The sequence below is a fragment of the Rhizobium sp. Root1203 genome, from assembly GCF_001424945.1.
Taxonomy (GTDB): domain Bacteria; phylum Pseudomonadota; class Alphaproteobacteria; order Rhizobiales; family Rhizobiaceae; genus Rhizobium.
The window spans coordinates 1-110,837 of the sequence record NZ_LMCW01000004.1 but is presented as its reverse complement, the minus strand read 5'-3'; the positions used below and the strand labels follow the sequence as shown (position 1 = coordinate 110,837).

At 61.4% G+C, this 110,837-nt stretch carries 116 protein-coding genes, 1 other RNA gene and 1 pseudogene; 62 read left to right on the top strand and 56 right to left on the bottom strand.

The features are described 5' to 3' along the window. Window positions 1-46 precede the first annotated feature (46 nt). From serA to ybgC, 14 genes and pseudogenes are all read right to left on the bottom strand, one after another. Window positions 47-1,642: a phosphoglycerate dehydrogenase gene (gene serA / locus ASC97_RS05820; protein ID WP_057467402.1), complete on the bottom strand. Its 1,596-nt coding sequence runs from the start codon at window positions 1,640-1,642 to the stop codon at window positions 47-49. 85 nt (window positions 1,643-1,727) lie between these two features. After that, window positions 1,728-2,906, bottom strand: a complete 1,179-nt coding sequence (locus tag ASC97_RS05815; RefSeq protein ID WP_057467401.1) for a phosphoserine transaminase — start codon at window positions 2,904-2,906, stop codon at window positions 1,728-1,730. Between the two features lie 227 nt (window positions 2,907-3,133). Continuing rightward, the gene (locus tag ASC97_RS05810) at window positions 3,134-3,970 is read right to left on the bottom strand and encodes an outer membrane protein (protein WP_057467400.1); all 837 of its coding nucleotides are present in this window, start codon (window positions 3,968-3,970) and stop codon (window positions 3,134-3,136) included. A 218-nt stretch (window positions 3,971-4,188) separates the two neighbouring features. Beyond that, a pseudogene (locus tag ASC97_RS36175) lies at window positions 4,189-4,587 on the bottom strand (LysR substrate-binding domain-containing protein); the annotation flags it as partial. A gap of 223 nt (window positions 4,588-4,810) precedes the next feature. Beyond that, window positions 4,811-6,163, bottom strand: a complete 1,353-nt coding sequence (gene glmM, locus ASC97_RS05800; RefSeq protein WP_057467398.1) for a phosphoglucosamine mutase — start codon at window positions 6,161-6,163, stop codon at window positions 4,811-4,813. Window positions 6,164-6,413: 250 nt separating this feature from the next. Further along, window positions 6,414-8,345 carry an ATP-dependent zinc metalloprotease FtsH gene (ftsH, locus tag ASC97_RS05795; protein WP_057467397.1) on the bottom strand — a complete coding sequence of 644 codons (1,932 nt, stop codon included), beginning with the start codon at window positions 8,343-8,345 and terminating at the stop codon, window positions 6,414-6,416. Between the two features lie 98 nt (window positions 8,346-8,443). After that, entirely contained in the window at window positions 8,444-9,913 is a 1,470-nt protein-coding gene (tilS, locus tag ASC97_RS05790) for a tRNA lysidine(34) synthetase TilS (RefSeq protein ID WP_057467396.1), read from the bottom strand. Between the two features lie 11 nt (window positions 9,914-9,924). Beyond that, window positions 9,925-10,926, bottom strand: a complete 1,002-nt coding sequence (ybgF, locus tag ASC97_RS05785) for a tol-pal system protein YbgF (protein WP_057467395.1) — start codon at window positions 10,924-10,926, stop codon at window positions 9,925-9,927. A gap of 162 nt (window positions 10,927-11,088) precedes the next feature. After that, complete coding sequence (gene pal / locus ASC97_RS05780; protein WP_057467394.1) at window positions 11,089-11,619, bottom strand: peptidoglycan-associated lipoprotein Pal; 531 nt, start codon at window positions 11,617-11,619, stop codon at window positions 11,089-11,091. 156 nt (window positions 11,620-11,775) lie between these two features. Then, entirely contained in the window at window positions 11,776-13,086 is a 1,311-nt protein-coding gene (tolB, locus tag ASC97_RS05775) for a Tol-Pal system beta propeller repeat protein TolB (RefSeq protein ID WP_057467393.1), read from the bottom strand. 22 nt (window positions 13,087-13,108) lie between these two features. Next, entirely contained in the window at window positions 13,109-14,245 is a 1,137-nt protein-coding gene (locus ASC97_RS05770; protein WP_057467392.1) for a hypothetical protein, read from the bottom strand. A gap of 8 nt (window positions 14,246-14,253) precedes the next feature. Continuing rightward, entirely contained in the window at window positions 14,254-14,712 is a 459-nt protein-coding gene (tolR, locus tag ASC97_RS05765; RefSeq protein WP_057467391.1) for a protein TolR, read from the bottom strand. A gap of 24 nt (window positions 14,713-14,736) precedes the next feature. After that, window positions 14,737-15,456, bottom strand: a complete 720-nt coding sequence (gene tolQ, locus ASC97_RS05760) for a protein TolQ (RefSeq protein ID WP_057467390.1) — start codon at window positions 15,454-15,456, stop codon at window positions 14,737-14,739. Between the two features lie 417 nt (window positions 15,457-15,873). Continuing rightward, on the bottom strand, window positions 15,874-16,329 hold the full coding sequence (gene ybgC / locus ASC97_RS05755) for a tol-pal system-associated acyl-CoA thioesterase (protein WP_057467389.1): 456 nt from the start codon (window positions 16,327-16,329) through the stop codon (window positions 15,874-15,876). Between the two features lie 117 nt (window positions 16,330-16,446). Here ybgC and ASC97_RS05750 point away from each other — a divergent pair, with 117 nt between their 5' ends. The 7 genes from ASC97_RS05750 (at window position 16,447) to ASC97_RS05720 (ending at window position 22,724) form a co-directional block, all read left to right on the top strand. Then, complete coding sequence (locus ASC97_RS05750; RefSeq protein ID WP_057467388.1) at window positions 16,447-17,667, top strand: NAD-dependent epimerase/dehydratase family protein; 1,221 nt, start codon at window positions 16,447-16,449, stop codon at window positions 17,665-17,667. A 106-nt stretch (window positions 17,668-17,773) separates the two neighbouring features. Then, window positions 17,774-18,592, top strand: coding sequence for a glycosyltransferase (locus ASC97_RS05745; protein ID WP_057467387.1), 819 nt, complete (start codon window positions 17,774-17,776; stop codon window positions 18,590-18,592). Further along, window positions 18,589-19,497, top strand: coding sequence for an NAD-dependent epimerase/dehydratase family protein (locus tag ASC97_RS05740; RefSeq protein ID WP_057467386.1), 909 nt, complete (start codon window positions 18,589-18,591; stop codon window positions 19,495-19,497). The genes ASC97_RS05745 and ASC97_RS05740 overlap by 4 nt, the downstream gene beginning before the upstream one ends. Window positions 19,498-19,538: 41 nt before the next feature. After that, window positions 19,539-20,264 (top strand): hypothetical protein, encoded by a 726-nt coding sequence (locus ASC97_RS05735; protein ID WP_057467385.1) that lies wholly within the window; start codon window positions 19,539-19,541, stop codon window positions 20,262-20,264. A gap of 91 nt (window positions 20,265-20,355) precedes the next feature. Beyond that, the gene (locus ASC97_RS05730; RefSeq protein WP_057467384.1) at window positions 20,356-20,943 is read left to right on the top strand and encodes a 5-formyltetrahydrofolate cyclo-ligase; all 588 of its coding nucleotides are present in this window, start codon (window positions 20,356-20,358) and stop codon (window positions 20,941-20,943) included. Between the two features lie 2 nt (window positions 20,944-20,945). Next, window positions 20,946-21,770: a TIGR00282 family metallophosphoesterase gene (locus tag ASC97_RS05725; protein WP_057467383.1), complete on the top strand. Its 825-nt coding sequence runs from the start codon at window positions 20,946-20,948 to the stop codon at window positions 21,768-21,770. A gap of 117 nt (window positions 21,771-21,887) precedes the next feature. Next, a complete protein-coding gene (locus ASC97_RS05720) occupies window positions 21,888-22,724 on the top strand; it encodes an MBL fold metallo-hydrolase (RefSeq protein WP_057467382.1) in 837 nt (278 codons plus the stop codon). Window positions 22,725-22,995: 271 nt separating this feature from the next. On the opposite strand, the gene ASC97_RS05715 is transcribed toward ASC97_RS05720, so the two are convergent. Continuing rightward, window positions 22,996-23,499 (bottom strand): pyridoxamine 5'-phosphate oxidase family protein, encoded by a 504-nt coding sequence (locus ASC97_RS05715; RefSeq protein ID WP_057467381.1) that lies wholly within the window; start codon window positions 23,497-23,499, stop codon window positions 22,996-22,998. A 113-nt stretch (window positions 23,500-23,612) separates the two neighbouring features. Between ASC97_RS05715 and ASC97_RS05710 the strand changes: the two genes are divergently transcribed. The 5 genes from ASC97_RS05710 to ASC97_RS05690 all read left to right on the top strand — a co-directional run bounded on the left by ASC97_RS05710 (window position 23,613) and on the right by ASC97_RS05690 (window position 26,903). Beyond that, a complete protein-coding gene (locus ASC97_RS05710) occupies window positions 23,613-24,044 on the top strand; it encodes a DUF6636 domain-containing protein (RefSeq protein ID WP_057467380.1) in 432 nt (143 codons plus the stop codon). A 111-nt stretch (window positions 24,045-24,155) separates the two neighbouring features. Continuing rightward, complete coding sequence (locus ASC97_RS05705) at window positions 24,156-24,902, top strand: YebC/PmpR family DNA-binding transcriptional regulator (protein WP_057467379.1); 747 nt, start codon at window positions 24,156-24,158, stop codon at window positions 24,900-24,902. Between the two features lie 71 nt (window positions 24,903-24,973). Beyond that, the gene (locus tag ASC97_RS05700; protein WP_057467378.1) at window positions 24,974-25,600 is read left to right on the top strand and encodes an HAD-IA family hydrolase; all 627 of its coding nucleotides are present in this window, start codon (window positions 24,974-24,976) and stop codon (window positions 25,598-25,600) included. 209 nt (window positions 25,601-25,809) lie between these two features. Continuing rightward, complete coding sequence (locus ASC97_RS05695; protein ID WP_057467377.1) at window positions 25,810-26,298, top strand: invasion associated locus B family protein; 489 nt, start codon at window positions 25,810-25,812, stop codon at window positions 26,296-26,298. Window positions 26,299-26,330: 32 nt separating this feature from the next. Beyond that, window positions 26,331-26,903, top strand: a complete 573-nt coding sequence (locus ASC97_RS05690; protein ID WP_057467376.1) for an SH3 domain-containing protein — start codon at window positions 26,331-26,333, stop codon at window positions 26,901-26,903. A 12-nt stretch (window positions 26,904-26,915) separates the two neighbouring features. Here ASC97_RS05690 and ASC97_RS05685 read toward each other — a convergent pair whose 3' ends face one another. The 9 genes from ASC97_RS05685 to ASC97_RS05645 all read right to left on the bottom strand — a co-directional run bounded on the left by ASC97_RS05685 (window position 26,916) and on the right by ASC97_RS05645 (window position 36,554). Further along, complete coding sequence (locus ASC97_RS05685) at window positions 26,916-27,266, bottom strand: cytochrome C oxidase subunit IV family protein (protein ID WP_057467375.1); 351 nt, start codon at window positions 27,264-27,266, stop codon at window positions 26,916-26,918. A 9-nt stretch (window positions 27,267-27,275) separates the two neighbouring features. Next, window positions 27,276-28,001 (bottom strand): heme-copper oxidase subunit III family protein, encoded by a 726-nt coding sequence (locus ASC97_RS05680; protein WP_057467374.1) that lies wholly within the window; start codon window positions 27,999-28,001, stop codon window positions 27,276-27,278. A 112-nt stretch (window positions 28,002-28,113) separates the two neighbouring features. Next, window positions 28,114-28,824, bottom strand: a complete 711-nt coding sequence (locus ASC97_RS05675; protein WP_057467373.1) for a cytochrome c oxidase subunit 3 — start codon at window positions 28,822-28,824, stop codon at window positions 28,114-28,116. Further along, on the bottom strand, window positions 28,821-30,590 hold the full coding sequence (ctaD, locus tag ASC97_RS05670; RefSeq protein ID WP_057467372.1) for a cytochrome c oxidase subunit I: 1,770 nt from the start codon (window positions 30,588-30,590) through the stop codon (window positions 28,821-28,823). Before ctaD ends, ASC97_RS05675 begins: the two co-directional genes overlap by 4 nt. A 53-nt stretch (window positions 30,591-30,643) precedes the next feature. Next, window positions 30,644-31,453 carry a cytochrome c oxidase subunit II gene (locus tag ASC97_RS05665; protein WP_057467371.1) on the bottom strand — a complete coding sequence of 270 codons (810 nt, stop codon included), beginning with the start codon at window positions 31,451-31,453 and terminating at the stop codon, window positions 30,644-30,646. A gap of 146 nt (window positions 31,454-31,599) precedes the next feature. After that, window positions 31,600-31,986: a c-type cytochrome gene (locus tag ASC97_RS05660; protein ID WP_057467370.1), complete on the bottom strand. Its 387-nt coding sequence runs from the start codon at window positions 31,984-31,986 to the stop codon at window positions 31,600-31,602. Between the two features lie 191 nt (window positions 31,987-32,177). After that, on the bottom strand, window positions 32,178-33,179 hold the full coding sequence (locus tag ASC97_RS05655; RefSeq protein WP_057467369.1) for an LLM class flavin-dependent oxidoreductase: 1,002 nt from the start codon (window positions 33,177-33,179) through the stop codon (window positions 32,178-32,180). A 124-nt stretch (window positions 33,180-33,303) separates the two neighbouring features. Continuing rightward, the gene (locus tag ASC97_RS05650; protein ID WP_057467368.1) at window positions 33,304-34,101 is read right to left on the bottom strand and encodes a GNAT family N-acetyltransferase; all 798 of its coding nucleotides are present in this window, start codon (window positions 34,099-34,101) and stop codon (window positions 33,304-33,306) included. Between the two features lie 137 nt (window positions 34,102-34,238). Next, a complete protein-coding gene (locus tag ASC97_RS05645) occupies window positions 34,239-36,554 on the bottom strand; it encodes a methyl-accepting chemotaxis protein (RefSeq protein ID WP_057467367.1) in 2,316 nt (771 codons plus the stop codon). Window positions 36,555-36,782: 228 nt separating this feature from the next. On the opposite strand from ASC97_RS05645, the gene ruvC reads away from it, so the two are divergent. From ruvC to ASC97_RS05610, 7 genes are read left to right on the top strand one after another with little or no spacing between them, the layout of a single operon-like run. Continuing rightward, window positions 36,783-37,295 (top strand): crossover junction endodeoxyribonuclease RuvC, encoded by a 513-nt coding sequence (gene ruvC, locus ASC97_RS05640; RefSeq protein ID WP_057467366.1) that lies wholly within the window; start codon window positions 36,783-36,785, stop codon window positions 37,293-37,295. A gap of 60 nt (window positions 37,296-37,355) precedes the next feature. Beyond that, entirely contained in the window at window positions 37,356-37,607 is a 252-nt protein-coding gene (locus tag ASC97_RS05635) for an AbrB/MazE/SpoVT family DNA-binding domain-containing protein (RefSeq protein WP_057467365.1), read from the top strand. After that, window positions 37,607-38,020: a type II toxin-antitoxin system VapC family toxin gene (locus tag ASC97_RS05630; protein ID WP_057467364.1), complete on the top strand. Its 414-nt coding sequence runs from the start codon at window positions 37,607-37,609 to the stop codon at window positions 38,018-38,020. Before ASC97_RS05635 ends, ASC97_RS05630 begins: the two co-directional genes overlap by 1 nt. Before the next feature lie 13 nt (window positions 38,021-38,033). Beyond that, window positions 38,034-38,651: a Holliday junction branch migration protein RuvA gene (ruvA, locus tag ASC97_RS05625; RefSeq protein WP_057467363.1), complete on the top strand. Its 618-nt coding sequence runs from the start codon at window positions 38,034-38,036 to the stop codon at window positions 38,649-38,651. 40 nt (window positions 38,652-38,691) lie between these two features. Then, a complete protein-coding gene (locus tag ASC97_RS05620) occupies window positions 38,692-38,886 on the top strand; it encodes a hypothetical protein (protein ID WP_057467362.1) in 195 nt (64 codons plus the stop codon). After that, window positions 38,883-39,923, top strand: a complete 1,041-nt coding sequence (gene ruvB / locus ASC97_RS05615) for a Holliday junction branch migration DNA helicase RuvB (protein ID WP_057467361.1) — start codon at window positions 38,883-38,885, stop codon at window positions 39,921-39,923. Before ASC97_RS05620 ends, ruvB begins: the two co-directional genes overlap by 4 nt. Window positions 39,924-39,960: 37 nt before the next feature. Then, entirely contained in the window at window positions 39,961-40,524 is a 564-nt protein-coding gene (locus tag ASC97_RS05610; protein ID WP_057467360.1) for a DinB family protein, read from the top strand. 97 nt (window positions 40,525-40,621) lie between these two features. Here ASC97_RS05610 and ASC97_RS05605 read toward each other — a convergent pair whose 3' ends face one another. The 6 genes from ASC97_RS05605 to ASC97_RS32560 form a co-directional block, all read right to left on the bottom strand. Next, window positions 40,622-42,004: a virulence factor family protein gene (locus ASC97_RS05605; RefSeq protein ID WP_057467359.1), complete on the bottom strand. Its 1,383-nt coding sequence runs from the start codon at window positions 42,002-42,004 to the stop codon at window positions 40,622-40,624. After that, window positions 42,001-44,604 (bottom strand): bifunctional lysylphosphatidylglycerol flippase/synthetase MprF, encoded by a 2,604-nt coding sequence (gene mprF, locus ASC97_RS05600; RefSeq protein ID WP_057467358.1) that lies wholly within the window; start codon window positions 44,602-44,604, stop codon window positions 42,001-42,003. Before mprF ends, ASC97_RS05605 begins: the two co-directional genes overlap by 4 nt. Before the next feature lie 266 nt (window positions 44,605-44,870). Next, a complete protein-coding gene (locus ASC97_RS05595; RefSeq protein WP_057467357.1) occupies window positions 44,871-46,988 on the bottom strand; it encodes a mechanosensitive ion channel family protein in 2,118 nt (705 codons plus the stop codon). A 107-nt stretch (window positions 46,989-47,095) separates the two neighbouring features. Next, window positions 47,096-48,115: a phosphogluconate dehydrogenase (NAD(+)-dependent, decarboxylating) gene (gnd, locus tag ASC97_RS05590; protein WP_057467356.1), complete on the bottom strand. Its 1,020-nt coding sequence runs from the start codon at window positions 48,113-48,115 to the stop codon at window positions 47,096-47,098. A gap of 119 nt (window positions 48,116-48,234) precedes the next feature. Continuing rightward, window positions 48,235-48,822, bottom strand: a complete 588-nt coding sequence (locus tag ASC97_RS05585; protein ID WP_057467355.1) for an IMPACT family protein — start codon at window positions 48,820-48,822, stop codon at window positions 48,235-48,237. Between the two features lie 160 nt (window positions 48,823-48,982). Next, window positions 48,983-49,129 carry a DUF1127 domain-containing protein gene (locus ASC97_RS32560; protein WP_080725715.1) on the bottom strand — a complete coding sequence of 49 codons (147 nt, stop codon included), beginning with the start codon at window positions 49,127-49,129 and terminating at the stop codon, window positions 48,983-48,985. A 333-nt stretch (window positions 49,130-49,462) separates the two neighbouring features. Here ASC97_RS32560 and ASC97_RS05580 point away from each other — a divergent pair, with 333 nt between their 5' ends. After that, entirely contained in the window at window positions 49,463-49,921 is a 459-nt protein-coding gene (locus tag ASC97_RS05580; RefSeq protein ID WP_057467354.1) for a hypothetical protein, read from the top strand. A gap of 63 nt (window positions 49,922-49,984) precedes the next feature. Here ASC97_RS05580 and ssrS read toward each other — a convergent pair. The 3 genes from ssrS to ASC97_RS05570 all read right to left on the bottom strand — a co-directional run bounded on the left by ssrS (window position 49,985) and on the right by ASC97_RS05570 (window position 50,878). Next, window positions 49,985-50,143: non-coding RNA, 6S RNA (gene ssrS, locus ASC97_RS32555), on the bottom strand. Between the two features lie 66 nt (window positions 50,144-50,209). After that, window positions 50,210-50,587: a cell division protein ZapA gene (locus ASC97_RS05575; protein ID WP_057467353.1), complete on the bottom strand. Its 378-nt coding sequence runs from the start codon at window positions 50,585-50,587 to the stop codon at window positions 50,210-50,212. A gap of 15 nt (window positions 50,588-50,602) precedes the next feature. Beyond that, a complete protein-coding gene (locus ASC97_RS05570) occupies window positions 50,603-50,878 on the bottom strand; it encodes a DUF4164 domain-containing protein (RefSeq protein ID WP_057467352.1) in 276 nt (91 codons plus the stop codon). A 335-nt stretch (window positions 50,879-51,213) separates the two neighbouring features. Here ASC97_RS05570 and tkt point away from each other — a divergent pair, with 335 nt between their 5' ends. The 3 genes from tkt to ASC97_RS05555 all read left to right on the top strand — a co-directional run bounded on the left by tkt (window position 51,214) and on the right by ASC97_RS05555 (window position 55,182). After that, window positions 51,214-53,187, top strand: a complete 1,974-nt coding sequence (gene tkt / locus ASC97_RS05565) for a transketolase (RefSeq protein ID WP_057467351.1) — start codon at window positions 51,214-51,216, stop codon at window positions 53,185-53,187. Between the two features lie 65 nt (window positions 53,188-53,252). Beyond that, entirely contained in the window at window positions 53,253-54,263 is a 1,011-nt protein-coding gene (gap, locus tag ASC97_RS05560; RefSeq protein WP_057467350.1) for a type I glyceraldehyde-3-phosphate dehydrogenase, read from the top strand. A gap of 187 nt (window positions 54,264-54,450) precedes the next feature. Continuing rightward, the gene (locus ASC97_RS05555; protein ID WP_244481398.1) at window positions 54,451-55,182 is read left to right on the top strand and encodes an SDR family oxidoreductase; all 732 of its coding nucleotides are present in this window, start codon (window positions 54,451-54,453) and stop codon (window positions 55,180-55,182) included. Here ASC97_RS05555 and ASC97_RS05550 read toward each other — a convergent pair. Then, on the bottom strand, window positions 55,133-56,071 hold the full coding sequence (locus tag ASC97_RS05550) for a LysR family transcriptional regulator (protein WP_057467433.1): 939 nt from the start codon (window positions 56,069-56,071) through the stop codon (window positions 55,133-55,135). The genes ASC97_RS05555 and ASC97_RS05550 overlap by 50 nt on opposite strands. A 249-nt stretch (window positions 56,072-56,320) precedes the next feature. On the opposite strand from ASC97_RS05550, the gene ASC97_RS33780 reads away from it, so the two are divergent. The 6 genes from ASC97_RS33780 to ASC97_RS05525 all read left to right on the top strand — a co-directional run bounded on the left by ASC97_RS33780 (window position 56,321) and on the right by ASC97_RS05525 (window position 62,646). Beyond that, complete coding sequence (locus ASC97_RS33780) at window positions 56,321-56,461, top strand: hypothetical protein (RefSeq protein WP_156390314.1); 141 nt, start codon at window positions 56,321-56,323, stop codon at window positions 56,459-56,461. Between the two features lie 91 nt (window positions 56,462-56,552). Next, window positions 56,553-56,867, top strand: coding sequence for a hypothetical protein (locus tag ASC97_RS05545; protein ID WP_057467349.1), 315 nt, complete (start codon window positions 56,553-56,555; stop codon window positions 56,865-56,867). Window positions 56,868-57,218: 351 nt separating this feature from the next. Continuing rightward, window positions 57,219-59,069, top strand: a complete 1,851-nt coding sequence (locus tag ASC97_RS05540) for a potassium/proton antiporter (RefSeq protein WP_057467348.1) — start codon at window positions 57,219-57,221, stop codon at window positions 59,067-59,069. A 71-nt stretch (window positions 59,070-59,140) separates the two neighbouring features. Further along, window positions 59,141-60,343 carry a phosphoglycerate kinase gene (locus ASC97_RS05535; RefSeq protein ID WP_057467347.1) on the top strand — a complete coding sequence of 401 codons (1,203 nt, stop codon included), beginning with the start codon at window positions 59,141-59,143 and terminating at the stop codon, window positions 60,341-60,343. Window positions 60,344-60,567: 224 nt separating this feature from the next. Beyond that, complete coding sequence (locus ASC97_RS05530) at window positions 60,568-61,593, top strand: class I fructose-bisphosphate aldolase (RefSeq protein ID WP_057467346.1); 1,026 nt, start codon at window positions 60,568-60,570, stop codon at window positions 61,591-61,593. Between the two features lie 135 nt (window positions 61,594-61,728). Then, window positions 61,729-62,646 carry a PhzF family phenazine biosynthesis protein gene (locus ASC97_RS05525; RefSeq protein WP_057467345.1) on the top strand — a complete coding sequence of 306 codons (918 nt, stop codon included), beginning with the start codon at window positions 61,729-61,731 and terminating at the stop codon, window positions 62,644-62,646. A 4-nt stretch (window positions 62,647-62,650) separates the two neighbouring features. Here the strand turns inward: ASC97_RS05525 and ASC97_RS34585 are convergent, their stop codons facing one another. Further along, complete coding sequence (locus tag ASC97_RS34585; RefSeq protein ID WP_200959439.1) at window positions 62,651-62,815, bottom strand: hypothetical protein; 165 nt, start codon at window positions 62,813-62,815, stop codon at window positions 62,651-62,653. Window positions 62,816-62,989: 174 nt separating this feature from the next. On the opposite strand from ASC97_RS34585, the gene ASC97_RS05520 reads away from it, so the two are divergent. The 3 genes from ASC97_RS05520 (at window position 62,990) to rcdA (ending at window position 65,380) form a co-directional block, all read left to right on the top strand. Next, window positions 62,990-64,273 carry an MFS transporter gene (locus tag ASC97_RS05520; RefSeq protein ID WP_057467344.1) on the top strand — a complete coding sequence of 428 codons (1,284 nt, stop codon included), beginning with the start codon at window positions 62,990-62,992 and terminating at the stop codon, window positions 64,271-64,273. Between the two features lie 21 nt (window positions 64,274-64,294). After that, on the top strand, window positions 64,295-64,486 hold the full coding sequence (locus tag ASC97_RS05515; RefSeq protein ID WP_057467343.1) for a DUF1192 domain-containing protein: 192 nt from the start codon (window positions 64,295-64,297) through the stop codon (window positions 64,484-64,486). 378 nt (window positions 64,487-64,864) lie between these two features. Beyond that, entirely contained in the window at window positions 64,865-65,380 is a 516-nt protein-coding gene (rcdA, locus tag ASC97_RS05510) for a protease adaptor protein RcdA (RefSeq protein WP_057467342.1), read from the top strand. Window positions 65,381-65,541: 161 nt separating this feature from the next. Here rcdA and rpmE read toward each other — a convergent pair whose 3' ends face one another. Then, window positions 65,542-65,763, bottom strand: a complete 222-nt coding sequence (rpmE, locus tag ASC97_RS05505) for a 50S ribosomal protein L31 (RefSeq protein ID WP_057467341.1) — start codon at window positions 65,761-65,763, stop codon at window positions 65,542-65,544. Between the two features lie 190 nt (window positions 65,764-65,953). Here rpmE and ASC97_RS05500 point away from each other — a divergent pair, with 190 nt between their 5' ends. Together ASC97_RS05500 and ASC97_RS05495 are read left to right on the top strand one after the other, a co-directional pair. Beyond that, window positions 65,954-67,756 carry an ABC transporter transmembrane domain-containing protein gene (locus ASC97_RS05500; protein WP_057467432.1) on the top strand — a complete coding sequence of 601 codons (1,803 nt, stop codon included), beginning with the start codon at window positions 65,954-65,956 and terminating at the stop codon, window positions 67,754-67,756. 165 nt (window positions 67,757-67,921) lie between these two features. Further along, the gene (locus tag ASC97_RS05495; protein WP_057467340.1) at window positions 67,922-68,110 is read left to right on the top strand and encodes a YegP family protein; all 189 of its coding nucleotides are present in this window, start codon (window positions 67,922-67,924) and stop codon (window positions 68,108-68,110) included. A 148-nt stretch (window positions 68,111-68,258) separates the two neighbouring features. On the opposite strand, the gene ASC97_RS05490 is transcribed toward ASC97_RS05495, so the two are convergent. From ASC97_RS05490 to ASC97_RS05480, 3 genes are all read right to left on the bottom strand, one after another. Further along, complete coding sequence (locus ASC97_RS05490) at window positions 68,259-69,290, bottom strand: peptidoglycan -binding protein (protein ID WP_057467339.1); 1,032 nt, start codon at window positions 69,288-69,290, stop codon at window positions 68,259-68,261. Between the two features lie 3 nt (window positions 69,291-69,293). Continuing rightward, window positions 69,294-70,394 (bottom strand): hypothetical protein, encoded by a 1,101-nt coding sequence (locus ASC97_RS05485; protein ID WP_057467431.1) that lies wholly within the window; start codon window positions 70,392-70,394, stop codon window positions 69,294-69,296. Window positions 70,395-70,494: 100 nt separating this feature from the next. Beyond that, window positions 70,495-71,295 carry an inositol monophosphatase family protein gene (locus ASC97_RS05480; protein WP_057467338.1) on the bottom strand — a complete coding sequence of 267 codons (801 nt, stop codon included), beginning with the start codon at window positions 71,293-71,295 and terminating at the stop codon, window positions 70,495-70,497. A 436-nt stretch (window positions 71,296-71,731) separates the two neighbouring features. Between ASC97_RS05480 and ASC97_RS05470 the strand changes: the two genes are divergently transcribed. Beyond that, window positions 71,732-73,429, top strand: a complete 1,698-nt coding sequence (locus tag ASC97_RS05470) for a hypothetical protein (protein ID WP_057467336.1) — start codon at window positions 71,732-71,734, stop codon at window positions 73,427-73,429. 9 nt (window positions 73,430-73,438) lie between these two features. Here ASC97_RS05470 and ASC97_RS05465 read toward each other — a convergent pair whose 3' ends face one another. Both ASC97_RS05465 and ASC97_RS05460 read right to left on the bottom strand, forming a co-directional pair. Continuing rightward, the gene (locus ASC97_RS05465; RefSeq protein ID WP_057467335.1) at window positions 73,439-74,521 is read right to left on the bottom strand and encodes a tetratricopeptide repeat protein; all 1,083 of its coding nucleotides are present in this window, start codon (window positions 74,519-74,521) and stop codon (window positions 73,439-73,441) included. A 10-nt stretch (window positions 74,522-74,531) separates the two neighbouring features. Continuing rightward, window positions 74,532-75,185 carry a thiamine phosphate synthase gene (locus ASC97_RS05460; protein WP_057467334.1) on the bottom strand — a complete coding sequence of 218 codons (654 nt, stop codon included), beginning with the start codon at window positions 75,183-75,185 and terminating at the stop codon, window positions 74,532-74,534. A gap of 107 nt (window positions 75,186-75,292) precedes the next feature. Here ASC97_RS05460 and ASC97_RS05455 point away from each other — a divergent pair, with 107 nt between their 5' ends. Continuing rightward, complete coding sequence (locus tag ASC97_RS05455) at window positions 75,293-76,057, top strand: sulfite exporter TauE/SafE family protein (protein ID WP_057467333.1); 765 nt, start codon at window positions 75,293-75,295, stop codon at window positions 76,055-76,057. A 69-nt stretch (window positions 76,058-76,126) separates the two neighbouring features. Beyond that, window positions 76,127-76,387: an ArsR/SmtB family transcription factor gene (locus ASC97_RS05450; RefSeq protein WP_037069369.1), complete on the top strand. Its 261-nt coding sequence runs from the start codon at window positions 76,127-76,129 to the stop codon at window positions 76,385-76,387. Between the two features lie 153 nt (window positions 76,388-76,540). Here the strand turns inward: ASC97_RS05450 and ASC97_RS32550 are convergent, their stop codons facing one another. Next, entirely contained in the window at window positions 76,541-76,714 is a 174-nt protein-coding gene (locus ASC97_RS32550; RefSeq protein WP_082529883.1) for a YdcH family protein, read from the bottom strand. Window positions 76,715-76,943: 229 nt separating this feature from the next. Here ASC97_RS32550 and ASC97_RS05445 point away from each other — a divergent pair, with 229 nt between their 5' ends. The 7 genes from ASC97_RS05445 to ggt all read left to right on the top strand — a co-directional run bounded on the left by ASC97_RS05445 (window position 76,944) and on the right by ggt (window position 82,640). Continuing rightward, the gene (locus tag ASC97_RS05445) at window positions 76,944-77,147 is read left to right on the top strand and encodes a YdcH family protein (protein ID WP_037069374.1); all 204 of its coding nucleotides are present in this window, start codon (window positions 76,944-76,946) and stop codon (window positions 77,145-77,147) included. A gap of 16 nt (window positions 77,148-77,163) precedes the next feature. After that, window positions 77,164-77,658, top strand: coding sequence for a 5-(carboxyamino)imidazole ribonucleotide mutase (purE, locus tag ASC97_RS05440; protein WP_057467332.1), 495 nt, complete (start codon window positions 77,164-77,166; stop codon window positions 77,656-77,658). After that, window positions 77,655-78,731, top strand: coding sequence for a 5-(carboxyamino)imidazole ribonucleotide synthase (locus tag ASC97_RS05435; protein ID WP_057467331.1), 1,077 nt, complete (start codon window positions 77,655-77,657; stop codon window positions 78,729-78,731). Before purE ends, ASC97_RS05435 begins: the two co-directional genes overlap by 4 nt. A gap of 162 nt (window positions 78,732-78,893) precedes the next feature. Beyond that, window positions 78,894-79,019, top strand: a complete 126-nt coding sequence (gene ykgO / locus ASC97_RS05430) for a type B 50S ribosomal protein L36 (protein WP_037069952.1) — start codon at window positions 78,894-78,896, stop codon at window positions 79,017-79,019. A gap of 104 nt (window positions 79,020-79,123) precedes the next feature. Further along, a complete protein-coding gene (locus ASC97_RS05425) occupies window positions 79,124-79,738 on the top strand; it encodes a hypothetical protein (protein WP_057467330.1) in 615 nt (204 codons plus the stop codon). A 65-nt stretch (window positions 79,739-79,803) separates the two neighbouring features. Continuing rightward, window positions 79,804-80,814 carry an alpha/beta fold hydrolase gene (locus ASC97_RS05420; protein ID WP_057467329.1) on the top strand — a complete coding sequence of 337 codons (1,011 nt, stop codon included), beginning with the start codon at window positions 79,804-79,806 and terminating at the stop codon, window positions 80,812-80,814. A gap of 95 nt (window positions 80,815-80,909) precedes the next feature. Next, window positions 80,910-82,640, top strand: coding sequence for a gamma-glutamyltransferase (gene ggt / locus ASC97_RS05415; RefSeq protein WP_443216727.1), 1,731 nt, complete (start codon window positions 80,910-80,912; stop codon window positions 82,638-82,640). Here the strand turns inward: ggt and ASC97_RS05410 are convergent, their stop codons facing one another. Then, window positions 82,641-83,348, bottom strand: coding sequence for a hypothetical protein (locus tag ASC97_RS05410; RefSeq protein WP_057467327.1), 708 nt, complete (start codon window positions 83,346-83,348; stop codon window positions 82,641-82,643). A gap of 161 nt (window positions 83,349-83,509) precedes the next feature. Between ASC97_RS05410 and ASC97_RS05405 the strand changes: the two genes are divergently transcribed. Both ASC97_RS05405 and ASC97_RS05400 read left to right on the top strand, forming a co-directional pair. Further along, on the top strand, window positions 83,510-84,583 hold the full coding sequence (locus ASC97_RS05405; RefSeq protein WP_057467326.1) for a helix-turn-helix domain-containing protein: 1,074 nt from the start codon (window positions 83,510-83,512) through the stop codon (window positions 84,581-84,583). A 69-nt stretch (window positions 84,584-84,652) separates the two neighbouring features. Beyond that, window positions 84,653-85,627 (top strand): threonine ammonia-lyase, encoded by a 975-nt coding sequence (locus tag ASC97_RS05400; protein ID WP_057467325.1) that lies wholly within the window; start codon window positions 84,653-84,655, stop codon window positions 85,625-85,627. A 35-nt stretch (window positions 85,628-85,662) separates the two neighbouring features. Here the strand turns inward: ASC97_RS05400 and ASC97_RS05395 are convergent, their stop codons facing one another. Beyond that, window positions 85,663-86,490 (bottom strand): SDR family NAD(P)-dependent oxidoreductase, encoded by an 828-nt coding sequence (locus ASC97_RS05395; protein ID WP_057467324.1) that lies wholly within the window; start codon window positions 86,488-86,490, stop codon window positions 85,663-85,665. Between the two features lie 119 nt (window positions 86,491-86,609). On the opposite strand from ASC97_RS05395, the gene ASC97_RS05390 reads away from it, so the two are divergent. After that, complete coding sequence (locus ASC97_RS05390) at window positions 86,610-87,554, top strand: GlxA family transcriptional regulator (protein WP_057467323.1); 945 nt, start codon at window positions 86,610-86,612, stop codon at window positions 87,552-87,554. 78 nt (window positions 87,555-87,632) lie between these two features. On the opposite strand, the gene ASC97_RS05385 is transcribed toward ASC97_RS05390, so the two are convergent. Continuing rightward, a complete protein-coding gene (locus tag ASC97_RS05385; RefSeq protein ID WP_057467430.1) occupies window positions 87,633-88,565 on the bottom strand; it encodes a LysR substrate-binding domain-containing protein in 933 nt (310 codons plus the stop codon). Between the two features lie 107 nt (window positions 88,566-88,672). Between ASC97_RS05385 and ASC97_RS05380 the strand changes: the two genes are divergently transcribed. The 3 genes from ASC97_RS05380 to ASC97_RS05370 are packed head-to-tail and all read left to right on the top strand — an operon-like array spanning window position 88,673 to window position 90,038. Continuing rightward, window positions 88,673-89,092, top strand: a complete 420-nt coding sequence (locus ASC97_RS05380) for a tautomerase family protein (RefSeq protein ID WP_057467322.1) — start codon at window positions 88,673-88,675, stop codon at window positions 89,090-89,092. Beyond that, on the top strand, window positions 89,089-89,490 hold the full coding sequence (locus ASC97_RS05375; RefSeq protein ID WP_057467321.1) for a cupin domain-containing protein: 402 nt from the start codon (window positions 89,089-89,091) through the stop codon (window positions 89,488-89,490). Before ASC97_RS05380 ends, ASC97_RS05375 begins: the two co-directional genes overlap by 4 nt. Next, window positions 89,487-90,038, top strand: coding sequence for a DUF4865 family protein (locus tag ASC97_RS05370; RefSeq protein WP_057467320.1), 552 nt, complete (start codon window positions 89,487-89,489; stop codon window positions 90,036-90,038). Before ASC97_RS05375 ends, ASC97_RS05370 begins: the two co-directional genes overlap by 4 nt. A 370-nt stretch (window positions 90,039-90,408) precedes the next feature. On the opposite strand, the gene ASC97_RS05365 is transcribed toward ASC97_RS05370, so the two are convergent. The 3 genes from ASC97_RS05365 to ASC97_RS05355 form a co-directional block, all read right to left on the bottom strand. Continuing rightward, a complete protein-coding gene (locus tag ASC97_RS05365) occupies window positions 90,409-91,044 on the bottom strand; it encodes a LysE family translocator (RefSeq protein WP_057467319.1) in 636 nt (211 codons plus the stop codon). A 131-nt stretch (window positions 91,045-91,175) separates the two neighbouring features. Continuing rightward, window positions 91,176-92,615 carry a pyruvate kinase gene (gene pyk, locus ASC97_RS05360; protein ID WP_057467318.1) on the bottom strand — a complete coding sequence of 480 codons (1,440 nt, stop codon included), beginning with the start codon at window positions 92,613-92,615 and terminating at the stop codon, window positions 91,176-91,178. Continuing rightward, window positions 92,615-93,100 (bottom strand): DUF1036 domain-containing protein, encoded by a 486-nt coding sequence (locus tag ASC97_RS05355; protein WP_113000462.1) that lies wholly within the window; start codon window positions 93,098-93,100, stop codon window positions 92,615-92,617. The genes pyk and ASC97_RS05355 overlap by 1 nt, the downstream gene beginning before the upstream one ends. Before the next feature lie 199 nt (window positions 93,101-93,299). Between ASC97_RS05355 and ASC97_RS05350 the strand changes: the two genes are divergently transcribed. The 8 genes from ASC97_RS05350 to ASC97_RS05315 all read left to right on the top strand — a co-directional run bounded on the left by ASC97_RS05350 (window position 93,300) and on the right by ASC97_RS05315 (window position 99,262). Beyond that, complete coding sequence (locus ASC97_RS05350; RefSeq protein ID WP_057467317.1) at window positions 93,300-94,091, top strand: N-formylglutamate amidohydrolase; 792 nt, start codon at window positions 93,300-93,302, stop codon at window positions 94,089-94,091. Between the two features lie 25 nt (window positions 94,092-94,116). After that, window positions 94,117-94,422, top strand: coding sequence for a DUF1244 domain-containing protein (locus ASC97_RS05345; RefSeq protein WP_057467429.1), 306 nt, complete (start codon window positions 94,117-94,119; stop codon window positions 94,420-94,422). 153 nt (window positions 94,423-94,575) lie between these two features. Beyond that, entirely contained in the window at window positions 94,576-94,833 is a 258-nt protein-coding gene (locus ASC97_RS05340) for a DUF2312 domain-containing protein (protein ID WP_057467316.1), read from the top strand. A gap of 602 nt (window positions 94,834-95,435) precedes the next feature. Continuing rightward, window positions 95,436-96,230, top strand: a complete 795-nt coding sequence (locus ASC97_RS05335) for an amino acid ABC transporter ATP-binding protein (RefSeq protein WP_057467315.1) — start codon at window positions 95,436-95,438, stop codon at window positions 96,228-96,230. Continuing rightward, window positions 96,227-96,871, top strand: coding sequence for an amino acid ABC transporter permease (locus ASC97_RS05330; protein ID WP_057467314.1), 645 nt, complete (start codon window positions 96,227-96,229; stop codon window positions 96,869-96,871). Before ASC97_RS05335 ends, ASC97_RS05330 begins: the two co-directional genes overlap by 4 nt. After that, on the top strand, window positions 96,868-97,527 hold the full coding sequence (locus ASC97_RS05325) for an amino acid ABC transporter permease (protein WP_057467313.1): 660 nt from the start codon (window positions 96,868-96,870) through the stop codon (window positions 97,525-97,527). Before ASC97_RS05330 ends, ASC97_RS05325 begins: the two co-directional genes overlap by 4 nt. 31 nt (window positions 97,528-97,558) lie before the next feature. Continuing rightward, window positions 97,559-98,371 carry a substrate-binding periplasmic protein gene (locus ASC97_RS05320; RefSeq protein ID WP_057467312.1) on the top strand — a complete coding sequence of 271 codons (813 nt, stop codon included), beginning with the start codon at window positions 97,559-97,561 and terminating at the stop codon, window positions 98,369-98,371. A 285-nt stretch (window positions 98,372-98,656) separates the two neighbouring features. Next, the gene (locus ASC97_RS05315) at window positions 98,657-99,262 is read left to right on the top strand and encodes a TetR/AcrR family transcriptional regulator (RefSeq protein WP_057467311.1); all 606 of its coding nucleotides are present in this window, start codon (window positions 98,657-98,659) and stop codon (window positions 99,260-99,262) included. 143 nt (window positions 99,263-99,405) lie between these two features. Here ASC97_RS05315 and ASC97_RS05310 read toward each other — a convergent pair whose 3' ends face one another. The 8 genes from ASC97_RS05310 to ASC97_RS05275 form a co-directional block, all read right to left on the bottom strand. After that, window positions 99,406-99,876 carry a MaoC/PaaZ C-terminal domain-containing protein gene (locus ASC97_RS05310; RefSeq protein ID WP_057467310.1) on the bottom strand — a complete coding sequence of 157 codons (471 nt, stop codon included), beginning with the start codon at window positions 99,874-99,876 and terminating at the stop codon, window positions 99,406-99,408. Between the two features lie 70 nt (window positions 99,877-99,946). Continuing rightward, complete coding sequence (locus tag ASC97_RS05305; RefSeq protein WP_057467309.1) at window positions 99,947-101,386, bottom strand: amidase; 1,440 nt, start codon at window positions 101,384-101,386, stop codon at window positions 99,947-99,949. A gap of 21 nt (window positions 101,387-101,407) precedes the next feature. Then, window positions 101,408-102,931 (bottom strand): class I adenylate-forming enzyme family protein, encoded by a 1,524-nt coding sequence (locus ASC97_RS05300; protein ID WP_057467308.1) that lies wholly within the window; start codon window positions 102,929-102,931, stop codon window positions 101,408-101,410. Window positions 102,932-102,989: 58 nt separating this feature from the next. Beyond that, entirely contained in the window at window positions 102,990-103,817 is an 828-nt protein-coding gene (locus ASC97_RS05295) for a polysaccharide deacetylase family protein (protein WP_057467307.1), read from the bottom strand. Then, a complete protein-coding gene (locus ASC97_RS05290; protein ID WP_057467306.1) occupies window positions 103,814-104,995 on the bottom strand; it encodes an acyl-CoA dehydrogenase family protein in 1,182 nt (393 codons plus the stop codon). The genes ASC97_RS05295 and ASC97_RS05290 overlap by 4 nt, the downstream gene beginning before the upstream one ends. Then, window positions 104,992-105,783, bottom strand: a complete 792-nt coding sequence (locus ASC97_RS05285) for an SDR family NAD(P)-dependent oxidoreductase (protein WP_057467305.1) — start codon at window positions 105,781-105,783, stop codon at window positions 104,992-104,994. The genes ASC97_RS05290 and ASC97_RS05285 overlap by 4 nt, the downstream gene beginning before the upstream one ends. Window positions 105,784-105,974: 191 nt before the next feature. Continuing rightward, complete coding sequence (locus ASC97_RS05280) at window positions 105,975-107,588, bottom strand: phytoene desaturase family protein (RefSeq protein WP_057467304.1); 1,614 nt, start codon at window positions 107,586-107,588, stop codon at window positions 105,975-105,977. A gap of 15 nt (window positions 107,589-107,603) precedes the next feature. Continuing rightward, window positions 107,604-107,990 (bottom strand): RidA family protein, encoded by a 387-nt coding sequence (locus ASC97_RS05275; RefSeq protein ID WP_057467303.1) that lies wholly within the window; start codon window positions 107,988-107,990, stop codon window positions 107,604-107,606. A gap of 281 nt (window positions 107,991-108,271) precedes the next feature. Here ASC97_RS05275 and ASC97_RS05270 point away from each other — a divergent pair, with 281 nt between their 5' ends. The 4 genes from ASC97_RS05270 to ASC97_RS33775 form a co-directional block, all read left to right on the top strand. Further along, on the top strand, window positions 108,272-109,021 hold the full coding sequence (locus ASC97_RS05270) for an electron transfer flavoprotein subunit beta/FixA family protein (protein ID WP_057467302.1): 750 nt from the start codon (window positions 108,272-108,274) through the stop codon (window positions 109,019-109,021). 32 nt (window positions 109,022-109,053) lie between these two features. Beyond that, window positions 109,054-109,986 (top strand): electron transfer flavoprotein subunit alpha/FixB family protein, encoded by a 933-nt coding sequence (locus ASC97_RS05265; protein WP_057467301.1) that lies wholly within the window; start codon window positions 109,054-109,056, stop codon window positions 109,984-109,986. 15 nt (window positions 109,987-110,001) lie between these two features. After that, complete coding sequence (locus ASC97_RS05260; protein WP_057467300.1) at window positions 110,002-110,694, top strand: dimethylsulfonioproprionate lyase family protein; 693 nt, start codon at window positions 110,002-110,004, stop codon at window positions 110,692-110,694. A 21-nt stretch (window positions 110,695-110,715) separates the two neighbouring features. Further along, a partial coding sequence (locus ASC97_RS33775) for an FAD-dependent oxidoreductase (RefSeq protein WP_156390313.1) occupies window positions 110,716-110,837 on the top strand: 122 nt, incomplete at its 3' end.

Genomic DNA, 110,837 nt, shown 5'->3' with positions numbered 1-110,837 from the left:
GCAGTTTCCCGCGCCGGGTTTTCTCATGCTTCCTTGGGAGGAAGGCTCAGTCGATAGCAAATACGAGCGGCTTGGCCTGCCGGATTGCCGGGTTCGCGGTTAATTTTCCGAGAACGTCGTCGCCAATCGGGCCGTCGACGTATAGCAGCGCGATCGCATCGCCGCCCTGCTGGTCTCGGCCGAGCTGGAAGTTGGCGATGTTGACGCCGGCGGCGCCGAGCGTCGTGCCGATGAAGCCGATCATGCCGGGAACGTCGGTGTTGGTGATGTAGATCATGTGGCTGCCGACGTCGGCGTCAAGATTGATGCCCTTGATCTGGATGAAGCGCGGCTTGCCGTCGGAGAAGACCGTGCCGGCGACCGAGCGGGTCATCGATTCGGTCTTGACCGTCAGCTTGATGTAGCCGTCGAAAACGCCGGTCTTGTCGCGCTTGACCTCGGAGAGGACGATGCCCTTTTCCTTGATCATGATCGGCGCCGAAACCATGTTGACGTCGGACACCTGAGTGCGGATCAGACCGGCGAGCAGCGCGCTCGTCAGCGCCTTGGTATTCATTCCGGCGGTGACGCCGTCATAGAGGATTTCGATCTCCTTGATCGGCTCTTCCGTAACCTGGCCGACAAAGGCGCCGAGAACGTCGGCAAGCCGGATGAACGGCTTCAGGATCGGCGCTTCCTCGGCCGTGATCGACGGCATGTTGATGGCGTTGGAAACGGCACCCTTGACGAGATAGTCGGACATCTGCTCGGCAACCTGCAGCGCAACGTTTTCCTGCGCTTCGGAAGTCGACGCGCCGAGATGCGGCGTGCAGACGACGTTCGGAAGGCCGAAGAGCGGGCTTTCCTTGGCGGGCTCGACTTCGAACACGTCGAAGGCGGCACCGGCCACGTGGCCGGACTTGATCGCTGCGGCAAGCGCCGCTTCGTCAACGAGACCGCCGCGGGCGCAGTTGATGATGCGAACGCCGGGCTTGGTCTTCGCAAGGTTCTCGGCACCCAGGATGCCGCGGGTCTTGTCCGTCATCGGCACGTGCAGCGTGATAAAGTCGGCCTTGGCGAGCAGTTCGTCGAGCTCGACCTTGGTGACGCCCATCTCTTCGGCGCGCTCCTTGGAGAGGAACGGGTCGTAGGCGACCACGTGCATCTTCAGGCCGATGGCGCGCGAGCAGACGATCGAGCCGATATTGCCGGCACCGATGACGCCGAGCGTCTTGCCGGTGATCTCGACACCCATGAACTTGGACTTCTCCCACTTGCCGGCCTGCGTCGAGGCGTCGGCCTGAGGCAGCTGGCGGGCGACGGCGAACATCAGCGCGATGGCGTGCTCCGCCGTCGTGATCGAATTGCCGAACGGCGTGTTCATGACGATGATACCGCGGCGCGAGGCAGCCGGGATATCGACATTGTCGACGCCGATACCGGCACGGCCGATGACCTTGAGGTTGGTCGCTGCGGCAATCAGCTTTTCCGTCGCCTTGGTGGCCGAGCGGATGGCGAGACCATCATAATTGCCGATGATTTCGGCAAGCTTGTCCTTGTCCTTGCCGAGCTGCGGCTGGAAATCGACTTCGACGCCGCGATCACGGAAGATCTGGACGGCGGTTTCCGACAGTTCGTCGGATACGAGAACGCGAGGTGCCATTGGGGGCTTCCTTCAAAAGTGTTCAGCGATGAATCTATAAGGGATGTGAGGCTCCGCCCTTTCGGCGGAGCCGGATGCGATCAACTCAGGCGGCAGCCTGGGAAAGCGTCGCCTTCTGGGTCTCGAAGGCCCAGGAAAGCCAGGGCATCAGCTTCTGCATGTCAGCGGTTTCGATCGTCGCACCCGCCCAGATGCGCAGGCCGGACGGCGCGTCGCGATAGTGGCCGATGTCGTAGGCGACGCCCTCCTTGTCGAGCAGGCTGACGATGCCCTTGGCGAAATTCGCCTGGCCGTCAGCGTCGAGCGCAGCAACGTCCCTGTCGACGATCTTCAGGCAGACCGAGGTGTTCGATGCCGTTTCCGGCTTCACCGCGAGGTTGGCGATCCAGTCGTTGGCGGCAACGAAATCGGCGATCACCTTGGCGTTGGCGTCGGCGCGGCCCATCAGCCCCTTGAGGCCTCCGACCTGTTTCGACCACTGCAGAGCATCGAGGTAGTCCTCGACGCAGAGCATCGACGGCGTATTGATCGTCTCGCCCGTGAAGATGCCTTCGATCAGCTTGCCGCCAGAGGTCATGCGGAAGATCTTCGGCAGCGGCCAGGCCGGCGCGTAAGTGAGCAGGCGCTCGACGGCTCGCGGCGAGAGGATGATGACGCCGTGTGCGCCCTCGCCGCCCAGAACCTTCTGCCAGGAGAAGGTCACGACATCGAGCTTGGCGAAATCGAGGTTCTGCGCGAAAGCGGCCGACGTGGCGTCGCAGATGGTCAGACCCTTGCGGTCGGCAGGGATGAAATCGGCGTTCGGAACGCGGACGCCGGAGGTCGTGCCGTTCCAGGTGAAGACGACGTCGCGGTCGAAATCGATGCTCGAAAGATCGGGCAGCTCGCCGTAGCCGGCCTCGATCTTTCTGACGTCCTTGAGCTTCAGCTGCTTGACGACGTCGGTGACCCAGCCGGCGCCGAAGCTTTCCCAGGCGACCATGTCGACGCCGCGCTCGCCGAGCAGCGACCAGAGCGCCATTTCGACGGCGCCGGTATCGGAGGCAGGAACGATGCCGATGCGGTAATCCGCCGGCACTTCCAGAATGTCACGGGTAAGATCGATTGCCTGCTTGAGCTTGGACTTTCCGACTTTCGCACGGTGCGAACGGCCGAGAGGCGCGTCGGAAAGAGCTTCGAGCGACCAACCGGGGCGCTTCGAGCAAGGGCCAGAAGAAAAATGGGTATTTTGCGGACGTACGTCCGGCTTTGCGGTCTTTGCCATCTGCTATCCTTCCAGATAGATAGCTCCTCGTTGGGGAGGAGTGTCCCGCCGCCGTGGATACAGATGGCGCCAGACATAGTCAACGGTGAAGTGTCGCTGGCAGAGGACTTTTTGACGCAGGCGCGACGGAACAAATGTCGTGAACCAGACGCGCGTTGGATGTCGGAATGCAAGAAGCCGCCCGGGAGGGGCGGCTTCGCAAGAGATGGTGCTGCGTCTGAGCAGGCTTACTTGTAGACGACAGGTGCCGGTGGGGGCTCGTAGGGGATCGGTGCGCAGCCTCCGAAGAGATAGCGGGCTCCGATGCGGGCTTCGTGAACGTTGAAGCCCTTGTCGCGGCCGGGGCCGCCGCCTGCGTTGTAGCCGAACATGTCGCCGCCATTGACGTGGAGGAAGCGATAGCCGACATCGGCCTTCACGTTGCACGTCACATCGATCGACGCGCCGGCCATGAGCCCATAGCTGAAGCGCCAGCCGCCCTTGCCGTCATGGACGAATTCGTTATCGCATCCATTGCCGCTGCCGCTGCTGTCGCACGATGTATTGTTGAGGTCCTTCCACTTCACGTAGGTGCCGCCGATACCGCCGCCGACATAGGGAGTGAAGTATCCGTAGGTGCCGAGGTCGACATAGGCGTTTGCCATCAGCGTCCAGGCAGTCAGCGAGGACAGGTCCGTCGAGGTGCAGGTAACGACGCAAGCGCCAAAGGCAGAACCGCCGCCATCGGTCGAACCGTGGAAGTCCGACTTCGCAAGGTAGTCCAGCGTAAGGTCCGTGCGGAAGTAGCTGTTCACCTGGTAACCGATACCGCCCCCGACCGTGAAGGCATCGCGCAGATCCGCGGTGGAGAAATCCGCTTCGGTGGCGTTGCTGCCCTGGAAGTAGCTCGCGCCACGCAGATCGGTGAAGCCATAGCCGACGTCGCCGCGAAGATACCAGCCGGTCGCTTCGGTGACGGTGACTTCAGGCATCTCGGGAATAGGTTCCGGAGGAGCAAGGTCCGCGGCATAGGCATTCGTCGTGATCAGCAAGGCGGCGAAAACGCCGTACAGGCTTCTTTTCATGGATCCCACTCCAAAGTTCGTGGCATGGCAGGACCAATCGCTGCCAGTCGGACACGTTTCGGAATGGATAATGAAGTACAAACGTTAAAAGCTGCTTAACTACAAATATTTACCGTGTTCGTCGCGGCCCTTTGAAGGGCCCGGCGCCGGCCGACGGGACTATGTCCCGCTGTGCGGCGGTAGTTATACTCGCCCGCCCCTCCTCTTTGGCCGGAGCTTTACTCCTCGGTAGAAAAGGCCATTGAAGGAAAACGCTCCCTGACTTCATGCATGAGCGTCTCAGCCTCAATGCGCACCCAATCGCAGAACATTCGGATCGCTGGATCATTCTCCCGCCCCAACTTGCAGATCGCATAGTAGGCCGTCGGTGATGGCATAATGCGCCGCGAGGCAAGAACGAGCGTGCCTTGCACCAGATGGTCGTAGACGAGTGCCGTTCTTCCTAGCGCTATTCCGCCGCCGCGCGCTGCCGATCCGATGGTTAGGCCCGAGTCCGGAAAGCACGGCCCCTCTTGATACCGGTTCGCCGCCATGTTGTTGAACTCACACCACTCCAGCCAGCCAGGGCAGAGCGCATCTTCAGCGCGCCTAATAATGGGATGTTGATGCAGTTCGCCAACCTCGAAGGGCGTTTTGAGTCAGAGGGGTTGCGCATTGGCAGGCTGGCTGAGATGAAGGCGCATGACGTGGCAAGCGCACGCTGAATGCGGACGAATTGAGAGATCAGCTCCGCTGTCTGCAGACGGCGGGCGTGTGGATTGATGCATGCAGGGGATTGGAGGCTAATGCGCGTGGGCAGGAAGAACCCGGAGAAAAACGCCGGGTCCGTCGTTTCCAGCCTCAGGCGGCCGTGCGAACGGCCGAGATCGTGCCGATCAGGTCGTTGACGATACGCTCGATCTGGCTGCGATCGTCGCCTTCCGCCATTACGCGGATCAGCGGTTCGGTTCCTGAGGGGCGAATGACGAGGCGCCCGCTCTTGGCGAGTTCCGCCTCGGCATCTGCAATCGCCTTCTGGACCTGGATGTCTTCGAGCGGCTTGCCGCCCGAAATGCGGACGTTGCGCAGGAGCTGCGGCACCGGCTCGAAACGGCGGCAGATCTCGCTGACCGTCTTGCCTGTCCGCTTGACGGCGGCAAGGATCTGCAGGGCGGCAACCAGGCCATCGCCTGTTGTGCCGTAGTCCGAGAGGACGATATGCCCCGACTGCTCGCCGCCGACATTGTAGTTGTGCTGGCGCATGTGCTCGACCACGTAGCGGTCGCCGACCATCGTGCGCACGAGACCGAGGCCCTTGTCCTGAAGAAACCGCTCGAGGCCGAGATTGGACATGACGGTGGCGACAATCCCGCCGCCGCGCAGCTGCTGGCTCTCGGCGTAGCTTTCGGCGATGACGGCCATCAGCTGGTCGCCGTCGACAACGGCACCGTTCTCATCGACGATGATGACGCGGTCGGCGTCGCCGTCGAGCGCAATGCCGATATCGGCGCGCACTTCGTCGACCTTCTTCTGAAGCGCGACCGGACTGGTCGAGCCGCAATTGAGATTGATGTTGGTGCCGTTCGGCTCGTCGCCGATCGTGACCACGTCTGCGCCAAGTTCCCAGAGAGCGGCCGGCGCTACCTTGTAGGCTGCACCGTTGGCGCAATCGATGGCGATCCTCAGGCCCTGAAGCGTGACATCGCGCGGAAGCGTGCGCTTGGCGTGCTCGATGTAACGGTCGTGAACGCCATCGACGCGCTTGGCGCGACCGATATCGTCAGACTTTGCCAGCTGCGACGACAAGTCCCGCTCGAGAAGGTCCTCGATCTGCGCCTCGAGATCGTCGGAGAGCTTGTAGCCATCCGGTCCGAACAGCTTGATGCCGTTGTCTTCGTAGGGATTGTGCGACGCCGAGATCATGACGCCGATATCGCATCGCAACGACCGCGTCAGCATGGCGACGGCAGGCGTCGGTATGGGACCGAGAACGAAGGCATCGAGGCCGGCTGCGGTGAAACCCGCAACCAGCGCGTTTTCCAGCATGTAGCCCGAGAGGCGCGTGTCCTTGCCGATGACAACCCGGTGGCGGTGGTTCCCGCGGCGAAAAATGGTTCCTGCTGCAATACCGACCCGCATCGCGAGATCCGGTGTCATCGGGAACACGTTGGATTGACCGCGAATGCCATCCGTCCCGAAATAACGTCTTTTCATATGCACCCCTGTGCCTTGGGCGCGCCCCATGGGCTGCGCATCACAACTTCAAGCAAGCCTACGCCATCCGGCGCGTTACTAGCTACAAATGACCTGATTGAGGCCTCCTCATGTCAGCGGCATGCCATAAAACGTCGATATCATCACGTAAATTACCAAGAAAACTGAATATATCTCGTTACCGACCTGCTGACGAAAACGGCCGGGCACCATAGCTGGAGCCCGGCCGATCCTTCATTTCCAAAGGAAATCAGTGTGGTTGTGGTTCCAGACCGCCTTCGGTCTCGTCACCCTTGGCAGACGGACGGGTGCCGGCCTTTGGCACGGCTGAGCCGCGGCTCGTCGGCGTATCGTCGCCGAGATCGCGCGACGGCTTCTCGCCGCGAATCAGCGCCTTTATCTCTTCGCCGGTCAGCGTCTCGTATTCGAGCAGGCCCTCGGCGATCGCCACGAACTCGTCGTGGTAGTCGGTGAGGATCTTGCGGGCCTCGGTATAGGCCTCGTCGATCAGGCGGCGTACTTCGCTATCGATGGTCTGCGCCGTCGTTTCGGAGACATTTTTCGACTGCGAGACCGAATGACCAAGGAAGACCTCCTGCTGGTTCTCGCCATAGGACACCTGGCCCAGCTGGTCGGAGAAACCCCACTGGGTGACCATTGCCCGGGCGAGCTTGGTTGCCTGCTCGATATCGGAGGACGCACCCGAGGTGATGTTCTCCTTGCCGAAGGTCAGCTCTTCCGCGATACGGCCGCCCATCATGATGACGAGGCGCGACACCATCCACTTGTAGCTCATCGAATAGCGGTCGCCTTCGGGGAGCTGCATGACCATGCCGAGCGCACGGCCACGCGGGATGATCGTTGCCTTGTGCAGCGGATCGGCAACCGGCACCTTGAGCGCGGTGATGGCGTGGCCGGCCTCGTGATAGGCCGTCAGCTTCTTTTCGGCCTCGGTCATGGCGGACGAGCGACGCTCGGCACCCATCATGATCTTGTCCTTGGCGTCCTCGAATTCCGCCATGGTGACGACGCGCTTGTTGCGGCGTGCGGCCATCAGGGCAGCTTCGTTGACGAGGTTCATGAGGTCCGCACCGGAGAAACCGGGCGTACCGCGCGCCAGAACCTTCAGATCGACATTCGGCGCCAGCGGAACGTTGCGGGCGTGAACCTTGAGGATGCGCTCGCGGCCGACGATGTCCGGGTTCGGGACGACGACCTGACGGTCGAAGCGGCCCGGACGCAGCAGCGCCGGATCGAGAACGTCGGGACGGTTGGTCGCAGCGATCAGGATAATCCCTTCGTTCGCTTCGAAGCCGTCCATTTCCACCAGCAGCTGGTTCAGCGTCTGCTCGCGTTCGTCGTTGCCGCCGCCGAGACCGGCGCCGCGATGGCGACCGACAGCGTCGATTTCGTCGATGAAGATGATGCAGGGTGCATTCTTCTTGGCCTGTTCGAACATGTCGCGGACACGGCTCGCGCCGACGCCGACGAACATTTCAACGAAATCGGAACCCGAGATCGTGAAGAACGGAACGTTGGCTTCGCCGGCAACCGAGCGGGCGAGCAGTGTCTTGCCGGTACCCGGAGGGCCAACCAGAAGAACGCCGCGCGGAATCTTGCCGCCGAGACGCTGGAACTTCTGCGGATCACGCAGGAATTCGACGATTTCCTCGAGATCCTGCTTGGCTTCGTCGACACCGGCAACGTCGTCGAACGTCACGCGACCGTGCGCTTCCGTCAAAAGCTTGGCCTTGGACTTGCCGAAGCCCATTGCGCCGCGTGAACCGCCCTGCATCTGGCGCATGAAGAACAGCCAGACGCCAAGGATCAGCAGCATCGGCAGCAATGTGCCGAGATAGCTCAGGAAGCCGGAGGAACCGTCTGTTTCGGGACGCGCGGAAACCAGGACGTTCTTGGCCTGCAGGCGGTCGAGCAGATTGGAGTCGATCACAGGTGAATAGGTTTGGAAGGTGGTGCCGTTTTCAACATAGCTGCCGGAGACGCGGTTACCCGTGACGACGACTTCCTTGACGCGGCCCGCATCCACTTCGCGCAGGAACTGCGAGTAAGGGATATCGCGGGAGCTGGTCTGCGCCGGCGACGTCTGGAACATACTGAAGAGGGCAATCAGCAGAAGCGCTATGATTGCCCACAAGGCGAAATTACGTAAATTAGGGTTCATCGAACTCCCCAGCACTGGAACGACCGCCTCATGGCGACCGTCTTATTTGGCTTCTAACATAGGAGTGCGTAGGGCTATTGCCAAGGCAAACCGGTCCGTTAGATGGTTTTTCCGTCAATAAGACCTAAAGGCGGTTTTGGATAGGGGCGGGTTCCAAATGCAGCCGCAAGGCTGTTCGCGAAGATGAAGTCGAATCGTGTCAAAAAACGGTCGAACAACGCGAAATACGGCTCGATGCGGATTTGATCCGGCAGATCGGTGGATATTGCCGATGCCCAGATGTGCGGCTGGGCTGCAAGCGCGCGCCGGAGGGCGCTTTTCGGGAGGTTGGAACTTCTTTCGCCTCCGTCGCCTCTCGCTCCTCCCTCATTCCTGTGCTCGTCACAAGAATCCAGCGCGCCCAAGCCTTTGGGCGCAAAAGGGTCTCTGACGGCGCTGACGCGCCGTTGCCGAATTCCTGTGACGAGCACAGGAACGAGGGAGTTTGCGGAAACCGCCTCTCCTGGAGCAGACACCGTCACATCCACATCCGAGCGATTCTCCACCGTATATCGGCCATCCCAGACAGCGCGCCCGCCCGCAGCAACGGCGAGCGGCAGGATGCCTCGTGTCTCCCGCGCCAGGTACAGCCCGTCCCGCCGCAGATCGAACACCACCCGCCCTGCCGTCACCCGTCCCGGTCTTCCCGCAGCGACGAAATCGAGAATACCTCTCATCGGCTCCCGCCCGAGCGCAAAAGGCTGCCCGCCGAACACCGCCGCAAGCCGCGATAGCCCATGCCCGAAAAGCGCCTGCTCGACAGCAAGCCCGGCAGGCGAGATGTGCCCGAGCATCGCGCCATGCACACTGACATGCGCATCGAGCCATCGCGCTGCACCGGCGGCAAGCTCTTGCCGGGCTGACGCCATCGTACCGAGTTCCTCCACGGAGATCCCCTGCCCGTCAAGCTCCTGGCGCGTGCGTACCCGTTCGTATTTCGGATCCTCGTTGCTCGGATCGTCCTGCCAGGCGATGCCGCGGTGTTCGAGCCCGGCACGGATATCGGCTCGCAACGAAAGAAGCAGAGGCCGAGCCACCCAGATGCGCCGGTCGAACAGCACCGCGTCTGCGATGCCCGTCATATTCCTGCTCGATCGGGCACCGCGCATGACAAGTGTCTCGCGTTGATCGTCGAGCGTATGGGCGGTCACGACGATGTCGGCGGCAAGCTCGTCCGCGGCCTCGGCGAGCAGTTGGTAGCGGGCATCGCGCGCCGCTGCCATGATGCCGGCCTTGGGCTTCGACCCGTGCCAGACCTTGGTGGCATGCGGAATGCCGAGGCTCAGGCAGAGAGCGGCGACCTGGCGCGCTTCATCCGCCGATTCGGCCCGCAACGCGTGATCGACGGTCGCGGCGCAGAGGGCGATTTTTGAATGGGGAGTGGCCTTCAGCGCATCCGACAGCGCCAGAAGCAGGCCGGTTGAATCGCTGCCGCCGGAAATCGCGACGAGAATGCGCGAGGGCTGGACCAGCGAATCGAGAAAGCGGCGCGCGGCCGTTTCGGGAGAAATGGTGCCGTCGGGACGCAACCCGGCAGGCCTTAGCAGGCGAGACGCTTCTGTTCGCTCGCAACCTTGGTTATGACGGCGCGGGATGCCTTGGGATAGCGCTTCGACACTTCCCTCAGCGTGGCGCAGGCCGTTTCGGTGTTGTCGAGCGCAGCAAGCGACATGCCGAGCTTCAACAGCATTTCAGGCGCCTTTTCCGAGCTGCCGTACCTCTTGTGCGCGTCGAGGAACGTCTTGGCGGCATCGTTGTACTTGCCCTGCGAATAGAGCGCTTCGCCAAGCCAGAAGTTTGCATCGGCCGCCCGTGCACTGCCGGGGTACTGGGCAATGTACTGCGTAAATTCCTGTTCGGCCGTCGAATAGTCGCCCGAGAGCACGTGGCCGTATGCGGCCTTGTACTGGTCCGCTTCGCTGCCAAGCGATGCTGTCTGCGAGGATCGGCTCCCGTCGACATCGGGCAACGGGCCGGAACCGACCTCCGCGCCCTGATTGACCGACCCGCCGACCGGGTTGCCGCTCTGGTCGAAGTCGATCGAACCAAGCTGCTTGGGCGGCTGCCCCAGGCCTTCGTTTGCAGGAACGTCGGTGGAGGGAGCCGTTTCGGCTCCCCGTGTCGCCTCTATCGTGCGGGCGACATCGTCGCCGCCTCTGGCCATCTGTCCGGAAGCGGGCACATCGGCCTCACTCTTTTTCATCGGCTTGCTGCTGGCACCGGCGCTGCTGCCTCCGCCCTTCTCCAGCTCCTGGAAGCGGAATTCGTTGTCTTCCTGCGCCTTGCGGATCGTTTCCTGCATCTGCAGGAGCTGGAAGCTCATCTCCTCGATCCGGCCGTTCAGCTGGCGCAGTTGCTCTTCGAGCTGCTGGACGCGCACTTCCGCACTCCCGGCCGCCTGCACGTTGACGACGGGCGCGTTCCGCTGCTCGCCGGCCTTATCGCCGATGTGCCAGCCGAATAGCGACGTCGCATTCGCCGACTGCTCTGTCCCGGCCAATGCCGCGAGGCACAGCATGCCCGCAACGACAAGTTTCTTCATATGGTTCGTCCTGTCCCAGTGATTCTTCGCACCTCGATGGCACGAACAGGAGATTTTTCCAATTGCTTTCAAAAAGCAACGGAGTCTGGCCAAAGTGTGGTCAAAAAGAAAAGGCGGCCCGCGAAGGAGCCGCCTTTCCAAAAGGTAATGTCTTTCCGGCAATTACATGCCGGCGCCGCCGAGAACGGTGACGGCACGGCGGTTCTGCGACCAGCAGGAAATATCGTCGCAGACGGCGACCGGACGTTCCTTGCCGTAGGAGATCGTCTTCATGCGCTGGGCCGGAACGCCGCGCGACGCGAGGTAGTCCTTCGTGGCAGCGGCACGGCGCGCGCCGAGGGCGAGGTTGTATTCGCGGGTGCCGCGTTCGTCGGCATGGCCTTCGACCGTGATCGCGTACTTCGGATAACGAGCGAGCCACTGTGCCTGACGGTCGAGCGTCTGGGAAGCGTCTGCGCGGATCGACGTCGAGTCGGTGTCGAAGAAGATGCGGTCGCCGACGTTGACCGTGAAGTCCTGCGCCGAGCCAGGCGTTGCGGCGCCGGCGCCGAGGCCGAGATCGCCGGCGCTGTTGGCCATGTTCTTCTTGTTGGCGCAACCGGCCAGGGCAAGACCGGCAACGAGCGCGATCATGACGGGGTTGCGGGCGAAATTCTGCATGCGGCTCATTGCCGGGGTGTGAATTCGGCTCATGGCCGGTCTCCTTGCGACTTGATTAAGGTTGCCGGACTGTAACCGTACTCGGTTAATCGGCGTTCAAGAATTATGGTTAACGGATGGTTGATTTGTCCCTCTGCTGCCCCAATCGAGGATTTTTGAGGCGACAAAAAGGCGTGTCCACAGTCTTTCCTACTCCAGGAGCGGCGACCAGGCCGGGTCCGATGCGAAGTTCGGGGTCTTGATCAGCTGCTCGTTGTAGCCGGTGAGGTCGATCGAGTAGAGCTGCGGACCACCTGCTCCCGCCGCCTGGCGGAAGAACATGATGACACGGCCGTTCGGTGCCCAGGTCGGACCCTCGTTGTGGAAGCCCGTTGTCAGGATACGCTCGCCCGAGCCGTCCGGCTTCATCACGCCGATCGAGAACTTGCCGCCCGACTGCTTGGTGAAGGCGATGAGATCGCCCCGCGGCGACCAGACCGGCGTCGAATAGTTGCCGTCGCCGAAGGAGATGCGCGTCTGGCCGGACCCGTCGGCATTCATCACGTAGATCTGCTGGTGACCGCCGCGGTCGCTTTCGAAGACGATCCGTCCGCCGTCGGGCGAATAGGACGGCGAGGTGTCGATCGCCGCCGTCGAGGTCAGGCGGGTCGTCGTGCGCGAACGCAGGTCCATCGTGTAGATGTTGGCATTGCCTTCCTGCTGAAGGCTCATGACGACCTTCTGACCGTCAGGCGAGAAGCGCGGCGAGAAGGTCATGCCGGGGAAGTTGCCGACCACTTCGCGCTGTCCGGTTTCCAGCTGCAGCAGGTAGACCCGCGGCTGCTGGTTGGCAAACGACATGTAGGTGACTTCCTGCCGGTTCGGCGAGAAGCGCGGCGTGAGCACGAGGTCGCTGCCGTTGGTCAGCATGCGGACGTTGAAGCCGTCCTGGTCCATGATGGCGAGCTGGCGCTTGCGATCCTGCTTGGTGCCGGATTCCGAGACGAAGACGACGCGGGTGTCGAAGTAGCCTTCTTCACCGGTAATCTGCTTGTAGATCGCATCGGCGATGATGTGGGCGACGCGGCGCCAGTTTTCAGGCTGCGTGTAGAACTGCTGGCCGGTCATTTGCGTGCCGGCAAAGGTATCCCAGAGGCGGAATTCGGCCCGAAGGCGGCCATCGCTTTCCTGCGTCACGCGGCCGGTGACCAGCGCCTGCGCATTGATGACCTTCCAGTCCTCGAAGCGCGGAGCGGCGTCGGGATTGGAAATCTTCTCGATGAAGGCGTTCTTGGCGATTGGCTTGAAAAGGCCGGAGCGCTGAAGATCGGCGGCAATCACCTGCGACACCTGCGCGCCCATGTCGCCCTGCAGGAAGTCGGTGATCGCGATCGGCAGAGGCTCGACGTTGCCCTTGTTGATGTTGATTTCGACGAGCGCGTTCGCGGGCGTGGCGATAACAGCTGTGGTTATCATGCCGACGGCGACCATCAAGGCGCGGATGAGAGAACACTTGGTCATAGAGGACAAGCCTTTCAGCATTTTAAAGGGCTAGATCGCTGGGATCGAAATTGACGATGACTTCGCCCCAGGCGTCATATTTGTCTTTGGGAAGATTGGTGAACGGCGACGATTTCATGACGGCGCGCTTGGCACCGCTCGCCAGGGCCATGCGCGTTGCCTCGTTGGTCCCACCGATCGCTTCGACCTCGGGCGAGCCGATGATGTTGCCATCCGGATCGAGCTTCATGTGGACCTTGATGCGAACGTCGGCAGCACCTTCCATTCCCGGAATAACGGACCAGTTGCCGGCGATCGCGCTGCGCAGGGCATCCATCTCGCTCATCGAGAGCTTGGAACCGCCGGTGGCCTTTTTGGCGCCGAACGAAGCAACTTCGGTCGAGCTCTTGGCGCCGCCGTTCGACGGGTCCTGCTTGTTGAGCAGGGCCGCGATATCGTCCGAGTTGAAGTCGCTCTGCTTCGAGGAGGAGGCCTTCGCCTTTTCCTGCTTCTTGTCGGCCTTTTTCTTGTCGGTCGGCTTTTCGTCCGTCTGGGCCTTGTCTTCGGTCTTCTTCTCAGGCGGTTTTTCGGCCGGCTTCTGCTCCGGCGGCTTCACCTGCGGCTTGACGACGGGCGTCGGCACCTTGTCCGGCAGCGCTTCGGCATCCGGCTTCGGCGGCTCTGCCTGTTCCTGCGGCTTTTCCTCGGCCTTCGGAGGCGTGGGTGTCGGCGGTGTGATCTCGGGCTTCGGCGGGGTGATCGACGCAACCTGCTGCGGCTCGACGTCCGTCTCCTCCTTCATGATCTCCTTCACCTCGTTGGGCACGGGATCATTCTGGGGAAGCGGCTTCTCCGAGGCCTTCGGGGCAGCGGCCGTGACGTTGTTGTTCGGCTTGGCGTTGGGGACCGGCGGCGTCTTCAGGTCGACCTTGTTCTCGCCCATGTTCTCGGCGTTTTCGACATTGGTCGGCTTGGCAGTCGGCTTCGGCGCCGGCTTTTCGCTCGGCTTGGCCGTCTTGTCGCCCTGCTGCATCTGCGTCATCTCTTCGACGGGCACGAGGTCGACGGGCATCGCCTCGAAATCCTCGACCTTGAACTGCTCCGGGGAGCCGATCGAAATCAGCGCCCAGGCAAGCAGTGCACAGTGCAGAGCAGCAGATGTGACGATACTGGCCTTCATAGCGTTCGCTATTGGTCCTTCTTCTGCTGCGTCACGAGGCCGATGTTCTTGAAGCCTGCACCCTGGATGCGGGCCATGACATCGGCGATCACGCCATAGGGCGCCGTCGCGTCGCCGCGAACGAAGATGCGTTCATTGTAGCCGGTGGTCGCGATCGCCTCGAGCTTGGCGGCGATTTCCTCGACCGGGATCGGGGTTTCCTGAAGGAATGCCGTACCGTCGTTCTTGACGGAGATCGTGATCGGCTGCGTTTCGGAATTCAGCGCCTTGGCCTGCGTTTCCGGCAGGTCGATCGGCACGCCGACGGTCATCATCGGTGCGGCGACCATGAAGATGATGAGAAGAACAAGCATGACGTCGACGAGCGGCGTCACGTTGATTTCGGAAATGACGCCGCCTCTGCGTCCGCCGCCACGACGACGGCGTCCACCGCCGCCTCCGCCACCGCCTGGAGCACCCATACCCATATCGTTTACTCCGTTTCCGTGCGTTTACTGCGCAGCCTGGCGCGGCTGCAGCTTCTCATCGATCTGGCGCGAAAGGATGGCGGAGAATTCATCCGCGAAACCTTCCATGCGACCCGAGAGCTTGCCGGCGTCGGCGGAGAATTTGTTGTAGGCGATAACCGCCGGAATAGCGGCGACAAGGCCGATCGCGGTGGCAAGCAGCGCTTCGGCGATACCGGGCGCGACGACCGCAAGGTTAGTGGACTTCGAACCGGCGATCGCCTGGAACGAGGTCATGATACCGACGACCGTACCGAAGAGGCCGATGAACGGACCGGCAGAACCGATCGTCGCCAGCGAGCCCAGGCGGGCGGAGAGGAATTCCGATTCACGGGCGAGCGTCACGTCCATGGCGCGGTCGATACGCATCTGCAGGCCGATCGGCGACCGTGCGCCGCGCTCGAAGGACTTCTTCCATTCGCGCATGGCGGCGACGAAGATCGAGGCGAGGCCCGTATTGTTGCGCTCGGAGAGCGAGCGGTAGAGTTCCTCCAGCGACTGGCCCGACCAGAACACCTGCTCGAACTTGTCGAACTGGCGCCGTGCGCGGCCAAAGGCCAGATATTTGTCGATGACGATCGCCCAGGTCCAGACGGAGGCTGCGATGAGCCCGAGCATGACCAGTTTGACGACGAGACCTGCCTGCATGAACAGCGACCACAGGCTCACGTCCGTCGCTGCTGCTGCCAATCCTACTTGTTCCATTGATCCAAAATCCCCGAATCCAAACGCCCGGCACTTGACCGGGCGGCACAAAGTGATCTCGCAAGAAGTGTCTGGCGGCCGCCGCCCAAAGCCCTGGTCAAGCTTCCAAGCTCTTATCCGCTTTCCTTGCCGTCAAATTTGGTCAAAGGAAGGCGTGCACCGCACAAACTCTGACAATCCGAGTAAGACACCATTATGGTTAACAGTTCGTTAGCATCGGACAATGTCAGCGAATCTATCTGCGGAAAGAATAATCCTTGGATTACTTGGTCAGCTCTACAGGTTTATGACCAAAACAGCGCTCATCTTGCAGCGCGGCAATTCCTTCACATGAAAGTCATGTTTTTGCAAGGATGAAATCAGCCACCCTTTGCGACGTTCTGGCGTCGGTTCAGTCAATCCGCACCGGCGCAGCCTTCAGAGCGGCTTGCCGCCTTCGAGAAACTTCTCTGCCAACGTTTCCGGCAGGCGCCTCGGCCGTCCACTGGCATTGATGACGGCGATGATCACCTTGGCGGCGATCAGGAGCGTGTCGTCACGACGTATTTCCTGGGTGAGGACCATCTTTGCACCGCCGGCTTTTTCCGTGTGCGTCAGCACGGTCAGGAGGTCGTCCATCCGTGCCGGCGCCTTGAAGTCGATCTCCATGCGGTGGACGACGAAGACCAGGCCCTCCTCGTCGGCCGTGATCAGTTCGCGCTGCTCGACGCCGAGGCAGCGGAGATAATCGGTGCGGCCGCGCTCCAGAAAATGCAGGTAGCGGGCATGATAGACGAGACCGGAGAAATCGGTGTCTTCGTAGTAGACCCGCTGCAGAAGCCGATGGCCCGCTTCCGTGAGCTCACCCGAAATCGAAAAACCTTTGTCCGCCATGATGCTCTCCAAAGTCATAGCCCTCTTTGGCGCAAGAGTTTCCGCCATGCAAGCATTGAACAATCGTCACAGTTCCTAAGTATTTTCCCATCGACCTACGGAGCAGGAGATGATCCCATGAAGATTGCGGTGATGGGCGGGGATGGTTTTATCGGCTGGCCGACATCATTGCACCTCTCCGACGCAGGCCACGACATTCACATCCTCGACAACCTGTCGCGACGCTGGATCGACACCGAACTCGGCGTGCAATCGCTGACCCCGATGGACTCGATCCAGGAGCGAACCCGCATCTGGCACGCCGAAACCGGCCGGCGCATCCATTTCAACCTCATCGATCTCGCCAAGGACTACGAGCTGCTCAAAAAATGGCTCGCCGACAACAGGCCCGACGCGATCGTCCATTTCGCCGAACAGCGCGCGGCCCCCTATTCGATGAAGAGCGACCGGCACAAGAACTACACCGTCAACAACAACGTCAATGCCACGCACAATCTCTTGAACGCCCTGGTCGAGCTGCAGCTCGACGCCCACCTCGTCCATCTCGGCACAATGGGCGTCTACGGATATTCGACGGTCGGCGCGGCGATCCCGGAAGGGTACCTGAGAGTGGGCATCGAAACGGCGGACGGCCAAACCGCCAGTCAGGAGATTCTCTACCCCTCCAACCCCGGTTCGATCTACCACTTGACCAAGTGCCTGGATCAGTTGCTCTTCCATTTCTACGCCAAGAACGATGCACTGCGCATCACCGATCTTCACCAGGGCATCGTCTGGGGAACGCACACCGAGCAGACGCGCCGGCACGCGCAGCTGATCAATCGCTTCGACTATGACGGCGACTACGGCACGGTGCTGAACCGCTTCCTCATCCAGGCTGCGATCGGCTACCCCCTGACCGTCCACGGCACAGGCGGCCAGACCCGCGCCTTCATCCACATCCAGGATTCGGTCCGCTGCATCGAGCTTGCCTTGAAGAATCCGCCTGCCCGCGGCGCGCGCGTCGAGATCTTCAACCAGATGACAGAAACCCACCGCGTCCGCGATCTCGCCGAGATCGTCGCGAAGATCACAGGCTCTGCGATCGCGTGGATGCCCAACCCGCGCAAGGAGGCGCCCGAAAACGAGCTGATCGTCCGGAACGACAAATTCCGCGACCTAGGCCTCGACCCGACCACCCTCAAGGCCGGCTTGATGAGCGAGATCGTCGATATCGCGAGGAAGTTCGCCTATCGTGTCGATCGCGCTCGCGTTCCCGCCGTCTCTGCCTGGACCAAGGATATCGCCGCGACGATCAACCCCGATCTGGAAGGCAAGCGGCTGAAATCGGTGTCGTGACGATGGCAGCGACGAGTGTCAGATTGGAGGATGTAGCCCCCCTCGTCCGGCGGCCTATACCATCGCCCTGTTCGGGAAAAGAGACCCGTGGAGACGCCCGATTCCCATGACCTCCCCGTCCGCCTACGTCACGCTCGTCACAAACGCAGACTACGCCATGGGCGCAACCGCGCTGGCGCGCTCGCTGCGTGTCACCCGGACCGCGGCCGATATCGTCGTGCTCCACACCGGCGGCGTCGGCCGGTCCGTGCTCGACCCGATGCAGCAGCTGAACTGTCGCCTGATCGAGGTCGAGCACCTGCCGCTGTCCGACGCCTTCAACGAGCGCCATGCCCGCGGCAAGCTGCATTCGGCAGCCCCTTTCGTCAAAGGACGAAAGCCGGATTTCCATTCGCCGCTCGATAATTTCTGCAAGCTGAGGCTCTGGGAACTGACGGAATACCAGCGATGCGTCTTCATCGACGCCGACGCAATCGTCCTGAGGAACATCGACAAGCTGTTCCAGTACCCCGAATTTTCCGCAGCTCCCAATGTCTACGAGACGCTCGGCGACTTTCGCCGCATGAACTCCGGCGTTTTCGTCGCCCGTCCATCCGCTGACACGTTCCGGCACATGCTGGCGCGCCTCGATCAGCCCGAAAGCTTCTGGAAACGGACCGACCAGACGTTTCTGCAGACGTATTTCCCCGATTGGCACGGGTTGCCTGTCTATTTCAACATGCTTCAGTACGTATGGTTCACCATGCCGGTTCTTTGGGACTGGAAGAGCATTTCGGTCTTGCACTACCAATATGAAAAGCCATGGGAATCGGATCATCCCAAGGCCGCGATGTTGCAGCCGTTGATCGACCTTTGGCACGCGTTCCACGCCGGCGATGATCTGCCGGACATTTCGGCGATGGCCAATCCGGAAGAGGCAGCATGAAGGTACTGGTATCGGGCGGAACGGGCCTTGTCGGACGATACATCGTCGAGGAGCTGCTGGCGGCCGGATATTCCGTCATCGTCGGCGGCCGCCACGCACCGCTTCCCCGTGCCTTTTCGCGCCCCGTCGAGTTCGCGCCCCTGTCGCTCGACCCGGCCCGCGATCACATCGAGGCGTTCGATGACGCCTATTTCTTTGTGCACGCGGCCTTTCACCACCTGCCCGGAAAGTATCGCGGCGGCGAGGGTGACGATCCGGAAACATTCAAGCGCCTCAACCTCGACGGCACCGTCAGGCTCTTCGACGCAGCCAAGCGCGCCGGCACCCGCCGTTGCGTGTTCATCTCCAGCCGCGCGGTCTATGGCGATCCTCCGCTCGGAACCATGCTGACGGAGAGCATGCAGGCCAAACCGACTACCCTATACGGACAGGTCAAGCTCGATGCCGAGCGCAGCCTGGCGCACCTCGCCGCCCCCGGCTTTGCGACCGCAAGCCTGCGGCTGACCGGCGTCTACGGCGGCCTGCACCCCAACAAATGGGACGGGCTCATCGACGACTACCTGGCGGGCCGCCCCTTGCCGTCGCGCGCCGGAACCGAGGTTCACGGAAGCGACGTCGGCCAGGCGGTGCGGCTGATGCTGGAAGCCGAAAGCGCACGCATCTCGGGCGAGAATTTCAACGTTTCCGATGTGACGGTGGATACATGGGACATTCTGGAACCCGTCCGCTGGGAGCGCGATTGCCTCAACAGGTTGCCGCTCGCGGCCGACAAATCCGCGCTGGCGCAGATGGACACGACGAAAATCCGGATGCTCGGCTGGACGCCCGGCGGCATGCCGCTATTCGACGAGACGATCCATGCTCTCGCCACCGGCGGGTTACCGCACAGGCCCGCGCAAGCCTAGGGTTGTAGCCCATCCCCGATGGTGTAATCCTGGGGGATAGTATGCAAGTCGGATCCACTTCGACGCTCGATATTCTGCGCAACGCGTATTCTGCCGGCAACCTCAACGCATTCGCGGACGGCGCAAACAGCACGCGCCTGAAGATGTTGCAGGATTCCGCAAAGGCCCTCGAGACCTTGCGCCAGAACATGACCACGTCAGCCGATGCAGCCAAGGAACGGGCAGCGCGGAAGCTGGAAGAAGCCAAGGCGCAGCTGGAGATGCTGAAAAGCGGCGGCTTCCCGCCTGAGGTGGTCGCCCGCCTTGCCGCCGAACTCGCCCACAAGATCAGCGCCGCGGCCACCGAGTTCGCCGCAGCTGTCGCTGCCAGCGCGACCAGCGCCTCATCGGCCACGGCAGCCGCCGCGAATACGGCAACAGGCGCTGCGCCCGAAGCAACTGCCGCCGCAAACGCTGAACCGGAATCCGAAGATGGCGAGGCTGGCGTCGAGGCGTCCGAGGCGGATGAACCGGACGGTGCGACGGCAGCACGAAATGCCTACCGGAGCGTCGTCGAGGATGGAAAGCAGGCATCTGCCGGAATCTCCGCCGAGGACAGAAAGACCATGGAGGAGTTCAAGTCGATCCTGCAGGAGGTGCGCCAGCTCATGGACAAAGCCATGCGCGAACTGCGTGCCAGGATCGGCAACCCAGGCTCGGATGCCGATGGCGCGGCGCTCGAAGCACAGGTCGGCGCTTCGCGGACACCGACCAGCATCGTCATCTGACCTCCAAGACAGACGGTCAAAGGGCGCATTCTCGCGTTGCAATGACAGGCGACAGCTTTATGGTTCTGCGGAAACCAGCGCGGTGGATTGCATGACCCCAAAAGAACTGAAGGCCGAAATGCGCGCCGAGCGGCTGGCGCTTCGCGCTGGCATCCCGGCGGACACGCGTATCGAGATGAGCCTGGCGATGGCCGAGCACGCCGGCGAAGCGGTCGCCTTCGACCCGGGCACGATCGTCTCCGGCTTTTTGCCGATCCGCTCCGAGGCGGACACCCGCCCGCTGATGGCACGGTTCCAGGCCCGCGGCGCGCGCCTTTGCGTACCCGCCATCCTCGATCGCCAGACGATCGTCTTCCGCGAGCTCGTGCGCGGCGCACCGCTGGTCGGCACCGGGTTCGGCACGTCGGGTCCGGGCCCGGACGCACCCGTGCTCGATCCCGAGATCCTGCTCGTCCCCCTCTCCGCATTTGATCGGCGCGGCCACCGTATCGGCTACGGAGCGGGTCATTACGACCGTGCAATCGACCGATTGAAGCAAAAAGGCATGCATCCGAAACTGATCGGCATTGCATTCGACTGCCAGGAAGTGGCACATGTGCCCGCTGAGCCGCACGACGTAAGCCTGGATGCCATCCTGACAGAAAGCGGCCTTCGCTTTTTTGCCTCTTGGATTGGATAGCAATGAGACTGCTTTTTCTGGGTGACATGGTCGGCAAGACCGGACGTACGGCGGTCTGGGATCGCCTCCCCGGTCTGGTATCGGACCTGAAACTCGACTTCGTGATCGTCAACGGCGAAAACGCCGCCGGCGGCTTCGGCATAACCGAGGATATCTTCCTCGAAACGATCAATGCCGGTGCCGACGTGGTGACGACGGGCAATCACGTCTGGGACCAGAAGGAAGCCGTCGGCTTTGCCGGCCGTCATGACCAGTTCCTGCGTCCGGCCAACTATCCGCAGGGGACGCCCGGCCGCGGTTCCGGCCTATTCTATGCCCGCAACGGTGCGCGTGTCCTCGTCGCAAACATTATGGGCCGCGTCTTCATGCACCCGGAACTCGATGACCCCTTCAAGTCGGCTGAAACCATCCTCGCAGCCTGCCCGCTCAAGGAACAGGCCGACGCGATCATCTTCGACTTCCATGCGGAAGCCACCAGCGAGAAGCAGTGCTTCGGCCACTTCGTCGACGGACGCGCGAGTTTCGTCGTCGGAACGCATACGCATGTGCCAACCGCCGATCACCAGATACTCAACGGCGGCACCGCCTATCTCTCCGATGCCGGCATGTGCGGCGATTACGATTCGTCCCTTGGCATGGACAAGGAAGAGCCGCTGAACCGCTTCATCTCCAAGATGCCGAAAGGCCGGATGGAGGCCGCGACCGGCCCGGCCACCATCTGCGGCGTCGGCGTCGAGATCTCCGATACGACGGGGCTCGCCGAAAAGATCGCGCCGTTGCGCCTCGGCCCGCGGCTTGCGGAGACCGTTCCCGAGTTCTGGCGCTAGCTTGGGCATCCGCCTGCCATGACGCAAAAGTGAGCAGCGGCGCCGGCTTTTGATCTGGACCGATGCGACCCCTTGCCGCATCCTCCCCGCATCGTGAAAGCGCTGGAGGAAGTGGCAATGAAGCCGCGTTTTCTTGTCTTCGCAGTTGCCTGCCTGCTGGTCCTTGTCGCGGCGGAAGCCGCGGCTGCGCAAGAGGAACGCCGCAATGTCAGCCAATGCCAGGCGGTCGCCCAATCGATTCCAAAAGCAACCTTCGCCAGTTTCCCGGGTCCGCCGCCATCGATCGCGGCGGGCGCCACGGAGGAAACCGTCACGCTGACCTATGTCGGCCATTCGACCTTTTTCATCGAAACACCCGGTGGTGTCTCGATCGCCACGGATTTCTCCGGCTGGTATACGCCGCCGCGTCCCCCGACGGTTGTGACGATGAACCGGGCGCATTCCTCGCACTACACGCCTGCACCGGATCCGGCGATCCGATACGTGCTGCACGGCTGGAGCGATGTGCCCGACGAAAAGGCCAGGATCGACATGATGGTCGGCGACACCTACATCCGCAACGTCACGACGGATATCCGCGGCGGCGACGGCGCACCGCAAAAAGACGGTAACTCGATCTTCATCTTCGAGGTCGCGGGCCTGTGCATCGGGCATCTCGGCCACCTGCACTACGAGCTGACCGAGGCGCACTACACCGAAATCGGCAGGCTGGACGTGGTGATGGTCCCGGTCGACGGCGGCCTGACCACGGGAGCCGACAGCATGAGCCGCATCATCAAACGCCTGAGATCGTCGCTGATCCTGCCGATGCACCAGCCGAGGCCGTTGCAAAACTTCCTGTCGATGTTCGGTCCCGATTTCGATATCGCCTACGCCCCGACCAACACGATCACCGTATCGATGCGCACCCTCCCGAAGAAGCCGCTGATCTACGTCGCCAAGGGCATGCAGTAAACGAGCGGCATCAGCGTGCGCCTCGGCCGCCCAAACTTCCGACACCTCGTTCGGCGCCTTCATCTCCACCCTCCCTCATTCCTGTGCTCGTCACAGGGATACAGCCACGGCGCGTCCGCGCCGTGAGAAGAGTCTTTTGCATTCAATGACTTGGATGCGCTCCATCCCTGTGACGAGCACAGGGATGGGGTGAGGATGGAATGTTTCGCCCCCAGACATCATAGCCGCTTGCCCCAAACACCCGGGCCTTGTCCTTCACACTGCCATCAGCTCAGGCAAAATGCAGATGCTGCCTGACGCCGACGTCGGGCATCTTGTCGTCGTCGAGATTGGCCTTGGCGATCTCCCAGCCGAATTTCAGCTTGCTGCCGGTGGAAACCCATATTTCCGCGTCGTCGACATGCATGGCAAGCATCGTCAGCTTGGGGTCCTTCTTGCCGTCCTCGTACCAGGCGGCAACGACCGAGTTCCAGTATTCCTCGATCTTCGACGGATCGGCGCGGGCCTCTATCTGGCCCGCGAGGCACGCATGATAGTCGTGATCCTTGCCGACGACGCAGAAGTGGGCGCGCGTGCCGGGCCTGATCGCCCGGACGATGTCTGCATCGGACTTCGTGTAGAACCAGATCGTGTTGGTCTTCGGGTCGGCATGCGGCGCCATCGGCTGCATATGCATATCCACGCCGTCCACCCCAAGCATTCCGGCATTGATATCGTTGACCTGGTCCCAGAGCTGGCGTGCCGGGTGTTCCCGCGCCTCGTTGAAACTAGCCATAGCACTTCCTTCCGTTTCGAGGGTCCGTGCTTTCAAACGTTGGCTTCCCGGCTTTGTTCCCCGACGCCCGCCGAGATGCTACGGTCGGCCCATATTGCGGAACGGAGGATTCGATGGGGAACGCAACGTTGTTGGCTTTGGTCCTTTCTCTGGCATTCGTATCCTCGGGCGGTGCAGCCGACCGGAGCTTCGCGCCCGACGAAAACGGTCAGATCGTCTTCGTCACTCCCTCGAGGAACATCGGCTGCACCTACATCCCGAAAGGCGGCACTGCGATGTACACGCCCGATGATGGCGGTCCGGAACTCGGCTGCGATCGCATCGAACCCCTTTACGTCCGCCTCATCCTGTCGGCCTCGGGAAAGCCCTTCATCTTCAAGATGGAAGGTGACAGCGCCTGCTGCAGCGACGCCAACGTTCTGCAGTACGGCGACCGCTGGCGGGCCGGCCCGTTCAGCTGCACCTCCGAGCGAAGCGGCCTTGCATGCACGCGTGACGATGGCCATGGCTTCTTCGCAAGCAGAAAGAAATACACCGTCAACTGACAGCGGCACGTCGTCGGCCGGCTGCCGTGCGAACCGCTTTTCCCTTGAATGCGCCCCGTTTCGCTCTTATAAGGCGGCCCATTCCGACAATAAGACGTGAACAGGGGTGCCATGGCTGGCCATTCACAGTTTAAAAACATCATGCACCGCAAGGGTCGTCAGGATTCCGTGCGGTCGAAAATGTTCTCCAAGCTCGCGCGCGAAATCACCGTTGCCGCCAAGGCCGGTTTGCCCGATCCTTCGATGAACGCGCGCCTGCGCCTGGCGATCCAGAACGCCAAGGCCCAGTCCATGCCGAAGGACAACATCGACCGCGCCATCAAGAAGGCCGCAGGAAACGATGGCGAGAACTACGATGAAGTCCGCTACGAAGGCTACGGCCCGGGCGGCACCGCGATCATCGTCGAAGCGCTCACCGACAATCGCAACCGCACCGCTTCCAACGTCCGCTCAATCTTCACCAAAGCCGGGGGCGCTCTTGGCGAAACCGGCTCAGTATCCTTCTCGTTCGACCACGTCGGCGAGATCACCTACAAGCTCTCGGCAGGCGACGGCGAGAAGATGATGGAAGCCGCGATCGAAGCCGGCGCCGACGACGTCGAGACCGATGACGAAGGTCACTACATCACCTGTGCCTTCGAATCCCTCGGCGAAGTTGCCAAGGCGCTCGAAACGACACTCGGCGAAGCGGAAACCGTCAAGTCGGTCTGGCGCGCCCAGAACAACGTGCCGGTCGATGAGGAAAGGGCGCAGTCGCTGCTCAAGCTCATCGACAGCCTCGAAGACGATGACGACGTTCAGAACGTCTACTCGAATTTCGAGGTCTCGGAAGAAGTGCTGGCCAAGCTTTCGGCCTGATCTTTCCGCCCGTTATTGTGAACTCCCGGCCTGCGTTCGAAAGACGCAGGCTTTTTTGATGGATGAACCGGATGCGCTACAAGCTTGCCCTCTTCGATTTCGACGGAACGCTTGCCGACACCGCCGGCTGGTTCACCTCCGCACTGAATGAATCGGCCGCCCGTTTTGGTTTCCGCCAGCTTTCCCTCGAGGAAATGGCAATGCTGCGGGGCAAGGGAAACCGAGAGATCATCCGCTATCTCCGCGTTCCCTGGTGGAAAATGCCGGCCATCGCGCGCGATATGCGGCAGCGGGCAGCGGCAAGCGCCCACGAGCTGAAGCTGTTTCCCGGTGTCCGCGAACTGCTTGCCGATTTGCGCGCCGCCGGCGTGCGCATCGCGATCGTCAGCTCGAATGCGGAAACCACGATCCGCAGCGTCCTCGGCAACGACATCCAAATCGACTACTTTGAGTGCGGCACATCCATCTTCGGAAAATCGGCCCGCTTCCGGCGCGTGCTCCGGCGCGCCGGCCTCAGCATCGCCGATGCCATCGCCATCGGCGATGAGGGCCGCGACATCGAAGCGTCACGCGCCACGGGAATCGTGGCGGGCGCGGTCGCCTGGGGCTACGCCACGCCCGATTATCTTGAGAGCCAATCGCCGGACATCATGTTCGACAGCGTCGGTGACATCAGGCGCACGCTCCTCCAGAGCTGAACACCGCTGGGGAATAACCCAGCGGGCGACCGACGTCTGTGGATAGGCCGCCTCCGTTTTCACATCCCGCCGCTAACGGGTAACACGTTCGTTACCCGCCACCCTTCGTTAAGGTCTCGGTAACCCTCCCCGACTTGAATGCGCCGCATTCGCTCCAGCCGGTCTGTCTCAAGGCCTGCCTCTCTCACTCTCGGCGGGGAAACCACCTCATGAAAAGAATAGCTCTCGCACTCTCGTTCACGCTGCTCGGCGCGCTGTCGGCAAAGGCACAGCCTGTCATGGTCAAGCAATTCGAGGACTGGGGCGTCTATTCCTACAGCAAGGGCGGGCAGACGGTGTGCTATGTGCTGACAGTGCCGAAATCGATGGAACCGAAAAGCGTCGACCACGGCCGCAACTTCTTCGTCATCGGCAGCGCCCCGGGCTCCGGACACGAGCCGCAGGCGATCATGGGCTACGAGCTGAAGCCGGGGTCCCGGGTCAAGGTGGATATCGGCGACAAGACCTTCTCCATGTTCACCAGAGGCAAATCCGCCTGGGTGGTCGAGGAAGCCCGCGAGCCCGAAGTCATCAGCGCCTTGCGCTCGGGAAGCGACATGACCGTTCATGCAGAGTCGCTGCGCGGAACGGCAACGACCTATACCTATTCGCTGAACGGCGTGACCGCCGCCCTCAAGCGCATGAGCACGTGCAATTGAGGGCGCGCGCCATCCGTCATACGCCACACCGGATGCTTTCCGCCGCACGCCTGCCCGGCTGGATGCGGACGATCGCTCTCTTCTGTCTTGCACTGGCGCTCGCCAGCCCGCCGGCGGCCGCCAATCCGCTGCAGCCGCATGCGCCGTTGGAGACAAGCCGCGCCGCGGGCCGCGAAACCGGGCTCCCGGTGCCGCGCTTCGTCTCGCTGAAATCGCGGGAGGCCCGCATGCGCGTCGGCCCCTCCCTCGACTACGGAACGCAATGGGTCTACCAGGTCGCCGGCCTGCCGGTGGAGATTACGGCCGAGTACGGCAACTGGCGCCAGATCAGGGATTGCGACGGCGTCACCGGCTGGATGCACCGCGCCCTGCTTTCCAGCAGTCGCACGGCACTTGTCGGACCATGGATCGCGTCCACGGTCCCGATCCGCGCAGCGCCGGCGGCAACCGCGGCAATCCTTGCCAACCTCACCGCGCGCGTGCGGCTCGGGGTCCACTCTTGCGACGGCACGTGGTGCAGCGTCGAGGTCCCAGGCCATCGCCTCGAGGGTTTCGTCAGGCAGGCGGCGCTCTGGGGCGTCTATCCCAACGAGAAGATCATGTAGCGGGCAAGGTGCTCACTGCGCCCCGCCCAGGAAGGCCATCCGGGTGAAGATCGTATAGTGCGCCTCCGACGCCATCATCGCCACGAAGACCAGCACGAGGACCGGAGGCAGGAGGATCGCATACACCAGCGCCAGCCGCTCCCAGGCCATGTGCATGAAGATGGCGACGATCAGCCCCGCCTTCATGAGCATGAAGAGGATGATCAGCGTCCATCGCGGATAGCCCTGGATGCCGAGGTAATCGACGAGGTAGGAGAAGGTGCTGAGCACGAACAGCAGTCCCCAGACGACGAGATAGAGCCTGATCGGATGCTGCTGGCCCGAGTGAGCGTGAGCCTGAGAATGGGTTTGCGCTTGTGCCATGATGCGACCTCACCAGAGATAGAAGAACGCGAAGATGAAGACCCAGACGAGGTCGACGAAGTGCCAGTAGAGGCCCATGATCTCGACGATCTCGTAGTTGCCTTTTCGGCTCGTGAAGAACCCTCGCCTGCCGGTCTCGAAATCTCCGCGCAGCACCTTGCGCGCCGTGATCAGCAGGAAGATCACGCCGAAGGTCACATGGGTTCCGTGAAATCCGGTGATCATGAAGAAGGATGAGCCGAATTGCGCCGCACCCCAGGGATTCTCCCAGGGCCGGACACCTTCGGTGATCAGCTTCGTCCATTCGAAAGCCTGCATGCCGACGAAGGAGGCGCCGAGCGCGGCGGTCAGCAGCATCAGCGCCGCCGTCTTGCCACGCTCCTGCCGATAGCCGAAGTTGACGGCCATCGCCATGGTGCCGCTGCTGCTGATCAGGATGAAGGTCATGATCGCGATCAGGATCAGCGGAACCTCCTTGCCGCCGATATTCAGCGCGAAGACTTCGCTCGGATTGGGCCAGGGCACCGGCGTCGACATGCGGGCGGTCATATAGGCAAGCAGGAAGCAGCCGAAGATGAAGGTATCGCTGAGGAGAAAGATCCACATCATGGCCTTTCCCCAGGAGACGTTCTTGAACGCCCGCTGATCCGAGGCGAAATCCGCCGCCACGCCGCGGAGGCCGGCCTGAGGCAAAGGGCGGGTATGATCAGCTTCGGTTCGTGTGAATTCGGCCATCGTCCAGCTCCTAGGGAAATTCCAGCAAAAGTGCGTGGCGGTTTTGCGTCCGGAATTGCGTAAATACAAAAAGATAGAGCGTTTTCGCGATTCGAAGAAAAGCGGAAATGCTCTAACTAACCAGTTGCCGGCAGAGATCGACGAGATCGTTTGCCCAGCCGGTGAAAAGCGCGAGAAGCACCAGCCAGACGACCAGCATGAAGTGCCAGTAGGTGGCGCAGAGCTCGGTACTCAGACACAGCGCCGCCTGGGATGAGCGACGGGTCGCAAATGCCCTGACGCGGGTCCGCCCAAGCACGGCGAGACCACCCAGTATGTGCAGGCCATGCAGGCCGGTCAGGAGGTAGAAGAAGCTGTTTGCCGGGTTGTCGGCGAGCACATAGCCGGCTGCAGCGAGCTGGCGCCATGCAACCAGCTGCCCGACGAGGAACAGGACCGCCGTCGCAAACGCCGCATCGAGCGCGACCCGCATCGGCTCGACGCCGTCTCGCCGTGCTTCGACGGTTGCCCATTGCATCGCCGCGCAGCTGGCAATCAGCATCGCCGTATTGACCCAGAGGAGCGGCGGTACCGGTGGTGACCACCAGTCGGTGCCGGCCATGCGCACGAGGTAGGCGCTGACCAGCAGCGAGAACAGGGCGCCGACCACTGCCAGGAAGATGCCGAGGCCGATCTTCGCGGCAGGCAGCGGCGAACCCTGCCGCCCCATCGCGTCGCCGGCTCGGCCAATCTCGAGCCACGGCTTCGACATCAGTCGCTGTCCTGACATCCACCAGCCGACGACGGCGGCAATCCCGGCCATGAAGATCAGGATCGCGCTCATGTCGCGGCCCTCGACAATCCATCCGGCTGGTTCTGCGGCAGGAAATCTTCTGCAGCACCGGGGACGCTGTAGTCGTAGGCCCAGCGATAGACCACTGGCAGTTCCTTGCCCCAGTTGCCGTGGGCAGGCGGCGTCTGCGGCGTCTGCCACTCCAGCGTCGTCGCCCGCCAGGGGTTGCCGCCGGCCTCGCGGCCCCGGAAAAGGCTCCAGACGAGATTGAACACGAATACCAGCTGCGCAGCCCCGACGACCAGCGCGGCAACAGTGATGAACTCGTTGAGCGTGTGCACCGAGGGTGGGATGAAGACCGTTTCGCCGAGCTCGTAATAGCGGCGCGGCACGCCGATCAGGCCGATATAGTGCATCGGGAAAAAGATCGCGTAGGCGCCGAGGAACGTCACCCAGAAGTGGATCCGCCCGAGCAGCTCGTCGAGCATGCGTCCCGTGATCTTGGGATACCAGTGATAGATCGCGCCGAAGACGACCATGATCGGCGCAACACCCATCACCATGTGGAAATGCGCGACGACGAACATCGTATCGGAGAGCGGGACGTCCACCACCACATTGCCGAGGAATAGGCCGGTCAGCCCGCCGTTGACGAAGGTGACGATGAAGCCGAGCGCAAACAGCATCGGCAGCGTCAGGTGGATGTCGCCCCGCCACAACGTCAGCACCCAATTGTAGACCTTGAGTGCAGTCGGGATGGCGATGATCAGCGTCGTGGTGGCGAAGAAGAAGCCGAAGTTCGGGTTCATGCCGCTGACATACATGTGGTGCGCCCAGACGACGAAGCTGAGCGCGCCGATGATGACGATCGCCCAGACCATCATCCGGTAACCGAAGATATTCTTGCGCGCATGCGTGCTGATGAGATCGGAGACGATACCGAAGGCCGGCAGGGCCACGATATAGACCTCAGGGTGCCCGAAGAACCAGAAGAGGTGCTGGAAGAGGATCGGGCTGCCGCCCTGCGACTTCAGCTGCTCGCCCATCTCGACGATGGAAGGCATGAAGAAGCTGGTGCCGAGCAACCGGTCGAACAGCATCATCACGGCAGCGACGAACAGCGCCGGGAAGGCCAGCAGCGCCATGACGGTCGCGGTGAAGATGCCCCAGACGGTCAGCGGCATCCGCATCAGCGTCATGCCGCGCGCCCGCCCCTGCAGAACGGTCACGACATAGTTCAGCCCGCCCATTGTGAAGCCGATGATGAAGATGATGAGGGACGACAGCATCAGGATGATGCCCCAGTCGCGCCCGCCAGGCGTGCCCGAAAGCAGCGCCTGCGGCGGATAAAGCGTCCAGCCGGCACCCGTCGGGCCGCCCGGCGCAAAGAAGCCGGCGACGAGGACCAGGACGGCCAACAGGTAGAGCCAGTAGCTCAGCATGTTGGCGTAGGGGAACACCATGTCGCGGGCGCCGAGCATCAGGGGAATGAGATAGTTGCCGAATCCGCCGAGGAAGAGTGCCGTCAGCAGATAGATTACCATGATCATCCCGTGCATGGTGATGAACTGATAGTAGTGATCGGCATCGATGAAGGAGAAATAGCCGGGAAAGCCGAGCTGCAGGCGCATCAGCCAGGAGAGCACCAGTGCCACGAAGCCGATCGCGAACGCGGTCAGCGAATACTGTATGGCGATGACCTTTGCATCCTGGCTGAAGACATACCGCGTCCACCAGCTCTTTGGATGGTAGAGTTCCACATCCGCGACTTCGGCGGGCGGGATGACGTCGCCGGCGGTGCTGGGAATGTCAACCATCGCATGCCTTCCTTCCTCGTCCCGTCGCGGACCACCCTCGCCCGCGACGCCGGTCAGCTGGCCGGTACCACTGATGCCATCAACTGCTGGAACGTCTGCTGCTGTTGCAGCCAGCCCTTGTATGCCTCCGCATCGTCGACGACGACCGCGCCGCGCATCTGCGGATGTCCCACACCGCAAAGCTCGGCGCAGAGAACCTCGAATGTCCCGGTCCGTGTCGGCGTGAACCAGAAATAGGTGACCGAGCCGGGGATCATGTCCATCTTCGCCCGAAACTCCGGCACGTAGAAATCATGCAGCACGTCGAGCGAGCGCAGGTGCACGCGCACCGACTTGCCGAGCAGCAGGTGCAGGTCGCCGCCCGAGATGATGATGTCGTCGAGCCCGGCCGGATCGCCGGCGATGATGCCGAGCGGATTGTCTGGCGTGACCGCCCTGTTGTCCGCGCGCCCAAGCGCCCCGTCCGCGCCTGGGAGTCGGTAGTTCCACTGCCACTGCTGGCCGACCACCTCGATTTCGCCGGCATCCGGAGGAACGGTGACGAATTGCTTCCAGACCACCAGCCCGGGCGTCAGCATCGCCGCGACACCGAGCGCCGTACCGCCGGCGAGCCACCATTCCAGCTTCTTGTTTTCGGGCTGGTAGGCCGCCTTGTTGCCGGGTTTGTGACGGAATCGGAACACGCAATAGGCCACGAAGCAGACCACCGCGACGAAGACGAAGCCGGTGATCCAGAAGGTGATGATGATGGTGCTGTCGATATAGCTCCAGTTCGACGCGATCGGCGTCCACCACCAAGGGCTCAAGAGGTGGAAGGCCACCGAACCGAGAGCGATCAGAACCAGGACCAGCACGACGACCATGGGCTCCTCCTGAGCCGCACTGCCGGTCGCGGTCATAATTCGCAACCGTCGCGCGTTTCTTTAGCAATATCTCATAAATACACGATGGCGGCAATCGGCGCTTCGAACATCGTCGCCCGCGCAGAATGCCCGATATGCTGCTGCTTCTAGTTGGAGAACTGCTTCAGATAGGCGATGAGATTGGTGATGTCGGTATCGTCCTTGACGCCGACGAAGGTCATTTTCGTCCCCTTCACCTTCAACTTTGGGTCGTGAAGATAATCGCGGAGCGTGGCGTCGTCCCAGACGAGGCCGGCCTTGCCGGCCGCCTGCATTGCCGGCGAGTAGGCAAAATTCGGATGAGTCCCGGCCGTCCGGCCGAACAGATGGTTGAGCGAGGGCCCTACCTTGTTCTTGTCGGTATCGGCGATGTGACAGACCGCGCATTTCTTGAAAACGGTTTCGCCCGCCGCGGGGTCCCCCTCCTGCGCGACTGCGCCGGATGCGAAAAGACAGATGACTGGCATTACAACGGCAAGATCACGCCAACGCATAGCAATCCTCCTCCCAAAGGTTGCCAACCAGACGGCGCCGACGCCCGGCCCCGACGTGTTGTTCCGTCCACCCGCCTGCATTGGCGGGCGAGTGACATGCACTGTCAGATAAAGCTATGCCGCGGCGACGCGAAGTCAATTCGTCCAAACAGCTGTGCGCCACACGGCCGCATCCGCGCCCGGCCTGACAACTAGGCGGCGGCGCGCATGAAGTTGCCGAGACCCGCAAACAGTTCGACCGACTTCAGCCGCGCCTCGATATCGTGGATCGGCATGGAGATGATGACCTCGTCCGCCCGTGTGTCGCGCAGGAAGTCGGAGAGCTTTGCTTCCGCCGTCCTCTGCGAACCGACGACCGCATAGCGCAGCGTATGCTCGACCGTCATCTTTTCCATCGGCGACCAGAAGCTCTCCATATCGCGGACGGGTCGCGGGAACTGGCCGCGGACATTGCGGCGCAGGTTGACGAACTGCTGCTGGGCGGACGTGAAATGATATTGCGCTTCCTCGTCGGTCTCGGCCACCGAGCCCATCACGCCAACCATGGCATAGGGCTTGTCGAGGACGGCCGATGGCTGGAAGCGGTCGCGATAGATATCGAGCGCGTCCAGCAGCGAATCCGGTGCGAAATGCGAGGCAAACGCATAGGGAAGGCCAAGCATCGCGGCCAACTGTGCGCTATAGAGACTGGAACCGAGCAGCCAGATCGGCACATTGGAATTCATGCCCGGCACAGCAAGGATCGCCTGGTTTTCGACGGGCGCGCCAAGCAGCTGCTGCAGCTCGACCACGTCGTTGGGAAAGCTCTGGGCACCGGCATCGAGATTGCGCCGGAGCGCTTGCGCCGTCCGCATGTCGGTCCCCGGCGCACGCCCGAGCCCCAGATCGACACGTCCCGGAAACAGCGCTTCCAGCGTGCCGAACTGCTCGGCGATGACGAGAGGCGAATGGTTGGGCAGCATGATCCCGCCCGAGCCGATCCGGATCCGCTTCGTCGCCGCCCCGACATGGCCGATGACGACAGCCGTCGCGGCGCTGGCGATAGCCGGCATGCCGTGATGTTCGGCCAGCCAGAAACGCGTGTAGCCATACTCTTCGGCCTTTTGCGCCATGCGCGCCGAACCATCGAGCGACTGACGGATCGTACCGCCTTCGGGAACGGGGGAAAGATCGAGAATCGAGAAGGGAACCATGGCGAAGGCCTGTCGGTGATTGCGAGGACAGGTGTATGTAGGTGCCCGAATTGGCTAATCCAAACGATGCGGCGAAGAAAAAACCGTCACCCTATGGCGAGATCGATCGCGAGACTTGCTCGTCTTATCTGTTGCCCCCGCCGACGGTCATGTAGTGGGTCAGCGTGAGATAGTTCGTCATACCGACAGCCTCTGCCAGACGGATGGAAGCCAGGTTCGTCTCGGCGACCTGATAGCGAGGAACACGCCCCGCACGCTCCAGCTCCGCGAGAGCGGCATGGACAACGCGAGAGGCCAAGCCCCGGCCGCGCTCCTCGGGCAGCGTATAGACTCCACCGATCTCCCAAACGGCGCCATCGACCTGAAATGCAAAGCAGGCTGCTAGCGCCTTGCCGGCCTCCTCTACGACTGAAGTGAAGGCGCGGCCGGCATTAATCAGCGAACCAAGCCATTCAGCACAGTAGCCCTGCTCTTCGAACAGCCGAAAGGGCGCTGCCGCGCAGGTCGTGCCGATCTTCGCACGTGCATCTAGGGGAATAGCGCCGGCTGAGGTGTAGGATAGAAACGCGAACCGTCGCTCCAGCACGAATTTCTCCGCGACGACCCCCCGATCTGCATCGCTGCTGAGCTTAAAAACCAGGGATTCGCCCTGCGGCACGAACCCAAGTAGTTCTCTCGTAAGGTCGGGATGATCGCTGGAGATGATGGCCGATGCGCTGGCTTGCGGATACGTTTCCCGATCGAAGTCGCTGAACCGGTGATCGAAAATCAGCAAAGTTGCGGCGCAGCTACCCCGAACGATTTGGTACACCCTCGAACCGCCCGGGCAGGCCTGAAGGAACTTCAGTAGGACGACGTTCCTGAGAGGAGCCCGCCGGAGAACCTCCAGTGCAGTGTTCGGATCGGTCTGTACGGCCAGCATAGTATACCCGGGCGTCTTCCTCGTTTCGTGCGACAATGACACTGGTCTGCCCCCAGTCGAGACGCCGGTTGAGCGCACCCTCGACTGGGGGCAGAATGGGATTTCAGGTGTTTCCCGATCCGCTTGCAGAGATCCGCCTAGACCCGACGCCGCAGGACGTGCACCTCGGCGCTGTGCTGGTGCCTCTCCTGGGTCAGCGTGAAGTGGGAGAGCTGGCGGTCCATTTCGACCGCCTCGGTGGCGAGCCGGTGGATGGCTGCCGTCGTCTCCTCGACCATGGCCGCGTTCTGCTGCGTCATCGTGTCGAGTTCGGAAACGGCGGCGTTGATCTGGCGGAGCGTATCGGCCTCTTCGCGGGTCGAATCCATGATCTCGCCGATCTGGCCGTTGATCGCCTCGACATGGCCGCCGATGCCGGTCAGCGCTTCGCCGGCCCGCTCCACCAGCGACACGCCGGCTTCGACCTCGTGTGTGGATTTCTGCAGCAGATTGCCAATTTCCTTCGCGGCACTCGACGAGCGTTGTGCCAGTTCGCGCACTTCCATGGCAACGACGGCAAAACCCTTGCCCGCCTCGCCGGCGCGGGCGGCCTCGACCCCGGCGTTCAGGGCCAGCAAGTTCGTCTGGAACGCAATGGAATCGATGACGCTGATGATCGAGTTGATCTGGCGCGAGGATGCCTGGATCGCTTCCATGGCCGCGATCGTATCGCGCATGATCTGGCCGGACCCGCTCGTCTCGCGCTTTGCATCGCGAGCGATGCGTTCCGCCCGCTCGGCCCGTTCGATCTGCAGGCGAACGGACTGGGTGATTGCGTCGATTGCGTTCGCCGTCTCGGTGATCGATGCCGCCTGCCGCTCGGTCCGCCCGGCCAGCTCGTCGGCGCCCGTGCGCATTTCTTCCGAGCCGGCCCGAACGGCCATCGAGTTTCCGCCGATCGCGGTCATCGTTTCGCTGAGCGTCGCCAAAGCCTGGTTGAAGTTGATGCGCAGGCTTTCGAGCTCGGCCGGGAAGCCGCGGTCGATCTGGTAGGCGAGGTTGCCGTTTGCCAGGTGGCGCAGGCCGTCGTCGATCGCCTCGACGACCTCCTGCAGGCTCTTGGCTTCCGCCTCGCGCTCGGCCATGTGCTGCTGCCTGTCGCGCTCGGCCAGCGCCCGCGTTTCGGTGCTCGCTGCCTCGAGTTCGCGTGTTTCGATCAGCGACTGCTTGAAGCGCGCGAGAGCCTTTGCCATCGTGCCTATCTCGTCGCCGCGGTTCAGGCTGCCGATCTCGACGTTGAGCTTGCCGTCCGCCACGTCGCGCGTGACGCCGGCAAGGCGAGCGAGCGGCGAGAAAAGCATCTTCGTTATGATGCCGGTGGCGATCGCCATTACCACAAGGACGCCGATCGCGATCATGGTCAGCAAAGTTGCGATCTCGATCGAGCCGGCATTGATTTCGCTGAGGCGCACGCTTTCCACAACAAGGAACCGCGAGCCCTGATAGTCGATGCCCTTGACGTAAGCGCGGGCTGCGCCGTCGGCGCGGCTGAAATCCTCGACCGTCATGCCGCCGCCGGCAAATGCGTCCTTCAGGAAGGTGAACGGCGCGGTGTCCAGGGTGACGAGCTGCCCGCCGGGACTGACGGAGACGGCAGAACCGTCGTCCGAGACGATCGCGGCCTGGGCCGTGCTGCCGGAGACAATCCCCTTCTCCAGGATGCTGGTAAAGACATCGTCACGCACCTTGAAGAGAATGACGCCCTTCGGCGCGCCGAGCTTGACGATCGGAACGGCGTAGAAGATGGCGGCCTTGCCGCTCGATGCGTCGACGCGCAGGCCGGAGAAACCGGCTGGTGCGGAATCATCGGTCGCCTTTGCGGTGTTGGCAATTGCCTTGGCGAAGGCGAGCCCCGCGCCCGTCGACTTCCATGCATCGGTTTTCAGATTTTCGGCGAAATCCTCGTTCTTTTTGTAGGAGTAGAGAACGTGGCCGTCGAGATCGGCAATGAGCAGGTCGCTGAACGCCGTCTTCTCGAGATCGCGTGCGACCTCGCTCTGCGTAGCCTCGTGGTTCGAATAGTAGAAACCGCTCGGCGCTTCCGGCTTCACCAGCTTCTCGCGTTGATCGGCGGGGTTCGGATTGTTGGTGATGAACACCTTTTTCAGTTCGGCGCGGGCATCGCCCGACGTTTTCTCGATCGTCTTCCAGCCGCTTTTCAGGCTGGTGATCGACATCTGCAGCGCCTCGATGCGCGCGATGGAATTGGCCTGGTTCTCGAGTTGCTCGAGCTGGTCCTGCAGCATGTCGCCGCGAAAGATCAGAACGCCCTCCTTCGCCTTCAATGCCTGCTCGCCGGAAATGCGGCTGCTGGCGAAATAGGCAAGGCCGTTAATGACGGCGATGGAAAGTGCGGTCAATAATATGAAAGTCGCAATAACTTTAAAGGACAGGGACTGAAATCTCTGAGCCATGAACAACGAACCCTTCCGGAACGGCTATGCCGGGCGACGCGCAAACGTCCTGCCTGCAGACCTGAAAACAGAAAACGGGAGCCTTACCTGTGGGGGCTCCTCTTTTATGGATCATAAGCTCCTGCACGGAGTTTAAATTGACGTAAACGGAACCTCTTAAATTAAGCAGTGTTTTTGTTTTGTTCACATATCGATGGCAGTTATTTCGCAACTGCAATAGGGTGAAGCATGCAAAATACGATTCGCATCATCGGTATCGACCCCGGTCTGCGCCGCACCGGCTGGGGTATCATCGAAACCTTCGGCAACTCGCTGCGCTTCATCGCCTCCGGTACCGTCACGTCGGACGGCGACATGGATCTTGCCTCGCGTCTCTGCCAATTGCATGACGGGCTCGCGGAAGTCGTGCATGCCCATCAGCCGGACGAAGCTGCCGTCGAACAGACCTTCGTCAACAAGGATGCCGTCGCCACCCTGAAGCTGGGCCAGGCGCGCGGCATTGCCATGCTGGTGCCCGCACGCGCCGGCCTGCAAGTTGCCGAATATGCGCCGAATGCCGTCAAGAAAGCCGTGATCGGCGTCGGCCACGGCGAGAAGCAGCAGATCCACATGATGCTGAAGATCCTGATGCCGAAGGCGGAATTCAAGGGCAACGACGCGGCCGACGCGCTCGCCATCGCGATCTGCCACGCCCATAACCGCGGCAGCAACCGCATGCGCCAGGCAGTCCTCGCCGGCTAGTGTGTTCTTGACTTGTTCTTGCGGTAATGATAATTCTTACTCCATTGTCGGAGATGCAGCATGCGTGTCACATCAAAAGGTCAGGTTACCATTCCTCGCGACCTGCGTGAACTCGCGGGCATCGAACTCAACGGCGAGGTGATCTTCTCGGTCGAGGGCGGCAAGCTGGTTCTGGCTCCTAAGAACGGAAAACAGGAGCTGGAAGATCGCGGCCGCCTGGCTCGCTTTATGAATGCTCTCGATCGTCTCGAAGGAACCGGCGACCAGACGGTCGATGCCGAAGCGCTGATGTCGATGACACGGGACCGCTGATGCCGACTTTGATCGACACCAACGTTCTGGTCGACTTGTCGATCCCGGCATCGGATTGGCATGGATGGTCGCGCCAGCGAGCGCTCGATGCGTTCAAGGCTGGTCCGGTGTTGATAAACCCTATTATCTACGCGGAGTTTTCCGTGCGGTATCGCGATATGGACGAGGTTGACCGCCTGCTGCCGCAGGACGAATTCCGTCGCGAGAACCTGCCGTGGCCCGCGGCCTTCGCCGCCGCGGCGGCTTTTCGGGTCTACCGCAAATCCGGCGGCGGTCGCGAAAGCATACTGCCCGATTTCCTGATCGGTGCCCATGCCGCAATACGCGGCTATGCCGTCTTGACGCGCGACCCCAAAGGATACCGCTCGTACTTCCCCTCGCTCGACCTCATCACGCCCGAAACCCACCCCTGACGGACACCCATTCATGATCGGCAAGCTCAAAGGCACCATAGACGAAATCGGCGACGACTACGTGCTCGTCGATGTGCACGGCGTCTGTTACGTCGCCTTCTGCTCGTCGCGCACCCTTTCGCGTATCGGTTCGGTCGGCGAAGCCTGCATTCTCTTCATCGAGACCTATGTTCGCGAGGATCAGCTGAAGCTTTTCGGCTTCATGACCGCGCTCGAAAGGGAATGGTTCAACCTTCTGCAAAGCGTTCAGGGCGTCGGCGCCAAGGTGGCGCTCGCCGTCCTTTCGACGCTGACCCCGAGCGAACTTGCCAACGCCATCGCCCTGCAGGACCGCACGGCCGTGTCGCGCGCCCAGGGCGTCGGCCCCAAGGTCGCCGTCCGCATCGTCACCGAGCTCAAGAACAAGGCGCCCGCATTCGCCGGCGAGGCAGCGGCCAACATCGGCCTGAAGCAGGAACTCGGCGAAGGCGTCGCAGCCGCCCCGGTCGCCGACGCGGTGTCGGCCCTGACCAACCTCGGCTACTCCAGAGATCAGGCAGCCAACGCCGTGGCGGCGGCAATGAAAAACGCGGGCGAGGGCGCAGACAGCGCCAAGCTGATCCGGCTCGGGCTCAAGGAACTGGCGCGGTGAATTCCTTGCAAAGCGATCCGTTCCGCAGGGAATTTCCAATTTGCTGGACTCAGCCGATCTCATTCTTGAAGATGACAGAGTGGTCGAGGAGACGCTCGAAGGCATGGCAGGTACAACCATGGAATTTGTCGACGTATTCGCTGCGCTGCGAAATCGGAATGCTGGTTGCACGATGACGAAGACCTTCGATGCCAAGGCCGCAAAGGCGACACCCGGAATGGAACTTCTCACATGACTGAACCTGCCCGCCTGATTTCCTCGGAAAAACGAGGCGAAGACCTGGACGTCACGCTGCGTCCGCAATCGTTGGACGAGTTCACCGGCCAGGCGGAGGCGCGCGCCAATCTCAAGATCTTCATCGAGGCTGCGAAGAACCGCGGCGAGGCGCTGGATCATGTCCTTTTCGTCGGCCCGCCGGGTCTCGGCAAGACGACGCTGGCCCAGATCATGGCCAAGGAGCTTGGCGTCAATTTCCGGTCGACGTCCGGCCCGGTCATCGCCAAGGCGGGTGACCTCGCGGCGCTCTTGACCAACCTCGAAGAACGCGACGTGCTCTTCATCGATGAAATTCACCGCCTCAGCCCTGCGGTCGAGGAGATCCTTTATCCCGCCATGGAGGATTTCCAGCTCGATCTCATCATCGGCGAGGGCCCGGCGGCACGCTCGGTGAAGATCGACCTCTCGAAATTCACCCTCGTTGCCGCAACCACCCGTCTTGGCTTGCTGACGACGCCGTTGCGCGACCGCTTCGGCATTCCGGTGCGCCTGAGCTTCTACACCGTCGAGGAACTCGAACTGATCGTGCGCCGCGGCGCACGCTTGATGAACCTGCCGATAACCGACGAGGGAGCCCGCGAAATCGCCAGGCGCGCCCGCGGCACCCCGCGTATCGCCGGTCGCCTCCTGCGCCGTGTGCGCGACTTTGCCGAAGTCGCCAGGGCCGAGGCCGTGACCCGCGAGATCGCCGACGAGGCGCTGACACGACTGCTTGTCGACAACATGGGCCTCGACCAGCTCGACAAGCGCTACCTCAACATGATCGCCGTCAACTTCGGCGGCGGCCCCGTCGGCATCGAGACCATCGCCGCGGGCCTTTCCGAACCGCGCGACGCGATCGAGGACATCATCGAGCCCTATATGATCCAGCAGGGCTTTATCCAGCGCACGCCGCGCGGCCGCGTGCTCACGGCAACCGCCTGGAAGCATCTCGGGATGCAGCCGCCAAAGGATCTGGAAGCGGCGCAGTTCCGGTTGTTCCAGGAAGACGATTGAGCATTCTGCACCGACGGCAAGACAGAGGAGTTGACCCGTGCCCGCCTTCGACCCATGCCGGTCTTTCCGCAAGCTCGCCTATAACAACGCCCTCGCCAACCGCCGCCTGCTCAGCGCCTGCGCGATGTTGCAGCCCGGCGAATTCGAAGCGCCGCGCACGAGCTTCTTCCCGTCGATCAAGGAGACCCTGAACCATATCGTCACCGTCGACTGGTTCTATGTCGACAGTCTGGAAGGCGGTACGCTCGGGCTCAGGACCTTCGAAGTGGACGAGCCGTTCGACGATGTCGGATCGCTCACCGAGGCGCAGGCGAAGGTCGACCGGCGCCTCATCGACCTATGCGAAGCGCTGACGCCGGAAAAGCTCGTCTCGACCGTGAACGTTCATCGCGGCCAGCGGATACAACACGAGCGAATGGAGGACATTCTGGGCCATCTCTTCCAGCACCAGACGCATCATCGCGGCCAGGTCCACGCCATGCTGGCCGGCACCACAGTGAAGCCGCCACAGCTCGACGAATTCATCGTGGCGGATGACGCACGCTTCCGGGGCGACGAGCTCGCCGCCCTCGGATGGAGGGAGGAAGACCTGATGCGCTAGCGCAATTCCAGCAAAAGTGCGTAGCGGTTTTGCGTCTGGAATTGCGTAAAGACAAAAAGATAGAGCCTTTCGCGATTCGAAGAAAAGCGGAAGTGAGCTAGTCCTGCAGCCGCGACTTGAGGCCGTCGATGATCGTCTTGGTCAAAAGCTCGTAGTTCTCGTCGAAATGGTGGTCGCCGGCGAGCGTGATGACGTCGGCTCCCGTGCCTTTCAGATCCGGGCAGGCCACTTCGTCATCGTCTTCCTTGCCGTAGATGCACTGGACGATCTTGGGATCGACCTTCTTCAGGTCGTCGACCGGATCGCCGCCTGCCCCTTCGGTTTTCTGGCCGAGCCAGCCCATGACGGAGATCTGGTAGTCAACCGCGTGGGAGAGAGACAGGAGCGACATCTGCGCAACCGCGCTTTTTGGCGCAGGCTTCAGGCGTGAAAAAGCAGCAGGCACCACGTCCGCACCGAAGGAATAGCCGACCAGCAGCACGTGCTTGACCTGCCATTGCTTGCGGTAGAGTTCGATGATCCTGCCGAGATCGTCCGCGGTTTCCTGCGGTTTGCGCTCGGACCAGAAGTAGTGGAGTGAATCGACCCCGACGACCGGGATGCCTAGCTTCTGCAGCGACGCCCCGACTTCCTTGTCGATATCGCGCCAGCCTCCATCTCCGGAAAAGATCACCGCCATCGTGTCGAACACCGGCTTGGCGTCGAGAATGGTGAGCGGCAAACCGAGCGGATTGTCTGCGCTGGCGGAAGCGGCGATCAGCTCGTCGAGTATATCGCTGAGCGTGGTCTGCGCATCGTCGTCGGAATCGCGGATATCGATGCCGGCATGCGCTTTTTTCAGCTCCTCCACGTGCGCCCGTCCCTCCTTGCCCGCGGCCGGGGTGAAGGCCGCAATCACTGGGTCGGGCAGCGAAATATCGCTGAGACCGTAAACCGTCCGGTCGCCGACCGTCTGCTTCTTCGCCGGCGTGCAGAGTTCCTTCGTCAGCGGAATGCCTGCCAGCGGATCGACCGCAAGCGTCTGGCCGATGGTCGCGTCAGGCGTCTGCGCGGCTATGGCAAGCGCAAGCGCTCCACCCTCCCCGATGCCGGCAATGATCGGCAGGTGATAAGGGCTGTTGCCGGCGGCACGCTGAACCTGCTGGCTGAGCGACTCGATGTCTGACACGAGATAGATGCAACCGTCGTTCTGGCTGACGTCGTACTGCCGCAGCGCCTCCATGTAGGACGGGAAATCGACGCCGATGACGACAGATCCCTCGTCAACCAGCCTGTCGGCCTCGGCCTTTTCCTGGTCGCCCCAGCCGGCGGCGTCGGAGATCAGCATGACCGCCCCCTTGACGTCGCCCTGCGGCCGGAAGATGTGCGGGGAAGGAATGAGGCCGGTTTCGAAGCTCTGCGTGGTTTCGCTTGCGGCCCGCGCCTGGGGTGCCGCGAGCGACAATGCGCACACGGCTGCAAGAAGGTATCTTTTCATCATTTCCTTACGACCCCTTTCAATCCGCCGCCGATCAGGAGCGTTGCGTCCATCAATGCGATCATCGGATTGCCTCCTCCGGAAACCGCAAGGTAGCGCGGATGCCATTGAGGGTGAAACTTGGATTTGAAGGCCCTCAGGCCCTTGAAGTTGTAGAAGCGCTCTCCGTGTTCGAAGACCGTGCTGCCGATGCGGTCCCATACGGGTGCCGCCTCCCGCTTCGACATGCCCGAGAGCGGTGCCATGCCGAGATTGAAATGGGCAAAGCCTTCGTTGCGCAGATACTCCATGATCTGCACGAACAGGAAGTCCATCGAGCCTTTGGGCGCATCCGGCGAGAAGCGCATCAGATCGATCGTCCCCTCGTCCTTGGTTTCGGTGATGAGGATGTTCGCGAACGCGACGATCTTTCCTTCGCGCTTCAGGATCCCGACCGGCTGGCCGACGATGTAGTCCGGTTCGAAGGCGCCAAGCGAAAAGCCCTTTTCCTTGGCGTTGTGATCCTGCAGCCAGGCCGTGGACACGGCTGAGAGCTCATCCATGACGGCGGGGACGCCCTCCGGTTCGATCACCTCGAACTCGAGGCCGTCGCGCTGGGCGCGGCTGGCGGTCTGGCGCAGGTTCGCCCACTTGCCGCCCTTCATCTCGAAGGTCCGGAGGTCGGCAACGGCAAGCTCGCCCAGCTTGAAGGCCCGCAGGCCTGCATCGGCGCAATGCGAAAGAAGCGCCGGCGAAATCTGATAGAAGACGGCGCGGCAGCCGGCCGCCCGGGCGGATTCGACAAAGCGCCAGACTAGCTCCGGAATCGCGCTTCGGTCGCCGATCGGGTCGAACAGCGCGATCCATGAGCGGCCCTGCCGGCCATACATGATGAAGGCATCGCCCTTCTCGGAAAACATGACGCTCTTGTCGCCCATGCGCACCAGATTGGCATCGGCGTAGCGTTGCTTGCCAACGATCCCGACCGCGCGTTCCAGCGCTTCGTCCGAGGCCGGCTCGGGCTTCGACGTTGCCGGTCGCAACAGGCTGAAAATGGCGATCGCCGAGGAAATGATCGTGATGCCGAGCACGGCGCGCAGCCCGCGCGGCGCCTCGTCGGCGAACTCGAACTGCCACCAGAGCTCGTTGCTGTATTCGACATCGCGATAGACGAACAGCAGGATGACGATCGCGCCGACGCAGACAACCGCGATCGCCGTCAGCCAGGACGCCGTCAGCGTTTGATTCAGAAGCGATGCGTGCCGGCGGAACAGCCGGCGACTGACGAAAAGGCCGAAAATCAGGAACCCGAGGAAGCAGGCCTCCACCAGCGCAATCGCCTTCAGAAGCGAAAGCGTCAGCGCCGCGGCCGCAGAGATGATGGAAACCCACCAGGCCCCGTCAAGCCTCTGCCCAAGGCCCCGGGCCGCAACCACCAGCGCCAGCCCGAGCAGGCTTGAAAGGAAGTGCGCGCCCTCCACGATCGGCAGCGGCAGGTAGTTGGCGAGGAATTCGAGATTGGAGTCCGGGGTGGGCGTCACGCTCGAAAAGATCAGCATGACACCGAGCAGCAACGCAAGCGTCGACAAAAGCTGCGGCATCAGCCGGATCCCGATCCGACGGACCCCGGATGCGACCGGATGATCGGCGAAGCGGCGAAGTTCGGTTGCCGAGACGGCAAGCACGGCAATCACCAGCGGCAGCACGTGATAGATCAACCGATAGAGAACGAGCGAGCCGAGCACCGCGTCGATGTTCACCGCACTGCCGAGCGAGGCGATGATGACGGTCTCGAAGACGCCGAGGCCGGCAGGCACATGGCTGAGCACCCCGAGACCGACCGCAATCGCATAGATCGCCAGAAACACCGGCCAGCTGATCGCGGTCTGCGGCAGCAGCACATAGAGAACGGTGGCCGATGCCGCGATATCGAAGGCCGCCACCAGGAACTGCCGCGACCAGGTGGCGGAATCCGGCAGTCGTATCGAAACCGATCCGACGCGGAGCACCCTGCCACCTCGGCCGAACACCATGACCGCTGCCAGAAGCGCGACGATCGATCCGCCGATCAGCCGCAGCAGCAGGCTGCTGACGTTGATCAGCGGCGCGATCTCGTCGGCAATGGCCAGCAGCGCGATCGATCCGACGCCGGCAAGCCCAAGGCCGAAGGCAACCGTGACGAACGCGATGACGCGACCGATTTCTTCGGGCGTCAGGCCCTGCCTGGAATAGGCGCGGTAGCGTATAGCTCCGCCGCTGAGGGCACCGAACCCGGCGGTGTTCCCAACAGCGTAGGCGCTGAAGGCGGTCAGTGCGACCTGGGGAAAGGGCAGCTTCCTGCCGACATATTCGATGGCGTTGACGTCGTAGAAGACCAGCGCGAGAAAGCTGAGGGCAGTGAAGAACAGCGCCAGGAGAATCGAGCTGGTCTTGGTATCTGCAAGGGCCTGCACGACATCGTCGTAGCGCACCTCGTTGGTCAGCTGTACGATGGCGAAGCCGACAATGCAGAAGACGGCAAGCGTCGCGACTGCCGTCAGGTGTGTGCGGTATCGCCTGAAAAATCCGCGCAAGGCGGACTCATCGGTATCTTCGATCTCTTCCAAATTGCCGTGCCCCGACATCTCTTACCGTCGCGATTTCCATCTTTGCGGGAATCATGTTTCGAATGCGTAACATAAACTGCATGCCAAGCGTACGCATGCTCACGCCACCCCAGCGCCGCTCATCGACGCTTGCTTCATCTTTAATTGGGGCAATTTTGGCGCACGCGGCGGCTCAACACATTGCATTTTCGTAAGGTCGGCCGGTGCGCCGCACATATCCGCGCCGCAGCCGGCGCCGTTGTCTGCCGATGCAACAGCTGCCGATACGCGTTGCCATCATGGCATCATGGGGGAGGTTCGCCGTTTGCTTCGGATTTCTGCACGGTAAAGCGCGCCGCGGCGGCATGCGCTTCCGCTTCGCGACCTTCGCCGGAGACCTGCACCGTCGGCACCGCGAATTCTATGCCGTTCTGCTTGAAGGCGGTGCGGATCATGGCCAGCGCGTTGCGGCGTATCACGAACTGCTCGCCGGGCTTGGTCATCATCGAGAGCCGGATGACGATTGCAAACTCGCCGAACTGTTCGACCCCCTTCATCTTCAGGGTCTCGATGATGTGTGGGGCGTAATCCGGGTTTTCGAGCAGTTGCGCGCCGATCTGCTTGATGACCTTCTTGGCCAGCACGAGATCGGTGTTGTAGGTGACGTTCAGCGTAATCTTGTCGATCGTCCAGTCGCGGTTGAGGTTCTTGACAGCGCCGAGTTCACCGAATGGCACCGTCGTCAGGGGTCCGCGGTGGTGCCTCAACCGGACAGACCGCAGGCTGAAGGCTTCCACGACGCCCTTGTGGCTCCCGCTTTCGATATATTCGCCGATGCGAAAGGCGTCGTCCCACAGATAGAACATGCCGCTGATCACATCCTTGACGATCGTCTGCGCGCCGAAGCCGACGGCGACGCCCACGACGCCGGCGCCGGCGATCAGCGGTCCGATCTCCACACCGAGGCCGGACAGCACCATCAGAACCGCGATCACCGCGATAACGACGGCCAGGATGTTCCGGAAGATCGGCAGCAGCGTCTGCAGCCGCGCCCGCTTCGCCTTCTCCTCGTCGTTGGCCGCGCTGTCCAGCGGCGAATCCTCCAATCTCGCATTGATGTAGGCCCGCGCCAGATGCCAGAGGAGATCGGCGGAAAGCAGGATGACGATACCGCCGAGCGAACCGCGGGTAATGCGATCGATCATCGTGTCGCCCGCGGCCATGCGGTCGGCGGCAAACCCGAGTATGCGCCCGAGCCACACGGCGGCGATCGCGATGATGGCGGCACGCACGCCGCGATCGAGAAGAACCGCCGCGATGCGGCGCTTGGCCAGGAACCCGGCTTCCGCCTGATGCAGGGAACGCACCGCAAGCGTTGCGACACGCAACGCACGTGGCAGAAGGACGATGTAGATGCCGATCCACAGCACCAGGTTGAGCCCTCCGACCCACAGCAGCCAAAGCGCCACGAAATAGATCGTCAGCAACCATGAGATCGTCGTGCTTTTTTGCCCGCCGTCGGCAGGCCGCGACCAGACTGCCTCTGTCGCAATCAGAAGAAGCCCGATGCCCAGCGTGTAGCCGACCAGATAGCGCGATCCGCTGGAAAACCCGAGCGGCAGCATGAGCTGGATAACGACCCAGCCGAAGGCGAAATAGATGATGAAGACTGCACTGCGCCGGAACCAGTACAGCGCCGTCGAGCGGGACACGTCGCGCGTGCCGTCTGCCTTGGGAAGCGTCACCAGCGTCACCAGCAATCGGCCGAACGAGATCGTGAAACGTGCCACCAGCAGCGCAATGGCAATGGCAATGGCCATCGACTGCGTGATCGGCGGCCATTTGAACACGACCAGCGGCACCAGTGTCGCAACGCAGAAGACAAGCGCCGGGACAATACGATAAATCAGGTTGGCCGCCGCATGGTGTGCGACAGTCACGACCTCGCCGTCCGCCCGCCGTATCCTCGGCTTAGGCACAAGCAGGCGAAACAGCAGCTCGGCAGCCGGTCCGGCCAGGAGCAACGCCAGAACTTCGATCGTGACCAGCGCCCAACCGCTCGGCTCGACCTCGCGATCGACGATATCGGACGCTGTTTCAACCTCCTGAGGCAATGCCATCGCGGCACTGGACACCAGATCGAAGTGGCGGCGCGCATGGCCGAGAAGGTCCGAGAGGACTGACATCTGGTCGGCGTTCGCTGCGCCGGCCGCAGGCATTGCCTGCATCTGCGTCGCCATCCATTGCTTCACCTGCGGCGTCTGCATCAGCTGCAGCATCTGCCGCACCTCCGCGGGCGCCCCGGCCGGCCCCGGCGCGGCTGTTGTCGCGGGTGTCTGCGCACCGGCGCTTGCTGCCATCGTAATAGCCACAATCAGCAGCAGAAACCGCAGCAAGCTCCGCGCGCCAATTCCCACACCCATTCGCCAGCCCCTCCGATATCTTTCGTCCACCTTATATCGCGCCGTGCGAAAGAAAAGCCCGCGCAGCTTGCGCTGCACGGGCCGGGTATCCGTTTGTGCGGAATAGCTTATTCCTTGGGCTTCTCGACGTGGCCGCCGAAGCCCGCGCGCATCGCCGACAATACCTTGTTGGCGAACTCGTCGTTGTCGCGCGAGGAAAAGCGGCCATAGAGCGCAGCGCTCAGGACCGGCGTCGGCACGCTTTCGTCGATGGCCGCCATGATCGTCCAGCGCCCTTCGCCGGAATCGGAAACGCGGCCGGCATATTGCGCAAGCGCCGGATCGGCATGGAGCGCATCGGACGTCAGGTCGAGCAGCCACGACGTAATGACGCTGCCGCGGCGCCACACTTCGGCGACGTCCTGCAGGTTGAAATCGTAGCGGTAGAATTCGGGGTGAGCGAGCGGCGCCGTCTCGGCATCCGCCTCATGGCTGTCCGAACCGATGTTCGCGCGCTTCAGAATGTTGAGCCCCTCGGCATAGGCGGCCATAAGGCCGTACTCGATGCCGTTGTGCACCATCTTGACGAAATGACCGGCGCCGTGCGGACCGCAATGGAGATATCCCTGCTCGGCCGTGCTGCCTGGAGTGACCGGCCGGTTTTCAGAGGGCGCGACCGAACCCTGCCCCGGCGCCAGCGATGCGAAGATCGGCGAGAGCGACTGCACGATGCCCTTCTCGCCGCCGATCATCAGGCAATAGCCTCGCTCGAGGCCGAAAACGCCGCCGCTGGTGCCGACGTCGACGTAGTGGATGCCCTTGGTGATCAACTCGGCGCCACGGCGGATGTCGTCGTGGTAGTAGGAGTTGCCGCCGTCGATGATGATGTCGTCGTCGTGCAGCAGCGGCAGGAGCTGGGCGATCACCTTGTCGGTGATGGCTGCGGGAAGCATCAGCCACACCGCGCGCGGTCGCGAAAGCTTCGAGACGAACTCTTCCAGTGAAGCACTGCCGACGGCGCCCTTGTCCGCAAGATCGGCAACGCTTTCCGGCCTCGCATCGTAAACGACGCATTCATGGCCATCGCGCATCAAGCGTTGGACCATGTAGTTGCCCATACGGCCCAAACCAACCATGCCAAGCTGCATCTCAAGTCTCCTGGATAATTTAATCGATATGATTGCGGAAACTAGCACTCGCATGGCGGCAGGCAAGCGAAGTCTGCGTCACATTCCAGTCATGGCATCATAGCTGGTGCGCAGTGTCGTCATGGCTGAAACGCGATGACGACCCGGCCGCTCGTTGCATCCGCGATCATTCGCGCGATATCGTCGGCGACGGCCTGAGGTATCGCGAGCGTCAGCTGCGCTCCCGTGCCTAGAAAGGCCTCGTCCGTGATGCGCACGCCCGCCGCAGCACCGAGCCGTGCCTTGACCAGCGCGAGGTCCGAGAAGCCGACATTTACCGTTGTCTCGGCCATGGGAATCAATTCGATGGTCCTGGACGCCCGCAGGCAGGCTGACGCCGTTCCGCCGTAGGCGCGGATGAGACCGCCGGTTCCAAGCAGGACGCCGCCAAACCAGCGCGTCACGATCACCATGACATTGTCGAGCGATTGCCCGTCGATCGCTTGCAGAATTGGCTTTCCCGCCGTGCCGCTCGGCTCGCCATCGTCGTTGAACCGATAGCTTTGGCCGATCCGCCAAGCCCAGCAATGGTGATTGGCGCCGGGATCGGCATGTGCCGCCAGCAAATCCTTGGCATCCTGCTCGCCTGCGATGGGGCTTGCGACGGCCCGAAACCGGCTCTTCTTGACGATCTGCTCGAATGTCTCGATGCGTTCTAGTGAAAACATGGAGGTGGCATATCGCCTGCGCGAAGCGTTTCGCAAGTGAAACTGTCGGAGAAGCCGGTGAGGAGTGCCGGGCGCCGAGAACCTCGGACGCAAAACGCCCGCTGCAGGGCAACGGGCGTTTCACATATCGGCCGCTCGGGAAGAGCGGCAATCTTGCCTGTTAGCGAACCGCCGCATCGCGTGCGACACGCTGGATGTCGGCGCGGTCGATGCCAAGGTCGTGCAGGGCGCGGTTGGACATGCGGCCGAGTTCGGAAACCGTCTGACGGTACTTGCGCCAGTTGTTGAAGGAGCGTGCTACGTTCATGATGATCCCCTTTCCTAGGGCTGTCAGCGTTCGGCAGCGCTCTTGCCGCCGGTGTCTTTCTGTTGAGGTGAATATACGTCCGCACCGACATGTCGAACAGCGCTAAGGCATCAGGCCACCAATGCATAAGACGCATAACTACGACAGGAGTGCACATTATTTGGTCGCTACATCCGCGACGTGCCGTCGTCCCATCGTCGCCATTCCGCCCACTAATGGTTCGGCATAGACGACAACCGCATTGTCACCACCGATGTCACGCGTCAAGACGCGCGCTATATCAGACAATGCGCAGCAGTTTTCAAACCGACTTCTCTCAACAGGACATCTGACATGAACAAGACCACTGTCGTGGCGCTCATCTTCACCACTGCGCTGCTCTCCGACACGCTGGCGAATGCTGCCGATTTCTCGGTGGAACCTTTGAAGGACGGCGAGGCATTCATTGGCTGCCTGGCGCAGAACACGCCGTCCGGCATCGGCTTTCTGGCTGTCGACGACAAGGTCGCGCTGTTTGCGAACACCGCCAGGTTTCCGATCGAAAAGGGCGATGAGGTGAAAGGAAGCTGGGCCATCGACGATGGCGACGAAACGGAATTCTCATCGACCGCCGACAGCGCGCACACGGCGACGATCGACGTGCCGAACACGACCGAAGCCGTCGCGGCGCTGACCTCGGGCAAGGAGCTGCGCGTCAAGGCAAACGGCGTAAAGGGAACGTTTCCTCTGGCGGGGACTGAAAAGGCTTTCACCGATCTGCTCGCCTGCATGCAAGACGAAGGGGCGGAATAGGCCAGCGCACCTGCGGCCGGCAAAACCTTTGCCTGACTGCAAAATCCATCAAGAAAGAAATGAGTGCGATCCGCGGCAACCGGTGGATGTTTACGATCCTGGGTGCCTACAAACGTAGGTGGGCGCCATATGTCCAGGCCCACGGGCCTGGTCAGGGACAGCTCCCTTTGGATCGAGTATGGCCCCAGGGATTGTGGTTCCTGTCGAGAGGCGCAGATCGCATTGCCTATATAAGGCCGATCGCGAGGCGGCGCCAGAGGTTCCGCAGGCGCGCCTTGGATTTATTATCTAATTGAGCTCTGCAGGCGCGCGGCCGTTCAACTTGTCGGTAATGCCGCGGATGTGGCTGGTGACCTCGACAAGCGCTGCGGCGAAACTCTCCTCCGTCCGTGCGGTCGCCGCCAGAACGGTATCCCGGTTGCCGCGCAGCGTATCGAGCTCGGATTCAAGCCCGGCGACGCGCCGCGTCAGTTCCGAAATCTCGTCCATGATCATGATCCCGGCCATCACGGTGATCCTGAGGTCGCCGATTTCGCCGAACTGTTCCTTGAGGTGGCCGACATAACGGTCGAAACGAGTCGCAAGATCGGTCAGGTGATCTTCCTGCCCTTCCTCGCAGGCCATCCGGTAGGCCTTGCCGTCGATCGTTACCGTTACCTGAGCCATCTCATCTGTCCTTCACTATCGGTCGAGGACCGCGCGGATCGTCTCCATCGCCGTCACCAGCCGTCGCGACACCTCGCGATTGACCTCCTCCAGACGGTTCGCGCGGAACTCCGCCTGATCGAGTTCCTGTGCGAGTTTCGAGCGATCCGCATGAACCCGGCGTACCTCGCCTTCGATCTCGCCATGCTCGCGCTGGCGCTCGATGCGCATGTCCACGGCGTTCTCGAGACCCGAAATCGCCTGTCGCAGCTCGGTAAGCGCTGCCTCGATGGTATTGCCTGTGGGCGTCATGTCTCTTCCGGTTCCCCGCTCAAGACCCGCGAATCGGCGCCTGAATCCGATCCAATGTATAAAAAAGGATATGCAGCTCGCCAACAGCCCGTCAATAAAGGTCACAGGGCGGCGGGTACCCTTATCTGTGGATGACGCTGATGAATGCCCGCATCACAGACCTTTCAACTTTTGTAAAAATCGCTGGTCAAATGTCTAAAATCGATTCAACAGCCTCGTAATTGGCCCTCGTTTTATTGACTTGGCCGTTCCAACTGCTATGTGTCAGCCGCTCTCATTGATGGTCTCCACAGGCTTGAGGCCATCCCCCGACACCCGGAACCAGCGGAATAGTGATGATCTCTCCTGAACAACACGACCGGATGGCAAATGCGATCCGCTTCCTCGCCATGGATGCAGTCGAAAAGGCCAACTCCGGCCACCCAGGCATGCCGATGGGCATGGCCGATGTGGCGACGGTCCTGTTCACCAAGTATCTGAAGTTCGATCCGAAGAAGCCGCATTGGCCGAACCGCGACCGCTTCGTGCTCTCGGCCGGCCATGGCTCGATGCTGCTCTATTCTCTGCTTTATCTAACCGGGTATCCGGATATGACGGTCGAAGACCTGAAGCAGTTTCGCCAGATCGGTTCCAAGACCGCCGGCCATCCGGAATACGGCCACGCCACCGGCATCGAGACGACCACCGGTCCGCTCGGCCAGGGTATTGCCAATTCCGTCGGCATGGCGATCGCCGAGCGCAAGCTGCGCGAAGAATTCGGCGCCGACCTGCAGGATCACTACACCTATGCCATCTGCGGCGACGGCTGCCTGATGGAAGGCATCAGCCACGAGGCGATCGCGCTTGCCGGCCACCTGAAGCTGAACAAGCTGGTTCTCTTCTGGGATAACAACTCGATCACCATCGACGGTGCCCTGTCGCTGTCCGACTCGACCGATCAGGTTGCCCGCTTCAAGGCCGTGCACTGGAACACGATCGAAGTCGACGGCCATGACCAGGCTGCGATCTCGGCCGCGATCGAGGCCGCCCACAGGTCCGACCGCCCGACCTTCATCGCCTGCAAGACGATCATCGGCTTCGGCGCTCCGAACAAGCAGGGTACCCACAAGGTTCATGGCAGCCCGCTCGGCGCGGACGAAATAGCGGCTACCCGCAAGGCATTGGATTGGGAATACGAACCCTTCGTCGTCCCGTCCGACGTCCTCGACGCATGGCGTGCGGCAGGCAGCCGCTCCGTTGACCTGGTCAAGGCATGGGAAGACGGCCTCGCAAAGGCTCCGGCCATGGCCGAGTTCACGCGCCGCTTCGCCGGCGAACTGCCGGAAGGCTTCGACGCGGCCATCAGCGCCTACAAGAAGAAGCTCGCCGAGACCAAGCCGACGGTCGCGACCCGCAAGGCATCGGAAGATGCGCTTGAGGTCATCAACGGCTTCCTCCCGGAAACGCTCGGCGGCTCCGCCGACCTGACGCCGTCGAACAACACCAAGACCAGCCAGATGGTGTCGATAACGCCGACGGATTTCGCCGGCCGTTACATGCACTGGGGCATCCGCGAGCACGGCATGGCCTCTGCCATGAACGGTATCGCGCTGCACGGCGGTCTCATTCCCTATGCCGGCGGCTTCCTGATCTTCTCCGATTATTGCCGCCCGCCGATCCGCCTCGCAGCGCTGATGGGCATCCGCGTCATCCACGTTTTGACGCATGACTCCATCGGTGTCGGCGAAGACGGCCCGACCCATCAACCCGTCGAGCAGATCGCCAGCCTGCGTGCTGTACCGAACCTGCTTGTCTTCCGTCCGGCCGATGCGGTGGAAACGGCTGAATGCTGGCAGATCGCCATCAAGACGCTGAATCGTCCGTCCGGCCTTGCGCTGACCCGTCAGAACCTCACGACCGTTCGCACCGAGTACAGCGAGAAGAACCTCTGCGAACTGGGCGCCTATACGCTCGCCGGCAATGCCGACGCCAAGGTGACGATCTTTGCTTCGGGCTCCGAAGTCGAGCTCGCGGTTGCCGCCCGCGCAACGCTGGAAGCCAAGGGCGTCAGCGTCCGCGTCGTCTCGGTTCCCTGCACGGAGCTCTTCTTCGAACAGCCGGACGCCTACCGCAAGGAAGTTCTCGGCAACTCACCCGTCAAGATCGCCGTCGAAGCGGCCGTCCGCGAAGGCTGGGATGCGTTCATCGGACCGGAAGGCACCTTTGTCGGCATGAAGGGCTTCGGCGCTTCCGGCCCGGCCAAGGACGTCTTCAAGCATTTCGGTATCACTGCAGACGCAGTGGTTGCCGCCGCAGAAGCCAAGCTTTGATCAGGGAGCGCCTCCGGGCGCTCCCCATTCCATAACGCAAGCCCTATTTATCGGGAGTGAATCACATGACTGTAAAGGTTGCCATCAACGGTTTCGGCCGCATCGGCCGCAACGTTCTCCGTGCCATCGTCGAATCCGGCCGCACCGACATCGAAGTCGTCGCCATCAACGACCTCGGCCCTGTCGAAACCAACGCCCACCTGCTGCGCTACGATTCGATCCACGGCAAGTTCCCGGCGACCGTCAAGGTCGAAGGCGACACCATCACGGTCGGCAACGGCAAGCCGATCAAGGTCACCGCGATCAAGGACCCGGCAACGCTGCCGCACAAGGAACTCGGCGTCGACATCGCGATGGAGTGCACCGGCATCTTCACGTCGCGCGACAAGGCTGCAGCCCATCTGACGGCTGGCGCCAAGCGCGTCATCGTCTCGGCTCCTGCCGACGGCGCCGACCTGACCGTCGTCTTCGGCGTCAACCATGATCAGCTGTCCAAGGACCACCTGGTCATCTCCAACGCATCCTGCACGACGAACTGCCTGGTTCCGGTCGTGAAGGTTCTCGATGACGCCGTCGGCATCGACCACGGCTTCATGACCACCATCCACTCCTACACCGGCGACCAGCCGACCCTCGACACGATGCACAAGGATCTCTATCGCGCCCGCGCTGCGGCTCTGTCGATGATCCCGACCTCGACGGGCGCGGCCAAGGCCGTTGGCCTCGTCCTGCCGCATCTGAAGGGCAAGCTCGACGGTACCTCGATCCGCGTCCCGACGCCGAACGTTTCCGTCGTCGACTTCAAGTTCGTCGCCAAGCGCGACACCAGCATCGAGGAAATCAACGAAGCCATCAAGTCTGCCGCCAACGGCAAACTGAAGGGCATCCTCGGCTACACCGACGAGCCGCTGGTTTCCCGCGACTTCAACCACGACAGCCACTCCTCGATCTTCGCGCTCGACCAGACCAAGGTTCTCGAAGGCAAGTTCGTTCGTATCCTCACCTGGTACGACAACGAGTGGGGCTTCTCCAGCCGCATGTCGGACACCGCCGTCGCCTTCGCCAAGACCATCTAAGGTTCGGCGGACAATGATTGAAAGCGGCTCGGGAAACCGGGCCGCTTTTGTTTTGCGATGCGTACACGGATTGGCCGCTCCATCGGATTTTCCGATGGCACCATCGGCTTTCTCCGTTTCCTCTCCATGCACTCCCCTGCCAATGATCGCCCTCGCAATGATCACTTCAGGAATGGAAGACGTGGAAATGGGTGAAATAACGAATTCAAGGATTCTGATCGTCGGCGGCAGTTCAGGAATGGGCCTGGCGCTGGCGAAACGCTGTCTGGCAGCAGGGGCGCAGGTCACGATTGCCGGACGCAACGAGGAAACGCTGGCGCGCGTCGGCGAGGAGCTTCGCAGTCCGGCAGCTTTCCAGACAGTCGCGGTCGATATCGCCAAGGAGAGCCAGGTATCCGATCTGTTCAAGCGTATCGGCGACCTCGACCATATCGTCAGCACTGCCGCCGATATCGAGGGTGCCTACGAGCTGCTGCCCTCCCTCGACTTGCGGGCCGCGCAGCGGGTCGTGGAAAGCAAATTCTACGGACCGCTCCTGTTGGCGAAGTACGGCGCGCCCGCACTCTCCGCGTCCGGTTCGATGACGTTCACATCCGGCATCGCTGCCTACCGTCCATCGGCGCGGGGATCGGTCGTCGCCGCTGTCAATGCCGCCCTGGAAGGACTGGTCCGAGCGCTCGCGGTCGAATTGGCACCGATACGCGTGAATGCCGTCTCGCCGGGTTGGGTCGACACGCCGATCTGGGCGTTCGTTGCCGGCGACAAGAAGGACGATACGCTGAAGGCGATTGCAGAGCGCCTGCCGGTCGGACGCGTGGGACAACCGGACGATATCGCCGACGCCATCGGCTTCCTCATGGGCAATGGCTTCACGACGGGGACGGTGTTGCACGTCGAGGGCGGCCATCGACTGATCTAGCCGGCGCGAAATGATCGCTTGCGGCCGCCAGCCACACTCTGAGAGCTGGCGGCTGAACACGCCTGCGCCGCCAGATCATCACCAGCGACGCGGTCCGCGTCGGCCCCGGCCAAGTCATCTCGCCAATCTCTCCGCGGTCGAGGGCGTCCGCCACCGCAAGCCGTGGAACGAGACTTATGCCTGCACCGGCAGCAACCAGCCGCGCAATGGTGCCGATGCTGCCGACTTCAGCGGCGGGCTTTGGTGCATCGACGTGCGCCTCGGCAAATGCCTTGTCGGACAAGCCGCGATACACGCAGCCGACTTCGGTCGTTATGAAGTTCATCGAGGCAAGCTCGGCCAGATCCGGTTTCCTCGATGCAAACGCGCCACCGGGAGGCGTGGCGACGATCAAAGGCTCCGTCGCGATCGTCCGTCGGACGAAACGTTCGTCGGGCCAACCCTGGTCGAAGCAGATGGCGACATCGATCTCGCCGCTGTCTAGTTTTCGGAGCAGATCGCCGCTGCCTGCCACCGTCAGCCGGATGTCGATATCGGGGCGGTCGGTCCGAAACCCGGACAACAATGTCGGGAGCTTGATTGCCGCAATTGTTTCCAGGGCTCCAATCCCCACCGATCCAGCCCGGTGTCCGACGGTTGTCGCAACCGCCGCGCGCGCCTCGTCTTCCAGCATCAGGATTTCTTCGGCGTAGGGGCTCAGCGTTTGCCCCGCTTGCGTCAGTTCCAGGCCGGGCTTCGAGCGGGTGAAGAGCTCCGCGCCAAGTTCGCTTTCAAGGGATTGAATCTGGTCGCTGACGCTCGATTGCGCGAGGTGAACCTCCTCGGCTGCCCGCGTGATATTGCGATGCCGGGCGACCGCGAGGAATGTCCTGAGTAATCTGGGATGCATCGACATGCCGAACTGGGAAAGGGGCAAAGCAGTGCAACGTTTAAACGCCGCGACAGCCGCCAACGCTGCCACATCGCCGGTGCCGCCGTCAACACATCGCCCTGAAGATGGCGCCCGTCCAAGAGCTGCAAAACCGCCGATATCCCTTGGTCGCGCGCCCTCGGGCGCTTGCCCTGCGCGGCCAAACTGACTAGCCTCGCAGTCTGTGGAACAGACACTGCGCAAGTAATGCAGCTGGCGGATTCACCCATGAGAATTCTGATGGTGGCCATCCTTCTCGTCATGATCGCCAGCGTGCTGAGCATGAGCCTCGTTGGCGGGCGCAGTTCGAGGCAGATCGCGAAGGGGCAGCCGCTGATGGAATCGGCGCGCGCAATGGGCCCACGGTGACAGGCACTCTGCGCGGATAGTGCTGGCGCCGCGAACCCTATCGCCTTACTGTCGATTTGGCGCGGCCCGCGCAGAAGCGAGAGAGAATTTGATGGATTACTTTACGATTGAAATCGGTGGACAGGCCATCGCGAGTTTCCGATCGGAAAACGACGAAGACGCGAAGCATTTCTTCCAGGCGGAGGATTTCAGGGAAGATCTGACGATCCTGCAATCCCAGGGCAAGCCGGTATGGGACGGCGTCGCCAAGCTGAACTTGCGCAAGGCAACGGCCGAAGAGGCAAGCGAAGTCGAGCATGCCTATGAATTCGACGACGATCCCGAGAGAACCATCGACGACGAATTCGTCGTCTTCCTGATTCCGATCTCCGATGCGGCGGATGAGGAAGACGACGCCGAAGCGTAGTCTTCCCGGTCGGCTGATGTCGCGATCCAACGGCGACATCGGTCGCTCGGCGGCTTCCGTGATTCTGCGAATGTCCAAGAAAAATACAAGGCGTCTCTTTCTGCCCTGTTCCTGCCTGATTTCGCCCTACACTTCCGATAGGCTCACGTAAGCCGTTCGCCCGATTTGCCGTTCGGCATAGCAATCAGCAGCATGACGCCGCAGCACGGAAAGGCTAGCCCTCAGGGTCTACCCTTCGAGTGGATTTTGCCGTTAACTGGCAGGCATCGGGTACGGTTTGGAGAGATGACAGAAGCAGCTGCAGCAGACGGGGGCGATGCTGCAGTTTGATCGGCGGATAAGGGGATCGGCATGGAAGCATTCTACATCGTCGTATTGGTATCGACGACGCTGGTGCTCCTTGCTGCGTTTTCGAGCCTGCTTGCGTTTCGCTTCGGTGCTCCTCTTCTCCTGCTCTTCCTCGGAATTGGCCTGCTCGCCGGCACCGATGGGCTCGGCATCGAGTTCACCAACAACTATCTCGCCTATATTCTCGGCTCCATCGCCCTCGCGGTCATCCTGTTCGACTCCGGCTTCGGAACGCCGGTTCAGGCGTTCAAGCTCGCCGCCATCCCGTCGCTGACGCTTGCCTCCATCGGCGTGTTGATGACGGCGGCGCTCGTCGCCGTTGCCTCCATGTGGCTGCTGAATTTCAAATGGCTGGAAGGCATGCTGCTTGGCTCCATCGTCGCCTCGACCGACGCGGCCGCCGTCTTCTTCCTGCTGCGCATCGGTGGCATCAACATCCGTGACAAGGTTCGCTCGACGCTGGAAGTCGAATCCGGCACCAACGACCCGATGGCGATCTTCCTGACCATCGCGCTCGTCGAGGTGCTGGCAAGCGGGGAACGCTACCACGGCATCAATATCGGCATGCTGGCCATGTTCGTGCAGCAGATGGGCCTCGGCGTCATCCTTGGCCTGCTCGGCGGCATGATGATCGTTCTGATCGTCGGCAAGCTCGAGACCGACCGCGGGCTGACGCCGATCTTCGTTCTCGCGCTGGCACTGCTCGTCTTCTCGGCAACGGGCGCCGTCGGCGGCAGCGGCTTCCTCGCGGTCTACGTTGCCGGCATTTACGCCGGCAATCGCAAGCTGCCCGGCTATGCCTCCGTCAAGCGCTTTCAGGACGGCATGACCTGGCTCGCGCAGATCATCATGTTCCTCGTGCTCGGCCTCCTGGCGACCCCCTCGCAGTTTCCGGCGATTGCGGTCCCGGCCGTACTCCTCGCCCTCTTCCTGATTTTCATTGCACGCCCGCTGGCGATCTGGCTCTCGCTGCTGCCCTACGACTACACACAGCAGGAAATAGGCTTCGTGGCCTGGGTCGGCCTGCGCGGCGCGGTCTCGATCCTGCTCGCCATCATGCCGATCCTCGGCGGCCTCGAAAACGGGCAGGTCTATTTCAACACCGCCTTCATCATTGTGCTGGTCTCGCTGCTGCTGCAGGGGTGGACCATCAAGCCCGTTGCCAAGAAGCTGGGCCTTATCATTCCGCCCCGCATCGGCGCCGTCGACAAGGTCGAGGTCGACCTGCCGGGAGCGGCAAACCATGAACTGCTGTCCTACCGCGTCATCAAGGACAGCCCTGTCCTTCGCGGCGAGCGGATCCCGCGCTGGGCAACTCCGTCGCTCATCATCCGCGACGGCAAGTCGATGCGCTACCAGTATGCCGGACGCCTGAGGGAAAACGATCTCGTCTATCTCTTCGTCGTTCCCTCCTATTCGCGTCTGCTCGACAAGCTCTTTGCCAGCCGCGCACCCGTGGACGAAGACGATGCCGATTTCTTTGGCGCCTTCGCTCTCTCACCGTCGCGCCCCGCCGCCGACCTTGATGCAGCCTATGGCCCGGGCCTGCTGAATGAATCGGAGAAGGCGCTGACGATCGCCGAGTTGATGAAGCAGCGGCTTGGCGGCAAGGCTGATTATGCCGACCGTGTCCGCCTGGGCTCGATCATCCTGATCGTCCGCGACCTCGACGACCAATATCATATCAGCTCCGTCGGCATGTCGCTCGAAGCCGTCGAACCGGCCATCACGCTGCCGATCTTCATCAACATGCGCGACATCATCGACCGCGTACGCGACCGGCTGAAAGGGAGAAAGAACAAGGAGGTGGCGGCCGCCGCAGCTGCTGCCAAAGGTGATGAAAACCCACGGTGAACGCCTTGCGTCCGTGATGATCCTTGCTATGGTCCCCGCATCTTTTTGGGCAATAACGAACGGATCCTTCCATGCCTTCCTTCAAGACCCTCGACGACCTCAACGACATTGCCGGGAAGCGCGTTCTCGTCCGCGTCGACCTCAACGTCCCGGTAAAAGACGGCAAAGTAACCGATGTCACGCGCATCGAGCGCGTTGCCCCGACGATCCTCGAACTGTCGCAAAAAGGCGCCAAGGTCATCCTGCTCGCGCACTTTGGCCGGCCTAAGGACGGCCCCTCGCCTGATCTGTCTCTCTCCTTGATTGCGCCCTCTGTCGAAGAGGTCCTGGACCATCCGGTACAGACTGCCAGCGACGCGATCGGCAACGCCGCGACGGCCGCGATTGCGGCGATGAAGAACGGCGATATCCTCCTGCTGGAGAACACCCGCTTCCACAAGGGCGAGGAAAAGAACGATCCGGAATTCGTCAAGGCGCTGGCGGCCAACGGCGACATCTATGTCAACGACGCCTTCTCGGCGGCCCACCGCGCACACGCCTCCACGGAGGGCCTCGCGCATCATCTTCCGGCCCACGCCGGCCGCACCATGCAGGCCGAACTGGAGGCGCTCGAGAAGGGCCTCGGCAATCCGACCCGCCCCGTCGTCGCCATCGTCGGCGGCGCAAAGGTTTCGACCAAGATCGACCTGCTCATGAACCTCGTCAAGAAGGTCGATGCGCTGGTGATCGGCGGCGGCATGGCCAACACCTTCCTTGCTGCCCGCGGCACAAATGTCGGAAAGTCGCTCTGCGAGCACGACCTTGCCGATACCGCGCGCCAGATCATGATCGAAGCCGCGACGGCTGGCTGCGCCATCGTCCTGCCGGAAGACGGCGTGATCGCGCGCGAGTTCAAGGCGGGCGCTGCCAACGAGACGGTGGCGATCGACGCCATTCCATCCGACGCCATGGTGCTCGACGTCGGCCCGAAGTCGGTCGAAGCCATCAAGGCATGGATCGGGCGTGCCAACACGCTGGTCTGGAATGGCCCGCTCGGCGCGTTCGAGATCGAGCCCTTCGATACGGCGACGGTGGCTGCTGCAAAATATGCGGCCGAACGCACCAGGGCCGGCAAGCTCACCTCGGTTGCCGGCGGCGGCGACACGGTTTCTGCCCTGAACCACGCAGGCGTTGCCGACGACTTCAGCTATGTGTCGACGGCAGGTGGCGCTTTCCTCGAGTGGATGGAAGGCAAGGTCCTTCCGGGCGTCGCCGTGTTGAACGCGGCGAAGTAGACGCCAGAACCCGATTCGACAAATTTTCCATGTACATAGACCGCGGCACGCAAGTGTCCGCGGTCTTTTGCTCAGGGCAAAAACAAAAGTTCAGACTTTCAAACGATTGAAAGAATTTCAATCGTTTCAGTCTTTTTGCCCGCCGTATTCCCGTCTATAAACTTCTGGTATCGCCGACCTATATTCATCAGTTGACTAGTTTTTCTTGCTGTGGAGAGAGCGATATGAGCGAACGTTTGGAAGACATTGCCCTGCGTATGGTCACGGGCGGCCGGGGGTTGCTGGCAGCGGATGAATCGACTGCCACGATCGGTAAGCGGTTCGACACGATCGGCCTGGAATCGACGGAAACAAGCCGCCGCGACTACCGCGAAATGCTCTTCCGCTCAGACAGCGCGATGAAAGAGTATATCTCCGGCGTCATCCTCTATGACGAAACCCTCTTTCAGAAAGCCGCAGACGGCACCCCGTTCGTGGACATCATCCGCGCCGCCGGCAGCATCCCCGGCATCAAGGTCGACACCGGCGCAAAGCCGATGGTCAACTATCCCGGCGAGACGATCACCGAAGGCCTCGACGGTCTCGCGGACCGTCTGGCGAAGTACTACGAAGCCGGCGCGCGTTTTGCCAAATGGCGCGGTGTGATCGCGATCTCCTCCTCTCTGCCGACCTGGGGGTCGATGCGCGCCAATGCCCATGCGCTTGCGCGCTACGCGGCGCTTTGCCAGCAGGCCGGCATCGTCCCGATCGTCGAGCCGGAGTGCCTGATGGACGGCAAGCCCGGCGACCACAACATCGACCGCTGCGCCGAAGTGACGGAATGGACGATTCGCACCGTCTTCGAAGAGCTCGCCGACGCCCGCGTCAGGCTGGAAGGCATCGTCCTCAAGCCCAACATGGTCATCGACGGCAAGAACGCCCGCAAGGCATCGGTGTCGGAAGTGGCCGAGCGCACCGTCCAGGTGCTGAAGCGCACCGTCCCATCGGCCGTGCCCGGCATCGCCTTCCTCTCCGGCGGCCAGTCCACCGAAGAAGCGACCGCACACCTCTCCGCCATCAACTCCGGCTACGACCTGCCTTGGTCCGTTACTTTCTCCTATGGCCGCGCGCTGCAGGACACGGCCCTCAAGGCCTGGGGCGGCAAGCCGGAGAACGTCGCTGCGGGCCAGCGTGCCTTCAGCCATCGCGCCGAGATGAACAGCCTTGCCGCCAAAGGCAGCTGGAAGAAAGACCTCGAAAAGGCTGCTTGAGATCAAGCTCGCCGCAATTCAGGAACCCGGTCGCGCAAGCGGCCGGGTTTTTCATTGTCGCGGCGACAAATTTGCGCTTCTGCCTCCAACCGATCATCGCTAGGAATCGGTATCGCATGATAGGTTGGAGCCCCCATGAGCAAAGTGTCCTTCACGACCGTCGACGTCTTCACCTCCACGCGCTTCGAGGGAAATCCGCTGGCGGTGATGACCGACGCGCGCGGCCTGAGCGATACCGACATGCAGAAGATCGCGGCCGAGTTCGGCTATTCCGAAGTGACCTTCGTGCTGCCGCCGGAAAATCCGGAGAATACCGCCCGGGTCCGCATCTTCACCCCGACCATGGAAGTGCCCTTTGCCGGGCATCCGAATGTCGGAACGGCCTATGTCCTCGGCCAGCAGGCCGAGGTCTTCGGACGCGCGGTCGGCAGCAGCTTGCGCTTCGAAGAAAAGGCCGGCCTCGTCAAGGTCGACTTGAAGCGTGACGGTGATCGGGTCTCGTCCGCCGCGATACGTGCGCCGAAACCGCTCATTGTCGGCCGGACGATCATGGCGGAAACAGTCGCCCGCTGCCTCTCGATCGGCGCCGACGCAGTGCGCACGACGGCTCACAGGCCGGTGCTTGCCTCCGTCGGGCTGAGCTTTGTCGTTGCCGAACTGGCGGATCTGCCGGCACTCGCCCTCGCCCGACCGAACCTTGCCTACTTCCAGGAGGCTGCCGGGCCCACGCCGGAAGGCAGCCACGACTTCTCGCTGTTCGTCTACGTCCGCTCGCCCGACCAGCCGTGGAACATCCGCGCGCGCATGTTCGCACCACTCGACAACGTCCCGGAAGACCCGGCAACCGGCAGTGCCTCGGCGGCACTCGGCGCCTACCTCGTATCGCTCGTGCCGGATGCGAACATGACCGTCTCGCTGACCATCGAGCAGGGCGTGGAAATGGGTCGGCGCAGCATCATCGGGATAGACGTTGTAAAGCAGGACGGCATCGTCACCGATGTGACCATCTCCGGTTCCTGTGTGCCCGTCATGCACGGCGAAATCGAATGCTAGCCAGCTAGGCGAACAGGTCGCGGCCGAGCAGCGCGACCGCCCATATCGCAAATGCGATAAGGGCTATCTTCCAGAAATCCGCCCGCCGCCGCAGCCCGGGCAACCCGAGCGGTTTGATCACCTGTATTGCCATCGCCAGGATGAGCAGCAGCGCGATCAGCTTCGTCATGTCTTTATTTTTCCAACTGTTATTAATGTCACAGGACCGACATTATTTCGCGCAACGACTGCATTTATTCATGCCGTAAAGGCATTCGGGGGCACAATCAACATTCTTGAGACTGGGCGACACGCCGCGTCGCCATATGTCCGTTCGACAACCAATGTGCAGAGTCTGTGGAAAATGAAAAGAAACCTGCTGTCCGTCGCCGCACTTCTCTTTGGCACACTTTTCCTCTTCATGGGCAACGGCCTGCAAGGCATTCTGCTTCCCGTCCGCGGCAATATCGAGGGCTACGCGACAACGACGCTCGGCCTGCTTGGTACCTCATGGGCGGCAGGCTTCGTCATCGGCTGCCTGGTAGCTCCTAAAATGGTGCGACGCGTCGGCCATGTGCGCGCGTTTTCCGGGTTCATCGCCATCATCGCCATCATTGCGCTGGTCAGCGGCATCGTCATCCACCCGGTCTGGTGGGTGCTGCTACGCGCCGTCACCGGCTTTGCCACTGCCGGAACCTCGATGATCATCGAGAGCTGGCTGAACGAGCGCGCCACAAATGAAAGCCGTGGCGCGATCTTCTCCCTCTACATCGCCATCACCCTTTTCGGCGTCGTCGCCGGACAGATGATGATACCGCTCGAGGATGTTCGCACCCCTGTTCTCTTCATGATTTGCGGCATCTTCTATTGCATCGCCATGCTGCCGACGACGCTGTCCACCGCAGCCTCGCCGCAGCCGCTGAAGGCGGTCAAGCTCGACCTCCCCGCTCTCTATCGCAACTCGCCGGTTTCATGCTTCGGCATCTTGCTCGTCGGAATTGCCAACGGCGCCTACGGCACGCTGGGCGCCGTCTTCGGCGCCGGCGCCGGCCTCTCCGATACCAGCATCGCCATCATGATGAGCTCCACCATCTTTGCCGGCGCCCTGATGCAGCTTCCCGCCGGCCGCCTCTCGGACCGCATCGACCGGCGCTACGTGCTGGCAGCCATGTCGGCGGTCGCCGCCTTTGCCGGTCTGCTGCTTGCCGTCCTGCACCCCTCGTCGCCGACCTTCATCATCGGTCTCGTCATACTCTACGGCGCGGTCGCCAACACGCTCTATCCGATCGCCGTCGCGCATGCGAACGACTATGCCTCGTCGGAGGATTTCGTAAAGGTTTCCGGCGGCCTGCTGCTGCTCTACGGCATCGGCACCATCATCGGTCCGACGATCGGCGGCCCCGTCATGTCGATGATCAATCCGCACGCGCTGTTCCTGGTCACCGCCGTCGCCCATGTCCTGATCACCGCTTACGCGATCATGCGCAGCCGCATGCGCGCCGCCATTCCCGCGGGCGACCGCGACGCCTACACGACCTTGCCGACCGCGACGTCGCAGATGCTGACGCCCGAAAGCATGTCGCTGGCGGATCGCAATCCCCCCAACAAGGCTCCCGAACCGGGCGATCCTGCGGTAAAGTACAACTGATGCAAGGATGGAGGACCGAGTATGACCTTTATCGATGACGACCGCCCCCAGAAGAAGCCGACTCACGAAATCGGCATGGAACTTTCCATGATGTCTGTCGACGAGCTGAATTCCAGGATCGAGCTGCTGAAAACCGAAATCGCCCGCATCGAGGCCGAAGCGGCTAGAAAGGCCTCCGGAAGATTGGCGGCAGAAAATCTGTTCCGATCCTGACCCCGCCATTGGCCGGAATCCAATTATAGCGGCCACGCAAGTGTTAATTCGGCACAGACTTAATGAGACGTTAAGCTTTATAAGGTATTACTCTACGCATCCGGACTTGCTCTGGATTTCAGACAGTTTCCCATGCGGTGAATTGGTCTGATTTTTCTCCCTGTTTTACCTTGAGAGCCGCTTTTGCGGCTCTTCTTTTTTGCCTGCGTTGGGGACTAGTTCCATGAAACTGTGGAAGTTAACCCTTTCTTAAGAAACGCCTTGCGCAATTGGGCTAAAGCTACCATCTTAAAAGCATAAAAGGCCGTCTGAGGAAACTTTTGCCTTTGGCCGGCGTTACCTGACCATAAGTAGATGCGTGCAACAGGGACTGTTTAAATGTCAGAGCTTGGATTGAATACGATCAGTTTTGCAGGTCGCGCCGCCGCATCTTCGCAGTTCAAGGCACTGTATTCGGAGGGAATGTCGCTGGTCGAAGAGACCGCCGCCTACCTCGACGGCAATGGCCGCGCGGCCTCCAAGGTTCTGCCGCGCATGGCGTCTGTTCTCTACGCTGCTGAATCGATGCGCCTCACCACCCGCCTGATGCAAATGGCCTCCTGGCTGCTGCTGCAGCGTGCCGTCAACAACGGCGAGATGTCGCGCGATCAGGTGCTTGCCGAAAAGAACAAGGTTCGCCTCGACGGCTTCAATGTCGACCGCAACGCTCCCGGCTGGGGCGATCTGCCGGAATCGTTCCGCGACCTGATCGAACGCTCGCTGCGCCTTCAGAACCGTGTCGCCCTGCTCGACCGCGAAATCTACCGGCCGAACGAGGCGCCGATTGTGCCTGACAACCAGAACAGCGTTCAGGCTCAGTTGAGCCTCCTGCAGACGGCTTTCGGCAACAACTGATCGTCCAGATCGCTGGCATATTTAAAACCGGCTGCGGCTTGTGCGCGGCCGGTTTTTCGTTGTCGGCCACTCACCCGGAGTAGCGCTTTGATCACCGTCGGCGAAAACAAAAAAAGCCCCGCCGCAGCGGAGCTTTTTCAAATTCTGCCAACCGGCAGCGATTAGAGGCCGAGGCCGCCGAAACGCTTGTTGAACTTGGAAACGCGGCCGCCGCGGTCCATGAGCTGCTGGTTGCCGCCCGTCCAGGCCGGGTGCGACTTGGAGTCGATTTCAAGGTTCATGACAGCGCCTTCAGAGCCCCAGGTCGAGCGGGTCTCGTACTCGGTGCCGTCGGTCATGACCACCTTGATCGTGTGATAGTCGGGATGAATCTGTGCCTTCATAACAATCTTCCTGCCACGAACGTCCAATTTGACGCATCACGTTGCGACAAGAGGACCGATTGAATAAATGAAGCCGCAGGCGTTTAAGGCTACGGCTTCCCATTAGGATGCGGTGCCTATACATGAAGGCCACTGGGATAACAAGAGCCCTCAACCGTCTTGCACGGTGTTGAAGGCGATCGGAGATGAATTGACAGACGCAGTGCAGACCGGGGAGAAGAAGTCGCGTTCTCTGAGGCCACTCGGCAGGTTGGCGCCCTATGTGATGCGCTACCGCGGCATGGTCGCCGGCGCCCTCTTCTCGCTGGCTCTGGCCGCGGTCACGTCGCTGACCTTGCCGCTTGCCGTTCGCCGCATGATCGACCACGGCTTCACCCAGGCGGACGGCCGCTTCATCAACAGCTACTTCCTCATGCTGATGGTGATGGCCGTGGTGCTGGCTGTCGCCAGTGCGCTCCGCTACTATTTCGTCATCACGCTCGGCGAGCGCATCGTTTCGGACCTCCGTCGCGATGTCTTCGCCCATGTCACGCGGCTGTCTCCCTCCTTCTTCGACGTGAACCAGTCAGGCGAGATCGTTTCCCGCCTGACGGCGGATACGACACAGATCAAGTCGGCGGTCGGAGCCACCGCGTCTGTTGCGCTCCGCAACCTCATCCTCTGCTTCGGCGCCATGGGCATGATGATCGTCACCTCGCCCAAGCTCTCCAGCCTGGTGCTCGGCGCAATTCCGCTGATCGTCTTTCCGCTGGTCGGGTTTGGCCGCTCCGTGCGCAAACGCTCTCGCGCAGCGCAGGATACGCTCGCAGACGCATCCGCCTTCGCCAACGAGACCATTTCGGCGACACGCACGGTGCAGGCCTTCGGCGGCGAGGCCGCAGCCGCCGGGCGCTACGGAGCCGCCGTCGAAACGGCTTACGATGCCGCCCGCGCCGCCATCCGCTCGCGCTCGCTGTTGACCGGCATTGCCATCACGCTGATCTTCGGGAGCGTCGTCGCCGTCCTCTGGGTCGGCGCCCACAATGTTCTTGCGGGGACGCTCTCTCCGGGGACGCTTGGGCAGTTTCTGCTCTATTCCGTCATCTCCGCGGGTTCGCTTGGCGCCCTCTCCGAAGTCTGGGGAGAACTGTCGCAGGCAGCCGGCGCCGCCGACCGCCTGACGGAGCTGCTGGACGAGGTGTCCCCGATCGGCGCGCCCGCAAACCCGGCGTCGCTGCCTGATCCGGCCCTTGGCCAGGTGGAATTCTCCGACGTCCACTTCGCCTATCCGTCGCGCCCCGGCCGGTCCGCGCTGCACGGTTTGAACTTCCGCATCGCGCCCGGCGAAACCGTTGCCATCGTCGGTCCTTCGGGCGCCGGGAAAACAACCGTGTTCTCGCTGCTCCTCCGCTTCTATGACCCGCAGCAGGGCGCCGTACTGATCGACGGCGTCGATGCCCGCACGGTCGATCCCGACGCGCTGCGCCGGCGCATGGCGATCGTGCCCCAGGACGTCACGATCTTTGCCACGTCGATCCACGAAAATATTGCATTCGGCCGCCCCGATGCCAGCCGCGAGGCGGTGCGTGCAGCAGCCATTGCAGCCCAGGCCGACGAATTCATCACGAGGCTGGAGAACGGCTACGACACCGAAGTCGGCGAGCGTGGCATTACACTTTCCGGCGGTCAGCGGCAGCGCATCGCGATTGCCCGCGCCATCCTGAAGGACGCACCGCTGCTGCTTCTCGACGAGGCAACCTCGGCGCTCGACGCTGAGAGCGAGACGCTTGTGCAAAGAGCGCTCGATGGCCTGATGCAAGGGCGCACCACCCTCATCATCGCCCATCGCCTGGCGACGGTATTGAAGGCAGACCGCATCCTTGTCCTGGACCAGGGGCGGGTCGTCGAAGAGGGCACGCACCAGTCGCTCGTCCGCCATGGCGGTATATATGCCAAGCTGGCAAAGCTCCAATTCGAGACGGGCGCCGAAGAGTTCCTCGCGATCGCAAAATAGCGCGGCCGCATGGCTGATGTCTGCCGGAGCCGCAAGCCCCCACAGCCGGTCGCGCCCTGACGGTGGGTTGCAAAAGACTTAAATATCCCGATGGAATAGTTGTGTTTTTTGTTTTAGGCTGCGCTTGCTGATTGATCAACATCCTGATTCCGGGAGACAAAATCGATGTATAAGTTCGAAGTTTATAAGGACAAGGCAAGCGAGTTCCGATTCCGTTTCAAAGCCTCGAACGGCGAAACGATGTTCAGCTCCGAAGGCTACAAGGCCAAGGCATCGGCTCTGAGCGCAATCGAATCCATCAAGAAGAACGCTCCCGGTGCAGAAGTCGACGACACGACGAAGGCATCCTCCTGAAAAGGATCAGGCGGCGCCTCGAGCGCCGCCTCGCCAATCGAACCTGGGTCGCGCTGCTCTGCCGTCGGCCGGATTCACTGCGCTAACCGGCACCTGCCAGCCGGCCCAAGGCGTGGCCTGGAAATTCACCGGCGCACGATGCGCCCGATCACTTCTCGGTCAGCTTGAGTTCGATACGCCGGTTCGTTGCACGTGCCTCGGGCGTCTCGCCCGGCGCGATCGGCTGAAACTCGCCGAAACCGGCAGCCACCAGACGATCGGCAGGCACGCCCTGAGAAATCAGGAACTTCACCACCGAGATCGCGCGAGCCGACGAAAGCTGCCAGTTGTCAGAAAATTTCCCGGTTCCGGCGAGCGGCACGTTGTCGGTATGGCCGTCGACGCGGAGCACCCAGTTGATTTCCGGCGGGATTTCCTTGGCAACGTCGAGAAGAGCGGCGGCGAGCTTCGCCATCTCGGTTTGCCCGTCCGGATTGAGATCAGCCCCGCCGGATGGGAACAGCACTTCGGACTGGAAGACGAACCGGTCGCCGACGATGCGAATGTTTTCGCGGTCGGAGAGGATCTCGCGCAGCCTTCCGAAGAAGTCCGAACGATAGCGGTTCAGCTCCTGCACCCGCTGCGCCAGCGCGACGTTGAGACGCCGACCCAGATCGGCGATCTTCGTCTGCGACGTCTGATCCTTCTGCTCCGAGGCCTGGAGAGCGACTTCGATCGCGGCGATCTGGCTGCGCAGGGCGGCAATCTGCTGGTTCAGCAGTTCGACCTGGCTCATCGCCCGCTCGCTCGTCTGTTTCTGCTCGTCGAGTTCCTTCGACAGGCTGCCGATCCGCTGCTGTGCCAGATCCTGGCCGCCCGATCCGGCGGACAGAAGCGATTGCAGGCGGGAGCGTTCGCTTTCGGCGGACGCCAGCGACGCCTGCAGGTTGGCGACGCTGTCCTCAAGGTCCTGCTTGCTTCCCTTCTCGAGCGCAAGGAGCTGCGTCAGTTCGTTGATCTGGCTGTTCAGTCGCGTCAGCACCTCGTCGCGACCGGTAATCTCTCGGCTGAGGATGAACTGCCCGACAACGAAGACCGTGAGCAGGAACATGACGGCGATCAGGAGCGTCGACAGGGCGTCGACGAAACCCGGCCAATAGTCCACCGCGCGTTCGCGGCGACGGTTGCGGCCAAGAGCCATGGCTTACTTGCCCTCGCTCTTCTCGGTCTGCGGCACGCGTTGGCTGCGTTCGGCCGATGCTTGCCGTTCCTGCGATCCGACCCGCTCGGCAAGCCGGTCGAGCGTGCGACGCATTGCCTTGGCCTCGTCCTGCTGCGCTTCGATCCAGTCGCGCAGCATCTGCTGTTCGTTGCGCATGTTCTTGACGAGACCCTGAATGCCCTCGGCAAGGTTTGCCATGGCCGCCACCGACCGCTGGCTGCCCGCCCCGCCGTCTTCCGCGGACTTGCGCAGATAGTCGGAGAGCGCACGGATTTCTTCAGGCGAAATGCCGGAGCCTGAGCCGATTGCCGGGACCGACGTATCGGAACCGAGATCGGTGACCGACGAGAGCCAGTTCTCCAGTTCAACGTAGAAGCGATTCTGGGCGCGGCCGGCCTGCAGATCGAGAAAGCCAAGAATAAGCGAGCCGGAAAGGCCGAGCAGCGAGGACGAGAATGCCTGCCCCATGCCGGATAGCGGAGTCGACAGTCCTTCCTTCAAGGCGCTGAGCACATCGGAGGAGCCATTTGTACCGGCATCGAGCGACTGAATGACTGTGCTGATCGAGCTGATCGTGCCGATGAGACCCCAAAACGTGCCGAGCAGGCCGAGGAACACCAGGAGTCCGATGAGGTAGCGCGAGACATCGCGCGATTCATCGAGCCGGTTGGCGATCGAATCCAGGATGGACCGGAACGCCGCGGTCGAAAGCCCGGCAGATGCCTTGCGGCTGCCGAGCAGGGTGCGCATCGGCGCCAGCAGCTTGGGATCGCGACTGACCTTGTCGGCGCTGCCTGCGGCGCGGAAGGAATTGAACCAGCGCACTTCGGGGCGAAGCGCCAGCACATGCGTGAAGACGAGAATGATACCGACGCCGAGGACGCCGAGAATAAGGCCGTTGAGGCCCGGATTGTGCATGAAGGCGGTCTGTGCCTGCCGGAACAGGATCGCGGCGATAAATCCGACGATGACCAGGAACATGACCATCGTCCACAGGAACGGCATCGGACTGGAGAGTTTGTAAGTATAGTTGCCCGTGGGTTTTTCGGTCGAGCCGAACTCCGCCACATTCACGTTTTCCATAGATTCCGCAGCCTCCGGCTTCATCGCCTCCGGAGACTAGAGCATCATTGCGCCGAATTGAAGTACATCGAACAGAAAACCGTGTCTTTACAACAGCGATTTAGCGGCTGGGAACCGGGCGTTTCGCCACTTCCAGCAATGCCTTCTGAATGTACTCATTGCCGGCAACGACGCCGCCGGTTTCGAGGATGGAGGTGCCGCCATCCCAATCGGACACATAGCCGCCGGCTTCGCGGATCAGCAGGATGCCGGCAGCGATATCCCAGGCAGAGAGCCCCGTTTCCCAGAAGCCGTCGAACCGGCCGGCAGCGACGTAAGCCAGGTCCAGAGACGCCGCGCCCATGCGGCGAATGCCCGCCACTTCACCCATGACGTGGCGAAGCTCGACGAGGAACTTTCCGTGATTGCCGCGCCCGAGATGCGGCACGCCGCAGGCGACCACGGAATCCGAGAGAACGCGACGCGCCCCGACGCGCAGACGGCGGTCGTTGAGAAAAGCGCCGCCGCCGCGCTCGGCGGTGTAGAGTTCGTCGGTGGCCGGGTTGAACACGACGCCGGCGACGATCTCGTTGTTGCGCTCAAGCGCGATCGAGACCGCAAACTGCGGAATGCCGTGCAGGAAGTTCGTCGTGCCGTCGAGCGGGTCGACGATCCAGCGATGCGCGCCATCGGTGCCCTTGATCTCTTCGCCTTCCTCGCCGAGGAAGCCGTAGGTCGGACGTGCCTTCAGAAGCTCGTCCTTGACGATTTTCTCGGCCTTGCGATCGGCATTGGAGACGAAATCGCCCGGTCCCTTGACGGAAACCTGCAGGTTCTGCACTTCGCCGAAATCACGCCCCAGCGATTTTCCTGCCTTGATGGCAGCCTGAACCATGACATTGAGAAGAGCTGAACGGGCCATGTGGGCACTTATCCTTGAACGGGTAAACGGAATGCGCTGTCAGGGCGGGGAAGGTCCCTGATCGCCGAAGAAGGCAGCGCTCTATAAAGATTGGCGGCTTCAAGACCACAAAATCAGGGAAATTTCAAGAGCGCTGCCGCAGGTCAGGGAGATGACCGCGACAAAGTCGCTCCTGTCACGGTTATGCATGCCAAGCCGACCTTCGTCACAACTGCCGCCAAATACGATTGCGGCGATCCCAGTCTCCCTGAACTCTGCCCCGCAAAAGTTGTATCGAGCCGCGTCCTGCTCAACAAGCCGATATCGCAGACGGAGCTCGGAATTTCATGCTCCGTTAAGGACAACATTGGCGAGTCTGTCCGCGTTTACCTGTCGTTTCCAACGCCGCCCTAAAACGAGAGCCGAAACTGCCAATGTTATAAACAAAGGAAATAACGTGAAAAACGGGGCGACATCGGCACCAACCGCATTCCAGACGTCCGGATCGGCCATTGCACAGACATTGGAGGCTGCACGCAGCCGGGTGGAGCAGCGTTTTCAGGACGGCAGCACGGCGCTGCTTTCTGTGACGGACGGACTCAACCGGCTATTGAGTTCGCTGGACAATGTCACGAACACGCTGGGCATCGGCGAAGGCAGCGACGCCGCCGCGGATCTGCGCTCGACCGCCAAGAGCCTGGCCGATCTCCCGAGTGCCGAGAAAGCGCGCCATGACGCGCTGATGTCGCTTGCCAGCACCGGCTATTCGCTGCGCAAGCATGTTGCCGACATGCAGGAGACGATGCGCTATCTGCGCACCTTTGCAGTGACCGTGAAGATCACCGGAGCGGGGCTCCCCGAGTTTGCCGGCTTCGCGCAGGAAATCCTCGAGCGCATCTATTCCGGCACCGAGGAAGTCAACGGATTCGCCGCCCATCTCGACAGGCTGGAGAAAAAAGTGAAGATGGCGCTGACGTCGGGCACCAATCTGGCGAAAAGCTGCGCCGAGACCGTGCCGGAAGTGGCACGCGCCCTGCAGGACGAAGCCCGCAAGATCGCCGAACACCGTCAGCACCTGGCAACGATGGTCCGCGACGTTTCCGACATTGCTCGCGGCATCCAGGGCAAATTGGCCTCGACGCTCACGGCATTGCAGATCGGCGACGTCGCCCGCCAGCGCATCGCGCATGTCCAAGGCACGTTTGCCCTGTTGGAGGATTTTCTGGACGGCCCGGAAGGCGGCAACCTCGATGCCGAGGCACGCAAGCGACTGGAAAACGTCATCCATCATCTCACAGCCGCGCAGATGAGCGACATGTGCAAGGATTTCCGCCGGGATTCGCAGACCGTCATCACGACAATCGCGAGCATCGATCAGGACGCGCAGGAGATCCTGCGGCTCCGCGACCAGATGAAGGGGCCAGGCGAAGGCAACGTCTTGGGCACCTTGGAGTCCAGCGTTTCATCCGCCCACGAGATCGCCCAGCAGGTCGACGGCGCGACGCAGCAGGTCGATCAGGTCAGTCAGGCGACGCACGACACCGCTGCCAAGCTGCTGGAATCGATCGGCAACATTCGCGCCGTCAAGACCGACATCCATTATATGGCACTGAACACCAACCTGCGCTGCAGCCGGCTCGGCGAGGAAGGCAAATCGATCAACGTCGTCACCGCCGAGCTGCGCATTTTCGCAGGCAAGCTGGATGAGTCCGCCGACGCGATCGTCAACGGTCTTCCGGCCCTGGAAGCCGCAGCCGGCAATGTGACGCTTTCGACAGGCGTCATGTCCGGCGGACTCGGCGAGAACCTCACCGGCGCTGTCGCGGACATCAGGGCCACGGCCGATACCATCGGGAATGAACTGAAGGTTCTGTCGGAGCACGGCCGCGAGGTGGCCGGAAAGATCGGCCTGCTGATCGGCAAGCTGGATATCCAGCGCGACGTCGGCGACGCACTCGCGGGCTGTGCCGACATGCTGGAAGACATGGCCGGCGCGCAGATTGCCGACATTTCCGATCTCGCCGACATCGTCGCGCCGCTCGATCGCAGGATCTTCAAGCTCTACACCCTGGCGCAGGAACGAACCGTCCACCGCGACATCGTTCCCGCAATCCAAACGGCGGCGCCGGTGAAAACGGCACGCGCCGTGGCCTGAGCGCCAGGACTAGCGCGTCCGGCGGAACTTGTTGGCGGCATCGATTGCCGCCTTCTGCTGTTGTTCATCGATGCCGAGATAGAAATCCTCGAGCGCCGGATCCGGTAGACCGGCGCGGCGCGACAGCACATACCATTTCGCGGCCTCGATCGGGTCCGGCTTGGTGCCGAGCGCATTGATGTAGAGGTGCGCCAGCTTGTTCTGCGCCACCACGTTGCCGCTGTTGGCAGCTATGCGCAGCCATTGGAAACCTCTGACGAAATCGCGCGGGCCGTTCGTGCCGTTGACGAACCAGACACCGAGATCGACCTGAGCAGTGTCGAATCCAGCATGCGCGGCGCGCGCCATCCACTCTCGCGCCAGCTGCTTTTTCTCAGCCGGCAGATCGGGAAGCGCCGAATAGATCTCGGCCACGGCATATTGCGCGTCGGCGACCCCCTGCTCGGCGGACTTTTCATAGTAAGGCAGCGCCAGCTTCAATCCCTTGTCGCCCGGATTGTCAGCCGTCAGGATCTGCGCCCAGTTGAACTGCGCCGACGAATTGCCGGCATCGGCCGACTTCCGCATGTACTCGTCCGCCTTGGCCTTGTCGCGTTTGACGAGCCTGCCCTCGATCAGGATCAGGGAGTACTTGAACATGGCAGCCGCGTCGCCGCCTTCCGCCGCCTTGCCGTACCAGAAGGCGGCATTCTTGGGATCGCGCTTGACGCCAAGGCCGGACGCAAGCATTTCGGCAACGAGAGTCTGTGCCGCCGGGTCGCCCAGCTGCGCACGCGGCAATGCCATATCCATCGCCGTCAGATAGTAGCCGCGCTGGTAGGCGCCATAGGCCTGGTCGACCGGTCCCTTGTAGTCCTTCTCGGCAGGCAGGTCGGGCAGCTTCGCACCCATCCGTTCAAAGACGCCGACACCTGCCGATGGTTCGGCACCGTCCGTCTGAGGGCGTCCCGACTTGAGCGCTTCTGGCGCTCCGGCGAGTGGACGCGTGACGACATTATCGACCGTTTGCGCCGATGCGTTATGCGCAAGCGCTGCCACAATCGTGGCGGTCGCGATGAGAGAAAGGCGCAAATGGCGGGTCAGGATCGGCATGAGCGCGATATCAACCCTCAAACCGTGGCGCTTTTTCGTCCAACAGCGCGTTGACTTCGGCCACGACGGACGGCGCTCGAGCCGGGTCCGCGAATACGGCAAGCCGCAAGGCGACGAATTCGGCGCCGCTCTCCGCCACCACAAGGGCCGAGGCCGGATCCGTGCCGCCCATGACGATGCAGGGGATTTCGATCATCGAGGCCCACCATTCGCCAAGGGCGACGTTTTTCGGATGCGCCTCCGGCTTGATGTCGCCCTCGAGCTTGCCGAAGAAGATGTAGTCGGGGCGTTCCTCGCCGATTTCGAGCGCATGGTGCCTGTCGGCGGCGTTGCCGCCACCGACGATCAGCTTGTCGGCATACTTGTCGATCGCTTCTGAGATTTCGCTGGCCGGACCGGTCAGATGCAATCCGTCGGCCTTCGTGCGCCCGACGACCCGGCTGTCGCCCGCGAGCAAAGCTGCCGCGCCGGCGTCCTGGATGATCGGAACCAGCTTCTCGGCGTGCTTCTGAAACTCGCCGTCGTTCAATGCATATTGCGGCACGATTACCGAGGCGACATCGCCGCCCTTGAGAGCATCGCCGACGATCTTCGCCTGCTCATCGGCATCGGCAATATCGGGAACGATCAGAACTAGGCGGCAGCGATTTTGCGGTTCGGTCATGAACTCTTTCCATTTGCAGCGGATTTCACAGTTTCCTGGCCCATCCGCACTCGTCCTGTGTGAGTAATTCCGTTAGAGGGGACTGGCAAGGGAGGACTTTCAAAAGCATGCCGATGGACCTTTCATTTTACTACGCCGCCATTCCGGCCGTCATTCTCGTCGGCCTGGCAAAAGGCGGCATGGGCGACGCGCTGTCGCTGATCGGGCTGCCCTTTCTGGCCCTTGTCGTCTCTCCGGTTCAGGCCGCCGCGATCCTTCTGCCGATCCTTGTCTGCATGGACATGATCTCGCTGGTCATCTGGCGCAAGCACGGCGACTGGACGACGCTGAAGATCATGCTGCCGGGTGCCATCTTCGGCATCGCGCTCGGCTGGGCGACCTCGGCACTGGTCCCAGGCAACGTGCTGCGCGTCGTCATCGGCGGCGTCACCGTACTCTTCTGCCTGCGCTATTTCTGGAACAATTTCGGCCCGGGCGCGGGGCGGGCGATGACGCCGCACAAACAGCGTCCGCGTCTCGCAACGCTCTGGGGAAGCCTGTCCGGCTACGGCAGCTTCGTGGCGCATGCGGGAGGTGCCCCGTTTCAGATCTACGCCCTGCCGCTGCAGCTGCAGCCGCGAGAATACATCGGCACCAGCGTCCGTTTCTTCGCCATTCTCAACGCGATAAAGCTCGTCCCCTACTTTGCCCTCGGGCAGCTCGACACACGGAATCTTGCGGCCGCGGCCACGCTTCTGCCCCTGGCGCCGCTTGCGACCTTCGCCGGGGCCTGGTGCGTGCGCCGGATGAAGCCGGCAATCTTTTATCCCTTCATGTATGGAATGGCGCTGATCGCGGCCATCCTGATCGCGCGCGAAGGCCTGGGATACTAGCAATCCGGCGCTTTCGCTGCGACGCACAATGTCCTTGCCGAACTGCCTCGTTTGACGTAGCTTTCCGCCATGTCGAACGCGGACGCCTTCACTGCGATAGCCGACCCTCACCGGCGCTTCCTGCTGGAGGAGCTTCGACGAGCGCCGCGCACCGTCAACGAACTCGCCGAGGGCCTCCCGATAAGCCGCCCCGCCGTCTCGCAGCACCTCAAGGCGCTGCTCGATTGCAACCTGGTTTCGGTAACCGCAAATGGCACCAAGCGCATCTATGCGGTCAACAATCGCGGCTTCGACAGGCTCAATCTGTGGCTGGATCAATTCTGGGCCTGACACCTGCCCAAAATGAAAGAGCGCCGATTGGGACGTATATCCGCAACCGACGCTCAGGAAATCCTACCTGACGCAAATCCTGCTAAATTGTTGGGAATCTTGCGATATCGCCTTCCATTGTCGCGTGGCCCACGCCAGGCTCAGGCTATCCTGTCAATGTACGGATGATTTGAGACGCTCAATCTCGTCCTTGATGCGCAATTTTCTGCGCTTGCACTCGGCAACCTCACGGTCGTCTCTCGAGGGGGATACCATAAGCAGATGAAGCTCGTCCTCAAGAGCGCCATGCTTTTTCTGGAGTGATTCAAGATGAGCTTGAACAGTCATTTGACCCTTCCTTCCTCTTACCTCTCTCCGGCCAACACCGCCGGAGATCCAAGGCGTCAACCTTTAAAGTGTGACACATTTTTGAAAGGTTGTCGAAGGCGAAAACAAGGAGACTACGTGGCAAATTCATGATCATCACCAACTAGCCGTTACCGCTATTTGATGATAGGAGCATGCAAAAATCATCGCCAGGCCGGACAGCGTCCGAAGACGATCGTGGGGAATACAAATGCCGGATCAGGAACAGGCGGAAGTCAGGCTCATCGTGGCGCGCATGCGTCAGGAGCACGAAGACTACGATGTCGCCATCAACGCCATGATTGCCACCGGATGCGACGCGCTGCGCATTCAACGCATGAAAAAGAAGAAGCTGGTCATCAAGGATAAGCTGACGAAGCTCGAGGACCAGATCATCCCGGATATCATCGCCTGAGGAAATTGTCGTGACGATGACAGACAGACCACCCGTAGCCATCATCATGGGCAGCCAGTCGGATTGGGAGACCATGAAGAACGCCGCCGACACGCTGGAAGCGCTGGAAATCCCGTACGACGCGCGCATCATCTCGGCTCACCGCACGCCTGATCGCCTGGTAAATTTCGCCAAGACGGCGCGCGACGAAGGTTTCAAGGTCATCATTGCAGGCGCGGGCGGCGCTGCGCATCTGCCGGGCATGGCGGCAGCCATGACGCCGCTTCCCGTGTTCGGCGTTCCTGTTCAGTCCAAGGCGCTGTCGGGTCAGGACAGCCTTCTTTCCATCGTTCAGATGCCGGGCGGCATTCCGGTCGGCACGCTGGCGATCGGCAAGGCGGGCGCGATCAACGCCGCCCTCCTGGCTGCCGCCGTCCTTGCACTGTCGGACGAGGAAATCGCCGACCGCCTTGACGAATGGCGCGAACGCCAGAGCGCTTCTGTCGCAGAATACCCGATGGACGACCTATGACCGTCACGACGATCGGCATCATCGGCGGCGGCCAACTGGGCCGCATGATGGCCATGGCGGCGGCGCGACTGAATTTCCGCACCATCGTTCTCGAGCCGCAGGTCGATTGTCCCGCAGCACAGGTGGCCAATGGCCAGATCGTTGCTGCATATGACGATCCGGCGGCGCTCGCCGAACTTGCCGGAGCTTGCGACGTGGTGACCTATGAATTCGAGAACGTCCCCGTTTCCGCCGCGCAAGCGCTCGCCGGCAGCATTCCCGTCTATCCGCCGCCCATGGCTCTCGAAGCGGCACAGGACCGCTTGGTCGAGAAGCGTTTCATTAACGGCTGCGGCATACCGACAGCCGACTTTCGTGCCGTGGACAGCCAGTCAGACCTTGAGGCGGCACTGCGGGACTTCGGCGGACAGGGCGTCCTGAAGACCCGCCGGCTCGGCTATGACGGCAAGGGCCAGAAGGTCTTCCGCTCCGGCGCCGACAGCGCTGACGGCGCCTATGCTGCCCTTGGCGGCGTGCCCCTGATCCTCGAGAGCTTCGTTTCCTTCGAGCGCGAGATTTCGATCATTGCTGCGCGCGCCACCGACGGCATCGTCGTCTGCTTCGATCCGGCCGAAAACATCCACCGCAACGGCATTCTCCACACCTCGACCGTACCCGCCTCAATTACAGACGCGACGGCTGTCGCCGCCCGCGGGGCTGCTGAGACGATCCTTGCGGCGCTCGACTACGTCGGCGTCATCGGCATCGAGTTCTTTGTGCTCCCGGACGGCAGCCTGATCGCCAACGAGATGGCGCCGCGGGTTCACAACTCCGGCCATTGGACGGAAGCAGCGTGCGTCGTCTCGCAGTTCGAGCAGCACATCCGTGCCGTCGCCGGCATGCCGCTCGGCAACGCCGACCGTCACTCCGACTGCGTCATGCAGAACCTGGTCGGCGATGATATCCTCGCGCTGCCGGACTGGCTTAGGCGCCGCGACACACTCGTCCATCTCTACGGAAAGACGGAATCCCGGCCCGGACGCAAGATGGGTCACGTCACCACGCTGACGGCAAAATCATCGGTTTCTCCCTGACAGAACCCCTCTCTGCCACGGGAAAAACACCTTCATGTGGTTGACACAGACAAGTCCCCGGGTTATCTGCTCGCCCAACCTGAAGAGCGCGCCCTGAGCGCGCTTTTGAATGTCATATATACGGGCGAATGTGAATTCCCCCAAACATCGCGGATCAAAACAATGAAGATCAAGAATTCGCTCAAGTCGCTCAAGGCTCGTCACCGTGACAACCGCCTGGTTCGCCGCAAGGGCCGCGTCTACATCATCAACAAGCTGAACCCGCGCTTCAAGGCTCGTCAGGGCTGATATCGCACGGCCGAATGGCTCGACGCCTTGGCGCTGAGCCTGTTCGGGGGATTGCCGAGGTGATCCCGTTAAATCGCTTTGATCTTCTGCGTTGGCGGGCTAATATGCCCGCCATGCGTTTTTTAGCCATGACATCAGCGGTACTGCCGCTTGCTTTCGCCTTGCTGGCTTCTGTGCCGCCTGCCGCCGCGCAGGACAAGGAAACGATCGTCGAGCAGCCGGATGCGAACCTCTCCCCCAAGCAGCATCTCGACCAGCTTTATACAGAGCTGAAACGCGAGCGTGACGCCGACAAGGCCAGCGATATCGCCAATGAGATTCGCACGGAATGGAACGATTCCGGCAGCGCCACGGTCAACCTGCTGATGCAATGGGCCGACAAGGCGATCCAGGACAAGCGCAATGCCGCAGCCCTCGACTTCCTCGACCAGGCGATCGCATTGAAGCCGAACTACGCCGAGAGCTGGAACCGCCGCGCCACCTTGAACTATGCCAACGGCAGCATGCGCAAATCCATGTCCGACATCGAACGCGTACTCGATATCGAGCCTCGTCATTTCGGCGCGCTGTCAGGCATGGCTGCGATTCTCACCGAATCCGGCAACGACCAGCTTGCGCTCAAGGCCTGGGAGCGATTTCTCGACGTGTACCCCGCCAATCGCACCGCGCAGGAACAGTTGAACACACTCGCCGAAAAACTGGCCGGCGACCGCACCTGATCGCTGAGGGTGAATCGGGTGCAGCCCGTCTTGCGTATTGTGTCTGTACGTGTTCGGGTCGCTTCATGTTTGCCGAAGTCTCAACGCTCCTCGCGCCCCTGGCAGCCGCCATCGGCTACTCCTCGTACAAAGCGCGCCAGATCGAGCGGGCCTACCCCAATATCGGGGAACTGACCGATATCGGCGGTTATCGCATGAATGCGGTTCACGTTCCGCGTCCTGAAACCGCCGACCTGCCGGCCATCGTGTTCATCCACGGCGCCAGCGGCAATCTCCTCGACCAGCGCGAGGCCTTTCTTGCGCCGCTCGCCGGCCGCGCCGAAATGTTGTTCGTCGACCGACCGGGCCATGGCTATTCCGAGCGCGGCGGTCCGGAAAACGCTCTTCCCTCCGGGCAGGCGGATGCCCTCGCGCACCTCATGGAAAAGCGCGGCATAGAAAAGGCGATCGTCGTCGGGCATTCCTTTGGCGGCGCCATTGCCGCGGCCTTCGGCGTGCGCCATCCTGAAAGGACCAGCGGCCTTCTTTTCCTCGCGCCGGCGACACATCCGTGGCCGGGCGGGGTGGACTGGTACTACCATGTCGCGACGGTGCCGCTGATCGGCTGGCTCTTTACGCACGCGCTCGTGGTGCCGCTCGGACTTCACAGGATGGAACAGGGAACGCGAGGCGTCTTCCGCCCCAATCCGCGCCCTGCGGATTATATCGCGCGTACCGGCCCTGCCCTCGTGCTGCGCCCGAAGACCTTCTGCAACAATGCCTCCGATCTCACCCGGCTGCTCGACTACGTGAAGGCACAGTCGCCTTTCTATGCTCGGATCGCCGCACCGACAGTCATCATTACAGGCGACAGCGACGATATCGTCTTGGAGCATCTCCACTCGCAGGGACTTGCCCGCGATATCGCCGGTTCGGAGCTCGTGAGGATCTGCGGCGTCGGACACAAGCCGGACTATCTGGCGACCGACGTCGCCATCGCCGCATTGGAAAAGATCGCAGGGCGACCCCGCGATCTCCAGGCGGCGGCGCGCACGGCGGAAGAGCGCCTTGCACGTCAGAGTGCGGACGGGGCTTAGTCCCCCGCGGTACCGCGCGTCATTGCCTCGCGCCACCAGCATCCCATATCTCTTCCATCACCGTCCTTCGAGGGGAAGTCATGGATCGCCTTTGCATGAAATCGTTCGCCCTGGTCGCCGCGCTGTCGTTCGCTCTCGCGCCGCTGACACCGGCATTCGCCGCATCGCCCGCGCCCGCTGAGGCCGAGCATGGCATGGTCGTTACCGCCCAGCATCTGGCGACCGATGTCGGTATCGACGTCCTGAAGAGCGGCGGCAACGCGGTGGATGCGGCGGTCGCGGTCGGCTATGCGCTGGCAGTCGTCTACCCGACTGCCGGCAACATCGGCGGCGGTGGCTTCATGACCATTCGCCTGAAAGATGGCCGGACCACCTTCCTCGACTTCCGCGAGCGCGCGCCGCTTGCCGCCACCAAGACGATGTATCTCGATGCCAAGGGAGATGTCGTCCCGCGCGCCAGCCTCGATGGCTACCTCGCGGTCGGCGTGCCCGGTTCCGTCATGGGCTTTGAGACCGCGCGCGAGAAATACGGCACCAAATCGCGTGAAGAGCTGCTGGGACCCGCCATCCGCTACGCACAGGAAGGCTTCACGCTTGAGCCGGGTGACGCCGCCAGCCTCGCCGGCAGCGCCAAGCGCCTGGTCAAGGACGAGGCCGCCGCGAAGATATTCCTGAAATCGGACGGCAAGATCTACACCGCCGGCGAGAGGCTGCTGCAGCCCGACCTTGCCGCCGTGCTTTCGGGCATCGCCGAAAACGGCCCCGACGCCTTTTATAAGGGCGCTCCGGCAGACGCGATCGTCAAGGCGAGCCAGACCAAGGGCGGCATCCTCGCAAAAGAGGATTTCGAACGGTATGCGGTGCGCGAGCTGAAGCCGGTCGAATGCAATTATCGCGGCTACGACATCGTCTCCTCGCCCCCACCCTCCTCCGGCGGCGTCATCATATGCGAAATCCTGAACGTGCTGGAAGGCTATCCGCTCTCCTTTCTCGGTTATGGCTCCGCCGAGACGGTGCATCTGATGGTCGAGGCGATGCGCTACGCCTATGTCGATCGCAACATTGCACTCGGCGATCCCGATTTCGTCGAAAATCCGGTCTCCAAGCTGCTGGATAAGAACTACGCCAGGGATATCCGCGCCAAGATCGACACCTACAAGGCGGGCACTTCGGCCAACCTGAAACCGCTCGGGGCGAAGGAAAGCGTCGAGACCACGCACTATTCGATCATAGACGACGAGGGCAACGCGGTGGCCGTCACCTATACGCTGAACGGCTCCTTCGGTGCCGGCGTGGTGGCGCCCGGTACCGGCATCCTGCTCAACAACGAGATGGACGACTTCACCTCCAAGCCAGGGGTGCCGAACCTCTACGGCCTGATTCAAGGCGAGGCCAATGCCATCGCGCCGAAGAAGACGCCGCTCTCGTCCATGAGCCCCACGATCGTCACAAGGGATGGCAAGCCGTTCATGGTGATCGGCAGCCCCGGGGGCTCGCGCATCATCACCATCACGCTCGAAACGATCCTGAACGTCGTCGATTTCGGCATGGACATCAGCCAGGCCGTCAACGCGCCGCGCATTCATCATCAGTGGCAGCCCGACAAGGTCTATCTCGAACCCTATACCCTCTCCCCCGATACGATCCGCACGCTTGTCGCCATGGGCCACACGCTGGACGACGGCAGCGGACCGCCGCAATGGGGCCAGGCCGCCGGCATCCTCGTCGGCGGCAAGAGTCTCGCCGATATCGAAAAGGGCGGCGGCGCGCGCTACTACGGCGCCATGGATAGCCGCTCGGCCGAGGGCTCGGCCGGCGGCTATTGATCAGCGGATGCGCGCGCGAACGTAATCGCCCTTGATCGTCACCTGCGGCTTCGCGCCGGGCACGCTTGGGGCCGGACTATCGACATAGGAGGCCCTGGCGGTGACGGTATAGTCGACCGGCACATCCCTGCCGAAACCGAACTCCGCCTCCAGCGATTGCGCGGAGATGTCGATCCGCTCGTCCCGCCGGATCGCATCGTAATTCAACTGTGCCCGCACGGCCGCACCCAGAATATCGATGGTAGAGGCATGGCCTTCGAACGCGATATCGGCCGCCTTGCTGGAAACTTCAAGGCTTGCGAAATCCCCCTCGAGCCGCGCTTTGACCGCCTGTTGGTCGATGCGGATGGCGCTTCCCGGAGGGACATTCGCGAGCACTTCTGGCGTGCAGTCGGACAAATCCGTCCACGAGGTCGGCATGACCTCGACCCGCAACATCGTACCGTCGACCTGCATGTGGCTGCGATCCGGGCAACCGTCGAAGAACCAGCTAGAATACCACGAGGAGAACCACCCGTCGCGCCGGGCGCTCGTTTCCGCCCGGTATGGCTCGTCGGCTTTGGTGGTGATCCTGATATCGCTGGCATCTCCGCTGACGACGATGGTGCGGACGGATGAAACGTCGAGTGCCTCGCCGGACGATCCGGAATCGGCAAAGGCCGCAACCAGCGTCATGAAGAATGCGGGTATGAATAGAAATAATGTCATCGCCTGTCTCCCTGAGAAAGCCGCCCCTGAACGTGGCGGCTGAGCCAAGGTGGCGGTGCGGGAAATTTATCGAGACCTGAAACGCAATTCGGGTCGCCCGCGATTGCGATCAGGGTCACTCTCGTGCTGATATCCACGCACGCAACACCGGATCCGCCGTCATGATCTTCGTTCCGCTACCCTTCGTCATCGCGCTTTTGCTTGCCATTCTGCTGATCCGCATGGTCCGGCAGGGCGACTGGAACACGCCGGAAAAGCGGCCTTTCCTCCTCCTGATCAGCGTCTACGCGCTGCAATCGGTACTGATCGGCATCCGCTGGGGCTATGACGTCATCGATATCGTTCCGGCTCAGGCGATCGTTGCCGCACTGATCGCCAGCCTCGCGTGGATCAGCTTCCGAAGCCTTACGCTGGAAGGACCCGTCTCGCTTGTTCGCTTCCGGCTCCATCTGTTGCCTGCCTTGCTGATCGCCTGCCTCCTGGCGTTCTGGCGCGAACCGGTCGGTCCGGTTCTGACCGTCATCTTTCTCGCCTACGGCGCAGCACTCCTCTGGCTTGCGCGTCACGGCCCCGATGCGCTCGTCGCCTCACGGCTCGACGGCGCCCTGCTGTCTTACCGCTCCCTGCTGATCACCGCCGCCGCGCTGATCGCGTCGGCCATCGCCGACATCGCCATCAGCCTGGATTTCACGCAGACGGGCGGCATTCATTCCGGCGCCATCGTCGCTGTCGGAAACGGCTTGACGCTGCTCGTCCTCGGCACGGCCGCCGCCGTTGCAAGTGGCAGCCAGTCGCTGGAAACGACGTCTTCCGAGCCGCAGCTTCCCGCCGCTTCCGTGCCCACGGCAGAAGACGCCACCGTCGCAGCGGCCCTCGACGGCCTCATGCAGACGCGCCAGCTCTACCGTGATCCCGATCTCAACCTCAGCCGCATTGCCCGCCGGATGAACCTGTCCGCCCGCCGCGTCTCGATTGCCGTCAACCGCGTCCACGGAATGAGTGTGTCCCAATATGTCAACGATTTCCGAATTCGCGCCGCCTGCGAGCTGTTGGCGCAGACCGATGAGCCCGTAACGCGCCTGATGTTCGACTGCGGCTTCATCAGCAAATCGAATTTCAATCGCGAATTCCTGCGCGTGAGCGGCACCAGTCCCACGGAATTCAGGCGCCGTAACCGCGACAACCTCGTTGCGCTTGCCCCGCCTGCAAAAAAGACGCTTTTCGTGTCACCGTGACAAAGTCGCCGTTCACAACGTCCGCATGCCGCCCTAAGCATGAGCGAACCATCATCTGAAAGAGCTTCCATGGCCAGCATTGAAATGATCGTCGCAGCCCGCGCCCGCCTGCGCGGACACGCACGCCGCACGCCGCTTCTCTCGTCCCCGTTCCTCAACGACATTGCCGGACGGCGCATCTTTGTGAAGGCCGAATGCCTTCAGCATACGGGCTCCTTCAAATTCCGCGGCGGGTGGGCAGCGGTCTCCTCGCTCGATCCGGCTGTCCGCGCCCGCGGCGTCATCGCCTTCTCATCGGGTAACCACGCGCAGGGCGTCGCCCTTGCTGCCAAGCTGCACGGAGTCCCCTCCGTCATCATCATGCCCTCGGACGCTCCCAAGCTGAAGATCGCCAACACCCGTGCGCTGGGTGCCGAGGTCGTTCTCTTCGACCGCGCAACCCAGGACCGCGACGCCCTGGGCGCCGAGCTGTCGGCTGAGCGCAAGCTGACGCTGATCAAGCCCTTCGACGAACCACAGGTGATTGCCGGACAGGGAACGACGGGTCTTGAAATTGCCGAGCAGGCCGAGGAAGAAGGCGTAAGGGCCGCCGAGGTTCTGGTACCCTGCGGTGGAGGCGGCCTGAGCTCCGGCATCGCGCTGGCGCTCGAAGCAAGCGCTCCGACCTTCCGCGTGCGCCCCTGTGAGCCCTACGGCTTCGACGATACGGCGCGCTCGCTTGCCTCGGGCCAGATCGAACGCAATGCCACGCTGACCGGCTCGATCTGCGATGCGATCATCACGCCGCAGCCCGGCAACATCACCTTCCCGATCCTGAGGCGGCTTTCCGGTGCCGGCATCGTGGTCAGCGACGACGAGGCACTGCGCGCCATGGCAGTTGCATTCACGCGGCTGAAGATCGTCGTCGAACCGGGCGGTGCCGTGGCGCTTGCCGCAGCCCTCTTCCATGGCGAGCAACTGGACGAAGAAGACGCCATCGTCGTCACCTCGGGCGGCAACGTCGATGCCGACGTCTTCGCCAAGGCGCTCGCGCTGCACGGATAAGAGCGGACCGAAGCCCGCTCTCCACCACGATTGCATCAGGCTGACGTGTAACGCCGCGCAGCCGCGGAGCGTGACAGGTGTGGAACCAATGCCTGACGCGCGTCTTCATAGGCTTCCAGCAATCCCGCGTCTTCCAGGGCCGGGATCGTTGCGAATTCGCCTTGATCGAGACCTGCCAGCGCGGCGTCGACCATGTCCTCGGCCGACATGACGATCTCGGAGGGCAGATGTTCGACGGGGGTGCCCGCGATTGCCCAGAATTCGGTCGCGGTCGCGCCCGGAAGCACCGCCTGCACACGGATGTTCTTGTCCGCCAGCTCGTGTTTGAGAGACTGACTGAAAGCAAGCACGAAGGCCTTGCTGGCGCCGTAGACGCCATTCAGCCTTTCGGGCGCGATGGCGACGACCGAGGCAACGTTGACGATCGATCCGCCGCCGCGGGCAACGAACCCGGGTACGGCGGCATAGGTCAGCCGCGTCAGCGCCGTGACGTTGAGCTCGATCATCGCCTGCATCTTGTCGACGTCGGAGGAAAGCAGCGGTGCCGTTCCGCCGACGCCTGCATTGTTAACCAGCAGCGTAATGCTCCGGTCGGTCTTGAGCACCGCTTCGACACGAAGCAGATCGGCCTGGTCGCCGAGATCGGCCGTGACCGTTTCGATCGTACGGCCGGTCTCTTCGGTCAGGCGGCTCGCAAGCGCCGAGAGCCGTTCCGCATTGCGCGCGACAAGTATGAGGTCGTAGCCGCGCGTGGCGAGCCTCTGCGCGTAAACCGCGCCAATGCCCGACGAGGCACCGGTGATCAGCGCCGTGCCCTTGGATGCCAGTAACTGGGATGCTCCCGTCTGGGATATCTGTGTCATCGCTTTCTTCCTTCTGTTTGCGCCGGCCCCTGCCGTTCACGTGGGAAGACTCTACGCTGAATTGCCGGCGGCCTAAATGTCATATATACCACCTTTTAGGACAACGAGAGTTTACGTCTATGCAGACGATCGCCATTCTCCTCTTCCCCGGCTTCCAGGTTATGAGCCTGGCTGCCGTCTCCGTCTTCGAATTCGCCAATATCGACCTTGGGGGCGAAGCATACGGGATCCGCTATCTCTCCAGGACCGGCGGCCAGGTGCCCAGCTCCTTCGGAATGTCCATCGACACAGAGCCGTTCGGCGATCCGGCGTTCGACACGCTGATGATCTCAGGCGCCCCCGGCATCATGCTGCCGACCGAGGCCGAGAGCAATTTCATTCGCGCGGCGCTCGGCAGTTCCCGCCGCGTTGCCTCGATCTGCACTGGCGCCTTTTTCCTGGCCGAGGCCGGCATCTTGGACGGCCGCCGCGCAACGACCCACTGGCTTCTCGCCCGCGAGCTGCAGGTCCGCTATCCCAGGATCAAGATCGAGGAAGACCGCATCTTCATCATCGACGGTTCGGTCTGGACATCCGCCGGCATGACGGCGGGCGTCGATCTTGCGCTCGCCATGGTCGAAAAGGATCAAGGACCCGACGTCGCCCGCTCCGTTGCCCGCAAGCTGGTCGTCTATCACCGCCGCGCCGGCGGCCAATCGCAGTTTTCGACCCTGCTGGAACTGGAGCCGAAGTCGGATCGCATCCAGAAGGCACTCGCCTACGCGCGGGGCAATCTGAAGAACATCCTTTCCGTCGAAGAGCTTGCCGAGGAGGTGCATCTGAGCCCCCGCCAGTTCAGCCGTGCCTTTCGCTCCGAGACCGGACAATCGCCGGCCAAGGCTGTCGAGAACCTGCGTCTGGAGGCCGCGCGGCTGATGATGGAACAGGGTCGGCACCCGATCGATGTCGTCGCCACGGAAACCGGCTTTGCCGATCGCGAGCGCATGCGCCGCGCCTTCGTCCGCGCCTTCGGCCAGCCCCCACAGGCAATCCGCCGCAATGCGCAGCGAGAGTTCCAGAAATGAGCGCCCGCCCGGCGGGCAGCTTCATCTCGTCTCAGCGAGAAGGAACGCAACCGAGCGTCAACGGTGTTGCCACGCCCCTCACCCGACTCTTCGAGTTCCCTGCTCCACGAGCGGAGTAGGGAGGGCGTTGCCAAGTGCTCCCCGTACCGACTGCAGGACGAGCTCCGCCAGTCGCGCCGTCGCCGGACCGGGCTCGGCTTCGGCGCGATGCAACACGAGGCCGAGCCGTGGCAGCGCCGGCAGACCGGCTTCATCTGGTATCAGCGGCTTGACCTTATCGGGCAGGCCGATCGGCGTGCGGATCGTCACGCCGAGGCCTGCGGCGGCGGCGGCCCAAAGCCCACCAAGGCTTGGGCTGACAAAAGCAAGCCGCCAGGAGATTCCAGCCGCGTCGAGCGCCTTGATCGCGGCCGTCCGCAACAGGCATGGCGCTTCGAGCGATGCGAGCGGCAACGGCTCGCCGCTCTCGGCGCTCCATTCGGACGGCCCGGAGGCCGGGCCGATCCAACACATCGGCACTTCGGCGATCGGCATGCAATGCGGCGTCAGGCTGCCGTCGCTCCAGGCCAGCGCGAGGTCCAGCTTGCCCGATCTTACGCGTTCCATCAGCTCCGCATTGCGCACGACACGCGCCTCGATCCTCACCTTCGGATGGGCCCGCGCAAAACGGCCGAGCACCTCGGGCAGCAGGTTCTCGCCGAAGTCCTCCTGCAGGCCGAGCCGTACCCAGCCTTCCAGCTCGACATTGTAAACGGCAGCCGCGGCCTCGTCGTTCAATTCCAACAGTCGCCGCGCATAGGTCAGCATCGTCTCGCCCGCTTCCGTCAGCGCAAGCCCGCGCCCCGCCTTGCGGAAGATCGGCGTGCCTGCCTGCTCCTCAAGCTTCTTCAGTTGCGCGCTGACTGCCGAGGTCGAGCGGCCAAGCCGGTCCGCAGCCCTTGCGAAATTGCCGAGTTCTATACCGGTCGCGAAGGTTCGCAGCACATCAAGATCGAAGATTGTCCGGCGCATCATATCGTCCACATTTTCAGGATCATAAATTCAAAAAATTCTGATTTTATGTATTAACGTGTCGTGCGATCCTCCTGCTGTCAAGAGTTCAAATCAAGGAGGCTTCCATGCCCTTCGTTCGTATCTCGCTTCTGAAAGGCAAGTCGCCCGAGCATCTGAGGGCAATTTCGGACAGTATCCACCGCGCCATGGTCGAGGCGTTCAACGTGCCGCCCGCCGACCGCTTCCAGGTTTTCCATCAGCACGAACCCGCCGAGTTGATCTTCGACCGGAACTATCTCGCCGGTCCGCGCTCAGACGACTTCGTGCTCTTCGCCATTACCGCCGGCAAGCCGCGTTCGACGGAAACGCGCAAGGCATTCTTCAAGCGCGCCGTCGAACTGCTCGGACAGTCCCCCGGCCTCAGACCGGAGGACGTCATGATCGTCGTGACGACGACGTCACCGGACGAGTGGTCGTTCGGCAACGGCGAACAGCAGATGACCGAGCCCGGCTGGGAGATCCGTGCAATGGAGGCGGCGGTATGAACGGCAATCCCGATCGCATGACAATCCGCCGCCCCGGCAACGCCGTCCGTTCGCCGCAGGGCGCCGGGACAGCGCCGTTCTGGGTGGAGATGCTGCTGGAGGGCAGTGCAGACGGCGAGAACACCGCCATGCGCGCCAGCCTCGAGCCCGGCACGATCACCAGCTGGCACACACATCCGCGCGGTCAGCTGCTCTATGTTCTCGCCGGCAAGGGTCTCGCCCAGCGCGACGGCGCCCACGTCGAGGAACTGCGCACCGGCGACGCCGTCTGGTTTGCCGCCGGCGAAAAGCACTGGCATGGCGCCGCTGCAGACAGCCCCTTCAGCTACGTCAGCATCCAGGCGGCCGAAGCCGGCCGCTTCGTCGATTGGCTGGAACCGGTGGAGGCCCCGCGATGATCGCCATGCAGTACAGCTTCACCCTGCCTGCCGACTACGACATGTCGATCGTCGACCGCCGCATCCGCGACAAGGGTCCAATGCTCGACGGCTTTCCGAACCTTGGCTTCAAGGCCTATCTCAGCGCCCGCAGGGGCGAGTTCGGTTCGCTCGAAAATCTCTATGCGCCGTTCTATCTCTGGCAGCAGCCGGATGGCGCCAGCGATTTCCTCGCCGGCTCCGGTTTCGAGGCATTGACGCAATCCTTCGGCTGGCCGCGAGTCGTGACCTGGATCGTCTGGCACGCCGAAACGGCGCCTGACGTCACCGATGCAAAATTCGCCACCCGGGAGGTCTTCCCAATCGAACCCTATGCGTCGCTCGCGCAACTCAGGGAAGCGGAGAGCAAGCGCGCGCAGGGTGAGGCGCGACAGAACGACGTCCTGGCCACCGTTTCGGCCTTCGAGCCGACGACCTGGACAATCGTTCGCTTCAGCCTTCACCGGGCCGCACCGCTGATTGCCGGCAACGGCCAGATCTATCGCGTCGGCCACGTGTCCACGCCCTAGGACCCGTCGAAGAGCGGGTCGCGATCAACCCCAGTCTGCGGCGTGCGACGGTTTCCAACGAACGCTTTTTCCCCGAAGCGCATCGCCAAAGCTATAAATCAAGAATTATATTCGGTATTTTTAATATACCTTAAGATTAAATCATACTTTTCAAAAATACTCGTCGCAGTATGCGTGCACAATCGCCGAGGGCACAACGAGACTAGCCGCCCAAGGAGGCACAAATTCTTGTGCGGCCAGTTCTGGATTCGGCGTTAGTCAGGTTTCCCTCCCCGCTCCGGAGATTGGTGTAGTGCTCCCGACTTAATTGAAACCCGCCGTGAAACCTAAAGAATTGCATAGGACGGGGTCATGTCGCGGGACGCCTGGATCAGACCGTCGCCCGGCGATACAGCGCAAGCGATCCGGCCAAGGCGAGCAGCGCGCCACCACAGGCGCGCTCGATCCAAACCGCCCCTGCCGTCTTCAGCAACCGGACGGCCTGCGAGCCGAAGATCGCGTAGCCGAGCATGATGAGGAAATCGAGCGAAGCGAAGGTCAGCGCCAGCAGCGCATATTGTGTCGCCTGCGGCATGATCGGATCGATGAACTGCGGCAGGAAGGCGGAGAAGAAAAGGTATCCCTTGGGATTGGTGACAGCGACCATGAAGCTCTTCAGGCCGATCGATAGCAACGATCCGCCGCCTGCCTGTCCGCCCGGTTTCAAAGCCGCATCGAACGTCCCTTTCGAACGCAACATCATGATGCCGAGGAAGGCGAGATAGGCAGCGCCGACGTATTTCAGCATCGCGAACCAGAATTCCGAGGCGGCCAGCAATGCACCCAGTCCGACTGCGACGGCGCCGATCAGCACGAAGTCTGAAAGGACCGCGCCCACCAGCCCGGCGCTCGCGCGGCGCACGCCGAAGCGCGAGCCGTTGGTCAGCGCCAGAAGCACCGTCGGCCCCGGCGTCGCAATGGCGACAAAGGAAACGGCCGCGAATGCGAGAAGCGTGAGTATATGCATGATGCCCTCCCCGGCGTTGATAACAGAACCTTGCATATGCAGCCGCAGCCCGCAACATCAGGGGAGTTCACAAGAAAATAGCCCGCCGCCTTCTCAGGCCGCGGGCTATGCTTCAATCGATAGCGACGATCTCAGATACCGCTCTGGCCGTCGGAGCCGATATAGGCGATGCGGAGCATGTTGGTGGCACCGGGCGTTCCGAGCGGTACGCCGGCCGAGATGATGATCCGGTCGCCCGGCTTGCCGAAGCCTTCGTCGGCCACGATGCGGCAGGCACGGTTCACCATGTCGTCGAGATCCGTCGCATCATGCGTGACGACGCAGTGCAGGCCCCAGACGATTGCCAGGCGGCGCGCGGTCTGGATGACCGGCGACAGTGCCAGGATCGGCACCTGCGGACGCTCGCGCGAGGCGCGCAGACCGGTCGTGCCGGACGAGGTGTAACAGACGATGGCCGACAGCCGCAGCGTTTCGGCGATCTGGCGGGCAGCAAGCGAAATCGCATCTGCTCCGGTTGCCTCGGGTTGGGCGCGCTGCGCGTAGATGATGCCCGGATAGTGCGGCTCGCGCTCGATGGCGCTGGCGATCGACGCCATCGTCGAAACGGCTTCGACCGGATAGTCGCCGGACGCGGATTCGGCCGACAGCATCACGGCGTCAGCACCTTCGAATACGGCAGTCGCAACGTCGGACACTTCGGCGCGCGTCGGCACCGGCGCCGTGATCATCGATTCCAGCATCTGTGTGGCAACGACGACCGGCTTGCCCGAACGGCGGCAGGCGCGGATCAGCTGCTTCTGGATCCCTGGGACGGATTCGAGCGGCATTTCGACGCCGAGATCGCCACGGGCGACCATCAGCGCGTCGGATAGCTCTATGATCTCCTCGATCCGCTCGATCGCCTGCGGCTTTTCGATCTTCGACATGATGCCGACGCGGCCGCGCGCGATCTTGCGCACTTCGGCCAGATCTTCCGGACGCTGTACGAACGAAAGCGCCACCCAGTCGACATCGTCGGTCTCGAGGACGGCAGCAAGGTCGACACGATCCTTGTCCGTCAGCACGCCGACGGTGAGCAGGGTGTCGGGAAGGCTCACGCCCTTGCGGTCGGAAATCTTGGTGCCCGAAATGACGGTCGTGACGATGCTCTTGCCGTCGCACTTGTCGGCGCGCAGCGCCAGCTTGCCGTCGTCGATCAGCAGGCGGTGGCCGGGCTTCACGGATTCCAGGATCTCTGGATGCGGCAGGTAAACGCGGGTGGCGTCGCCGGGGATGTCCTTGTTGTCGAGCGTAAAGGTATCGCCCGGCTTCAGATCGACCTTGCCTTCGGCAAACTTGCCGACGCGCAGCTTCGGCCCCTGAAGGTCGGCGAGAATGCCGATCGGACGGCCGGATCGCGCCTCGACGGAGCGGATGCGCTTGATCAGCGACCGCATCACGTCATGGCTGGCATGGCTCATGTTGATGCGGAAAACGTCGGCACCGGCCTGGTGCAGCTTCTCGATCATCGATTCCTCGGAGGAGGCCGGTCCGAGGGTGGCGAGGATTTTAACTTTGCGGTTGCGCTTCATCAATTCGGGCTTTCTTGCGTGCCTGGGGTATCGGAGAGTTGGACCATCCAGCTACCCTGGCGGCCCGTGTCATATTCCTTGAAACCCATCTTCTGATAGCCACGGGCGTAACAATCGTTGACACCCGTGATCTTGAACTCGTTCTCCGCCACGCACATCTGCACGTCACCCGTCCATCGGCCTCCCCGGGCGGCGTCTTCTGCGTAGAGGTAGTAATATCGGGACTGCAGCTCCCCCTCGATCAGTGTCGCGCAGGTCGTTGCCGGCACCTGCCACCAGCCTTCCGTCATCCAGCCGTCCTTGGCTCGATACCCGATCGCCACGCCCACCAGATTCTGCGTCCCATTGCACACGCGAAAATCGGCGCGGGCCACATCGGCAATAAAGAACGGCGAAAACGCCGCAAGAATGAAAAGGGCAAAACGGGCAAGCGGCCCGGAACGCGTAAGGAAACTTGGCGCGGTCTGGATCAACACGACTTCCAATTGGCTCCCGGTTATCAGTTGTTGTGCCTTCTTGCGCTGCCTCCCGGCGAAAGTCAACGCAATGCTAATCGATTATATTCCGCTTTGCCGACCCTGCCGCAACCATTGCCGCAATGATTGATTGCCGAGTACGCTTGAACCTCTCCTTTGCCCGTGCGATCAGAGACATGCTTGCAAACCTCGATCGGCAATTTCCTCTATGACCGCCTTCAAATCCTTCGAAATCCTAGCCGGAAATCATGACAGGGGAATGGTGCTCCTGGGCGATCACGCCATGAACCGCCTGCCGCAGCACTACGGCAGGCTCGGGCTTCCGGAAAGCGCCTTTGCCCGCCATATAGCCTATGACATCGGCATTGAGGCGCTGGTGCGCGCACTCTCCGCAAGGCTTGGCGTGCCTGCCGTTCTTGGCGGCTTTTCACGGTTGCTGATCGATCCGAACCGCGGCGAGGACGATCCGACGCTGATCATGAAGATCTCCGACGGCGCTATCGTTCCGGGCAACCATCCGATCAGCGCCGAGGAGTGGAATGGCCGCATCGAGGCGTTCCATCGCCCCTATCACAATGCTGTCAGCCGGACGATCGACGAGGTGGCGAACCGGACCGGCAAGGCGCCGCTCGTGTTTTCGCTGCATTCCTACACGCCGGCCTGGAAGGGCGTGCCTCGCCCGTGGCATGCAGCGGTGCTCTGGGACAGCGATCGACGCGCGGTCACACCGCTGCTCGACTTGCTCCGCGGCGATTCCGATCTGATCGTCGGCGACAACGAACCCTACGACGGCGCCCTGAAAGGCGATACGATGTACCGGCACTGCATGCTGACCGGCATCCCCCATGCCTTGCTCGAGGTGCGCCAGGACCTGATCGGCGACGATATCGGCGTCGCGGCCTGGACCGGCCGGCTTGCGCCGATCTTCGAAACAATCAATGCCGATCCGGCATTGCACGTCTATAATGTGCATGTATCGCGGACCGGTCCCTACGAATGAAGAACCTACGATGACGGAGAGCGACGTGACCGCACTCAGCAAGGAACAGCAGACCGAATTCGAAGCCGCGGCGTTCCGCAGGCTCGTTGCGCACCTGCGCGAACGCTCCGACGTCCAGAACATCGACCTGATGAATCTCGCCGGCTTCTGCCGCAATTGCCTGTCCAACTGGTACCGCGAGGCGGCCGAGGCCGACGGCGTCGCAATCTCCAGGGACGAGTCGCGCGAGATCGTCTACGGCATGCCCTACGGGGAGTGGAAGGACCTTCACCAGAACGAAGCCTCCGTCGATCAAAAAGCCGCATTTGAGCTGAACAAACCGCACAAATAGAGCCCTCCTCCTCGAATCGGCTTGACCGCGACCACGCTTCACGGCAGTCAACGCCATCCGAATTCCACACTCAGGAGAACACGATGTCTGATGCTCGCGGCATTGCCGGTGCCCAGCGTCGTTTTCGCCGCCGCTGACGAAAGGACTTAGACCATGGACGAGATAGCGACCGGAACCGAGACGGTAGCAGCAGCCGAACTGCGAGCCTTCATCGAACGCATTGAGCGACTGGAGGAAGAAAAGCAGACCATCGCCGACGACATCAAGGAAGTGTTCGGCGAAGCGAAAGGCCGCGGCTACGACACCAAGGCGATGAAGACGATCCTTCGCCTCAGAAAGAAGGACGCCAACGAGCGTCTCGAAGAAGAGTCGATCCTCCAGACCTACATGGCCGCACTCGGCATGGAATGACGACAAGCTGAAGGAGGGCGGATGGAGCCGCCTTCTTTCATTCATGTCGATGCCGAAATCCTGCATTTATGACAGTCTACGGGCTGTCACCTCGAGACATCGCCTCCGCCTGGCGTAGAGCTCAATCCCGCCATTGCCGGTTGGTGTTTCCAACGAGCGCCTTTCCATATGCATCGGCAGCGTCCCTGGATCGATGCCCCCCCCCAATACATGTCTGATCTCTGAAACGGCGTCGCGATGCAATTCGCGGCGCTTTTTCGTTTTCGACCAGTAGCTTGAATTGCGCCGCCGCTGCCGAGGCGCTTGCGCTGATCGCGCCAGAATAGACTTCCAGGCCATCGCGGCATTGGGCGTGGACGTTTGCGCCCTGCGATGATCGGCTGGCGCCCGCGAAACAAAGTCGTTGCATTCGAACGGTGAATATGTCTTTATACTCACCAGTCAGTTTTTAAAACTCTCCGATCAGAAAACAATAACTGGGACGGACCGGAGCGGCAGACTGAAGGGAGTCGATTTTGTCCGAAATCATACGCCTCGACGCCGGATCGCGGTCGCGTAGTACGAACCCAAGTAAGCCCCATGGCGGCAGGCAGGTTGAAAGAATGTCCTTGATGACCGAGCAATCCCACACCAACCAACCCGAACAACGCGAAGAGATTGTCCGGGTGTCGAACGTGGCCAAAGCTTTTGGAAACCACACGGTGCTCGAAGATATCAACTTCACGATGAAGGCCGGTGAGGTTGTTGCAATTATCGGTCCGAGCGGCTCTGGCAAAAGTACGCTCCTTCGATGCCTCAACCAGCTTGAACCTCCGACAAACGGTTCGATCAGCATAGCCGGCATAACCCTGGACGCCGGCAAGCAGGCAACAAAGAAGCAGCTCACCGACCTGCGCCGTGCCGCTGGCATGGTATTTCAGTCGTTCAACCTGTTTCCACATCTATCGGTCCTGACGAATGTGAGCCTTCCTCAGCAACGGGTTCTTGGACGCAGCAAGGCTGAAGCCGACAAGCGCTCTCTTGCGCTTCTCGAACGCGTTGGACTCCTGAACAAGGCTGATCAATACCCCGTTCGGTGTTCCGGCGGTCAGCAGCAGCGTATCGCCATTGCCCGGGCCCTCGCCCTCGATCCCAAAATCATGCTGTTTGACGAGCCCACCTCGGCGCTTGATCCGGAACTCGGCCTTGAGGTTCTCGCGGTCATGAAGGAGCTGGCAGAAGGCGGGATGACGATGATCGTCGTCACCCACGAGATGCATTTTGCCGAGACGGTGTCCGACCGCGTCATCATCATGGCGGACGGTCGCATCCTCGAAGAAGGGCCGAGTGCGTCGATTATGCGCAATCCGCAAAGCGAACGTGCCCAACGCTTCCTGCAGGCGGTCAAAAATCGATGAACACGGAATCACTCTTCATCATTCTGAGCGGTATTCCCTGGACGCTCGCCATCACGGCAGGTGCCTTTGTGTTCGGTGCGCTCCTCGGCATTCCCTTGTGCGCGATGAACGTCTCGCGGTCTCGGCTCCTGCACTATCTCGCGACAGCCATCATCCTGACGTTCCGCTCCATACCGCCGATCGTGTGCCTGTTCTTCCTCTATTTCGGGATCGGCTCGGGATACCTCCGGATTGGACCAATCGAGGCTTCAATCGTCGCACTGGGAATCATCACCGGTGCCAACATGGCCGAGATCTATCGGGGCGCCCTGAAAAGCATTCATGTCGGCCAATGGGAGGCATCCCACGCTCTGAACATGCCCCGGTGGTCTGTCTTCTTCGACATCATGGCCCCGCAGCTGGTTCGCGTTATCCTTCCGTCGGCAACGAGCTACATTATCGGTCTGCTCAAGGACTCGGCCATCGCTTCGACAGTTGGTGTCGCTGAAGTGGCCTTCCAGGCGAACTTCGTGTCCCGAAGACAATTCGAGGGGTTGGAAGTCTTCGCCGTCGCTGGGCTTCTTTACATTCTTATCAGCCTGCCGGTTGCCGCACTGGCACGGTATAGCGACAGCGTCATGAGAGCGAAGGTGGCCCGATGACTGACCTTCTTGTTTTTTGGCAAGAGAACCTTCCCCTCATGATTGACGGCCTGATCGTCAGCTTGCAGGTCACCGGGCTAGCTCTCTTTATCGGGATGCCGTTAGGCCTCTTTCTGGCGCTCGGGGTGCAGGGAAAGTCGATTGCCGTCCGCGCGATCTCGATGGCGATCGTCGAAATCGGACGCGGAGCGCCAGCGCTCATTCTCCTGCAGTTTGCCTACTTCGGCCTTCCCAACGCCGGCATCAGCCTTTCGTCATTCGGGGCTGCCGCTGCTGCTCTGTCGTGGACGACCGCAGCCTACACCAGTGAGATCATCCGAGCGGGCCTGGAGGCAGTGCCGCACGGGCAGAAGGAAGCGGCCGTAGCCGTCGGGTTCACACCCATGGACGCGCTGCGATTCGTGATCGTGCCGCAAGGCCTCCGTGTTGCCGCGCCCGCCCTTCTCGGATTTTCAATTCTAATGCTTCAGGCAACCTCCCTTTGCTTTGCAATTGCGTTGCCCGAGCTGCTTTCGCAGGCATACATGATTGGGACGACGACCTTCCAGTATCTCCCGATCCTTCTACTCGCGGGCATACTCTACGCCGCCATCTGCATCCCCGCGACAATTGCAGTGGCATTTCTGGAACGACGCTTAGGCCGGCATGCTGCCTAAGCCGAACCAACCCTACAGAGGGAAGATGAACATGAAAAAGGTGCTCGCTCCATTGGCAATCGCGTTAATGGCAAGTGTTTCTTCGTCCTTTGCGGCCGATTGCGCGAACCCGGTAACGACCATTACGGAAGGGAAGCTGACCGTAGCGGCCTATGACTATCCGCCGTTTACAGCGGTTTCCTCCGACGGGAAGATCAGCGGAATTGATCCGGACATCATTGAAAAGGCAGCGAAGGAAAATTGCCTGGAAGTTGTTCCCCTGGTGATGGACCCTGCCGCGACGATCCAGGCTGTGGTTGCAGGTAAGGCAGACGTCGCGATTGGAAGCTGGAACCGCACGGAGAAGCGTTCCAAGGTTCTCGGCATCTCCGCTCCGACCTATCTGGACCCCATGGGAATGTTCTCCAAGGACGGCGTCGACACGGTCGAAGCGCTTATCGGCAAGAACGTCGGCACGGTTCAGGGTTATCTCTGGGTGCCTGAATTGCAGACGCTTCTCGGCGGCAAGCTCAAGCTCTACCCGACCGCCGTCGCGCTCGCACAAGACTTGGAAGCTGGCCGGATCGACGTCGGTGTTGACGCTTACAATTATGGCGTGTATGTCCAGAAGACTTCTGGGGGCTACAAAGGCATTGCGATCAAGCTGGCACAGCCCGACGATCGTGTTCAGGCGTCGATCACGCCTCCGCAGGCGGGCCTGCTTTATACCAAGGGCAACGACTCGCTGGGAAAAGCATTGGATGCAAGCGTTGCCAAGCAGCATGATGCTATCGTCGAGGCCTTGGAAAAAGTCGGCTTCGACAAGAAGGTTGGCGACGTAGGCGAGCCACGCCTGACCAAGTAAACCAGACAGGAAGCCGTGCGTTCCCCACGCGCGGCTTCAAAGCCGAAGGCCTGCGAATGCCGGCGCTTCCGGAAAACTGGCGTATTCACATGCAATTTGCACACGCACTCACCACTATCTCATTCCTTTCGGCCGAATCAATTGACTGTCCGGTCAAAAATTTTGTAAGTTTGCTTTGTACGTGTTGTTGCTAATTCGATTGTCGAGGTCCACCGCTGGTCGAGCCAACCAATCTGAACCGTCTTGGCAGCCGTCATCGTTGAAACAACTGAGCACGAGGCAAGAATGAATTTGAAGGTGCGCGAAGAGCTGAAAGCGAAGAAGCAGGCCTATGTGCAGGAGGAAATCCTGACCGCCGCAGCAACGCTTTTCGCCGAGACGGGCATTCGTGCCGTTACCATCGACGACATTGCATCGAGCCTCGGATACACCAAATCGGTCGTCTACTACTACTTCAAGAACAAAAACCAGGTCTTGTGGGAAATCTTCCAGCGAATTCATGAAGCCTGGTGGCAAGACATGACCGCCATCATCGAGGCGGATCAGCCGCCGGACCAGCTCCTTGGAGCTATGATCAGGAAGCACGCACTCAACGTCATGGGCCGTGCTGCCTGGACCGCGATTTATTTCCGCGACCAGGGCGAGCTTACCGACGATCAGCAGAAGATCATTGTGAAGCGCAAGCGCGAATACGATCAGCTGTTTAAAGATGCGTATGTTAGGGGCGTCGAAGCTGGAATTTTCAGGGACATCCCGACGTACCTCATCGTCAGCTCGATCATCGGCATGTGCAATTTCACGCATGCGTGGTTCAAGCCCAAGGGACCGCTGTCTCCCGAGGACGTGGCAAATCACTACGTCGAGATTATTCTCAATGGCTGCCGCGCGTAGCGGATCATAGACAGATCAAGAATTGAACATTTGGGCCGTCTACGGCCGTTGAGCCCGTGCGATCACGGGCCGCCGATGGCAGACAAACGCCCCACCACCGACATCCGGTGGCAGAGCGTGATGCGTATCTCGTGATGCGTATCTTATGCTGCCCGCGAATGGAACATCACCTTCCATTCGCCTTCCTGGCATACAGTGCCTTCCTGGTTCCGGACTTCGACCCAGAAATTGACGATGCCGCGCGACGGATTTTTCGTCGGGCGGATAGCCGCAACCTTCTGGTAGACATGGATGGTGTCACCGATCTTGACTGGAGCCTTCAGGTCCCAGGTCATTCCAAGAAAAGCAATCGCTGTGCCCTCTTTCAGACCGAGACGGAATTCAAGGCCGGTCGCGATTGCGAACACCGCAGGCCCGTGGAGGATACGGGTGCCAAATGGGGTCGTCTTCGCAAACTCTTCATCCGTGTGAACCGGATTGAAATCGCCGGTCATGCCAGCGAACATCACGATATCGGTCTCGGTGATCGTGCGACGTGGGGTCGTCCAGCTTTGATCGACCTCAAAATCGTCGAAAAACTTTGCGTTTGGACCTACGTTAAGGGTGGTGCTCATGATGTCTCCTTGGATTTGAATACCTGTTCGTCTTTTTTTAGGCTGAATGGTGAGGGCGGTGTCGTGGTAATTATTGTTCGCCTCGTCTCCTGTAGCGTTCGATCCACGGCGACGCTTCTTCGAGCCGGGCAGACAGCCTCAAGACGTCGGCTTCCCTGCCAAAATGGCCGATCAGCTGGATACCGACAGGCAAACCATCGCGTGTCCAGTAGACCGGAACATTCGCTGCCGGTTGTCCCGATGCGTTGATGATGGCAAGGAAAGTCGTATAGTCGCCTACCCTGTTGCGGAACGTTCTGAAGTCGTTTGCCATGGTCAGCGTGCCGAGCTTTGCAGGCATTTGGGTCAGTGTCGGCGACAAGATAAAATCGTAGTCTGAAATGTAGAGTTCCATCTGGCGTGCAATCGTGTGGAAGCGGTTTATCGCCAGTGCATACGTTTCTGCACTCAGTGCCTTTCCAAGGTCGTACGCGTCAACCATTGCCGGCTCGAGCTTTTCGCGCCAGCCGTCGTCAGGGCTGGAGCGGAGCTTCCCGTTGACCGTCAGCGTCACGCTCGCGGCAAGAACGTCTTGATGCGACCTCAGGAAGCTCTTGTATTTGATCTCGGGTAGAGGAGCCTCGACGACGTCATGCCCCATGTCCTTCAGGAGCCTTGCGGTAGCTTCAACCGCTGCAACGCATTCTTCAGCGACCGGTATGTCGTCGAAAGCACCTGTCCATTTTGCGATCTTGAGGGGTCGCGTGAACGGCCGGTCGATCAGGTCCAGGTACTTTCCCGGAATTTCAGGCGCGGCATAGGGCGCTCCTAGCTCCATGCCAACGATGCCGTCCAGGGCGGCGGCCGTGTCGCGGACGGTCCTGGTTAAAACGCCATCCGCCGCCAGTCCTCCCCAGGCCTCCCCGCGCCAAGGTCCCATGGGAACCAGACCACGCGAAGGCTTCAACCCATAGACGCCGCAGCAGGCGGCCGGGATGCGTATTGAGCCGCCGCCATCGCTGCCGTGCGCGATCGGAACGACGCCGGTGCTCACGGCAACGGCGGCTCCGCCGCTCGACCCTCCGGCAGACCTGGTCTTGTCCCACGGATTGAGGGTCGGACCGTTGTTCTGGACGGCTTCCGTTGTTGGCGCCATGCAGAACTCGGGCACCGTTGTGCGGCCGAACGAAATAAACCCGTCGGCGATGAAGCGCTCATTGAGGGTCGCGTTGACAGGAGACTTGAGATCGGCAAATAGCCGCGATCCAACGCTTGATCTCAGGTAGGTCGAGGCAAGCCCGGAATCCTTCAACAGGAAGGGCAAAGCGCCGAACTGGCCCTTCAATTCCGCTTTCTCCGCGAGAGCCAATGCCTCGTCCGCCCTCACATAGCAGAGCGAATTGAACTCGCAATCAGACGCCTCTCCCAAGGCTACGGCGCACTGCATAAGTTCAGCAGGCGAAACCTGCTTCGAACGAAGCAATGTTGCGAGACTCAGGCCGTCAAGCATTTGATATTCTGAACGTTCCATCGCGATGCCTTCCCGTATCGGTCAGCTTGCCGCCATAAGCGGTTCGAAGCGTTCCCTGAGAACCCGCTTGTCGGTCTTTCCGGTCTTGCCCTGGGGCAGTTCGGTTTCGAAGAAGATCGTGCGGGGTACTTTGAAGTCGGAGAGCAGGCTCTCGACGTGCGCCACGAGTTCTTCCTGGGTGACGTCGGATCCGTGACGGCGAACAACGACAGCAACCGGTATTTCACCGAAAATCCGGTCTGCCATGCCGATGACGGCAGCATCCTGGACGCCGGGATGAGAGATCAGCACCTTCTCGACTTCGGATGGCGAGATATTCGCGCCGCCCCGAATGATGATCTCCTTGATCCGGCCGGTGATGTAGAAGAAGCCGTGCTCGTCCCGCTTCACGAGGTCGCCGGTTCGGAACAGGTCGTCCATCATGGATGCCTCCGTCATTTCCGGGTTCTTCAGGTAGCGCTTCATTGTTGCGGCAGCGCGCACCAAGAGCTCGCCGTCTTCGTTCACATCGCACTCCGTACCGTCGACACGGAGAACCTTGACCGCAGCTCCCGGAGCCGCTCGCCCGATGGACCCCTCAGGCAACGCGTGAGTGTCGTCGAAATAGCGCCCGAACACCGGGGTGCACTCGGTGAGCGCATAGTAGTTTTCGAGTTCCTTGCTGAACTTGCCAGTAAAACGGCGAGCCATCTCCTCCGAGAGCGGGGCACCCGCACAGATCAGCTTTCGCATTCCACTGAGATCGAACTGCAGCTCACGCTGCTCACAATATTCGAGCATCATCGAGAACATCGTCGGAACGCCGTGGAAAACGGAAGCTTTGTGCTCGATGAACGCTTCAAGAACCTCGCGTGGATGAAAGCGCCGCAGGATCACGACCGTCCCGCCAGCCTGCAGGCCTGCAGCCGCCGCCGTCGACAGGCCGTAGAGATAGCCGAGCGGTAGCGCAACCAATGTTCTGTCTGCTCCCGTGACGCCCCACATCCTGGACAAAGCGATCGGGCAGCCTACCTGCGCTTCATGATCGAGAACGATCGCCTTCGGTGTTCCCGTGGAGCCAGATGTATAGATGATGAGGAAGTCGTCGTCCGATTGAACCGGTTCACGCACGATCTCGGTCTTGGGCAGGATTTCTGCCAGTCGTGCCATCGGAATCAGGGCATCGTCCGCAACCGCACCCTTGGCAGTTTGGGCAACGACGTCATCGTAAAACAGCACCTTCGCGCCGCTGTGACCGAAGCTGTACTCAACCTCGCTCTGCGTCAAATTCGGGTTGAGCGGAACAAAAAGCGCACCGAGCATCGCCGCAGCGTAGTAGCAGTAAAGCAACTCTGGGCGGTTCTGCGCAAATGCCGCGAAGGTATCCCCCTTGCCGATACCCCTGAGCCGGAGATGCCGCGCCGTATTTTCAATGCGTTCGAGCAGCTGCTGGTAGGCGACCTGTTCGTTCTCGAATACGATCGCAACTTTTCCCGGGTTCGTCCGAACCGAGGCCTCTAAGGCCGCAAAAACCGAAGCAAACGGTGTCTCGGAAGTCTGTGTCACGTCTGAACCCTCTATTGCGTGTCGTTGTGTCGCTTCCGCGCGGTTTCATGCCCCGGCATCAACCGGTCTTGTGGTTCCAGGCGCGAGCGGCATCCGCGACCGTCGAAAACTGTGTGCCCGGTACCGACTTCATGTGGTCTATCAGCCGGGACAGCATCGAAATGCGTGGTCCGCGACCAATGATCTCGGGATGCATCGTCAGCGTGAATACGGAGTTCGAAACTGTCGTCGAGAAGTCGAACTCCTCGCGCCAAAGTTCATAGACTTCCGCCGGCGTCCTCATTCCGAGATAGAGCGGCTTGTTCAGGAACATGAAGTGCGGGAAATCGTCCAACTCCCACGCAACCGGAATTTCGACCACCTTTGACGGCGGGCCAGGCTGGTAACTCTCTTCGGAGACCTGATATCCCCTGGGAGCCCAATAAGGCCTGTAGTCGTCTGCCATCAGGCTGCTGTCGTAGAGAACGCCGCGCTCTTCGAGCAGCGCCACGGAGTTCTCGGACAAATCCCACGCCGGGGATCGATAGCCTGCGGGTGAGAAGTCTTGCCCAAGCGCGTTGCGCAGCTTGGCAAGCGCGCGGTCAAGCAAGGAGGCTTCGTCGCTCTTGCTCAAACCGACCGGCGTCTCGTGGCAGTATCCGTGCATGCCGATTTCGTGACCGTCTTCGAGAATTCGCAGTGTCTCCCGGTTGAACGAGACGGCGGTATGGGCAGGGACGAAAAACGTCGCCTTCACGGCCTTCGCCGAGAGCAGTTCAAGCACGCGAGGGAGGCCCACCCGAGGCGCAAACTCGCCGCGAGACATCGGATTTGCGGTGGTTTGCTTCAAGGAGCTGATCCACAGCGATACGGCGTCGAAATCGAAGGTGAGACAAACCGTCGTCATGACACCAATCCGAGATAGGCCTGCTCCTCATCGCCGTTCAGACGACGCGAGATAACGATCCTGTTGATGTCGTTGGTGCCTTCTCCAATCGTATAGAGAAGAGCTTCACGATAGAGTCTTTCGACGGCGTACTCTTGAATATACCCTGCACCACCGTGGACTTTCACGGCTTCGTGGACGATTTCAACCGCCGCATCGCTGGCATACATCTTCGCCATCGCACTGATCATGTCGCAACGACCGCCTCGCTCTTTCATCCACGCCGCCTCCATCGTCAGCAGTCGCGCGGTCACGAGTTTGGTCGCCATATCCGCGAGCTTGAACTGGATTGCCTGGTGTTTGTCGATGGTGACGCCGAAGGTCACCCGTTCAGAGGCATACCGCTTCGCCTCGGATAGCGCGTTCGTGGCAAGACCCACCGCGCTGATGGCGATGGCGATCCGGCCAATTTCCAGGGAATCGAACAGATGGTGGAAGCCCTTGCCCTCCGCACCGCCAAGAAGATTTGCCTTCGGCACCGCAACGGAGTCCATTTCGATCTGCACTGTATCGACGAGTCCGAACGCCATTTTATGGAAGGTCGTTGTGACGCTCACCCCAGGCCAGGCCTTCTCGACGATCAGCAGACTGAATGCCTGCTTGGCGTCCGGGCTCTCCTTGGGATGCTTCACCAGCGTAAGAAGCAACGTCGCCTTGTCGCCGTTGGTCACGTACGTCTTGCTCGCCGTCAGGTTATAGCTGTCGCCTTGACCGACGGCATTGGCGCGAATTGCCTGAAGGTCGGATCCGCAGCCCGGTTCCGTCAGGCATAGCGAGCCTCTATGCTCGCCGACGGCCAGACCGGGAAGATACTCCTCCTTCTGCTCATCGGTCCCGTAGTGCGAAATGGCATAGGCGACCGTCGAATGGCTGTTGATGTAGGCCGCAAGCGTTGTCCATCCGCGAGCAACCACTTCCATGACGGCGGCAAACACCGGGACGCGCAAGCCAAGACCACCGAACTCTTCCGGAACCGCAATGCCGAAGAGTCCAAGTTCGAGCATGCCATCGACGATCGCCTGGGGATAATTTCCGTCCCGTTCGAGAGCCGCGACATTGGGCCTGACCCGCTCTTCGATGAAGCGTTCGACCGTCGAAACGATCTCGTTTTCTTCGGGTGTGAATTGCTCGTAGTTCATTTCGCTGTCCAACCCCCGTCGATGACAAATGACTGACCATTGATGTAACTTGCCTGATTGGAGACCAGGAAAGCGATCAGCTCTGCGATTTCCTCTGGCTTTCCCTTGCGACCGGCCGGGACGACGCGCTGAAGCCAGCTGTTGTCGGAGCCTGCACCGCTCATTTTTGCAGGAGCATGCTCTTCAAGGAGCTTCGCCGAATTTCCGCGAACGTTCGTGTCGATTGCGCCGGGGCACACCGCGTTCACTGCGATGCCCCGGTCCGCATATTCGCAGGCAATCTGCTTGGTAAAGCCGATGAGGCCGTGCTTGGATGCGGTGTAGGCAGGACCGTCGGCATAGCCCACGATGCCGCCGATCGAAGAGACGTTGATGATCTTTCCCTTGCCGGCTTTCAGCATGTGCGGAATTACCGAGCGGCAGGCATAGAACGGACCCCGAAGGTTCACGTTCATAATCTGCTCCCAAAGCCCGTCGGTCGTCTCAAGAACGTTGACGAAGCCATCGAAGACGGCAGCATTGTTGATCAGGGCATCCACCTTTCCGTGATCCCTGATTGCGCCGTCGATCAAGGCTTCCACCTGCTCCCGCTGCCGAACGTCCGTGCGAAAAAATCTGGCCTTGCCGCCGTTGGCCTTAACCGCGGCAACGGTGGCTTCGCCTTCGCTATCGAGAACGCCGCCGATCACGATGGTAGCCATTTTCCGCGCCATCAGTTCTACGGAAGCGCGACCGATTCCTGTCTCACCGCCCGTGATTACAACGACTTGGCCATTTAAATCGGTCATTCGATTCTCCCGCATTGTGCCAGCCCAGGTGCGTTATTCGCCCCGCGCATACCACAAAGTATGCAAATTTGAACTATCGGTACGATAATCACGAAGCTGTCTCCAAGCAACATAAAAGTGGTTGAGCTGCTTCATGTGAATCGTTTCGAAAGGCTATGCAGCGGCGGCCTCCAGGCCGCCGCTGGCGGAAATCAGGGCCGAACGGCAGCTGGAAATTTCTTTCCGAGATCGTGAATGATTTCCCGTGCTGCGTTGTGCCCGGGAACGCCGTTCACACCGCCCCCCGGGTGGCAGGCTGCGCCGCACATGTACATTCCCTTGATCGGAGTTCTGTAGTCCGCGTAGTGCTGAATTGGCCGACGGAAGAACACCTGATCGAGGCTCATTTCGCCATGATGGACATGTCCATCAACCATCGCGAACATCTCCTCGATGTCCTTGGGCGTCAGGATTTGCGCATGAAGCACTTCCCTGTCGAACCCGGGGGCATATCGGGATATCTGGCGAACAACGATATCGAGAAGCTCCTTCTTGGTCTCCTCGTTCCACTCGCGGCCGTTCAGCTTGTAAGGCACGTGGCCACCCATGATCTGGACGACATGCTGCCCTTCCGGAGCAACCGTCTTGTCAAACGCACTGGGTGTCGTGATCCACAGATATGGATGCTTTGACATTTCGCCGTTCTGAGCGGTATGAAATGCATCTTCCAGCTCATCTGAGTTTTCGGCAAGCGTGACCGAGCCTGGGTTGGCTTCGTTGAGATGACGGGAATCGTAGGCGGTCCAGCGGGGCAACGCGCTGCAGGCAAGGTTGATCTTGAATGCGATCGATTTGGTGCGGTGACGCTCGACCTGTCCCTTAACCTCCTCGGAGAGGTTCTCTTTGCCGATCAGGTCAAAATACGTCATCTTCGCGCCGGCATTGGAAACGACCGTCTGAGCAGCGATATGCTCGCCGTCGGCAAGTTCAATCCCGACAGCCCTCCCGTCTTTGATGTCGACTTTCTTGACCATCTGCCCGGTGACGACGTCCACACCGTGACCTTTGGCGACGCGCAAAAGAGCTTCGGAGATTGATCCCATTCCACCCTTGATCAGGCCGCCGCCGCCGGCGGACGTCGTGTTGTCACGGAGGTAAGGACGAGCGAGCACGTATGCCGACCCTTGCGTCTTCGGACTGATCAAGCCCGCGGAACCGGACGCGTAGCTACCGAATGCTGTCAGGACTTCATCGCTTTCAAACCAGCGCCGCAGGTAATCGTCAGCGCTTAGCGTAAGCAAATCCCATACGTCGTAGACGCGTGCGCCGATGTCGCGCATGCGCCAAGCGAGGGACATCGCCTTCCCGATATCCTTAATCTTGCCCGTCGTCGGATCGACTGGCGTTTCGAACAACAGCCGCCGAAGATACGGTATGGTCTCAGCCATGTGAGCTGCGAATTTCGGATAGTTCTCGGCGTCCTTCCTCGAGAACCGAGCCAGCTCTTCGACGAAACGCTGCTCCTCGGGCCAGTAGATGATGCTCTTGCCGCTGTCGAATGGATGGAAGCTCGGGGGGACGGAAATGACTTCGACGCCATTCTTCTGCAGGTCGAGGTCGAGCATGATCTTCGGCTGCAGCATGCTCATCCAGTAGGATGCCACGGAGATGGTAAAGCCGGGCCAGACCTCGCGTGAGATAGCCGCGCCACCAACGAATGGCTGCCTCTCCACCACGCACACCTTCAATCCTGCCTTGGCGAGATAACAGGCGCAAACCAGGCCGTTGTGGCCACCACCAATGATAACGACATCGTATTTCTTCATCGCACCCTCGGAACTTTACGGGACGACCGCAAGCACTTCCGCTTCAACGAGCAGACGCGGATCGTACAGGGCTGCTTGGACTATGACGCTTGAGGGAGGGCATTCCTGGCTCCAGTAGCGGGCCCGGACAGTCCGGATAGCCGCCAGCGTCTCAGGGTCAAGATTGCTCACGTAGCACGTCATTCTGGCAACGTGGCTGAAGTCGAGATTTGCCGCCGCCAATGTCGCGGTCAGGTTCTCGAAAAGAGCGACAACCTGGTCCTCCGGGGACGATACGATGACTTCCCCGTCTCTATCGGTCCCGACATGGCCGGTGGATACGAAAACACCGCTGCCTCTCAGAATTATTCCCTGCGAGACCCCCGGCCATGCGCTTCCGGGAGGGTTTACCGCTGTCAACATTCTGCAACTCCTTCAAGGGCCTAATCGATTGTGACCCGACCATAATTCCTATGGCCTGAAGTGTACAGCGAATCTGACTGAATGTACAAATAAAAATACTTCACAGTCAGTTTTTATCCGGCGCGGTCTCGAAACGCTCTCGTTGGGACCGCTCGGGCACCAGAAAAACTAAATCTGACCTTTGGGTCATTTCATTTGACTTATTAGTATGTTTTGATAGCCTCAGTGCAAATTTGATGGCGAGCCGTCAGCGATGAAGCCAGATATGTGAGGTCGGATCGATGAAAATCCTCGTGCCCGTAAAGCGGGTTGTTGACTACAACGTGAAAATTCGCGTCAAGGCTGACGGGTCCGGGGTCGAGCTTGCAAATGTAAAGATGTCGATGAACCCGTTCGACGAGATTTCCGTCGAGGAGGCTCTTCGACTGAAGGAAGGCGGCGAAGCAACCGAAGTGGTTGTCGTCTCGATCGGGCCGCCAAAGGCTGAGGAGACGTTGCGTACCGCCCTGGCGATGGGTGCGGATCGAGCTATCCTGGTGGAAACTGAAGAGAGTGTCGAACCGCTCGCCGTCGCTAAAATTTTGAAAGGCGTGACGGACGCGGAAGCTCCCGGGCTGATCATCGTCGGGAAGCAGGCGATCGACGACGACTCGAATCAAACCGGCCAGATGCTCGCAGCCCTGATGGGTGTAGCGCAGGCGACCTTCGCCTCCAGTATCGAGATCGGCGATGGCAAAGCAAAGGTTGTCCGCGAGGTCGACGGCGGACTGCAGACGATTGCAGTCAAGCTTCCAGCGGTGATCACCGCCGATCTCCGCCTCAACGAGCCCCGCTACGCGTCGCTGCCCAACATCATGAAAGCGAAAAAGAAGCCGCTCGATAAAAAGACGCCCGCTGATTTTGGTGTCGACACGAGCCCGCGGCTCAAAATTGTAGCCACCGAGGAGCCGAGCGGTCGCAAGGCAGGCGTCAAAGTGTCATCTGTCGCGGACCTGGTGGCGAAGCTTAAAACCGAAGCCGGCGTTCTCTAAATCAACCTGCCTGGATCAAGGAGCTCAACTTTATGGCCATTCTCCTCTTGGCTGAACACGACAACCAAACTCTTTCCGATCAGACCGCGAAGGCGTTGAGCGCTGCGGCGAGAATTGGTCCCGATGTACATGTCTTGGTGGCGGGACAGAACGTCAACTCCGTTGCCGACCAGGCTGCCAGACTTGCGGGCGTGACCAAAGTTATCCTCGCCGACAGCGACCGGCTTGCGAACAATCTGGCGGAACCGCTGGCAGAATTGATTGTGTCGCTGGCTCAACCTTACGACACGATCATTGCTGCGGCGACCTCCGTCGGAAAAAACGTCTTGCCACGCGTAGCTGCCCTTTTGGACGTGGCGCAGGTCTCGGAAATCATCGAGGTGGTTTCTCCCGATACTTTCAAGCGTCCGATTTATGCAGGCAACGCGATACAGACGGTTCAAACCACGGATACGAAACAGGTTATCACCGTCCGTACCGCATCGTTCTTGCCTGCCTCCCAAGGCCAGACTGCTGCTGCCGTTGAACAGGCGGCGGCAGCCCTTTCTTCTGATCTCTCGTCGTTTGTCGCAGACTCGCTCTCCGTTTCTGAACGTCCTGAACTGACGTCCGCAAAGATTATCGTCTCCGGCGGCCGCGCACTCGGCTCCAAAGAGAGATTCGAGGACGTCATCCTTCCGCTCGCCGACAAATTTGGTGCAGCCGTGGGCGCGAGCCGTGCCGCGGTTGACGCCGGTTATGCACCGAACGACTGGCAGATCGGACAGACCGGCAAGGTGGTGGCCCCCGATCTCTACATTGCCTGCGGGATTTCGGGAGCGATCCAACACCTGGCAGGGATGAAAGACTCCAAGGTGATCGTCGCCATCAACAGGGATGAGGAAGCGCCGATCTTTCAGGTCGCCGATTATGGTCTGGTAGCCGACATCTTCGAAGCTCTACCCGAACTGCAGAAGAGCCTTTAGGCGGGGGCCTCTCAAATGCCTCAGGTCAATCGGAGAGCGCCGACGCGGAGTGACGATCTGCTTTTGCTCGACTACGACGCAAACACCACGCATTCAGGCGGTGGCCGCGCTGGATCGCGGCCGATTTCGCTGCAGTTTATGGTGAACGCGATGTGCAGCGCAATGCTTGCACCGGACACGCCGCTGATGCCGATGCGCGTCGCCGCACAGGTCTTTGAGAAGCTGATAAGACAAGGTCAAGTCGCGCTGGGCGAGGGTTCGCAGACACCAGACAGTCAGAGAATTCTGGATATCGCCCTTGGAAATCTCGACCGTCAGAAAGGCGTCTTCGGCGAGTTGTCCCGCAATCTTCGCATGTTGGCCGGGCATCTCGTTTGGGCGCAAGGCCGGAGTGGGCCATTTGCGAGCCGAAACTTCGAAAGTTCCCATGCGCACGCCGTCATCGTTGGACCCGGAGGAATTGAGGAACGAACCGATGTCAGGATCGGTTTGACGATCATGGCTCCCTACACACGCTTTCCCGATCACACGCAATATCAGGCGCGAGCGTTTCTCTCCCTCTCGCCGCTGGAGTTCTGCAGGGAAAGCGAGAGCTGGACAAAAGCGGGCTTTGGTGCCGTCTGCTACAGCGGCGCAGGGGAACTTGTCGGAATACGGTGCACGACAAAGCCTCTCCTGCTGCTCTGGTGCAATACCGAGCGCCCGTAGTGTCCCACCTAAGGAATGGCAATGGCCGATTTGGATAGTCCCGAACGCGAAAGCATGGAATTCGACGTGGTGATCGTCGGCGGCGGCCCTGCCGGTCTGTCGGCGGCGATCCGGCTGAAGCAGGTCGACCCCGACCTCTCCGT

Excerpts from the sequence above, each read along its gene's own strand:
- serA (WP_057467402.1), bottom strand. The coding sequence starts at position 1,642 with ATGGCACCTCGCGTTCTCGTATCCGACGAACTGTCGGAAACCGCCGTC.
- ASC97_RS05815 (WP_057467401.1), bottom strand. The coding sequence starts at position 2,906 with ATGGCAAAGACCGCAAAGCCGGACGTACGTCCGCAAAATACCCATTTT.
- ASC97_RS05810 (WP_057467400.1), bottom strand. The coding sequence starts at position 3,970 with ATGAAAAGAAGCCTGTACGGCGTTTTCGCCGCCTTGCTGATCACGACG.
- glmM (WP_057467398.1), bottom strand. The coding sequence starts at position 6,163 with ATGAAAAGACGTTATTTCGGGACGGATGGCATTCGCGGTCAATCCAAC.
- ftsH (WP_057467397.1), bottom strand. The coding sequence starts at position 8,345 with ATGAACCCTAATTTACGTAATTTCGCCTTGTGGGCAATCATAGCGCTT.
- ybgF (WP_057467395.1), bottom strand. The coding sequence starts at position 10,926 with ATGAAGAAACTTGTCGTTGCGGGCATGCTGTGCCTCGCGGCATTGGCC.
- pal (WP_057467394.1), bottom strand. The coding sequence starts at position 11,619 with ATGAGCCGAATTCACACCCCGGCAATGAGCCGCATGCAGAATTTCGCC.
- tolB (WP_057467393.1), bottom strand. The coding sequence starts at position 13,086 with ATGACCAAGTGTTCTCTCATCCGCGCCTTGATGGTCGCCGTCGGCATG.
- ASC97_RS05770 (WP_057467392.1), bottom strand. The coding sequence starts at position 14,245 with ATGAAGGCCAGTATCGTCACATCTGCTGCTCTGCACTGTGCACTGCTT.
- tolR (WP_057467391.1), bottom strand. The coding sequence starts at position 14,712 with ATGGGTATGGGTGCTCCAGGCGGTGGCGGAGGCGGCGGTGGACGCCGT.
- tolQ (WP_057467390.1), bottom strand. The coding sequence starts at position 15,456 with ATGGAACAAGTAGGATTGGCAGCAGCAGCGACGGACGTGAGCCTGTGG.
- ybgC (WP_057467389.1), bottom strand. The coding sequence starts at position 16,329 with ATGGCGGACAAAGGTTTTTCGATTTCGGGTGAGCTCACGGAAGCGGGC.
- ASC97_RS05750 (WP_057467388.1), top strand. The coding sequence starts at position 16,447 with ATGAAGATTGCGGTGATGGGCGGGGATGGTTTTATCGGCTGGCCGACA.
- ASC97_RS05745 (WP_057467387.1), top strand. The coding sequence starts at position 17,774 with ATGACCTCCCCGTCCGCCTACGTCACGCTCGTCACAAACGCAGACTAC.
- ASC97_RS05740 (WP_057467386.1), top strand. The coding sequence starts at position 18,589 with ATGAAGGTACTGGTATCGGGCGGAACGGGCCTTGTCGGACGATACATC.
- ASC97_RS05735 (WP_057467385.1), top strand. The coding sequence starts at position 19,539 with ATGCAAGTCGGATCCACTTCGACGCTCGATATTCTGCGCAACGCGTAT.
- ASC97_RS05730 (WP_057467384.1), top strand. The coding sequence starts at position 20,356 with ATGACCCCAAAAGAACTGAAGGCCGAAATGCGCGCCGAGCGGCTGGCG.
- ASC97_RS05725 (WP_057467383.1), top strand. The coding sequence starts at position 20,946 with ATGAGACTGCTTTTTCTGGGTGACATGGTCGGCAAGACCGGACGTACG.
- ASC97_RS05720 (WP_057467382.1), top strand. The coding sequence starts at position 21,888 with ATGAAGCCGCGTTTTCTTGTCTTCGCAGTTGCCTGCCTGCTGGTCCTT.
- ASC97_RS05715 (WP_057467381.1), bottom strand. The coding sequence starts at position 23,499 with ATGGCTAGTTTCAACGAGGCGCGGGAACACCCGGCACGCCAGCTCTGG.
- ASC97_RS05710 (WP_057467380.1), top strand. The coding sequence starts at position 23,613 with ATGGGGAACGCAACGTTGTTGGCTTTGGTCCTTTCTCTGGCATTCGTA.
- ASC97_RS05705 (WP_057467379.1), top strand. The coding sequence starts at position 24,156 with ATGGCTGGCCATTCACAGTTTAAAAACATCATGCACCGCAAGGGTCGT.
- ASC97_RS05700 (WP_057467378.1), top strand. The coding sequence starts at position 24,974 with ATGCGCTACAAGCTTGCCCTCTTCGATTTCGACGGAACGCTTGCCGAC.
- ASC97_RS05695 (WP_057467377.1), top strand. The coding sequence starts at position 25,810 with ATGAAAAGAATAGCTCTCGCACTCTCGTTCACGCTGCTCGGCGCGCTG.
- ASC97_RS05690 (WP_057467376.1), top strand. The coding sequence starts at position 26,331 with ATGCTTTCCGCCGCACGCCTGCCCGGCTGGATGCGGACGATCGCTCTC.
- ASC97_RS05685 (WP_057467375.1), bottom strand. The coding sequence starts at position 27,266 with ATGGCACAAGCGCAAACCCATTCTCAGGCTCACGCTCACTCGGGCCAG.
- ASC97_RS05680 (WP_057467374.1), bottom strand. The coding sequence starts at position 28,001 with ATGGCCGAATTCACACGAACCGAAGCTGATCATACCCGCCCTTTGCCT.
- ASC97_RS05675 (WP_057467373.1), bottom strand. The coding sequence starts at position 28,824 with ATGAGCGCGATCCTGATCTTCATGGCCGGGATTGCCGCCGTCGTCGGC.
- ctaD (WP_057467372.1), bottom strand. The coding sequence starts at position 30,590 with ATGGTTGACATTCCCAGCACCGCCGGCGACGTCATCCCGCCCGCCGAA.
- ASC97_RS05665 (WP_057467371.1), bottom strand. The coding sequence starts at position 31,453 with ATGGTCGTCGTGCTGGTCCTGGTTCTGATCGCTCTCGGTTCGGTGGCC.
- ASC97_RS05660 (WP_057467370.1), bottom strand. The coding sequence starts at position 31,986 with ATGCGTTGGCGTGATCTTGCCGTTGTAATGCCAGTCATCTGTCTTTTC.
- ASC97_RS05655 (WP_057467369.1), bottom strand. The coding sequence starts at position 33,179 with ATGGTTCCCTTCTCGATTCTCGATCTTTCCCCCGTTCCCGAAGGCGGT.
- ASC97_RS05650 (WP_057467368.1), bottom strand. The coding sequence starts at position 34,101 with ATGCTGGCCGTACAGACCGATCCGAACACTGCACTGGAGGTTCTCCGG.
- ASC97_RS05645 (WP_057467367.1), bottom strand. The coding sequence starts at position 36,554 with ATGGCTCAGAGATTTCAGTCCCTGTCCTTTAAAGTTATTGCGACTTTC.
- ruvC (WP_057467366.1), top strand. The coding sequence starts at position 36,783 with ATGCAAAATACGATTCGCATCATCGGTATCGACCCCGGTCTGCGCCGC.
- ASC97_RS05635 (WP_057467365.1), top strand. The coding sequence starts at position 37,356 with ATGCGTGTCACATCAAAAGGTCAGGTTACCATTCCTCGCGACCTGCGT.
- ASC97_RS05630 (WP_057467364.1), top strand. The coding sequence starts at position 37,607 with ATGCCGACTTTGATCGACACCAACGTTCTGGTCGACTTGTCGATCCCG.
- ruvA (WP_057467363.1), top strand. The coding sequence starts at position 38,034 with ATGATCGGCAAGCTCAAAGGCACCATAGACGAAATCGGCGACGACTAC.
- ruvB (WP_057467361.1), top strand. The coding sequence starts at position 38,883 with ATGACTGAACCTGCCCGCCTGATTTCCTCGGAAAAACGAGGCGAAGAC.
- ASC97_RS05605 (WP_057467359.1), bottom strand. The coding sequence starts at position 42,004 with ATGATGAAAAGATACCTTCTTGCAGCCGTGTGCGCATTGTCGCTCGCG.
- mprF (WP_057467358.1), bottom strand. The coding sequence starts at position 44,604 with ATGTCGGGGCACGGCAATTTGGAAGAGATCGAAGATACCGATGAGTCC.
- ASC97_RS05595 (WP_057467357.1), bottom strand. The coding sequence starts at position 46,988 with ATGGGTGTGGGAATTGGCGCGCGGAGCTTGCTGCGGTTTCTGCTGCTG.
- gnd (WP_057467356.1), bottom strand. The coding sequence starts at position 48,115 with ATGCAGCTTGGCATGGTTGGTTTGGGCCGTATGGGCAACTACATGGTC.
- ASC97_RS05585 (WP_057467355.1), bottom strand. The coding sequence starts at position 48,822 with ATGTTTTCACTAGAACGCATCGAGACATTCGAGCAGATCGTCAAGAAG.
- ASC97_RS32560 (WP_080725715.1), bottom strand. The coding sequence starts at position 49,129 with ATGAACGTAGCACGCTCCTTCAACAACTGGCGCAAGTACCGTCAGACG.
- ASC97_RS05580 (WP_057467354.1), top strand. The coding sequence starts at position 49,463 with ATGAACAAGACCACTGTCGTGGCGCTCATCTTCACCACTGCGCTGCTC.
- ASC97_RS05575 (WP_057467353.1), bottom strand. The coding sequence starts at position 50,587 with ATGGCTCAGGTAACGGTAACGATCGACGGCAAGGCCTACCGGATGGCC.
- ASC97_RS05570 (WP_057467352.1), bottom strand. The coding sequence starts at position 50,878 with ATGACGCCCACAGGCAATACCATCGAGGCAGCGCTTACCGAGCTGCGA.
- tkt (WP_057467351.1), top strand. The coding sequence starts at position 51,214 with ATGATCTCTCCTGAACAACACGACCGGATGGCAAATGCGATCCGCTTC.
- gap (WP_057467350.1), top strand. The coding sequence starts at position 53,253 with ATGACTGTAAAGGTTGCCATCAACGGTTTCGGCCGCATCGGCCGCAAC.
- ASC97_RS05555 (WP_244481398.1), top strand. The coding sequence starts at position 54,451 with ATGGGTGAAATAACGAATTCAAGGATTCTGATCGTCGGCGGCAGTTCA.
- ASC97_RS05550 (WP_057467433.1), bottom strand. The coding sequence starts at position 56,071 with ATGCATCCCAGATTACTCAGGACATTCCTCGCGGTCGCCCGGCATCGC.
- ASC97_RS33780 (WP_156390314.1), top strand. The coding sequence starts at position 56,321 with ATGAGAATTCTGATGGTGGCCATCCTTCTCGTCATGATCGCCAGCGTG.
- ASC97_RS05545 (WP_057467349.1), top strand. The coding sequence starts at position 56,553 with ATGGATTACTTTACGATTGAAATCGGTGGACAGGCCATCGCGAGTTTC.
- ASC97_RS05540 (WP_057467348.1), top strand. The coding sequence starts at position 57,219 with ATGGAAGCATTCTACATCGTCGTATTGGTATCGACGACGCTGGTGCTC.
- ASC97_RS05535 (WP_057467347.1), top strand. The coding sequence starts at position 59,141 with ATGCCTTCCTTCAAGACCCTCGACGACCTCAACGACATTGCCGGGAAG.
- ASC97_RS05530 (WP_057467346.1), top strand. The coding sequence starts at position 60,568 with ATGAGCGAACGTTTGGAAGACATTGCCCTGCGTATGGTCACGGGCGGC.
- ASC97_RS05525 (WP_057467345.1), top strand. The coding sequence starts at position 61,729 with ATGAGCAAAGTGTCCTTCACGACCGTCGACGTCTTCACCTCCACGCGC.
- ASC97_RS34585 (WP_200959439.1), bottom strand. The coding sequence starts at position 62,815 with ATGACGAAGCTGATCGCGCTGCTGCTCATCCTGGCGATGGCAATACAG.
- ASC97_RS05520 (WP_057467344.1), top strand. The coding sequence starts at position 62,990 with ATGAAAAGAAACCTGCTGTCCGTCGCCGCACTTCTCTTTGGCACACTT.
- ASC97_RS05515 (WP_057467343.1), top strand. The coding sequence starts at position 64,295 with ATGACCTTTATCGATGACGACCGCCCCCAGAAGAAGCCGACTCACGAA.
- rcdA (WP_057467342.1), top strand. The coding sequence starts at position 64,865 with ATGTCAGAGCTTGGATTGAATACGATCAGTTTTGCAGGTCGCGCCGCC.
- rpmE (WP_057467341.1), bottom strand. The coding sequence starts at position 65,763 with ATGAAGGCACAGATTCATCCCGACTATCACACGATCAAGGTGGTCATG.
- ASC97_RS05495 (WP_057467340.1), top strand. The coding sequence starts at position 67,922 with ATGTATAAGTTCGAAGTTTATAAGGACAAGGCAAGCGAGTTCCGATTC.
- ASC97_RS05490 (WP_057467339.1), bottom strand. The coding sequence starts at position 69,290 with ATGGCTCTTGGCCGCAACCGTCGCCGCGAACGCGCGGTGGACTATTGG.
- ASC97_RS05485 (WP_057467431.1), bottom strand. The coding sequence starts at position 70,394 with ATGGAAAACGTGAATGTGGCGGAGTTCGGCTCGACCGAAAAACCCACG.
- ASC97_RS05480 (WP_057467338.1), bottom strand. The coding sequence starts at position 71,295 with ATGGCCCGTTCAGCTCTTCTCAATGTCATGGTTCAGGCTGCCATCAAG.
- ASC97_RS05465 (WP_057467335.1), bottom strand. The coding sequence starts at position 74,521 with ATGCCGATCCTGACCCGCCATTTGCGCCTTTCTCTCATCGCGACCGCC.
- ASC97_RS05460 (WP_057467334.1), bottom strand. The coding sequence starts at position 75,185 with ATGACCGAACCGCAAAATCGCTGCCGCCTAGTTCTGATCGTTCCCGAT.
- ASC97_RS05455 (WP_057467333.1), top strand. The coding sequence starts at position 75,293 with ATGCCGATGGACCTTTCATTTTACTACGCCGCCATTCCGGCCGTCATT.
- ASC97_RS05450 (WP_037069369.1), top strand. The coding sequence starts at position 76,127 with ATGTCGAACGCGGACGCCTTCACTGCGATAGCCGACCCTCACCGGCGC.
- ASC97_RS32550 (WP_082529883.1), bottom strand. The coding sequence starts at position 76,714 with ATGACTGTTCAAGCTCATCTTGAATCACTCCAGAAAAAGCATGGCGCT.
- ASC97_RS05445 (WP_037069374.1), top strand. The coding sequence starts at position 76,944 with ATGCCGGATCAGGAACAGGCGGAAGTCAGGCTCATCGTGGCGCGCATG.
- purE (WP_057467332.1), top strand. The coding sequence starts at position 77,164 with ATGACAGACAGACCACCCGTAGCCATCATCATGGGCAGCCAGTCGGAT.
- ASC97_RS05435 (WP_057467331.1), top strand. The coding sequence starts at position 77,655 with ATGACCGTCACGACGATCGGCATCATCGGCGGCGGCCAACTGGGCCGC.
- ykgO (WP_037069952.1), top strand. The coding sequence starts at position 78,894 with ATGAAGATCAAGAATTCGCTCAAGTCGCTCAAGGCTCGTCACCGTGAC.
- ASC97_RS05425 (WP_057467330.1), top strand. The coding sequence starts at position 79,124 with ATGCCCGCCATGCGTTTTTTAGCCATGACATCAGCGGTACTGCCGCTT.
- ASC97_RS05420 (WP_057467329.1), top strand. The coding sequence starts at position 79,804 with ATGTTTGCCGAAGTCTCAACGCTCCTCGCGCCCCTGGCAGCCGCCATC.
- ggt (WP_443216727.1), top strand. The coding sequence starts at position 80,910 with ATGAAATCGTTCGCCCTGGTCGCCGCGCTGTCGTTCGCTCTCGCGCCG.
- ASC97_RS05410 (WP_057467327.1), bottom strand. The coding sequence starts at position 83,348 with ATGACATTATTTCTATTCATACCCGCATTCTTCATGACGCTGGTTGCG.
- ASC97_RS05405 (WP_057467326.1), top strand. The coding sequence starts at position 83,510 with ATGATCTTCGTTCCGCTACCCTTCGTCATCGCGCTTTTGCTTGCCATT.
- ASC97_RS05400 (WP_057467325.1), top strand. The coding sequence starts at position 84,653 with ATGGCCAGCATTGAAATGATCGTCGCAGCCCGCGCCCGCCTGCGCGGA.
- ASC97_RS05395 (WP_057467324.1), bottom strand. The coding sequence starts at position 86,490 with ATGACACAGATATCCCAGACGGGAGCATCCCAGTTACTGGCATCCAAG.
- ASC97_RS05390 (WP_057467323.1), top strand. The coding sequence starts at position 86,610 with ATGCAGACGATCGCCATTCTCCTCTTCCCCGGCTTCCAGGTTATGAGC.
- ASC97_RS05385 (WP_057467430.1), bottom strand. The coding sequence starts at position 88,565 with ATGCGCCGGACAATCTTCGATCTTGATGTGCTGCGAACCTTCGCGACC.
- ASC97_RS05380 (WP_057467322.1), top strand. The coding sequence starts at position 88,673 with ATGCCCTTCGTTCGTATCTCGCTTCTGAAAGGCAAGTCGCCCGAGCAT.
- ASC97_RS05375 (WP_057467321.1), top strand. The coding sequence starts at position 89,089 with ATGAACGGCAATCCCGATCGCATGACAATCCGCCGCCCCGGCAACGCC.
- ASC97_RS05370 (WP_057467320.1), top strand. The coding sequence starts at position 89,487 with ATGATCGCCATGCAGTACAGCTTCACCCTGCCTGCCGACTACGACATG.
- ASC97_RS05365 (WP_057467319.1), bottom strand. The coding sequence starts at position 91,044 with ATGCATATACTCACGCTTCTCGCATTCGCGGCCGTTTCCTTTGTCGCC.
- pyk (WP_057467318.1), bottom strand. The coding sequence starts at position 92,615 with ATGAAGCGCAACCGCAAAGTTAAAATCCTCGCCACCCTCGGACCGGCC.
- ASC97_RS05350 (WP_057467317.1), top strand. The coding sequence starts at position 93,300 with ATGACCGCCTTCAAATCCTTCGAAATCCTAGCCGGAAATCATGACAGG.
- ASC97_RS05340 (WP_057467316.1), top strand. The coding sequence starts at position 94,576 with ATGGACGAGATAGCGACCGGAACCGAGACGGTAGCAGCAGCCGAACTG.
- ASC97_RS05335 (WP_057467315.1), top strand. The coding sequence starts at position 95,436 with ATGTCCTTGATGACCGAGCAATCCCACACCAACCAACCCGAACAACGC.
- ASC97_RS05330 (WP_057467314.1), top strand. The coding sequence starts at position 96,227 with ATGAACACGGAATCACTCTTCATCATTCTGAGCGGTATTCCCTGGACG.
- ASC97_RS05325 (WP_057467313.1), top strand. The coding sequence starts at position 96,868 with ATGACTGACCTTCTTGTTTTTTGGCAAGAGAACCTTCCCCTCATGATT.
- ASC97_RS05320 (WP_057467312.1), top strand. The coding sequence starts at position 97,559 with ATGAAAAAGGTGCTCGCTCCATTGGCAATCGCGTTAATGGCAAGTGTT.
- ASC97_RS05315 (WP_057467311.1), top strand. The coding sequence starts at position 98,657 with ATGAATTTGAAGGTGCGCGAAGAGCTGAAAGCGAAGAAGCAGGCCTAT.
- ASC97_RS05310 (WP_057467310.1), bottom strand. The coding sequence starts at position 99,876 with ATGAGCACCACCCTTAACGTAGGTCCAAACGCAAAGTTTTTCGACGAT.
- ASC97_RS05305 (WP_057467309.1), bottom strand. The coding sequence starts at position 101,386 with ATGGAACGTTCAGAATATCAAATGCTTGACGGCCTGAGTCTCGCAACA.
- ASC97_RS05295 (WP_057467307.1), bottom strand. The coding sequence starts at position 103,817 with ATGACGACGGTTTGTCTCACCTTCGATTTCGACGCCGTATCGCTGTGG.
- ASC97_RS05290 (WP_057467306.1), bottom strand. The coding sequence starts at position 104,995 with ATGAACTACGAGCAATTCACACCCGAAGAAAACGAGATCGTTTCGACG.
- ASC97_RS05285 (WP_057467305.1), bottom strand. The coding sequence starts at position 105,783 with ATGACCGATTTAAATGGCCAAGTCGTTGTAATCACGGGCGGTGAGACA.
- ASC97_RS05280 (WP_057467304.1), bottom strand. The coding sequence starts at position 107,588 with ATGAAGAAATACGATGTCGTTATCATTGGTGGTGGCCACAACGGCCTG.
- ASC97_RS05275 (WP_057467303.1), bottom strand. The coding sequence starts at position 107,990 with ATGTTGACAGCGGTAAACCCTCCCGGAAGCGCATGGCCGGGGGTCTCG.
- ASC97_RS05270 (WP_057467302.1), top strand. The coding sequence starts at position 108,272 with ATGAAAATCCTCGTGCCCGTAAAGCGGGTTGTTGACTACAACGTGAAA.
- ASC97_RS05265 (WP_057467301.1), top strand. The coding sequence starts at position 109,054 with ATGGCCATTCTCCTCTTGGCTGAACACGACAACCAAACTCTTTCCGAT.
- ASC97_RS05260 (WP_057467300.1), top strand. The coding sequence starts at position 110,002 with ATGCCTCAGGTCAATCGGAGAGCGCCGACGCGGAGTGACGATCTGCTT.